The sequence below is a fragment of the Burkholderia sp. BCC1988 genome (assembly GCF_905339895.1).
Taxonomy (GTDB): domain Bacteria; phylum Pseudomonadota; class Gammaproteobacteria; order Burkholderiales; family Burkholderiaceae; genus Burkholderia.
The window spans coordinates 1-114,465 of record NZ_CAJPHA010000017.1 but is presented as its reverse complement, the minus strand read 5'-3'; the positions used below and the strand labels follow the sequence as shown (position 1 = coordinate 114,465).

At 67.0% G+C, this 114,465-nt stretch carries 107 protein-coding genes (1 of these 107 only partly in view); 39 read left to right on the top strand and 68 right to left on the bottom strand.

The window, feature by feature from the left end:
- Positions 1-275: the beginning of a sn-glycerol-3-phosphate ABC transporter ATP-binding protein UgpC gene (locus U4012_RS23850; protein WP_321801949.1), read on the bottom strand. It extends 880 nt beyond the left edge of the window; 275 of the gene's 1,155 nt are visible here — the first part of the coding sequence; it begins with the start codon at positions 273-275; its stop codon lies beyond the left edge, outside the window.
- Positions 276-509: 234 nt separating this feature from the next.
- Between U4012_RS23850 and U4012_RS23845 the strand changes: the two genes are divergently transcribed.
- Positions 510-1,523: a LacI family DNA-binding transcriptional regulator gene (locus U4012_RS23845; protein WP_124487296.1), complete on the top strand. Its 1,014-nt coding sequence runs from the start codon at positions 510-512 to the stop codon at positions 1,521-1,523.
- 269 nt (positions 1,524-1,792) lie between these two features.
- On the opposite strand, the gene U4012_RS23840 is transcribed toward U4012_RS23845, so the two are convergent.
- The 4 genes from U4012_RS23840 to U4012_RS23825 all read right to left on the bottom strand — a co-directional run bounded on the left by U4012_RS23840 (position 1,793) and on the right by U4012_RS23825 (position 5,759).
- Complete coding sequence (locus tag U4012_RS23840) at positions 1,793-3,232, bottom strand: MFS transporter (RefSeq protein WP_321801948.1); 1,440 nt, start codon at positions 3,230-3,232, stop codon at positions 1,793-1,795.
- 103 nt (positions 3,233-3,335) lie between these two features.
- Positions 3,336-3,500 carry a hypothetical protein gene (locus U4012_RS23835; RefSeq protein WP_321801995.1) on the bottom strand — a complete coding sequence of 55 codons (165 nt, stop codon included), beginning with the start codon at positions 3,498-3,500 and terminating at the stop codon, positions 3,336-3,338.
- A 158-nt stretch (positions 3,501-3,658) separates the two neighbouring features.
- Positions 3,659-4,810, bottom strand: a complete 1,152-nt coding sequence (locus U4012_RS23830) for a CaiB/BaiF CoA-transferase family protein (RefSeq protein WP_321801947.1) — start codon at positions 4,808-4,810, stop codon at positions 3,659-3,661.
- A gap of 7 nt (positions 4,811-4,817) precedes the next feature.
- Positions 4,818-5,759: a hydroxymethylglutaryl-CoA lyase gene (locus tag U4012_RS23825; protein ID WP_321801946.1), complete on the bottom strand. Its 942-nt coding sequence runs from the start codon at positions 5,757-5,759 to the stop codon at positions 4,818-4,820.
- Positions 5,760-6,071: 312 nt separating this feature from the next.
- Between U4012_RS23825 and U4012_RS23820 the strand changes: the two genes are divergently transcribed.
- Positions 6,072-6,992 carry a LysR family transcriptional regulator gene (locus U4012_RS23820; protein WP_321801945.1) on the top strand — a complete coding sequence of 307 codons (921 nt, stop codon included), beginning with the start codon at positions 6,072-6,074 and terminating at the stop codon, positions 6,990-6,992.
- A gap of 552 nt (positions 6,993-7,544) precedes the next feature.
- Here U4012_RS23820 and U4012_RS23815 read toward each other — a convergent pair.
- The 3 genes from U4012_RS23815 to U4012_RS23805 are packed head-to-tail and all read right to left on the bottom strand — an operon-like array spanning position 7,545 to position 10,802.
- Positions 7,545-8,729, bottom strand: coding sequence for a porin (locus U4012_RS23815; RefSeq protein ID WP_321801944.1), 1,185 nt, complete (start codon positions 8,727-8,729; stop codon positions 7,545-7,547).
- Positions 8,730-8,784: 55 nt separating this feature from the next.
- Positions 8,785-9,579: an ABC transporter substrate-binding protein gene (locus U4012_RS23810; RefSeq protein ID WP_044844287.1), complete on the bottom strand. Its 795-nt coding sequence runs from the start codon at positions 9,577-9,579 to the stop codon at positions 8,785-8,787.
- 53 nt (positions 9,580-9,632) lie between these two features.
- Positions 9,633-10,802, bottom strand: a complete 1,170-nt coding sequence (locus U4012_RS23805; RefSeq protein ID WP_321801943.1) for a M20 aminoacylase family protein — start codon at positions 10,800-10,802, stop codon at positions 9,633-9,635.
- A gap of 157 nt (positions 10,803-10,959) precedes the next feature.
- Between U4012_RS23805 and U4012_RS23800 the strand changes: the two genes are divergently transcribed.
- The 3 genes from U4012_RS23800 (at position 10,960) to U4012_RS23790 (ending at position 13,491) form a co-directional block, all read left to right on the top strand.
- A complete protein-coding gene (locus U4012_RS23800; protein ID WP_044844289.1) occupies positions 10,960-11,922 on the top strand; it encodes a LysR substrate-binding domain-containing protein in 963 nt (320 codons plus the stop codon).
- 126 nt (positions 11,923-12,048) lie between these two features.
- Positions 12,049-12,324, top strand: a complete 276-nt coding sequence (frmR, locus tag U4012_RS23795) for a formaldehyde-responsive transcriptional repressor FrmR (protein ID WP_044844290.1) — start codon at positions 12,049-12,051, stop codon at positions 12,322-12,324.
- 57 nt (positions 12,325-12,381) lie between these two features.
- Positions 12,382-13,491, top strand: coding sequence for an S-(hydroxymethyl)glutathione dehydrogenase/class III alcohol dehydrogenase (locus U4012_RS23790; RefSeq protein WP_124487304.1), 1,110 nt, complete (start codon positions 12,382-12,384; stop codon positions 13,489-13,491).
- 191 nt (positions 13,492-13,682) lie between these two features.
- Here U4012_RS23790 and U4012_RS23785 read toward each other — a convergent pair whose 3' ends face one another.
- A complete protein-coding gene (locus U4012_RS23785; protein WP_321801942.1) occupies positions 13,683-14,708 on the bottom strand; it encodes an AraC family transcriptional regulator in 1,026 nt (341 codons plus the stop codon).
- Between the two features lie 354 nt (positions 14,709-15,062).
- Here U4012_RS23785 and U4012_RS23780 point away from each other — a divergent pair, with 354 nt between their 5' ends.
- The 6 genes from U4012_RS23780 (at position 15,063) to U4012_RS23755 (ending at position 21,375) form a co-directional block, all read left to right on the top strand.
- The gene (locus tag U4012_RS23780; protein ID WP_321801941.1) at positions 15,063-16,292 is read left to right on the top strand and encodes a dienelactone hydrolase family protein; all 1,230 of its coding nucleotides are present in this window, start codon (positions 15,063-15,065) and stop codon (positions 16,290-16,292) included.
- A gap of 67 nt (positions 16,293-16,359) precedes the next feature.
- On the top strand, positions 16,360-17,148 hold the full coding sequence (locus tag U4012_RS23775; RefSeq protein ID WP_321801940.1) for an SDR family oxidoreductase: 789 nt from the start codon (positions 16,360-16,362) through the stop codon (positions 17,146-17,148).
- Positions 17,149-17,212: 64 nt separating this feature from the next.
- Complete coding sequence (locus U4012_RS23770; RefSeq protein WP_321801939.1) at positions 17,213-18,451, top strand: styrene monooxygenase/indole monooxygenase family protein; 1,239 nt, start codon at positions 17,213-17,215, stop codon at positions 18,449-18,451.
- Between the two features lie 5 nt (positions 18,452-18,456).
- Positions 18,457-18,984 carry a flavin reductase family protein gene (locus U4012_RS23765; RefSeq protein WP_321801938.1) on the top strand — a complete coding sequence of 176 codons (528 nt, stop codon included), beginning with the start codon at positions 18,457-18,459 and terminating at the stop codon, positions 18,982-18,984.
- Between the two features lie 33 nt (positions 18,985-19,017).
- The gene (locus U4012_RS23760) at positions 19,018-19,977 is read left to right on the top strand and encodes a transporter (RefSeq protein WP_321801937.1); all 960 of its coding nucleotides are present in this window, start codon (positions 19,018-19,020) and stop codon (positions 19,975-19,977) included.
- Between the two features lie 135 nt (positions 19,978-20,112).
- Positions 20,113-21,375 (top strand): serine hydrolase domain-containing protein, encoded by a 1,263-nt coding sequence (locus U4012_RS23755; RefSeq protein ID WP_321801936.1) that lies wholly within the window; start codon positions 20,113-20,115, stop codon positions 21,373-21,375.
- 214 nt (positions 21,376-21,589) lie between these two features.
- Here U4012_RS23755 and U4012_RS23750 read toward each other — a convergent pair whose 3' ends face one another.
- The 14 genes from U4012_RS23750 to U4012_RS23685 form a co-directional block, all read right to left on the bottom strand.
- Entirely contained in the window at positions 21,590-22,564 is a 975-nt protein-coding gene (locus U4012_RS23750; RefSeq protein ID WP_044844343.1) for a type II secretion system F family protein, read from the bottom strand.
- A gap of 38 nt (positions 22,565-22,602) precedes the next feature.
- On the bottom strand, positions 22,603-23,580 hold the full coding sequence (locus tag U4012_RS23745; protein WP_124893829.1) for a type II secretion system F family protein: 978 nt from the start codon (positions 23,578-23,580) through the stop codon (positions 22,603-22,605).
- Positions 23,581-23,613: 33 nt separating this feature from the next.
- Positions 23,614-24,981, bottom strand: a complete 1,368-nt coding sequence (locus tag U4012_RS23740; protein WP_257774246.1) for a CpaF family protein — start codon at positions 24,979-24,981, stop codon at positions 23,614-23,616.
- Between the two features lie 19 nt (positions 24,982-25,000).
- A complete protein-coding gene (locus U4012_RS23735) occupies positions 25,001-26,209 on the bottom strand; it encodes an AAA family ATPase (protein ID WP_321801935.1) in 1,209 nt (402 codons plus the stop codon).
- Positions 26,210-26,230: 21 nt separating this feature from the next.
- Positions 26,231-26,674, bottom strand: coding sequence for a TadE/TadG family type IV pilus assembly protein (locus U4012_RS23730; protein WP_124646146.1), 444 nt, complete (start codon positions 26,672-26,674; stop codon positions 26,231-26,233).
- A complete protein-coding gene (locus tag U4012_RS23725) occupies positions 26,671-27,204 on the bottom strand; it encodes a TadE/TadG family type IV pilus assembly protein (protein ID WP_124487327.1) in 534 nt (177 codons plus the stop codon). The genes U4012_RS23730 and U4012_RS23725 overlap by 4 nt, the downstream gene beginning before the upstream one ends.
- A 13-nt stretch (positions 27,205-27,217) precedes the next feature.
- Positions 27,218-28,489: a pilus assembly protein TadG-related protein gene (locus tag U4012_RS23720; protein WP_321801934.1), complete on the bottom strand. Its 1,272-nt coding sequence runs from the start codon at positions 28,487-28,489 to the stop codon at positions 27,218-27,220.
- Positions 28,490-28,516: 27 nt separating this feature from the next.
- A complete protein-coding gene (locus U4012_RS23715; RefSeq protein WP_044844304.1) occupies positions 28,517-28,813 on the bottom strand; it encodes a hypothetical protein in 297 nt (98 codons plus the stop codon).
- A 20-nt stretch (positions 28,814-28,833) separates the two neighbouring features.
- Entirely contained in the window at positions 28,834-30,837 is a 2,004-nt protein-coding gene (locus U4012_RS23710; RefSeq protein ID WP_321801933.1) for a type II and III secretion system protein family protein, read from the bottom strand.
- A gap of 113 nt (positions 30,838-30,950) precedes the next feature.
- Positions 30,951-31,787 carry a Flp pilus assembly protein CpaB gene (gene cpaB / locus U4012_RS23705; protein WP_044844306.1) on the bottom strand — a complete coding sequence of 279 codons (837 nt, stop codon included), beginning with the start codon at positions 31,785-31,787 and terminating at the stop codon, positions 30,951-30,953.
- Positions 31,788-31,822: 35 nt separating this feature from the next.
- A complete protein-coding gene (locus tag U4012_RS23700) occupies positions 31,823-33,223 on the bottom strand; it encodes an ATP-binding protein (protein ID WP_321801932.1) in 1,401 nt (466 codons plus the stop codon).
- A gap of 32 nt (positions 33,224-33,255) precedes the next feature.
- Complete coding sequence (locus U4012_RS23695; protein WP_044844308.1) at positions 33,256-33,795, bottom strand: prepilin peptidase; 540 nt, start codon at positions 33,793-33,795, stop codon at positions 33,256-33,258.
- Between the two features lie 31 nt (positions 33,796-33,826).
- Positions 33,827-34,033, bottom strand: a complete 207-nt coding sequence (locus U4012_RS23690; RefSeq protein ID WP_321801931.1) for a Flp family type IVb pilin — start codon at positions 34,031-34,033, stop codon at positions 33,827-33,829.
- Between the two features lie 168 nt (positions 34,034-34,201).
- Positions 34,202-34,384, bottom strand: a complete 183-nt coding sequence (locus tag U4012_RS23685; protein WP_011880534.1) for a Flp family type IVb pilin — start codon at positions 34,382-34,384, stop codon at positions 34,202-34,204.
- A 1,066-nt stretch (positions 34,385-35,450) separates the two neighbouring features.
- Between U4012_RS23685 and U4012_RS23680 the strand changes: the two genes are divergently transcribed.
- The 4 genes from U4012_RS23680 to U4012_RS23665 are packed head-to-tail and all read left to right on the top strand — an operon-like array spanning position 35,451 to position 39,531.
- Positions 35,451-36,686 carry a glycosyltransferase family 87 protein gene (locus U4012_RS23680; protein WP_321801991.1) on the top strand — a complete coding sequence of 412 codons (1,236 nt, stop codon included), beginning with the start codon at positions 35,451-35,453 and terminating at the stop codon, positions 36,684-36,686.
- Entirely contained in the window at positions 36,686-38,065 is a 1,380-nt protein-coding gene (locus U4012_RS23675; protein ID WP_321801930.1) for a glycosyltransferase family 87 protein, read from the top strand. The genes U4012_RS23680 and U4012_RS23675 overlap by 1 nt, the downstream gene beginning before the upstream one ends.
- Positions 38,066-38,088: 23 nt before the next feature.
- A complete protein-coding gene (locus U4012_RS23670; protein ID WP_044844312.1) occupies positions 38,089-39,132 on the top strand; it encodes a glycosyltransferase family 2 protein in 1,044 nt (347 codons plus the stop codon).
- A gap of 15 nt (positions 39,133-39,147) precedes the next feature.
- Positions 39,148-39,531: a GtrA family protein gene (locus U4012_RS23665; RefSeq protein WP_124519900.1), complete on the top strand. Its 384-nt coding sequence runs from the start codon at positions 39,148-39,150 to the stop codon at positions 39,529-39,531.
- A 5-nt stretch (positions 39,532-39,536) separates the two neighbouring features.
- Here U4012_RS23665 and U4012_RS23660 read toward each other — a convergent pair whose 3' ends face one another.
- On the bottom strand, positions 39,537-39,746 hold the full coding sequence (locus U4012_RS23660) for a hypothetical protein (RefSeq protein WP_321801929.1): 210 nt from the start codon (positions 39,744-39,746) through the stop codon (positions 39,537-39,539).
- A 297-nt stretch (positions 39,747-40,043) separates the two neighbouring features.
- Here U4012_RS23660 and U4012_RS23655 point away from each other — a divergent pair, with 297 nt between their 5' ends.
- Positions 40,044-41,111: an alpha/beta fold hydrolase gene (locus U4012_RS23655; protein ID WP_321801928.1), complete on the top strand. Its 1,068-nt coding sequence runs from the start codon at positions 40,044-40,046 to the stop codon at positions 41,109-41,111.
- Positions 41,112-41,134: 23 nt separating this feature from the next.
- Here the strand turns inward: U4012_RS23655 and U4012_RS23650 are convergent, their stop codons facing one another.
- Together U4012_RS23650 and U4012_RS23645 are read right to left on the bottom strand one after the other, a co-directional pair.
- Positions 41,135-42,907: a histidine kinase gene (locus U4012_RS23650; protein WP_321801927.1), complete on the bottom strand. Its 1,773-nt coding sequence runs from the start codon at positions 42,905-42,907 to the stop codon at positions 41,135-41,137.
- Between the two features lie 81 nt (positions 42,908-42,988).
- Positions 42,989-44,395, bottom strand: a complete 1,407-nt coding sequence (locus U4012_RS23645; RefSeq protein WP_321801926.1) for an HD domain-containing phosphohydrolase — start codon at positions 44,393-44,395, stop codon at positions 42,989-42,991.
- On the opposite strand from U4012_RS23645, the gene U4012_RS23640 reads away from it, so the two are divergent.
- The 3 genes from U4012_RS23640 to U4012_RS23630 all read left to right on the top strand — a co-directional run bounded on the left by U4012_RS23640 (position 44,394) and on the right by U4012_RS23630 (position 45,776).
- Positions 44,394-44,639 carry a hypothetical protein gene (locus U4012_RS23640; RefSeq protein ID WP_321801925.1) on the top strand — a complete coding sequence of 82 codons (246 nt, stop codon included), beginning with the start codon at positions 44,394-44,396 and terminating at the stop codon, positions 44,637-44,639. The genes U4012_RS23645 and U4012_RS23640 overlap by 2 nt on opposite strands.
- Positions 44,636-44,929: an antibiotic biosynthesis monooxygenase family protein gene (locus U4012_RS23635; protein WP_044844322.1), complete on the top strand. Its 294-nt coding sequence runs from the start codon at positions 44,636-44,638 to the stop codon at positions 44,927-44,929. Before U4012_RS23640 ends, U4012_RS23635 begins: the two co-directional genes overlap by 4 nt.
- 112 nt (positions 44,930-45,041) lie before the next feature.
- Positions 45,042-45,776, top strand: coding sequence for an ABC transporter substrate-binding protein (locus U4012_RS23630; RefSeq protein WP_321801924.1), 735 nt, complete (start codon positions 45,042-45,044; stop codon positions 45,774-45,776).
- A gap of 169 nt (positions 45,777-45,945) precedes the next feature.
- Here the strand turns inward: U4012_RS23630 and U4012_RS23625 are convergent, their stop codons facing one another.
- From U4012_RS23625 to U4012_RS23545, 17 genes are all read right to left on the bottom strand, one after another.
- On the bottom strand, positions 45,946-47,514 hold the full coding sequence (locus U4012_RS23625; RefSeq protein WP_321801923.1) for a hypothetical protein: 1,569 nt from the start codon (positions 47,512-47,514) through the stop codon (positions 45,946-45,948).
- A 141-nt stretch (positions 47,515-47,655) separates the two neighbouring features.
- The gene (locus U4012_RS23620; protein WP_321801922.1) at positions 47,656-48,651 is read right to left on the bottom strand and encodes a hypothetical protein; all 996 of its coding nucleotides are present in this window, start codon (positions 48,649-48,651) and stop codon (positions 47,656-47,658) included.
- Between the two features lie 3 nt (positions 48,652-48,654).
- A complete protein-coding gene (locus U4012_RS23615; protein WP_321801921.1) occupies positions 48,655-49,956 on the bottom strand; it encodes a hypothetical protein in 1,302 nt (433 codons plus the stop codon).
- Between the two features lie 3 nt (positions 49,957-49,959).
- A complete protein-coding gene (locus U4012_RS23610) occupies positions 49,960-51,351 on the bottom strand; it encodes a hypothetical protein (protein ID WP_321801920.1) in 1,392 nt (463 codons plus the stop codon).
- 39 nt (positions 51,352-51,390) lie between these two features.
- The gene (locus tag U4012_RS23605) at positions 51,391-52,443 is read right to left on the bottom strand and encodes a hypothetical protein (RefSeq protein ID WP_124487344.1); all 1,053 of its coding nucleotides are present in this window, start codon (positions 52,441-52,443) and stop codon (positions 51,391-51,393) included.
- A gap of 50 nt (positions 52,444-52,493) precedes the next feature.
- A complete protein-coding gene (locus U4012_RS23600) occupies positions 52,494-54,305 on the bottom strand; it encodes a hypothetical protein (RefSeq protein ID WP_321801919.1) in 1,812 nt (603 codons plus the stop codon).
- A 58-nt stretch (positions 54,306-54,363) separates the two neighbouring features.
- The gene (locus tag U4012_RS23595; protein WP_124646134.1) at positions 54,364-55,836 is read right to left on the bottom strand and encodes a S8 family peptidase; all 1,473 of its coding nucleotides are present in this window, start codon (positions 55,834-55,836) and stop codon (positions 54,364-54,366) included.
- Positions 55,833-56,654, bottom strand: coding sequence for a hypothetical protein (locus tag U4012_RS23590; RefSeq protein ID WP_044844334.1), 822 nt, complete (start codon positions 56,652-56,654; stop codon positions 55,833-55,835). Before U4012_RS23590 ends, U4012_RS23595 begins: the two co-directional genes overlap by 4 nt.
- Entirely contained in the window at positions 56,651-56,914 is a 264-nt protein-coding gene (locus tag U4012_RS23585) for a hypothetical protein (protein ID WP_044844335.1), read from the bottom strand. Before U4012_RS23585 ends, U4012_RS23590 begins: the two co-directional genes overlap by 4 nt.
- On the bottom strand, positions 56,911-58,026 hold the full coding sequence (locus tag U4012_RS23580) for a hypothetical protein (RefSeq protein ID WP_321801918.1): 1,116 nt from the start codon (positions 58,024-58,026) through the stop codon (positions 56,911-56,913). Before U4012_RS23580 ends, U4012_RS23585 begins: the two co-directional genes overlap by 4 nt.
- A 69-nt stretch (positions 58,027-58,095) precedes the next feature.
- On the bottom strand, positions 58,096-61,920 hold the full coding sequence (locus U4012_RS23575; RefSeq protein ID WP_321801917.1) for an N-acetylmuramoyl-L-alanine amidase: 3,825 nt from the start codon (positions 61,918-61,920) through the stop codon (positions 58,096-58,098).
- A 9-nt stretch (positions 61,921-61,929) separates the two neighbouring features.
- Entirely contained in the window at positions 61,930-62,328 is a 399-nt protein-coding gene (locus U4012_RS23570; RefSeq protein WP_321801916.1) for a DUF3467 domain-containing protein, read from the bottom strand.
- Positions 62,329-62,489: 161 nt separating this feature from the next.
- Complete coding sequence (locus U4012_RS23565) at positions 62,490-63,452, bottom strand: sigma-54 dependent transcriptional regulator (RefSeq protein WP_321801914.1); 963 nt, start codon at positions 63,450-63,452, stop codon at positions 62,490-62,492.
- A gap of 525 nt (positions 63,453-63,977) precedes the next feature.
- Entirely contained in the window at positions 63,978-65,282 is a 1,305-nt protein-coding gene (locus U4012_RS23560; protein WP_044846915.1) for an MFS family transporter, read from the bottom strand.
- Between the two features lie 74 nt (positions 65,283-65,356).
- Positions 65,357-66,835: an aldehyde dehydrogenase gene (locus U4012_RS23555; RefSeq protein WP_321801912.1), complete on the bottom strand. Its 1,479-nt coding sequence runs from the start codon at positions 66,833-66,835 to the stop codon at positions 65,357-65,359.
- A gap of 137 nt (positions 66,836-66,972) precedes the next feature.
- On the bottom strand, positions 66,973-67,566 hold the full coding sequence (locus U4012_RS23550) for a thiamine pyrophosphate-dependent enzyme (protein ID WP_044846917.1): 594 nt from the start codon (positions 67,564-67,566) through the stop codon (positions 66,973-66,975).
- Positions 67,566-68,102 (bottom strand): thiamine pyrophosphate-binding protein, encoded by a 537-nt coding sequence (locus tag U4012_RS23545; protein ID WP_044846918.1) that lies wholly within the window; start codon positions 68,100-68,102, stop codon positions 67,566-67,568. The genes U4012_RS23550 and U4012_RS23545 overlap by 1 nt, the downstream gene beginning before the upstream one ends.
- Before the next feature lie 96 nt (positions 68,103-68,198).
- On the opposite strand from U4012_RS23545, the gene U4012_RS23540 reads away from it, so the two are divergent.
- Positions 68,199-69,131 (top strand): LysR substrate-binding domain-containing protein, encoded by a 933-nt coding sequence (locus U4012_RS23540; protein ID WP_321801907.1) that lies wholly within the window; start codon positions 68,199-68,201, stop codon positions 69,129-69,131.
- A gap of 18 nt (positions 69,132-69,149) precedes the next feature.
- On the opposite strand, the gene U4012_RS23535 is transcribed toward U4012_RS23540, so the two are convergent.
- Complete coding sequence (locus U4012_RS23535; protein WP_124487351.1) at positions 69,150-70,100, bottom strand: LysR substrate-binding domain-containing protein; 951 nt, start codon at positions 70,098-70,100, stop codon at positions 69,150-69,152.
- Between the two features lie 128 nt (positions 70,101-70,228).
- On the opposite strand from U4012_RS23535, the gene U4012_RS23530 reads away from it, so the two are divergent.
- The 11 genes from U4012_RS23530 to U4012_RS23480 all read left to right on the top strand — a co-directional run bounded on the left by U4012_RS23530 (position 70,229) and on the right by U4012_RS23480 (position 81,614).
- Positions 70,229-71,086 carry a MaoC family dehydratase N-terminal domain-containing protein gene (locus U4012_RS23530; protein ID WP_415750398.1) on the top strand — a complete coding sequence of 286 codons (858 nt, stop codon included), beginning with the start codon at positions 70,229-70,231 and terminating at the stop codon, positions 71,084-71,086.
- Between the two features lie 31 nt (positions 71,087-71,117).
- On the top strand, positions 71,118-72,275 hold the full coding sequence (locus U4012_RS23525; RefSeq protein ID WP_321801903.1) for an acyl-CoA dehydrogenase family protein: 1,158 nt from the start codon (positions 71,118-71,120) through the stop codon (positions 72,273-72,275).
- A gap of 14 nt (positions 72,276-72,289) precedes the next feature.
- Positions 72,290-73,468, top strand: coding sequence for a CaiB/BaiF CoA-transferase family protein (locus U4012_RS23520; RefSeq protein WP_321801901.1), 1,179 nt, complete (start codon positions 72,290-72,292; stop codon positions 73,466-73,468).
- 101 nt (positions 73,469-73,569) lie between these two features.
- Positions 73,570-74,958, top strand: coding sequence for an MFS transporter (locus U4012_RS23515; protein ID WP_321801990.1), 1,389 nt, complete (start codon positions 73,570-73,572; stop codon positions 74,956-74,958).
- A gap of 340 nt (positions 74,959-75,298) precedes the next feature.
- A complete protein-coding gene (locus U4012_RS23510) occupies positions 75,299-75,808 on the top strand; it encodes a hypothetical protein (protein ID WP_044846925.1) in 510 nt (169 codons plus the stop codon).
- A 383-nt stretch (positions 75,809-76,191) separates the two neighbouring features.
- Positions 76,192-76,704, top strand: a complete 513-nt coding sequence (locus U4012_RS23505; protein ID WP_044846926.1) for a hypothetical protein — start codon at positions 76,192-76,194, stop codon at positions 76,702-76,704.
- 316 nt (positions 76,705-77,020) lie between these two features.
- Positions 77,021-78,175, top strand: a complete 1,155-nt coding sequence (locus tag U4012_RS23500) for a c-type cytochrome (protein ID WP_321801897.1) — start codon at positions 77,021-77,023, stop codon at positions 78,173-78,175.
- A gap of 13 nt (positions 78,176-78,188) precedes the next feature.
- Positions 78,189-79,949 carry a cytochrome c oxidase subunit I gene (gene ctaD, locus U4012_RS23495; RefSeq protein ID WP_321801895.1) on the top strand — a complete coding sequence of 587 codons (1,761 nt, stop codon included), beginning with the start codon at positions 78,189-78,191 and terminating at the stop codon, positions 79,947-79,949.
- Positions 79,946-80,560, top strand: a complete 615-nt coding sequence (locus tag U4012_RS23490; protein ID WP_321801893.1) for a cytochrome c oxidase subunit 3 — start codon at positions 79,946-79,948, stop codon at positions 80,558-80,560. Before ctaD ends, U4012_RS23490 begins: the two co-directional genes overlap by 4 nt.
- Positions 80,557-81,264: a heme-copper oxidase subunit III family protein gene (locus U4012_RS23485; protein WP_044846930.1), complete on the top strand. Its 708-nt coding sequence runs from the start codon at positions 80,557-80,559 to the stop codon at positions 81,262-81,264. The genes U4012_RS23490 and U4012_RS23485 overlap by 4 nt, the downstream gene beginning before the upstream one ends.
- A gap of 8 nt (positions 81,265-81,272) precedes the next feature.
- The gene (locus tag U4012_RS23480) at positions 81,273-81,614 is read left to right on the top strand and encodes a cytochrome C oxidase subunit IV family protein (RefSeq protein WP_044846931.1); all 342 of its coding nucleotides are present in this window, start codon (positions 81,273-81,275) and stop codon (positions 81,612-81,614) included.
- 210 nt (positions 81,615-81,824) lie between these two features.
- On the opposite strand, the gene U4012_RS23475 is transcribed toward U4012_RS23480, so the two are convergent.
- From U4012_RS23475 to U4012_RS23465, 3 genes are all read right to left on the bottom strand, one after another.
- The gene (locus U4012_RS23475; RefSeq protein ID WP_321801889.1) at positions 81,825-82,427 is read right to left on the bottom strand and encodes a hypothetical protein; all 603 of its coding nucleotides are present in this window, start codon (positions 82,425-82,427) and stop codon (positions 81,825-81,827) included.
- 77 nt (positions 82,428-82,504) lie between these two features.
- The gene (locus U4012_RS23470; protein ID WP_124529581.1) at positions 82,505-82,714 is read right to left on the bottom strand and encodes a hypothetical protein; all 210 of its coding nucleotides are present in this window, start codon (positions 82,712-82,714) and stop codon (positions 82,505-82,507) included.
- 333 nt (positions 82,715-83,047) lie between these two features.
- Positions 83,048-83,371: a hypothetical protein gene (locus tag U4012_RS23465; protein ID WP_321801886.1), complete on the bottom strand. Its 324-nt coding sequence runs from the start codon at positions 83,369-83,371 to the stop codon at positions 83,048-83,050.
- Positions 83,372-83,752: 381 nt separating this feature from the next.
- Here U4012_RS23465 and U4012_RS23460 point away from each other — a divergent pair, with 381 nt between their 5' ends.
- A complete protein-coding gene (locus tag U4012_RS23460; protein ID WP_044846989.1) occupies positions 83,753-84,490 on the top strand; it encodes a hypothetical protein in 738 nt (245 codons plus the stop codon).
- A 57-nt stretch (positions 84,491-84,547) separates the two neighbouring features.
- Here the strand turns inward: U4012_RS23460 and U4012_RS23455 are convergent, their stop codons facing one another.
- The 3 genes from U4012_RS23455 to U4012_RS23445 all read right to left on the bottom strand — a co-directional run bounded on the left by U4012_RS23455 (position 84,548) and on the right by U4012_RS23445 (position 87,809).
- Positions 84,548-85,993 (bottom strand): DEAD/DEAH box helicase, encoded by a 1,446-nt coding sequence (locus tag U4012_RS23455; RefSeq protein WP_321801885.1) that lies wholly within the window; start codon positions 85,991-85,993, stop codon positions 84,548-84,550.
- 91 nt (positions 85,994-86,084) lie between these two features.
- On the bottom strand, positions 86,085-87,149 hold the full coding sequence (locus U4012_RS23450; RefSeq protein WP_321801884.1) for an aldo/keto reductase: 1,065 nt from the start codon (positions 87,147-87,149) through the stop codon (positions 86,085-86,087).
- Between the two features lie 69 nt (positions 87,150-87,218).
- On the bottom strand, positions 87,219-87,809 hold the full coding sequence (locus tag U4012_RS23445; protein ID WP_321801989.1) for a flavodoxin family protein: 591 nt from the start codon (positions 87,807-87,809) through the stop codon (positions 87,219-87,221).
- Positions 87,810-87,927: 118 nt separating this feature from the next.
- Between U4012_RS23445 and U4012_RS23440 the strand changes: the two genes are divergently transcribed.
- Positions 87,928-88,833 carry a LysR family transcriptional regulator gene (locus U4012_RS23440; protein WP_321801882.1) on the top strand — a complete coding sequence of 302 codons (906 nt, stop codon included), beginning with the start codon at positions 87,928-87,930 and terminating at the stop codon, positions 88,831-88,833.
- A gap of 141 nt (positions 88,834-88,974) precedes the next feature.
- Here the strand turns inward: U4012_RS23440 and U4012_RS23435 are convergent, their stop codons facing one another.
- Positions 88,975-89,310 (bottom strand): hypothetical protein, encoded by a 336-nt coding sequence (locus U4012_RS23435; protein WP_124487367.1) that lies wholly within the window; start codon positions 89,308-89,310, stop codon positions 88,975-88,977.
- A gap of 551 nt (positions 89,311-89,861) precedes the next feature.
- Positions 89,862-90,173, bottom strand: a complete 312-nt coding sequence (locus U4012_RS23430; protein WP_321801879.1) for a hypothetical protein — start codon at positions 90,171-90,173, stop codon at positions 89,862-89,864.
- Positions 90,174-90,350: 177 nt separating this feature from the next.
- On the opposite strand from U4012_RS23430, the gene U4012_RS23425 reads away from it, so the two are divergent.
- Positions 90,351-90,566 carry a hypothetical protein gene (locus tag U4012_RS23425; RefSeq protein WP_321801877.1) on the top strand — a complete coding sequence of 72 codons (216 nt, stop codon included), beginning with the start codon at positions 90,351-90,353 and terminating at the stop codon, positions 90,564-90,566.
- Between the two features lie 54 nt (positions 90,567-90,620).
- Here the strand turns inward: U4012_RS23425 and U4012_RS23420 are convergent, their stop codons facing one another.
- The 10 genes from U4012_RS23420 to gltP all read right to left on the bottom strand — a co-directional run bounded on the left by U4012_RS23420 (position 90,621) and on the right by gltP (position 98,174).
- Positions 90,621-90,938 carry a hypothetical protein gene (locus U4012_RS23420; RefSeq protein ID WP_044846938.1) on the bottom strand — a complete coding sequence of 106 codons (318 nt, stop codon included), beginning with the start codon at positions 90,936-90,938 and terminating at the stop codon, positions 90,621-90,623.
- A 91-nt stretch (positions 90,939-91,029) separates the two neighbouring features.
- Entirely contained in the window at positions 91,030-91,398 is a 369-nt protein-coding gene (locus tag U4012_RS23415) for a hypothetical protein (RefSeq protein ID WP_321801875.1), read from the bottom strand.
- Between the two features lie 61 nt (positions 91,399-91,459).
- The gene (rpsU, locus tag U4012_RS23410) at positions 91,460-91,672 is read right to left on the bottom strand and encodes a 30S ribosomal protein S21 (protein ID WP_124487370.1); all 213 of its coding nucleotides are present in this window, start codon (positions 91,670-91,672) and stop codon (positions 91,460-91,462) included.
- Positions 91,673-91,703: 31 nt separating this feature from the next.
- Positions 91,704-91,913 carry a hypothetical protein gene (locus U4012_RS23405; protein ID WP_044846941.1) on the bottom strand — a complete coding sequence of 70 codons (210 nt, stop codon included), beginning with the start codon at positions 91,911-91,913 and terminating at the stop codon, positions 91,704-91,706.
- A gap of 46 nt (positions 91,914-91,959) precedes the next feature.
- Positions 91,960-92,244, bottom strand: coding sequence for a hypothetical protein (locus tag U4012_RS23400; RefSeq protein WP_124519976.1), 285 nt, complete (start codon positions 92,242-92,244; stop codon positions 91,960-91,962).
- A 530-nt stretch (positions 92,245-92,774) separates the two neighbouring features.
- A complete protein-coding gene (locus U4012_RS23395) occupies positions 92,775-93,650 on the bottom strand; it encodes a CoA ester lyase (RefSeq protein ID WP_321801872.1) in 876 nt (291 codons plus the stop codon).
- Positions 93,640-94,572 carry an electron transfer flavoprotein subunit alpha/FixB family protein gene (locus U4012_RS23390; RefSeq protein ID WP_044846943.1) on the bottom strand — a complete coding sequence of 311 codons (933 nt, stop codon included), beginning with the start codon at positions 94,570-94,572 and terminating at the stop codon, positions 93,640-93,642. The genes U4012_RS23395 and U4012_RS23390 overlap by 11 nt, the downstream gene beginning before the upstream one ends.
- Before the next feature lie 16 nt (positions 94,573-94,588).
- Positions 94,589-95,338, bottom strand: coding sequence for an electron transfer flavoprotein subunit beta/FixA family protein (locus tag U4012_RS23385; protein WP_321801869.1), 750 nt, complete (start codon positions 95,336-95,338; stop codon positions 94,589-94,591).
- 176 nt (positions 95,339-95,514) lie between these two features.
- The gene (locus U4012_RS23380) at positions 95,515-96,792 is read right to left on the bottom strand and encodes an aminotransferase class V-fold PLP-dependent enzyme (protein WP_321801867.1); all 1,278 of its coding nucleotides are present in this window, start codon (positions 96,790-96,792) and stop codon (positions 95,515-95,517) included.
- A gap of 53 nt (positions 96,793-96,845) precedes the next feature.
- The gene (gltP, locus tag U4012_RS23375) at positions 96,846-98,174 is read right to left on the bottom strand and encodes a glutamate/aspartate:proton symporter GltP (RefSeq protein ID WP_321801865.1); all 1,329 of its coding nucleotides are present in this window, start codon (positions 98,172-98,174) and stop codon (positions 96,846-96,848) included.
- A gap of 174 nt (positions 98,175-98,348) precedes the next feature.
- On the opposite strand from gltP, the gene U4012_RS23370 reads away from it, so the two are divergent.
- On the top strand, positions 98,349-99,266 hold the full coding sequence (locus U4012_RS23370; protein ID WP_321801863.1) for a LysR family transcriptional regulator: 918 nt from the start codon (positions 98,349-98,351) through the stop codon (positions 99,264-99,266).
- Between the two features lie 66 nt (positions 99,267-99,332).
- On the opposite strand, the gene U4012_RS23365 is transcribed toward U4012_RS23370, so the two are convergent.
- Positions 99,333-100,205 carry a LysR family transcriptional regulator gene (locus U4012_RS23365; RefSeq protein WP_321801861.1) on the bottom strand — a complete coding sequence of 291 codons (873 nt, stop codon included), beginning with the start codon at positions 100,203-100,205 and terminating at the stop codon, positions 99,333-99,335.
- A gap of 120 nt (positions 100,206-100,325) precedes the next feature.
- Here U4012_RS23365 and U4012_RS23360 point away from each other — a divergent pair, with 120 nt between their 5' ends.
- The 4 genes from U4012_RS23360 (at position 100,326) to U4012_RS23345 (ending at position 103,607) form a co-directional block, all read left to right on the top strand.
- On the top strand, positions 100,326-100,454 hold the full coding sequence (locus tag U4012_RS23360) for a hypothetical protein (RefSeq protein WP_260427390.1): 129 nt from the start codon (positions 100,326-100,328) through the stop codon (positions 100,452-100,454).
- Positions 100,451-101,140 (top strand): glutathione S-transferase family protein, encoded by a 690-nt coding sequence (locus U4012_RS23355; protein ID WP_321801858.1) that lies wholly within the window; start codon positions 100,451-100,453, stop codon positions 101,138-101,140. Before U4012_RS23360 ends, U4012_RS23355 begins: the two co-directional genes overlap by 4 nt.
- A gap of 204 nt (positions 101,141-101,344) precedes the next feature.
- Positions 101,345-102,652, top strand: a complete 1,308-nt coding sequence (locus U4012_RS23350; protein ID WP_044846949.1) for a dicarboxylate/amino acid:cation symporter — start codon at positions 101,345-101,347, stop codon at positions 102,650-102,652.
- 13 nt (positions 102,653-102,665) lie between these two features.
- Positions 102,666-103,607 (top strand): amino acid ABC transporter substrate-binding protein, encoded by a 942-nt coding sequence (locus U4012_RS23345; RefSeq protein WP_321801855.1) that lies wholly within the window; start codon positions 102,666-102,668, stop codon positions 103,605-103,607.
- Between the two features lie 256 nt (positions 103,608-103,863).
- Here the strand turns inward: U4012_RS23345 and uvrA are convergent, their stop codons facing one another.
- The 5 genes from uvrA to U4012_RS23320 all read right to left on the bottom strand — a co-directional run bounded on the left by uvrA (position 103,864) and on the right by U4012_RS23320 (position 114,301).
- Positions 103,864-109,758, bottom strand: a complete 5,895-nt coding sequence (gene uvrA, locus U4012_RS23340; RefSeq protein ID WP_321801854.1) for an excinuclease ABC subunit UvrA — start codon at positions 109,756-109,758, stop codon at positions 103,864-103,866.
- Between the two features lie 292 nt (positions 109,759-110,050).
- Positions 110,051-111,517, bottom strand: a complete 1,467-nt coding sequence (locus tag U4012_RS23335) for an amino acid racemase (RefSeq protein ID WP_321801853.1) — start codon at positions 111,515-111,517, stop codon at positions 110,051-110,053.
- Positions 111,514-112,788: a dicarboxylate/amino acid:cation symporter gene (locus tag U4012_RS23330; protein WP_321801852.1), complete on the bottom strand. Its 1,275-nt coding sequence runs from the start codon at positions 112,786-112,788 to the stop codon at positions 111,514-111,516. Before U4012_RS23330 ends, U4012_RS23335 begins: the two co-directional genes overlap by 4 nt.
- Positions 112,789-112,971: 183 nt before the next feature.
- Positions 112,972-113,886, bottom strand: a complete 915-nt coding sequence (locus U4012_RS23325; RefSeq protein ID WP_321801851.1) for a LysR substrate-binding domain-containing protein — start codon at positions 113,884-113,886, stop codon at positions 112,972-112,974.
- 106 nt (positions 113,887-113,992) lie between these two features.
- Positions 113,993-114,301, bottom strand: coding sequence for an H-NS family nucleoid-associated regulatory protein (locus U4012_RS23320; RefSeq protein ID WP_124489813.1), 309 nt, complete (start codon positions 114,299-114,301; stop codon positions 113,993-113,995).
- Positions 114,302-114,465: the final 164 nt, after the last annotated feature.

Sequence of the window (114,465 nt, the reverse complement as noted above, 5' to 3'; positions counted from 1 at the left end):
GTCATGTGCGGAAACAGCGCATAGCTCTGGAACACCATCGCTACACCGCGCTCGGCAGGCGGCGTGTCGTTCATGCGCGCACCGCCGATCCGCAGTTCGCCGTCGGTCACGTCCTCGAGCCCGGCGATCATCCGCAACAGCGTTGACTTGCCGCAGCCCGACGGACCGAGAAACACGCAGAACTCGTGCGACGCGATCTCGAGGTTCACATCGCGCAGCACCGGCGCATGGTCGCCGTAGCGCTTCGAGACGTCCTTCAATGAAATGGCGGTCATCGCGCTCTCCTCTTCCGGTCAGGCGCTACGGATCGAGAAATTTAATCGCTTAAATTTCAGTGGTGCAGTTCGCCCGGTTCGCCGTACCATGTCGTCTCCTTGATCTGATGTGCCCAGAACTTAGCGTATCGCCTGTCCTTGTGCAACTAGTGGGACGCACTCCCAGAATATGAGCAGACACTCCCCCGCTTCGCTTCCGTCGCGCCTCTTCTCCCGACCACCTGCAGGCCGCGCATGGTGACGCTCGCGCAAGTCGCGCAGCGCGCGAACGTCACTGCTGCGACCGTCTCGAACGTGCTGCGCAATCCGCAGAAGGTGAAGCCGGCAACCGTCGAACGCGTGATGGCCGCGATCCGCGAACTCGGCTATCGGCCGAACCTGACCGCGCGCGCGCTGGCCGAGGGCCGCACGTCGACGCTCGCGCTGATGCTGTCGAACATCACGAACCCGTTCTATCCGGAGTTCGTGCTGGCCGCGGAGCGCGAGGCGCGCAAGCGCGGCCATTACCTGCTGGTGTCGAATACCGACGACGATCCGGCCATCACGCGCAACTACCTCGAGCGGATCGCGGGGACGCTCGCCGCCGGCGCGATCGTGATGAACACCGACCTCGCCGAAGCCGAGCTGGCCGACATCGCACGCCACGGTGCGTCGATCGTGCTGTGCATGTGGGAGCACGTGCATGCGTCGCGCACGCTGCCATGCGTGACGGTCGATTTCGCGGCGGCGGGGGCGCTGGCGGCCACGCACCTGTCCGGGCTGCGGCATCGCGCGTTCGGCGCGCTCGTCGGCAGGGGATCGGGCGGCCCGCAGTCGGTGCGGCTGCGCGGCTTCGCCGACGAACTCGCGGCACGCGGCCATCCGGCGGACGCGTTGACGACCGTGTCGGCGCACGATTCGATCGAAGGCGGCTACGAAGCGGCTGCTGCGTTACTGAGGGCGCAGCCCGGCCTCACCGCGCTGTTCGCGACCAACGACCTGATGGCGATCGGCGCGATGCAGGCGGCAGCCGATCTCGGCCTGCGCGTGCCGGCCGATCTGTCGGTGATCGGCATGACCGATATCCAGCTCGCGCACCAGTTCCGCCCCGCGCTGACGACGGTGCGGTTTCCGACGTCGCAGATCGCCGCGCGGGCGATCGCGCTGACGCTCGACATGATCGACGGGATCGAACCGGCTGCCGCCGTGCATACGATCGGGGCGCCGGAGCTTGTCGTGCGGGAGTCGACGGGGGTGGCGCGGGGGTGAGGGTTCGATTCGGCCGGCGGAGCCATCTGTTCGCCGGCGCAGGTGGCGAACGTGCCGCCGCGATGTACAGCCTGATCGGCACGGCACGACGAGGCGATTCGGGAACGTGCGTCGTGCCGGCCAATCGTCGCCGAACGCCTTCTGCCACTTGACGGCCTCGGCATCGTCGGCCTGGCGACGGCAAGATCCACATGCCGGACCGATCTTCGAACCATCAAACCGCAACGTGCCCTCGTACGCGTCGCGGTTGTCGAGATAATCGTGACGGGTCAGTGGTTCAGTTCCTCGAGCCGCACACCATTGGTCTTCGGTCCAAAGAGGCCGATTGACACCGCGACCATCAGCATACATGCCGTGATGCCGGCAAATACCCCTGGCACGCCGAAATCACGGAGAAGGAATGCGATCAAAAAGCCCGACATCATCGCACCGACCCGGCTGGCCGAATACACGATGCCGTTGGCCCGGCCCCGTATCGCTGTCGGGAACAACTCTGCCTGGTACGCGTGATAGCAGACCGAGATGATCTGGCCGGCGAAGCTGATCAACACACCGAGGATGATCAGCGGTGCCATCGTCCTGGCATGTGCGAACGCCATCCCGCATAGGATCACGATCAACGCACCGCCAACGATCAGGTATTTGCGCTGGATCCTGTCGGCGACCGCCATCGCCAGCAGCGGTCCGATCGGCAACGCGAACGCGATGATGAACGAATAGAGCAGGCTTTTCGTGACGGTGATGCCCTGGCTGATCAACAGCGTCGGCACCCAGCTCGCAAAACCATAGTAGCCGATCGCCTGGCAGAAGTTGAAGACAATCAGAATCACCATGCGTGATCGATAAGGTTGCTGCCACAACTCCGCAAGCGATGCACGTCGATGCTTCGGCTGCACCACGACCTGCGACGGGGGCGGCAGCGACCGCCCCGACTGACGCTCGACGATCGCCTCGATGTTCCGCACGATCGCGTCGCTCTCGTCGAGTTTTCCGCGTATGGCGAGCCACCGCGGGCTCTCGGGCACACCGCGCCGGATGAACCACACCAGCAACGCGCCGGCCGCGCCTGCGAGCACCACGACCCGCCACCCTTCGATACCGAACACCGTGGTCGGTACGAGCCAGTACGACAGGATCGCGGCGACTGGAGCCGCCGCGAACATCACACTCTGGTTGAACGCCATCGCGCGGCCGCGCATGTGTTGCGGCACAACCTCCGTCACATAGCTGTCGATCGTGATGATTTCGACCCCGACGCCGATGCCGGTGATGAAGCGCCAGAAAATCATCCCCTCCGGGGTGGTCTGGAAGGCCATGATCACTGAACCGACCGAATACCAGAGCAGCGAGACCGTGAACACCGAGCGCCGGCCGTATCGATCGGGCAGCCAGCCCAGTCCGAACGTCCCGACGAACAGGCCGGCGAATGTCGCGGCGATGAAGCCGGCGATCCCGGTGAAGCCGAAAAACGCGTGCGTGGTCGTTTGCAGCACCCCGCTCTTCGTCATGCCCGGCGCGATGTAGCCGGTGAAGATCAGGTCGTAGACTTCGAAAAAGCCACCCAACGAGATCAGCAGCACCAGCATCCATAGATGGCGGGTGATCGGAAGGCGATCCATACGCGCGGCGATTGCGGCACCCGGCGAGTTGTCGACGTTGACGACGAGTTGATCGTGCGGACGGGAATCCGCGGTTGCTGTGGAATGCATGTATGTCTCCTGGATACGGCAAATGTCGACGGCCTTGTTGTTGGATCGTGGTCCGTCTGCCGGTGTATCGCGCTCCGCGCACGTCATGCGTGGAGCGCGTTGTTCAACTGTGTTTCCCTACGACACCTCGGCGGATCTGATCGCGCTCGATCGATAAAGCGGTGCGCCACCGATACCCTTGATGGCAGGCAATCGCAGCCACGGGCGATGCGAACTCGACGAATTCAAATCCCGTCAACCCCATTGGGTTATCAAACAAATCTGCCATCTCTGTATCTCCGAAGTGATCAGACGGCCAAACCGACCTGATCGGGACGGTGGCGATGAACGTTGGCGCGGCGCACGTCATCCGCCGCGTTCTCGAGCAGGTTCGCAACCTGTTCGTCCGTCGGTTCCCGCACCGCTTTCGCGAGTGCGCCTGGAAGGTCATGCGCTCGCTCGTCCGCGCAGTCGCGAAAGAATCTCGTGCGTGTGTTCGCCGACCCGGGCGAGCGCCTGCCGTACGCCCGGCCGCCGACCTCCCATCGTCAGCGGCAACAAGACAACATCGGTCATCGTGCCGTCGTCGGTCTCCATCGGCACGAGTCCGCCGCTGGCCTTCAGATGCGGGTCGTCGAACAGCTGCTCCGGTCGCACGATCGGCGCGTACGGAATGCCCGCGGCCTCGAGCTTCGGCATCAGTTCGTCGGCACGGTGGTCCTTGAGCACGGCGCCGAGCGCTTCGAGCAATTCGGGCCGAACCGCCACACGCAATGCGTTGCTCGCGAAGCGCGGCTCCGCGGACAGATCCGGGCGGCCGAGGACGTCGCACAGCGTGACGAACTGCTTGTCGCTAACGGCGCCGATGAACAGCTGTTCGCCGTCGGCAAGCGTGAACACGTCATACACGCTCCATGCGGACACGCGCGCGGGCATCGGCGGCGGCGCTTCATGCGTCATTGCATACTGCTGCATGTGCTGCGCGGAGAGGAACACGCAGTTTTCGAAGAGCGCGCTTTGTACTTCCTGGCCGCGTCCGGTGACATCCCGTTCGCGCAACGCGGCCAGCACGCCGATCGCGCCGAACATGCCACCCATGATGTCGTTGACCGATGTTCCCGCACGCAACGGCCGGCCCACCGGCCCCGTCATGTACGACAGTCCACCCATCATTTGCACGACTTCGTCGAGCGCGAGACGCTTCTCGTAGGGGCCGGGCAGGAACCCCTTGTGCGACACGTAGACGAGCCGTGGAAACGCACTCGAAAGCGCGTCGTAGTCGAGACCGAGCTTCGTCATCAAGCCCGGGCGGAAGTTCTCGAGCATCACGTCGCACGTGCCGATCAGCGCGAGCGCGGCGTCCCTGCCCTCCGGTGTGTTGATGTCGAGAACGACGCTCTTCTTGTTGCGGTTGAAGGTGCGGAAGAAGCCGATGCCGAGGCCCGGCAGCTTGCGCGTCTTGTCGCCGCCGGGCGGCTCGATCTTGATGACCTCCGCGCCGAGATCCGCGAGGATCATCCCGCACGTCGGCCCCATGACCATGTGTGTAAACTCGATCACTCGCACACCGTCGAGCGGAAGTCTTGCGTTGGTTTCCATGAGGTCCTCAGGCATTGAGCGCCGTCGATGCAAGATGCGTTTTCGGCAGACCGGCACGCCACAGCGCGCCATGCAGCGTTTCGCCGTCGAGCCAGCGCGCGACCTTGGCGCGCAGCGCCAGCAGCGCCGTCAAGTCGATGCCGGTGTCGATACCCATCTCGTCCAGCATGAACGCGAGGTCCTCGCTCGACGCGTTGCCGCTTGCGCCCGGTGCATGAGGACACCCGCCGATTCCTGCGAGCGTCGCGTCGAAACGCGCGACACCGGTTTCCAGCGCGGCATAGATGTTGGCGAGCGCGAGGCCGCGCGTGTCATGAAAGTGGCCGCAATAGAAGCGCTCGCCTGCCATGCGGCGCGCACGCTCGAACAGGTCACGAACGGCCGCTGGCCCCGCATAGCCGACCGTATCGGCGATGCTGACGCGATCCGCGCCCGCATCGAGCAGCGCCTGCATGCAACGCAAGACCTCGTCCGGTTCGACACGCCCCTGGATCGTGCAGCCGAATGCCGTGCCGATGCCGCCTTCGATCAGCGTCGTCGATCCGGCGGCGTCGCGCGCGGCGCGGATATGCGCAACCTCGGCGATCACTTCGTCGGGCGTCTTGCGCAGGTTCGCGAGGCTGTGTTCGCGGCTCGCGGACACCGGCACGAGCAGCAAGTCGGCGCAAGTCTCGATGGCGCGCTGCGCGCCTGTCAGGTTGGGCACCAGCACCGACACGGTGAGGCCCGGTAGCGTTTTCGCGTAGGCGATGAGTTCGGCCGTATCCGCAAGTTGCGGCAGAAGCCGTGCCGGCACGAAGGAACCGACTTCGATCTCGCGCTGGCCGGCTGCGTACGCATCGGCAATCCATTCGATCTTGCGCTCGGTCGGCAGAACGGCCTGGATGCTCTGCAGGCCGTCACGCAATCCGACCTCGCGAATCACGACATGGGAGGGAAAAGAAGGCATGGGGTCGCTGTCTCCGCAATCTGTGGCCGGTCATTGCACGCCGGCGATAGCCCTTACTCTATAGATTCCAAAAGCGACGTAAAGTATCGATCTGGAAGCTATAGCGTTCCGAAACGGAATCTCAGAAATGTCGCCGCGTCCGCGTCGCGACCGGGCCGGCCGTCGTCACGAAATCTTCTGAAGAAAACCCGCACGGCGCGCCTGCGGGACGTCGTCGTGGTAATTTCCGACGTTCCCGGAGAACACGGATACCGGCCGAAACGGGCAGAAAACTTCCGACCCGGAACGTATCGACTCATGGAGACAGCACCGTTGCGCGACCTCGACCTCAAGACACTCCGACTGTTCGTGGCCGTGTGTGATCACGGCAACATCGCGCGAGCCGCGAAGGAAGCGCATATCGAGCCATCGGCGATCAGCAAGCGCATCGCGCAGCTCGAGAGCGACCTCGGCGCGCCGGCGCTGACGCGGTCGCGACGCGGCGTTACGCCCACGCCGGCCGGCGTCGCGCTGCTCGAGCATGCGCGCAGCATGCTGTTCACGATGGACCGGATCGCGGCCGACGTCACCGCGATCGGCGACGGGCTGCAGGGGCGCGTGAGCATCTGCGCGTCGGCGTCCGCGATCGCGGAAGTGTTACTGGACGACATCGCATCGTTCATGCGCGACCCCGCCAACCGGAACATCAAGGTCGACGTGGAAGAGCGGCTGTCGCGCGACCTCGTCCGGCAGGTACGCGAAGGAGCATCTGCGGTCGGCGTGTGCTGGGACAACGTCGACTTGCAAGGACTGCAGGCGCGTTCATATCGGCACGATCGGCTGGCGCTCGCCGTGCACCCGGAGCATCCGCTTGCCGGGCTTCAATCGGTCGGTTTCGACGACACGCTCGACTTCGATCACGTCGGACTGCCGCCCGCCACGGCGGTTCACACGATGCTCAGGCGAGCAGCCGCGGATCGGGGCCGGACCGTGTCGTATCGCGTGATCGTGTCGAGTTTCGACGCAGCCTTTCGCGTCGTGGCCGCCGGTTTGGGGATCAGCGTCATCCCTGTCGAAGTTGCAGCCGCTTACCGGCAGTCGCTCGGCGTACGGGTCATCCCCCTCACCGATTCATGGGCCCGGCGCCGCTTCGTCGTCTGTTTCAAGACCTTTGACACTATCCAGCCCGCAGCACAAAGAATGGTCGAACATCTAGCGAAACGCGCCGAGTCGGAAACGAAGGTCGGTGAATAACGACCGCTCCGGCCATGCAGGGGCAAGTCCACCGCGTGGCCGAGGTGCAGATTGTCCCGACGCCGCGACCACATCCGGCAATGAACTCGCGACGATGCCTGTGACCGGGCGAACACCCGCAGCCCCGAATGACAGCATTTGCCGGCAGGCTCCGGCCGCGGGCCGTACGTTGCATTGGTGAGCGACGTGTTCGCCCGTCGCATCGCCGGCTGGCGCGTGGCGGCAGCTACGATAACGCGCTGGCTGAAACGATCAACGGTTTGTACAAGACGGAACTGACCTGATCGATTTCTCGTGTTCGTGTCGAACGTGCATGCCAATGGAATCGCCCGCTCACGAATACAGCGTCGCAAGCGGCCGAAACGACGCGCGAGGATTCCGTGTATCGACAAGCTGAAAAAACAGAACGTTGACGCGGGCTATGAGGCGGGGATGCTGCCCACCGGTTCACGCATGACGCGGCGAGTCCTTGCCGGAATGCGCCGCTTGTGCGGGCGGGCGACGCCAGGCCGGCCGCCCGTCCCGCCCTTCGATCCCTCGATCCCGATCCGGTCAGAACTTATGCCGGATCCCCGCATGCACCATCAACTGCTTCGACGTCGACGACAGATCGGCCGCCCCCGGGATAAGCGCCTGATCGAGCGACGAGCCGGTCGCGTCGCCGGCAACCCGCTGGTACGCGCCCATCAGGTAGACGTCGGTGCGCTTCGACAGGTTGTAGTCGGCCATCAGCCCGATCGAATGGATCTTCGGTTTCGCGCTGCCGGTGGTCGCTTCATAACGCACGGTCGTATACACATACTGCGCGCCCACGAAGAACGCCGGCGTGAACTGGTATTTACCGTTCACTTCGAAGTTCTGGTACTTGATCGCCGTGACCGTGCCGCCCGCGAGCGGCCCGGTCACGGGTTCGATCGTCTCGTCGCCGAACAGGTAGCCGACGTTCGCGGTCGGCCGCGTGACGTTGCTGTTGGTATACGCGAACCCGACCGTCGCGGGCCCTGCCGTGTAATTGACGCCCGCCCCGAAAATCCGCAGCCGCGCCGACGCGAAGTTCGCATCCGCGCCGACCGACCCCGAGCCCGCGATCACACCGCCGGCCGTTGCGCCCGGGTTGTCCGCGTTCAGGAACGCCGCGCCGACAAGCAGGCCGCCCTGCTCGTACTGCGCACCGACACTCCACTGCCGGTTGTTCGCGAACCCGGTGTCGTTGCTGAAGCTGTACGTGCCGCCGAACGAGAAGCCGGCAAAATCCGGGCTCGCATACTTGACCGTGTTGTTCACGCGGAACGTGTTGCCGGTGTTGTCGTTGTCGAGCGGATGCGAGAACGGATAGGTGCCCCAGCTGCCGTTCGCGGTCGTCGGCGCGAGATAGTCGACGACCGAGTCGTATTGCCGGCCGAGCGTCAGCGTGCCGAAGCGCGTGCTGCCGAGCCCGACGTAAGCCTGCCGCCCGAACATGCGGCCGCCCTGCGCGAGCGTGCCGCTGTTCACGTTGAAGCCGCTCTCGATCTGGAACAGCGCGCTGTAGCCGCCGCCGAGATCCTCGGTGCCCTTCAGCCCCCAGCGGCTGCCCTGCGCGAAACCGCTCGCCATCTGCCAATCACTGTGGCCGCCGACGTTGTTCGTATAGTCGATGCCCGCATCGATCAACCCGTACAACGTGACGCTGCTTTGCGCAAACGCCGGTGCCGCGCACAGTGCCGGCATCGCGACGAAAAACAATCTCCAGTTCATTCGTTTTCCTTATTGATTTGACGATTCCCACTCGCTCGCTACGCTGCGGTTCGGCTTACTTCGTGCCGTAGATGTCGAAGTCGAAGTACTTGCGGTTGATCCGCTGATACGTGCCGTTCGCGAGGATCGTCGCCAGCGCGCGGTTGAATGCATCGCGCAGCTCGGTGTCCTGCTTGCGCAGCCCGAGGCCGTCGCCCTGTCCGAAGTACTTCGCGTCGTCGATCGCCGCGCCGACGAACATGAAATCCTTGCCCTGCGGCTTCTTCAGGAAGCCGTCGCTGGCCGCGATCGACGCCTGGAACGCCGCGTCGAGCCGCCCGCTCACGAGATCGGCATAGACCTGGTCCTGGTTCTGGTACGACTCGATCTGCACGCCGGCCGGCTGCCAGTTCGCGATCGCATAGTCGGCCTGCGCGGAACCCTGCTCGACGCCGACCCGCTTGCCCTTCAGCGACGCGGCCGTCGGCAGCAGCGGCGAACCCTTGCGCGCGACCAGCCGCGCCGGCGCGTTCGAGATCCGGTTCGTGAACGCGATCTGCTGCATGCGCTTCGGCGTGATTGTCATCGACGACGCGATCACGTCGAACTTGCGCGCGAGCAGCCCCGGAATCATCCCGTCGAAACTCGACTCGACCCACACGCAGCGCGCATGCAACTCCGCACACAACGCGTTCGTAATGTCGATCCCGAAGCCGGTCAGCGTGCCGTCGGGCTGTTTGTATTCGAGCGGCGGATAGGTGGGATCGACCGCGAGGCGGATCTCCTTGCCCGTCCAGTCGCCCGCATGCGCGGCGCCTGCCACCGTCGTTGCCGTCAGCGCCACCGCGAGCGCCGCCATCCATTGTTTCATTGCCAGTCTCCTTGTTGCCGTCGTTGAAGGTAAATCGAATCGGTCCGGCCGCGTCACGCGAGGTAGCGCTCGGCGAGCGCGATCCAGTAGCTCGCGCCCGTCGCGAGGCACGCATCGTTGAAATCGTAGCCGGGGTTGTGCAGCCCGCAGCCGGCCGCGTCGTCGCCGTTGCCGATCGACAGGTAGCTGCCCGGGCACGCGTCGAGCATGAACGCGAAATCCTCGCTCGCCGCGATCGGCCGCAGATGCGGAATCAGCGCATCGTCGCCACCCCATTCGCGCGCGACATCGCGCGCGAACGCCGTTTCCGCCGCGTGATTCACGAGCACCGGATAACCGTGGCGATAGTCGATCTCGGCCGTCGCGCCATAGCTGTCGGCCTGGCCGTGCACGATCGCGCGAATGCGCCGTTCGAGCAGCGCGCGCACGTCCGGCGACAGCGCCCGCACGCTCAGTTCGAGATCCGCATGCGGCGGAATCACGTTCGATGCGGTGCCCGCGTGGATCGAGCCGGTCGTGACGATCGCCAGTTCCTGCGGATTGACGTTGCGCGACACGACCGTCTGCAGCGCCATCACGATCGACGCGCAGACGACCACCGGATCGATCGTCGTGTGCGGCGCCGCGCCGTGGCCGCCGCGGCCGGTCACGCGAACGCGCACCTCGTCGGCCGACGCCATCGCCGGGCCGTCGCAGAAGCCGAGCACGCCAGCCGGCAGGCCCGGCACGTTGTGCATCGCGAACACGGCATCGCACGGGAACTGCGTAAACAGCCCGTCGTCGAGCATCCGTTTCGCGCCGCCGAGCCCTTCCTCCGCCGGCTGGAAAATCAGGTTCAGCGTGCCGCTGAAGCGCCCGCGCTGCGCGATGCAACGGGCCGCCGCGAGCAGCATCGCCGTATGGCCGTCGTGGCCGCACGCGTGCATCACGCCGTCGTGCCGGCTCGCATGCGGCAGCCCGGTCGTCTCGCGGATCGGCAGCGCATCCATGTCCGCGCGCAGCCCGAGCCGCTTCCCGGCGCCGCGCGTGAGCGTGCCGACCACGCCGGTGCCACCGAGGCCGCGCGTGACCCGATAACCCCATGTTGTCAGGCAATCGGCGACGAGCCCGCTCGTCGCGTGTTCGTCGAAACCGAGTTCCGGATGGGCATGCAGCCGGCGGCGCAGCGCGATCATCTCCGTCTCGATGGCCGCCATCTCAGGCGGAATGCGTACTCGATCCAACCCCGTTACTCCTTTCCAGGTGCCGCGTGGCGACTGCCGGAATGGCAGGTCGTGGGCGAGATCGTAGGCAGCGAAAAAGCCGGCGAACAGCCGCAGTTTCGTTATGATGACAACCTTTCGTTGTCGGCTATCACACCCTTTCGCACCCTTTCACACCATGAGCACGATCAAGCTGCATCAGTTGCAGGCGCTCGTCGCGAGCGCGGAGGCCGGGAGCATCCGCGGCGCGGCACGCACGCTCGGGCTGTCGCAGGCGGCCGTCACGCGTGCATTGCGCGAGCTGGAGGCCAGCGAGCGCCTGCCGCTGCTGGTGCGCGCGCCGGAAGGCATCGGCTTCACCGAATACGGGAAGACCCTGCTCACGCACGCGAAACTCGTGCTCAAGCAGCTCGAGCATGCGCAAAGCGATCTCGAACGGATGCGCGGGCGCGTCGAGGGGCGGCTGAGCGTCGGCGTCACGCCGTGGCTGACGATGACCTTCCTCGCGGAAACCGTGCTGCAGTTTCGCGAGCGGATGCCCGACGTGCGCCTCGAACTGTACGAAGCGCTGATGGCCGTCGCGCAACCGCTGCTGCGCGACGGCAGCATGGATTTCGCGCTCGGCCACGTGCAGGCCGGCAGCGGCGCGCAGGAGTTCGCGTTCGAGCCGCTGCTGCGCTACGAGACGTCGGTGATGGTGCGCGCCGGGCATCCGCACGAACGCGCGACGTCGGTGCACGACCTGCTCGATTGCGACTGGGTGCTGAATTCGTCGGCCGACGGCCAGGCCGCGCTCGTCGACTACCTGTTCACGCGGCACGGCGCGCAGATCGACGAGCGGCGCATCGTGCGCGCGCAGTCGGTCGCGATGCTGCAGACGATGCTCGAGCAGGCCGGCATGTGCACGTGGTGCCCGACGATCCTCGCGGCAGTGCCGCCGTTCGGCGAGCGGATGCGCGTGCTGTCGCTGAAGGAGACCTTCGAGCCGAGCGAACTCGGCGTCGTCACGCGCCGCAGCAGCACGCTGAGCGACGCCGCGCGCTGCTTCATCGACTGCCTGCTGCAGGTGATCAGGCGGCATGCGCGCTCGGCGCGCAAGGACGATCTCGCGCTGTTCCGCACGCTTTCGCTGCTGATCTGACGCCGATCGCGCGCCGGCATCGGGAACCCTGCCGGCGGAGGCACTGCGGCATCCGGGCACGACCGGGTATACCTCCGGCACCGCATTGTTCTATACTGCCCCCCAGTATCCGGAAACCACGATCCCATGCCGCATTCCCCCGCAGAGAAAAAACGCGTCCTGACCCGCGTGCGCCGTGTCCGCGGGCAGCTGAATGCGCTCGAGCAGGCGCTCGAGGAAGGCGCCGACTGTGGTCCGGTACTGCAGCAGCTGGCGGCGATCCGCGGCGCGATCAACGGCGTGATGGCCGGCGTGCTCGAAAGCCATCTGCGCGAGGAATTCACCCAGCTCGCGGAGGCCCCGCGGCCTGCTTCCGAATCGATCGACGATATCGTGACCCTCGTCCGGTCCTACCTGCGTTGACCGGCGCAGGATCGTCGACGCTCCGCTCCATTCGATGATTTTTTCAACAGGATTGTCATGAAATCACGTGCCGCAGTTGCGTTTGAAGCGGGTAAGCCGCTCCAGATCGTCGAAATCGACGTCGAACCGCCCCGCAAGGGCGAAGTGCTCGTCAAGATCACCCATACCGGTGTCTGTCACACCGACGCGTTCACGCTGTCGGGCGACGATCCCGAAGGCCTCTTCCCCGCCGTGCTGGGTCATGAAGGCGCCGGCATCGTGGTGGAAGTCGGCGAAGGCGTGACCAGCGTCAAACCCGGCGACCACGTCATTCCGCTCTACACCGCCGAATGCGGCGAGTGCCTGTTCTGCAAGAGCGGCAAGACCAACCTGTGCGTGTCGGTGCGCGCCACCCAGGGCAAGGGCGTGATGCCCGACGGCACCACGCGGTTCAGCTACAACGGCCAGCCGGTCTATCACTACATGGGCTGCTCGACGTTCAGCGAATACACCGTCGTCGCCGAAGTGTCGCTCGCGAAGATCAACCCGGACGCGAACCCCGAGCAGGTCTGCCTGCTGGGCTGCGGCGTCACGACGGGCCTCGGCGCGGTGAAGAACACGGCGAAGGTGCAGGAAGGCGACACCGTGGCCGTGTTCGGCCTCGGCGGCATCGGCCTCGCGGTGATCCAGGGCGCGAAGCTCGCGAAGGCCGGCCGCATCATCGCGATCGACACCAACCCCGGCAAGTTCGACCTCGCGCGCGTGTTCGGCGCGACCGACTGCGTGAACCCGAAGGATCACGAAAAGCCCATCCAGCAGGTGATCGTCGAAATGACCGGCTGGGGCGTCGACCACAGCTTCGAGTGCATCGGCAACGTCAACGTGATGCGCGCCGCGCTCGAATGCGCGCACCGCGGCTGGGGCCAGTCGGTGGTCATCGGCGTCGCCGGCGCCGGCCAGGAAATCTCGACGCGCCCGTTCCAGCTCGTCACCGGTCGCCGCTGGCTGGGCACGGCATTCGGCGGCGTCAAGGGCCGCTCCGAACTGCCGGGCATGGTCGAGGAAGCGATGGCCGGCACGATCCAGCTGGCACCGTTCGTCACGCACACGAAGCCGCTCACCGGCATCAACGAAGCGTTCGACCTGATGCACGAAGGCAAGTCCATCCGGACCGTCGTGCATTTCTGAACCACACGCGAGGGAGCCGGTTGCCGCAACCGGCCCGTTGCGCGCGTGCGCCGGCAAGCCGCATCGCTTGGCCGGCGCGATGCATGCTCCAACCCCATCCTCTGTCCAGCCGGTAACGATCGCCGTTGCGTGATCCGTCGCCCGGCGCGCGACTCGGCTTTCGACCGCGAGCCCGTGTCGCGGCTGCCCCGTCAGCACCGCACGCGCCGCATCCGGAGCGTGGCCGACGGCGATTCCCCGAACGCGCGCTTGTAGTCGATCGCGAACCGTCCGAGGTGCGCGAAGCCCCATTTCAGCGCGATGTCCGTCACCGACGCGAGCCCCGGTGTCGCATCGTCGAGCAGTTCGTCGCGCACACGTTGCATCCGCAACTGGCGCACGAATGCCATCGGCGTGATGCCGTGGCGATTGCGGAAGCCGGCGAACAGCGTGCTCGGGCTGACGCCCGCGAGTTCGGCGAGCCGTTCGATCGTCAGCGGCTCGTCGAGATGCGCGCGGATGTATTCCTCGACGCGCCGCACGTAGAACGGCGCGAGCGGCGCCGGCGCGTGGCGCGTGCCGTTGCGCGCGGTGTTCGGGTGGCCGTACAGCAACAGGTTGAGCAGCGTCGATTCGAGTTGCTCGAACGCGAGCGGATGGCGCAGCGGATGCCCGTCCGTCGCGATCGCGTCGGCCAGCATCGGCAGCATCTGCGCGAGGCACGCGCCCTGCTGCGACGACAGGCTGAATTCCGGCTCGAACTCCACCGGCGCGCGCCGCTCGTCGCCGAAATGCCGCTGCGCATGCCGCTCCATCACCTCGCGCTCGATCCGCAGGATCACTTGCGGGCACGCCTCGCCCCACCGCATCCTGAGCGACAGCGTCGGCGACAGCAGCGACGCGGTGTCGGGCGACGACACGAAGCGCGTCGCACCGCACTCGATCTCGGCGTCGCCGCGCAGCGGAATCTGCAACAGATAGAAGTGCTCGAGCGGCCCCGGTTCGATCGACACCTCGCCACCGTAGTCGAGCAGATTCAGCGACAGGTTGCCCCAGCGAGCATGGTGCATGCGGCTGTGCAGCGCGCGCGAATCGCCGGTCGGTGTGAGCCGGTGCGGCTTGAACACGTCCGCTACCCGCGCGCGCACCTCGTCGACGTCATCCGACTGCAGCAGCAGCGTGTCGTGATTGAAACAGGCGGCGTCACCCAGCCAGCCCGCTCCGGAAAATTGCCCCATCGAAGTTCTCCCGTCGTGCTCGATCGCACTTGCGCTGTGCACGCGTTCCCGATTCCGGGGAATCCCGCCGCACGATCCGGATAGTGGCCGGAGTATCCGGACAGTCCGCCTCGTTACACTACGCAAGCCCTGCGCAACCGATGCAAGAAGCGGACCGTTCGCGCATCGTAGAAAACTGTGCGGCGCTTCCGCATCCGCACAAACCCGCAGAGCGCCGTGCCCCGGCCCCGCTGCGGCGGGCCGGTCCGCAGGTTTCCGGAATTCGCGGATACCGGCCGAAGAAAGCGGATAGAAGCGCGCGTTTCGTCCGCCAATACTGGGCCCATGCCAGTCACGAACAGAATGGAGAGACACATGCAAGGACGACACATCGAGATCCCATCGCCGGACGGCGGCGCGTTTCGCGCGTACCTGAGCACGCCGGCCGGCGGCACGGGGCCCGGCATCGTGCTGTGCCACGAGATCTTCGGCGCGAACGCGACGATGCGCGACGTGGCCGATTACTACGCCGAAGAAGGCTACACGGTGCTCGTGCCCGACCTGTTCTGGCGCCAGGCGCCCGGCATCGAACTCGGTTACACCGCCGCCGACTTCGAGCGTGCGATGGCGCTGTACCGCGAATACGACGAAAACAAGGGCGTCGAGGACATCGCCGCCGCGCTGGCCGTGCTCACGCAACGGCCGGAATGCACGGGCCAGGCCGGCGTGCTCGGCTACTGCCTCGGCGGCAAGCTCGCGTATCTCGCCGCGTGCCGCCTGCCGGACGTGGCCGCCGCGGTCAGCTATTACGGCGTGGGCATCGAGCACGCGCTCGACGAGGCCGCTCATCTGCGCGGCCGGCTCGTGCTGCAGATCCCCGCGCAGGACCGCTTCTGTCCGCCCGACGCGCAGCAACGCATCGCCGCGGCGCTCGCGGGGCGCGACGGCGTGGAAGTGTATGTCTACCCGGGCGTCGATCATGCGTTCGCACGCGTCGGCGGCGATCATTTCGACAAGGCCGCCGCTGTGATGGCGCACCAGCGCGCGATCGCCGCGTTCCGCGCGGCGCTCGGCCCGCGCTACGACCTGTCCGCGCTGTGGGAAGAACATCTCCGGCACGAATTCGACACGCGCAACGTCGACGCGACGATGGACACGATGGTCGCGCAGCCCTACGTGAACCATATTCCGACACTGACGGGCGGCGTCGGCTACGACGAACTCAAGCGCTTCTACACGCATCACTTCGTGCATGCGAACCCGCCGGACACCACGATCACGCCGATCTCGCGCACGATCGGCGCGAGCCAGATCGTCGACGAACTGCTGTTCTGCTTCACGCATACGACCGAGATCGACTGGATGCTGCCCGGCGTCGCGCCGACCGGCAAGCGCGTCGAGATCCCGCTCGTCGCGATCGTCAAGTTCCGCGGCGACAAGCTGTATCACGAGCACATCTATTGGGACCAGGCGAGCGTGCTCGTGCAGATCGGCCTGCTCGACGCGGCCGGGCTGCCCGTCGCCGGTGTCGAAACGGCGCGCAAGCTGCTCGACGAAACCGTGCCGTCCAACGGCCTGATGCAGCGCTGGCGCGACAGCGCGTAATCGACGGATACCCGGGCGGCACGTCGAACGCGCGCCGCCTGCGCTCAATCATTCCAGGAGACTCCCCATGACTGCCCTTGCTGGCAAAGTCGCGATCGTCACCGGCGGCGCCACGCTGATCGGCGCCGCCGTCGCGCAGGACCTGAGCCACGCCGGCGCGTGCGTCGCGATCCTCGATCTCGACGCGGAGAACGGCGCACGCGTCGCCGCTACGCTCGGCGAACGCGGCACGTTCATCGCGACCGACATCACCGACGACCGCGCGATCGAGCGCGCGGTATCGGCCGTCGCCGAACGCTTCGGCTCGATCGACCTGCTGATCAACCTCGCGTGCAGCTACGTCGACAACGGCATCCAGGCCACGCGCAACGACTGGCTCGCGGCGATGGACGTCAACGTCGTCTCGGCCGCGATGCTCGTGAAGGCCGTTCATCCCTACCTGACCCGGCGCGGCGGCGGCGCGATCGTGAACTTCAGCTCGATCTCCGCGCAATGCGCGCAGACCGGCCGCTGGCTCTATCCCACATCCAAGGCCGCGATGCGCCAGCTCACGCGCAGCATGGCGATGGATCTCGCCGCCGACCGGATTCGCGTCAACTCGGTGTCGCCGGGCTGGACGTGGTCGCGCGTGATGGACGAGCTCACGCACGGCGACCGCGCGAAGACCGATCGCGTGGCCGCGCCATTTCATCTGCTCGGGCGCGTGGGCGATCCGTCGGAAGTCGCGCAGGTCGTCACGTTCCTGTGCAGCGATGCGGCAAGCTTCGTGACGGGCGCCGACTACGCGGTGGACGGCGGCTACTCCGCGATGGGCCCCGAGCAGGCGGTGCCGGCGATTCCGCGTCTGGCCGAATAACCGCCGGCCGTTCCTTCCCGCCCACATTTCATTCCATTTAATTCGTCATGCAAAGGATTGCATCATGAAACGCATCGCTATCGTCGGCGCCGGCCAGTCCGGCCTGCAACTCGCCTTCACGCTGCTCGACCAGGGTTATCACGTCACGCTCGCGACCAATCGCGACGCCCAACAGATCCGCGCCGGCAAGGTCATGTCGAGCCAGTGCATGTTCCATACCGCACTGCAGATCGAACGCGATCTCGGCCTGAACGCCTGGGAAGAAGCGTGCCCGTCCGTCGACGGCATCGGCATCGCGGTGCCGCATCCGCAAGGCAACGGTCGCAAAGCGATCGACTGGTCGTCGCGGCTGACACGCTACGCGCAATCGGTCGACCAGCGCGTGAAGATGGCCGACTGGCTCGACGCGATCCGGCGCCGCGGTGCCGACGTGCGCATCTGCGACGTCGGCGTGCCGGAGCTCGAGGCGCTCGCACGCAGCCACGATCTCGTGCTGCTCGCGGCCGGCAAGGGCGAAATCGTGAACCTGCTCGGCCGCGACGACGCACGCAGCGCGTTCGAGCGCCCGCAACGCGCACTGGCCCTCACCTACGTGACGGGCATGACGCCTAGCGAGCCGTATTCGCGCGTGCGCTTCAACCTGCTGCCCGGGATCGGCGAATACTTCGTGTTTCCGGCGCTGACCACGACGGGCCCGTGCGAAATCATGGTGTTCGAAGGGATCCCCGGCGGCCCGCTCGACTGCTGGGCCGACGTGAAGACGCCCGAGCAGCATCTCGACCGCAGCCTGTCGTTCCTGCAGCAGTACGTGCCGTGGGAATTCGAGCGCTGCCGCGACGTTGCGCTGACCGATCCGAACGGCACGCTGTCCGGGCGCTTCACGCCGACCGTGCGCAAGCCGTTCTTCCGCCTGCCGTCGGGCCGCACCGTGTTCGGCATGGCCGATGCGGTGGTCGTCAACGATCCGATCACCGGACAGGGTTCGAACAATGCGGCGAAATGCGCGAAGGTGTACGGCGACGCAATCCTCGCACGCGAAGCCGAGCCGTTCGACGAAGCCTGGATGCACGACACGTTCGAACGCTACTGGGCCTACGCACAGCACGTCGTGCGCTGGACCAACTCGCTGCTCACGCCGCCGCCGCCGCACATCCTCGAGCTGCTCGGCGCCGCCGGCCAGCTGCCGTCGCTCGCCGCGACGATCGTCGACGGCTTCGACGATCCGCGCCGGTTCGCGCCGTGGTGGTTCGAGCCGGCGGCCTGCGCCGCGCTGATCCGCGAACACGCCGCACGTTCGGAGTAAGCGACATGAACACCACCGCTTCCAGCAATCCGGGCCTCGACCCGCAGCAATTGCGCGCCGCATTCGGGCAGTTTCCGACCGGCGTCACCGTGATCACCACGCGCGCGCCGGACGGGCGCAAGGTCGGCCTCACCGCCAATTCGTTCTCGTCGCTGTCGCTCGATCCGCCGCTCGTGCTGTGGAGCCTGCGCAAGGTCGCGCCGAGCCGTCCGGATTTCGTCGCGGCCACGCACTTCGCGATCAATATCCTCGCGCACGACCAGATCGAACTGTCGCGCCGTTTCGCGACGCCGAGCGCCGACAAGTTCGACGGCGTGCCGCACGTGGATGCCGATGCGGGCGGCGTGCCCTGTCTCGACGGCGCAAGCGCGCGTTTCGTGTGCCGCCATGTCGGCCATTACGAAGGCGGCGACCACCTGCTGTTCATCGGCCAGATCGAGGCATTCGATGCGTTCGGCCATGCACCGCTCGTGTTCCATGCGGGCCAGTATCGCGCGATCTCGGCACACCCCGATCTTTCTCGTGTCGTTTGATTAGTTATACAAACAAATATTCAGGAGGTGGTGATGATGAAATGCGGCTCTCGCCTGCTTGCGATCGCAGGCCTCGTGTGCTTCGGCCTGACCGGGCACGTGCCGGCGCATGCGACCGACCTGCCATCGGTCAACCTGGGGATGACCAGCTTCCTCGACGGGATGCCGCCGGCCGGTGCCGGCTGGTACGGCACGCAGTATCTCGAGTACTACACGGCCGGACGCGTCAACGACAATGCCGGCAACAAGGTCGGGCTGCCGAAGCAGGACATCGACCTGTTCGCGGGGCTGAGCCAGCTCGTCTACCAGTCGCCGCTGGCGTTCGGCGGCATGCATCCGGGGCTCGACGTGATCCTGCCGTGGGTGGCGTCCGTGCACACGAACGACGGAATCGGCAACGTCGCGCTGAATTCGCGGGCCGGGTTCGGCGACCTGCTGATCGGCCCGTTCATCCAGTTCGATCCGGTGATGGGCCCGCAGGGGCCGCGCTTCGCGCAGCGGGTGGAATTCCAGTTCATCGCGCCGACCGGCGCATACGACCCGGCGCGAGCGATCAATCCGGGCAGCCATTTCTGGTCGTTCGATCCGTACTGGGCCGCGACGTTCTGGGTCACGCCGAAGTGGACCGTGTCGTGGCGCCTGCACTATTTGTGGAATGCGACCAATCACGAGCCGGCGACCGCGCTCGGGCCCGACGTGACGTCGACGCAGGCCGGCCAGGCCGTTCATGCGAACTTCGCGACCGAGTACGAAGTGCGGCCCGGGCTGCGGTTGGGGCTCAACGGCTACTGGCTGCGCCAGACCACCGACATGAAGGCGAACGGGCAGGATGTGTCCGGCACACGGGAAGCCGTGCTCGCGATCGGGCCCGGTGCGATGGTCAGTTTCTCGCCGCAGGATCACCTGCTGTTCAACGCGTACTTCGAGGTCCTTGCGCGCAACCGGCCGCAAGGTTCGCGGATGGTGTTGCGGTACGTGCATCATTTTCAGTGACGCGCAAACCCGGCCGGCCTGGCTGGCCGATATCGTATGATGAATGCATCGCACACCTTCGGCGCCCGGTTGCGTGTCCTATAGTTTCGGGGATGCAAGGAGACCACTTAAACACAACAAGGAAGGGAACACGCGATGGCGACCTCTGCTCCTCCCCGGCTTTTCCCGCGCGCAGCGCAGCGGCTGGTGCATCACCTGGCGACGGTTGCACCGGCGCTGGCCGTCGGCATCGCCGTTTCCGCCTGCGGCGGCGACAGCTCGCTGAACAGCGACGAGCCTGCCTACGCCACCCAGGCACGCCCGCAGATCAATGCGCTGCTCGCGAGCACGACGACGCCCGGCGCGGTCGTCTACGTGCAGTCGCCGCAAGGCAACTGGCTCGCGTCGTTCGGCACGGCCGTGCGCGGCACGAACTCGCCGATCCCGACGAATGCGCACTTTCGCATCGGCAGCGTGACGAAGACGTGGACGGGCACCGTGATCCTGCAACTCGTGCAGGAAGGCAGGCTGCGCCTGACCGATCATGTCAGCCAGTACGTCGCGAACGTGCCGAACGGCGACACGATCACGATCGAGCAGTTGCTGACGATGCGCAGCGGTCTCTACAACTACTCGACCAGCCTTGCGTTCAACCAGTCGCTCGACACGCAGCCGGACAAGGTGTGGACCGTCGACGAACTGCTGGGTATCGCGGAGAACCAGCCCGTCTATTTCGCGCCGGGCGCGGATTTTCGCTACTCGAACACGAATACGGTGCTGCTCGGCCTGATCATCGAGCAACGCACCGGCATGAGCGCCGCCGATGCGATCCGGACGCGGCTGTTCGCGCCGCTCGGGCTGACCGAGACATCGCTGCCGCCGCAGGACAACACGGCGCTGCCCGCGCCGGCGCCGCGCGGTTATCAATGGGGCACCAACGTGGAGACGATCGACGGCGACGCGCTGTCTCCCGCGCGCCAGGCCGCCGCGAAGAACGGCACGCTGCAGCCGACCGACGTGACGACGGTCAATACGTCGTGGGCATGGACGGCCGGCTCCGGCATCTCGACCGCGGCCGAACTGGGTGCGTACGTGCAGCGGATGGTCGGCGGCGGCTACCTGAATGCGGACCTGCAGGCGCAACGCCTCGCGAGCTGCACGCCGATCGATCCGTCGAATCCGGCGTCGGCGAGCTACTGCATGGGGCTCGCGAAGTTCGGCACGTTCTACGGGCACACCGGGGAAATACCGGGTTTCAATACGTTCGCGGGCTACGATCCGGCAACGAAGACGACGATCGTCACGTGGGCGAACACGGCGTCCGGCCCGGACGGACGCGCACCGGCCAACGAGATCGCACGGATCATCATGGGCGAACTCAGCAAGGCGGCGGATGTGCCGAGCGAGGGGCGGCCTTGAGGGGAAGCCGTAGGGGGCCACCCGCGCGGGCAGTGGACTACGGCTGCGTCCAGGGTCGACCATGGGTCCGGGTTGCGTTGACGCCGCTATGATCGACCTGTCTCGCGGCGCCGCCCGGGGGGGAGAAGGAGCCTCCCATGAAGACGGTGACCGTGCCGCCAGGCGACGCCGGGCCGGCACGCACATCCGGTTCGCGCGGCACCCCCGCCGCCGCTTACTGCCCGATGCTGGTGAAGGTCGGCAGCAGCACGCGATACACGTGAATCATCGCCGGCCCGAGCAACACGCACATCAGCGCCGGGAAGATGCAGAAGATCAGCGGGAACAGCAGCTTCAGCGCGATCTTCGCGGCACGCTCCTCCGCGCGCATCCGCCGCCGCGTGCGCAGCATGTCCGAGAGCACGCGCAGCGATTCCGCGATGCTCGTGCCGAAGCGATCGGCCTGGATCAGCATCGCGCAGAACGATTCGATATCCTCGACGCCGGTCCGCAGCGCCAGGTTGCGCAGCGCGGTATCCTTCGTGAACCCGGAACGCATCTCGAGCAGCAGCAAGTCGAGTTCGCCTGCGACCACTTCGCTGCGAAAGCGCAGTTCCTCGCTCACCCTCATCAGCGCCGCATCGAGCCCGAGCCCTGCTTCGACGCATACGGTCAGCAAGTCGAGCGCATCCGGGAAGTCCTCGAAGATCACCTGCTGACGCTTCGCGATCCGGCGCCGGAGGATCACGTTCGGCACGTAGTAGCCGATCCCGGCGAGCGCCACGAGGACGAACGACAGCAGCATGCGTTGACCCGCGAGGCGGGTCGTGGCGAGCGCCAGCAGCGCAGCGCCCGGCAGCGCCAGCGCGAGTACCGTCTTCGCCGCGAAGTAAAGCGCGCCCGCGTTCGCATCGCGCCAGCCGGCATTCATCAGCCGGATCCGCAGCGGCGAGTTCTCCCAGCCCTCCTGCGGCAGCGACAGCCGGGAAATCGGTTTCGACAGCTCGACGAGTTTCGCGACCCAGTGCGATGTTTGCCCGCCGCCGTCGTTCGCACCGGTGCCGATGCCCACGCTCGCTCCGCTCGCCTGCTGGATCCGGCGCTCCATGTTGCGCGGTGCAAACAGCAGCATCGCGACCAGCACGCCGCCGGCGACGAAAAGGAACAAGCCGGCCAGCATCACGGTATGTACTACGCTCAGGTTTTGCATGACAGCCTCGATTCGGTTCGTGAAGCCCGGGACACGCGTCAGACGCGAATGCGGATGATGCGGCGAATCCACAGCAGGCCGAATGCCATCGACCCCAGCATCACGCCAACCATCTTGATGCCGGCCGGATCCTCCCAGAGCACCGACAGGAACTCGCGGTTCAACACCGCCATCATGCCCGCGGTACCGAACGGCAGCAGGCCGAGGATCCAGGCCGACAACCGCCCTTCCGCGGACAGCACGCGGACCTTGTCGAACAGCTTGAAGCGTTCGCGCACCAGCGACGCGATGCTGTCGAGCAGTTCGGCCAGGTTGCCGCCGGTCTCGCGCTGGATCAGCACCGCGATCACGAAGTAGCGCAGGTCATGGGCCGGCACGCGCGTGGCGAGGTTCACCAGCGCATCGTGCAGCGATACGCCGTAATTGATCTCGTCAAACGTGATCCTGAATTCACTGCCCATCGGATCGGGAAACTCCTCGCCGACCATCCCGAGCGCGCTCGTAAACGAGTGGCCGGAGCGTAGCGCGCGCGCGATCATGTCGCAGACATCCGGCAGCTGGCGCTCGAGCTTGAGCATCCGCCGGTTGCGATGCCGCATCACGTACATTGCCGGTATGCATGCGGTCAGCAGCGCAATCGGCACCACGACGATCAGCGGCAACACGGTCAGGGTCAGGGCCAGCATCGTCGCCACCGGGAATGCGGCGCAGAGCGTGACCAGTTTCGCGACCGTCCAGTCGAGCCCGGACTGCTGCAGCAGGAGGTCCAGCGACTGCACGCGCGGCATGCGCAACAACAGCCGGTCGAACGGCTTCGACTCGTCGAGCATCCGCTTCTTGAGAATCGACAGCCGCTCCTGCTGCACGCTGCCGCCGGCCGACATCGCGCGCAGGCGCGACTCGATCCGGCGCGCCGCGGCACCGTGGCGCGTGTTCCACCATTGATAGACGCCTTCGATCGCGAGCACGACCGCGACGAAGGTGAGAATCACAAAACCGTAAAAGATCGAGTCCATGAGGCCTCCCCGGAATCAGACGACCGCGCGTCGTCACTTCGTCTCGTAACGCTGCGCCGGGTCGTACAGCGAATCCGGCAGGTTGATGCCGAACGCCTGCAGCCGCTCGGCGAACTTCGGCCGCACGCCGGTCGCGCAGAAGTGTCCGCGCACCGTGCCGTCGCGATCCATGCCGGTGCGCTTGAACGTGAAGATCTCCTGCATGTTGATGATGTCGCCCTCCATCCCGGTCAGCTCCTGGATGCTGACGATCTTGCGCTTGCCGTCGGTGAGCCGGGTGGCCTGAACCACCACCGAGATCGCCGACGCGATCTGCTGGCGCATCGTCTTCGGCGGCAGCGTCAGGCCGCCGACGCTGATCATGTTCTCGAGCCGGGTGAGCGCATCGCGCGGCGTGTTGGCGTGGATCGTCGCGAGCGAGCCTTCGTGGCCGGTGTTCATCGCATTGAGCATGTCGAGCGCTTCCGCGCCGCGCACTTCGCCGAGAATGATCCGGTCCGGCCGCATCCGCAGCGCATTGCGCACGAGCGTGCGTTGCGTGATCTCGCCCTTGCCCTCGATGTTCGGCGGCCGCGTTTCGAGCCGCAACACGTGCGGCTGCTGGAGTTGCAGCTCCGCCGCATCCTCGATCGTCACGATCCGTTCGGATCGCGGAATGAAGCCCGACAGGATGTTGAGCAGCGTCGTCTTGCCGCTGCCGGTGCCGCCCGACACGAGCACGTTCACTTTCGCCTGGGCCAGCGCATCGAGCAGTTCCGCCATCGGCGGCGTGAGGCTCTGGTAACTCACGAGGTCGTCCATCTTCAGCGGGTTGACCGCGAAGCGCCGGATCGACATCAGCGGCCCGTCGATCGCCGACGGCGGAATGATCGCGTTCACGCGCGAGCCGTCCGGCAGACGCGCATCGACCATCGGAGTCGATTCGTCGATGCGGCGCCCGACCCGCGACACGATCTTCTCGATCACCTTCATCAGGTGCGCGTCGTCGTAGAACGTCACGTCGGTCAGCTCGAGCTGGCCGGCGCGCTCGACGTAGACCTGTTTGTACGTATTCACGAGGATGTCGGAGATGCCGGGGTCGCGCAGCAGCGCCTCGAGCGGGCCGAAACCGAACATCTCGTCGTACACGTCGATCGCGAGCTGGCGCCGCTCGATGTCGTTCGCGAGCAGGCGCTCCTCGTCGAGGATGCGCGAGATCAGCGCCGAGATTTCCTGCCGGACCTGTTCCTGCGGCAGGCGCGACAGACGCTCCAGCTCGACGCGTTCGAGCACCGCCAGGTGAATTTCGCGGCGCAGCTTCTGGTAGGCGTTGCGTACCGACGAATGCGTCGCACCTGCCGGTTCGGTGCCCGCCGCCTGCGGCTGCGTCCGGTACAAGGACATCTGTTCGCGCAATGACATGATGGTTTCCCCGCAAGATTCACATGGACTTGAGCTTCGGCGTGGCCTTGCGGCCGAACAGCCGGGACATCAACGGTTCGCTGCTGGACGTGCCGTGCCTGGTGCGCACGTCCCCTTCGACGATCTGCTTCGCACACGCCTGCAACGCACGCGTGACCGCCGCGCCGCGCGCGACGCGCGAGGCCGGATGCCCCAGGTCGAGCGCTTCGCGCACGGTGTCGGCGTCGTCGGGTATCGTGCTGCTGGCGTGCAGGCCGAGCACTTCCTCGAGCGCGGCGCGGGACCGCTCGCCGGCGCGCGTCATCCGGTTCACCACCAGCCGCAACTGGTCGGTCGGGTAGCCGAGCGACACGAGAATCTCCAGCAGCCGGCGGCCCGCGCGCACGTGCGGCATCGTGGGCTGCAGCACGAGCTGGATCTGGTCACTTCGATCCAGTGCGATCATCGACAGCGGATTGATGCTGACGCCGACGTCGAAGATCACGAAGTCGTAGCGTGGCGCCGCGACGCCAAGGATCCATTCGAGCGCGTCCTCCCGCATCTCCGCGGCCTTGACCGGGTCGCCCGCGCCCGCGAGCACGTGGAACGTCGAGGTCACGTGCGCGACGCTCGCGTCGAGAAACGCGCCGTCGAGCCGTTCGATCTGCGCGCACAGCTGCGGCAGCGTCGACGGCGGCGTCTCGTCGCTGACGAGGAACGCGGCATCCGCGAACTGCTGGTTCAGATCGACCAGCAGCACGCGGCGCTTGTGGCCTTCGGCGATCTCGTACGCGACGTTGCTCGCGGCGAAGCTCGTACCCGCGCCGCCCTTGCACGACATGAACGACACGAAGCGCGTATCGTCGCTGTCGCGCCGCGTGCTCTGCGCGGCTGCGCGTTCGAGCGCGCGGGCGAGCGCCGCGGGGTCGATCGGCCACTGCAGCACGTCGCGCGCGCCGGCGCGCATCGCGTCCAGCAGCACGTGCGGCGCCGCATCCGCGGTCACCAGGATGCCGGTCAGGCCCGGGTGCAGCCGGCAGATCCGCTCGAGCGCCGACAGCTCGGCCGCGTCGGTCGTCGCACCGTCGATCAGCAGGATATCGAACGAATCGAGCCCGTCGGTTCGATGCTCGATCTGGGACGGCCGTCCGTGCGCGCGCGTCACGCGATAGTGTCCGCTGTCGGTGACCAGGCGCGCGATCTGCGTGAGCCGGGCGGTATCGTCGGCAGCTACGAGGATATTGATCATGACTGTGCCTCGTCGGTTCGATTATTGACAGGCGCTTCCGCCCGTCGACGAATTCAGGCTTTCCCGCGACAGCGTGGTGGTGAACGACGGCATCGTGATCGCGACGTTCGCGATCGGAATCATCGTCCTGACCGTCACGTTGGTGATGCTGACCGTCACGAACGAACAGGAACTCACGTCGCAGCCCGACGGCGTGTAGCTCACCGACACGTTCGCGTTCGACAGCATCGGCATCAGCGACTTCACGCGCTTCACGACGCCGGCGGCGTTCACGTCGCAGACGATCGCCGTGCGTGCGCCGAGCCGGATCGCCTCGGTCGCGGTGTTCCAGTAGAACAGCACGCGCCCGAATTCGAACACGCCGATCAGCAGCATGATCAGGATCGATGCGATCAGCGCGAACTCGACGATCGTCGCGCCGCGTTGAGTGCGCCGGCGCAACAGCGGAAAGGGGCGCGCGTTCATGACACTTGCCTCATCACGGTGACGATGTTGCCGAAGGTGATCGAGGACAGCCCCGGGTAGGCCGGAATCGGCTGGTACTGGTAGCCCTTCACCTTCACCTCGACGACGTTGATGCTGCCGGTCGCCGTGCCGCTTGCCGCGTTGTTGGTCGAGTCGTACGTCGGCAGGTTCGCGAACTGCGGCGGGTCGGACGCATCGGCGCAATCGGTCGAATGCGCGGCGTCGCAGACGATCACCATCGATGTCGTGAGCCCCGGCACCAGCTCGGTGCCGGCGGAGCCGCACGTGGTGCTGCCGTACACGACCAGGCACTGCGCCTCCGCGAGCGGATACGCGCTGTCGGTCGGCAGAAAGACCGACAGGTAGCGCGCCGCGTTGCGCGTCGCCTTGGTGAGGGTCTCGTACTGGTAGATCGCGCGGCCGAACTCGGCCACGCCTGTCGCGAGCACGATCATCGGCATCAGCACGAGCGCGAATTCGACCGCGGCGACACCGCGCATGCGTGACCGGCGAATCGGGAGCCTTTTCATGATCGCGTCTCCACTACTGAACGAGCATCGGCACCTTGATGCCGGCCGAACTTCCGGTACCCGGCAAGCCGTGCGTCGCGCAGGGCGTCGTGCCGGATGCCGTCGAGCCGAGGTATTCGAGGTGTGCCGTCACGCCGCCGCTGCCCGGGCTGAACGGCAGCGGATCGAGCATCAGCACGCAGTCCCACTGCGTGACGTGAAGCTTGCTGCTGCTGCCCGACAACGTCGAGCAGTCGCCTTCCGGTGCGAGCGCGAGCCGGCGGTCGCCGCCGAACGTCTGGTAATTGCTCGCCGTCGCCGTCCCGTTGGTCGAGATGCCGCTGCCGGTGGGCGGTGCGCCGTCGCCCTGGTAGGACTTGAAGCTTGCGCGGTCGAGCACGAACTGCGTGTATGCGTCGCCGACGATGCCCGCGGTTCCCGGCGGCCCGTACTTGGGGCCGACGTACGCGTAGCCGGTGAAGTCCGGCTGGCCGCTCGAGCCGTTGGCGCCGTTCGTGTAGATCCCGAAGCGGGTGTTCCAGGCACGCAGCGACGCGGACTTCAGGCCCGTCGACCCGAGGTCGGGCGGCGACGTGATGTTGCAGCTATTGCCCGACAGTTCGCTGGCGATGGTCGTCTCGTTCGTCGAACCGTCGAGCGCCGCCCAGCCGAAGTTGCCGGGCCCGTAAGTCGACGACGAGCCGGACGGCGACGAGATCCAGTCGCCGACCTTGTAGGGCGCGGCGGCAGCCGCACGGCACACGAACACCGGAATCGCGCAGGCCGTCTGCCCGGCGCCGACCGTCGCGATCGCGCTCGCCGCGACCTGGGCCGCGTTCGCGACCTGCACGCCGGGAATCGTGTTGAGCACCTCGATGAACCAGTGCGCGATGTTGCTCAACTGCGCGGTGCACTTCACGTACTTGATGTTCGCCGGCGTGGTAACCGCCGTCTTGGTCAGGAACGGATTGGTCAGCGAATCGCTGAACGTGACGTTCGAATCCGTCTGCATCTGCACCGCGTTCTGCTGAAAGAACGCGAAATTCGAGTGGCCGGCGGCGATGCCGTCCGCTTCCGAGACCTGCAGGCTGATGGCCGACGTAAGGTCGCGCGCAGCGGACAGCGCGCATGCGTCGGCGCTGTTCTGCAGTTCGCTGCGCGTGACGTACAGCTTGCCGAGGTCCAGCGCGAGACCGACGAACCCGATCATCACCGCCAGTGCGAGACCGACGATGATCGCGACGGCGCCTCGCTGACGATGCATACCGCGACGCGTGAGCTTCGGATGACGAGCTGCGCTGGACATGGCGTTCTCCCTGAGCTTGCCTGTGTGTTACTGCGCCGACTTGCCGATCCCGATTACGAAGGCATTGGCTTTCGGCTCGGGCTGCTTGAACGACTTTTCGTAGTTGTCGAGTGCGGACGCGGCGGCGCTGCCGTTGACCCCCGGGTTCGATGCCGCGTGTTCGGCGGCATGCGGATCGATGATCTGGGCTTGCGTGACGGCGCGGACCGAATCGCCGAAGCGGGTGTCCCACACCGGCGTCGACGACATGCAGCCGGCGAGCGCGAACGCGAGCGGGACGGCGAGCGCCGCGCGGCGCACGAATACGAGGTAGGCGGATTTCATGAGCTTCCCCTTGAATGGCTTCAACGATCGGTGGACTGGGGTTCCGTGCCCGCCCGCGCGATCTGCGCGTGCGCGGCGGCCGGCAAGCCGTGCTTCGAACGCGGCGCGGGTTTTGCCGGCGCGGCGGACCCGGCTGCCGCGAGACGCGCGGCAGCCGCTTCGATGCGCGCGATCCGCGCCGCGGTGGCCGCAGTGGCTGCGGTGGCCGCTTCGGCCTGCGGCTGTGACTGCTGTTGTGGCTGCGACTGCGGTTGCTCTTGCGGCTGCGCGGCCGGCACCGGTTCGGCGCTCACCGCCCCTGCCGCGTCAGCCGCCGCGGCCTTCTGCGGCTCCGCCGGCACCGGCGCCGGTGCATCGGCGGGCTGCGGCGCACGCGGTGCGGGCAATGCGGCGGCCGGTGCGGCCGGCTCAGCCGATTGCGGCGCCGGAGCAGGTGCGGGAGCCGGCGTCTGCGGTGCATCCATCGCGCCGCTCGCCGGTTGTGCGCCCGCCCGGCGGACACCCTTGCGGCCTTCCATGTTGCCGGTCGCATACACGTCGGCCTCGTTCGGCTTCGAGAAGCTGTCGGTCGGCAGCGGCACGTCGGCGGTCTGCAGCGGCCTCACCAGGTGCGGCGTGATCACGAAGATCAGCTCGGTGCGGTCCTGCTGGAACGACGTGCTGCGGAACAGCGCGCCGAGCACCGGTACTTCACCGACACCCGGGATCGCCTTCAGCGCACCGGTCCCGTTGTCCTTGATCAGCCCGCCGATCGCGAACGACTCGCCGTCGCCCATCTGGACCGTCGTCGACGCGCGCCGCGTCGTGATCAGCGGCAGGATCGACGTGCCGCCGATGTTGGACGCGCTCAGCGTCACGCCCGTCTGCGACAGTTCCGACACTTCCGGCGCGACCTTCAGGCTGATCCGGCCGTTCCCGAGCACCGTCGGCGTGAACTTCAGCGCGACGCCGAACTCCTCTTCCTGCAGCGTGATCGACGACGTGCCGTTGCCGCTGCTTTGCGGCACCGGGATGAAGATCCTGCCGCCGGCGAGGAACGTCGCCTCCTGGCCGCTGATCGTCACGAGATTCGGCTCCGCGAGGATCTTGACGAGGTTGTCGGTGTTCTGCACATCGGCCGCGATGCTGAACGGCCTGTTGTTCGCCTTGTTGAACACCGCGCCGCTTGCGACGCCCGCGAGCAGGTTGCTGACGAGCGCGCCGCTCCACGAGCCGAAGCCGCCCTGGATGTTGAACGCGCTGCCCATCTGGTTGATCAGCGTCTTCGACACTTCGGCGACCTTCACCTCGAGCATCACCTGCTGCGGCGACGTGACGGCCAGCATGTTCAGCACGCCGGCGCCCTTGCCGCCGCCGTCGCCGGCGCTGTCGCTGTACGCACGGGCGATCTGCACTGCCTGCTGCGCGGCCTGCGAGTTCGATACGTTGCCCGCCAGCACGATCGTGCCGGCGGCGGTCGATACGTGAATGTCGTGTTCGTTCGGCATCAGCTGCATCAGCGACGCCTGCAGGCCGCCGGCGTCCGCGCCGACCGCCACGTCGATCACGCGGCACGCACCGCTGCGCCCCTGCACGATCATGTTGGTCGTGCCGACCGACAGCCCGAGGATGTACAGCGTCTGCGGCGACACCATCGTCGCCTGCGCGACGGCCGGGTTGCCGATGGTCCGGTTGCGGACCGGCTCCGGCATCGGCACCAGCAGCGACTTGCCGAGCGGCACGCTGACGCTGGTCGACTCGCGTACCGCGCCCACGCAGTTCGGCCCGCGCAGCGGCCCCGGCGCCGCGGCGGGCGCGGCGGCCGGAGTCGGCGTCATGCTGATCGTCATCTGCATCGGCCCCTTGGCGGCCGCCGCCGGCGCGGCTGCACCGCCCTTCATCAGCGCGGCCGATTCGGCGGCTTCCTGGGCCAGTGCGCTGTATACGGTCAGCGTTCCGGCACAGAGGATCGCGGCCATCATCGCGCCCCGTGCGATACGCGTGCGCACCGGGCCGGTACCTGAATGTTGCGGATTGATCTTCATTTCGTCTGATCCCCCGAGTGACCGGCGAGGCGCCGGTTGTCGACTTTCAAGGCCGCCGTGCCCTGACGGCGGCCGATCTGGTTAATGTGGTTATTTGCACGTGTTCTACGAATTCAGAAACATTCGACGCTGCCGTGTACGCCGGTCAGCACGCCGACGCAATCGCGGCGTGCTCCCGGTGCCGCATGGGATGCGACACGCACGCGCACGGTCTTCACCGGCGCGGGTGCGGGCGCTTCGGGTACCGGTGCCTTGCCGAGCAGCGTGAGCTTGGTCGCGCCGTCGGTGGTCAGCGTCTTCTGGTCGACCTGGTTGCGCAGCACGAGCGACAGCGTGCCGACGCTGCGCGCGAGGTCGAGGCGCTCGGCCTGGTCGGGCGTGACTTCGAGCGTCACCGCGTTGACGACCTTCGGTGCGGTGTCGTCGCGGCTGACCTGCTGCGCGACGGCCAGCACGAGGATGTGCTCGAGCACGATCTTGGAGATGCTCTGCCCGTCGGTCTTGCCTTGCTGTTCCTGCGTGTTGACGATCACGTCGACGTAGTTGCCCGGCAGCGCGAAGCCCGCGACGCCGACCACGTCGTTCACCCGCACGGTGATCGCGCGGCTGCCGTCGGCGATCACCGCGGACAGCCCGCCCTTCGTGCCGACCGGCGCGAGCTTCGACTCGATCACCGGCTCGCCGCGGGCGAGGCTCGTGCGCACGACGCGCCCTTCGAGTTCCTTCGTGTCGGTGAACGCGCCGGTCGGCACGCTGCCCGACGGCCAGCTCACCATATGGATCTGGTTCGGCCCGAGCGGCTCGCCCAGGTTCAGGTCGGTGGTCGCCACCGCGACCGACGTGATCGAGCTGCTGGAGGTATTCATCAACCAGCGGGACGCGAACACGACCGCGGCAAGCCCCGCGACCATCGCGACGATCAGCATCATGAGCGCTCGACTGTTTTTCATGGCAATGCTCCTCAACGAATCGTGAAAGAAACGGCTCAACCGGTTACGTGCGTGCGACCGCCGTGGTCGGCAGGCGGCAGATACACGCCGTCGCGCTCGGGCGCCGTGCCGAAATAGCTGGCCCATGCGTCGTGCAGCGCGTCGTGCGTCACTTCGAGCGGATCGCCGCGATACCGCGCGCCGGCGGCGACGAGGCGCAGCAGATCCATCGGGAAGCATGCGAGATAGGCCTTGCCGGTCGGCAGGTGCAGCCGGTGCAGCAGATAGTCGAATGCGTCCTGCGTCGATACCAGGCCGAGCGACGCACATGCGGCGTCGAACACCGCGCGGTAGTGGTCGATCGACAACGCGCCGACGTGAAGCTTGGAGCCGAGCCGACGCAGGAACGCGTCGTCGGCGAACTGCTCCGGCGCCAGGTTGCTCGAGAACACCGGCCAGACGTCGAACGGCAGCACGAAGCGGTTGCCGGACTCGAGCGTCAGGAAATCGACGCCGCGATCGAGCGGGCGCAGCCAGCGGTTGAGCAGGTCGCGCGGCTCGACACGCTGGCGGCCGAGATCGTCGACGATGTACATGCCCATGTTCGCCTTCATGTGCGGCGGCGCCTGGTAGAAGCCCGCCGCGTCATCGCGGCGCAGGTCGAGCTCGTCGAGCGTCAGCTCGCCGCCGGACATCACGACCGGCCGCTCGCACAGGCGCCAGCGGCGATCGACCGATTGGCCGTCCGTTTGCGCTGCCGCATCGACATGCACGAGCGGGTCGTAGATCTGGATCACTTCGCCGGCGGCGCAAATGGCGTACGGCACCGGCACGTGGCCGCCCATCAGCGCGCCGAGCCGCTCCGCGAGGAACGTCTTGCCGCTGCCGGCCGGGCCGTAGATCAGAAGCGGACGGCCGGAGTTCAGCGCGGCGGCCGCCGAATCGAGGATCGCCGTATCCATGACGACGCCGTCGAAGATGGCCCACACGTCGTTCTGTGCCACGCGCAGCTTGCGCACCGAATGGGTGGACACGCAGTCGAGATACGCGTCGAGCGTCACCGGCGCAGGGCCGCTGTAGCTGCTGCGCGCGCGCTCTTCGAGCGCGGCCAGGCGGCCTGCCTCGGTCAGGCGGAACGTCACGTCGAGGTCCGTCTTGCCGCGATGGGTCAGTTCGACCAGATGCTCGCGCACCAGGAACGCGAAGATGTCGTCGAGCACGGCGAGCGGCAGGCAGTGACGCTCGATCAGGTCGCCGTAGGACGGGCGGCCGAGCACCAGCGTCGACTTCAGCACGAGCCCTGCGATGAACGCCTGGCTCAGTCCGGTTTCCTCGAGCGAGCGCGGCGCCGCCGGCAGTTGCGCGCCCGGCTTCGCGTGCGCCTCCCGCATGGGCGACGGAAGCGGCAGGTGTGCAACCTGCGCGTCGCGTCTCGGTTCGGTGGGATTCGTGTTCATGTTCGGTCCATCCTCGTTGCAGGTTCGGCGCGCTACGCGCACGATACGAACAGCATGCCCAGCGTGCCGGCGGCAATCGCCACGCCATACGGCAACGCACCGACCGACGCGAACTCCACGGGGCCGTCGGTTGCCCCTGCACGCGCCCCGGACGCGCGACGCGCGATCAGCGCCACGACGTTCGCCCACATCTGGCGCACGCGTCCGCGCAGCAGCGCGAAACCGATCGCGCCGATACCGCCGGCCAGAAAGGCGGCCAGCACGATGTAGAACGTCATCTGGGCGCCGACCCACGCGCCGATCGCGAGCATCAGCTTCACGTCGCCTGCAGCCATCCCGCGCAACAGATAGAACGGCAGCAGCAGGCCGAAGCCGGTCGCGGCGCCGGCAAGCCATGCGAGCGCACCCGCCTGGATGCCGTGCAGCGCGCACTGGGCAACCAGCGCACCGGCCAGCCCGAGCGCGACGAGCCGGTTCGGGATGCGTCGGCTCGTGATGTCCGTGCTGGCCGCGACGACGACGAGCAGCGTCACGCACAACGGGACCGGGTAAGGCAGCGCGGCAGGCAACATGGCGAACCTCGACGGGATGTAATGATCAGGATCACTGACCCAGTGCGGTATTCACCGCCGCGGTCACGATCGACGCGATCGCGTTGTACATGTCTTCAAGCGAACCCTTCAGTACGACCACGCTTCCCAGCACGATGGTGGCGAATACTGCCGCGATCAGCGCATATTCGATCGACGTCACCCCCTGCTCGTCGGCGAGCCATCGCGATACCGCTACCGCCCATCCCCTGGTCCGCATGACGACCTCCGATTCGGTTGATCAAGAGAGCGGGGGAGACTCGAGCAGTGCACCGGCCGAGTCATCCGCCGTTCGGTTCATTCGACATCCGTTGGTTGGGTGTCCGGCCCTGATCGAGCGACGGGATGACGACGAACGGGCCGGACTCACCGTTCGCCGCCCCGCCATTCAGATGGCCGCGTTGAGGTCGTCTGCGATCGTGTTGAACACGGTCTTGAGATCGTTTCCGACCAGCGTCAATGCTGCAACGAGGCCGACTGCGATCAGCGCGGCGATCAGGCCGTATTCGATGGCCGTCACACCTTGCTCGTCTTGGACGAAACCGCGGACTTTCTGGATGAACGTGGACATGGCTAATCTCCTTTCGCACTACTATTGAAATCCCGTTGTCGGGTATCGACGCGGGGAGCTGGCACTACCGGCACAACGGCACAACGGCACAACGGCACAACAAATGGATTCGGATGCGGTGCTCAGCGACGGACACGGCAGGGTACGAGCCTGGCCGGGCGAACGATTGTCGGTGGGCTGATGCGTGCGATATCCATGCGCGCTGCGATCTGGCGAATGGCGCGATCGAGCAGAGCGAGAACGGCGCAACGACCGCCCCGTGCATGGATACGGATTGAACGGATGACGCAAGCGCGTCGATGCTGCTGCGGATATGCTTCGCGGCATGCGAGCCGCGACGTGCTCTGGTCTTTCATTTTTATTCCCCAAATGCTGTCATGTGATTCTTGTTGCGCGGACGATGCCGTCGCCTATTCGCTCGGTCGACGTTTCCGGCGGTTTTCACGGCCTGGGCGGCGTATTCCCCGACGCGCCCTTGATCCGTTGCTTTCCGCAGGTGATTGAGTCCAGTCTTGTCAGCCTGTTGCTTCAACCGGTCGTTCATCAAGTCGTCGACTTTCGTGCGGACCTTGACGCAAAGAGCAGGCCAGCCAGAAGGAAATCCAGACGCAGCAAGGGTTCCGGCGATCCCCCCGTCAGTCGTGTTTCGGCGCGCTGCACAAAATGTTTCAGATTTGATATACGCACGCAGGCCGGCCCGGGATGCCGGCGGGGCGCCGCCGTGCTGTGCAAGGGCACCCAAAAATTTTCTCGGGATTTTCCCGAATCCATGCAGCCCGTCGCCCGACACGAATTCCGCACACCGCCGGACCGGCGAAAAACCCGGAATGTTTCAAGCGAGAAACATCATTTGCGCCGCTACGGTTTTCTCAGACGTGAAAACCCGGTTTTCCGCGCTGTCGCTGCCGAATCGATATCTCACGATTCAGCCCGCGGTTTGCGTCACGCGATTTTTTCTCCAACAATGCATTCACCGGACAGCGCCATCGAACGCGATTCGATCCGGATACACAGCAACACAAAAAGGCTGCGGCAGAGAAGCAGCCTTCACCGCAAACGGGGCATCATGTACACAGCCAATCGTGGAGTGCGCTATCGCGCCAAACGCTGTGCTCAATGGCTGACAGCCGACCGGATCATTCCGTACAGCTGCATCATGCTGATGCTGTGTGTTGGATTCCTGATCACCTGGGGCTTCGTGACGGATGCCTTCACGTCACAGACCACCGCACGGCCGGGTGTCGACTTCTCCGTCTTCTGGACCGCGTCGCAGCTCGTGCTGCAAGGCCATGCCGCCGCGATCTACGATCCGGTCCTCTTCTCCCATGCCGAGGTAGCGCAATTCGGTGCCTACATAGGCCACCAGTCGCTGCCCTGGCTTTATCCGCCGACGATGCTGCTGTTCATCGCGCCGGTCGCCCTCGTGCCTTTCCTGCCCGCGTATTTCCTCTTTTTTGCGGGCAGTCTTTTATGCTATGCGTACGCAGTCCTGCGACTGTCGGGTCTGCGTGCGCACCTGCCCGCTCCGCGCGCCGCCGCGCTCGTCGTGCTCGCCTACTCGGGCGTGTTCGCGTCCGTCCTGTACGGGCAGAACAGCATCCTGACCGCCGGCATCGCCGCATTCGCGCTGCATTTCCTCGGCCGACGCCCGATCGTCGCCGGCGTGCTGATCGGGCTGCTCGCCATCAAGCCGCAACTGGCGGTGGTGTTTCCGTTCGTGCTGGTCGCGACCCGCTCGTGGCGCACCTTCGCGTCGGCAGCGATCACCACGGTGCTGTTCACCGTGGCCGGCATTGCGCTGACCGGCACCAGCTCCCTGCACGGCCTGGCTCAGGCGATGTCGATCGTGCGCGGCATGCATTTCACCCTTCCTGCCTACTGGTTCGTTTCGCCCACGACGTTCGCGGCGCTGCGGCTTGCGGGCGCATCGATTCCGGTCTCGCTCGCCGCCCAGGCCGCCGTCGGGCTGCTCGCAATCGCCGCCGCCGTCCAGGTGTGGCGTCGCACGGCCGACATTCGGCTGCGCGGCGCGGCGCTGGTGATCGCCACGCTGTTGACGACCCCCTATCTGTGGCATTACGAACTCGCGTGGCTCGGCATCGCGTTCTTCTGCGTGATCGCCCACGGGCTCGACGAAGGCTGGCTGCCGGGAGACCAGATCGTGATCGTGCTCGCGTGGCTGCTGCCCATATTCGAGATATTCAACCGGATCACGAAGCTGCCGCAGATCGGCCCGGTCGTGCTGCTCGCCGTCCTGTTCGTCGTCGTGCGGCGCTCGACGCTTGCATCGGGGAATGCGTGATGAGATCGCCGCGCTCCCTTCTGCACGGCGATTCGGTGCTCGACGCACACCCGGAACTGCCGATCGCCGGCCCGCGCCGGTTCCCGCATTGGCTCAATCGCGATCGGGTACGCGTCTATGCGGCAGCGGTACTGCTGACCGAGTTGCTGTTCCTCTGCGTCTACCTCGCACGCGTGCATGCGTCGCATACGTCCGTGCCCGGGCCGCTCGCGCAGGATCTCGCGCCGATCTGGAGCGCTGCACGGCTCGCCGCGCACGGCCACGCGATCGACGCGTGGCATTTCCCGTCGCTCTTCGCGATCGAGAAACTCGCGATTCCGACGATGAATGCCGCGGACGGCTCGCTGCCGTGGCTCTACCCGCCCACCATGCTGCTGTTCGTGCTACCGCTCGGCTGGCTGCCGTACATGTTCGCGCTCGTGCTGTGGATCGGCGTCACCTACGCGCTGTTCGCGGTGACGATCCGCGCGACCGTGCAGCGCGATGCGGCGCTGCTCTGCGCGCTCGCCTTCCCCGGCGCGTTTCTCACGGTGATCGTCGGGCAGACGAGCCTCCTGACCGCGACACTCGCCGGCTGCGGGCTGCTGATGCTGAATCGTCGTCCCGTCATCGCCGGTATCTGCTTCGGATTGCTGACGATGAAGCCGCAAATGGCGATCCTGTTCCCGCTCGCGCTGCTGTGCGCCGCTCAATGGCGCGCGCTGGCAGCGTGGGCGGCAACGATCGCCGGCGGCTTCGCGCTGTCTACGCTCGCGTTCGGCCTCGGCGCGTGGTTCGCATTCGCACACGGAATTCACGACGCAGCGCAGCTCGTCGGCGCCGGCCACGCACGGCTCGCGCGCATGCCGACCGTCTTCGCGCTCGCCACCCTCGCCGGCTGGCCCGCCTACGTCGCGCGCGGCCTGCAGCTGCTGTCGGCCGCGGCCGCCGCGATCGCCGTCGTGTACGCATGGCGCGGCGCGTGTTCGTACGCGCTGCGTGCCGCGACGCTCGCCTGCGCGTGCCTGATCGTCAGCCCCTATCTTTACGACTACGACCTGACCTGGTACGGGCTCGTGATCGCATGGTACGCACGCTATGCGTGGACGCACGGCTGGCGGCGCTTCGATCGCGAATGGCTGCTGCTGATGTGGGTGATGCCGCTCGCCGGCCTCGTGCTGGTGCCGCATCTGTCGTTCCAGTTCATGCCGCTGGTCACACTGGCCTCGCTGGCACTGCTCGTCAGCCGGATTGCACAAGAAAGGCACGACGTGCCGTCGATGCCCGACGCACGCGACAACTCGACCGAGACCGGCTTCCCGCATCCGGTCCGCTCACACCACCGCCCGGCGCACGGACTGCGCCGCAGCGGCCGCCCGACCTTCGGCGTCGGCCGCTGACACGTCATCACAGGGGACCCATCATGCGCGAACCGCTCTACACACCGCTCGTCTCGCTGGTCGTACCGTTCTACAACGAAGGCGAAGCCGTCGAACGCTTCTTCGACGTCGTGATCCCGCTGATGGCCAGCCTCGACGCGATCCGCTTCGAGATCGTCTGCGTGAACGACGGCAGCCGCGACGACACGCTCGACCGCCTGATCCGCGCGAGCCTGAACGACCGCCGTGTGCGCGTGATCGATCTCACGCGCAACTTCGGCAAGGAAGCGGCGCTGACCGCCGGTCTCGACGAAGCGGCCGGCGACGCGGTGATCCCGCTCGACGCCGACCTGCAGGATCCGCCGAGCCTGATTCCGGTGATGCTCGAGCACTGGCGCGACGGCGCGGAAGTCGTCGCCGCGAAGCGCAGCAACCGCGCGTGCGATTCGTTCGCGAAGCGCACCGCCGCCGCGATCTACTATCGCGTGCACAACGTGCTGTCGGACGTGAAGCTGCCGGAGAACGTCGGCGACTTCCGGCTGATGGACCGCAAGGTCGTGAACGCGCTGCGCAGCCTGCCCGAGCGCCATCGCTTCATGAAGGGGCTGTTCGCATGGGTCGGCTACCGGACCGTGATCGTCGAGTACCAGCGCGACGCGCGCAGCGCCGGGCATTCGAAGTTCTCCGGATGGAAGCTGTGGAATTTCGCGATCGAAGGAATCACGAGCTTCAGCACCGTGCCGCTGCGCAGCTGGACCTACATCGGCCTCGGCATCGCCGCGCTCGCGTTCCTCTACGGCGCGTTCATCGTGGGACGCACGCTGCTGTTCGGCAATCCGGTGCACGGCTACGCGTCGCTGCTGTCGGTCGTGCTGTTCATCGGCGGCATCGAGCTCATCGGCATCGGCGTGGTCGGCGAATATATCGGACGCATCTACGACGAATCGAAGCAGCGTCCCGTCTATCTGATCCGCCGCCGCTACCAGACGCAAGGCAAGGTGGTCGAGCTGCCGGTCGCGCGCGATACGCGCCGCGCGGCCGCACGCCGCCGCGTCCAGCCGGCCCGCATGCGGGTCGGCGCCCGCTGAGCGGCGGAGCCGGCGATGTTCGCCCTGCTCTACGCCGAGCGCGTGCGGCTGGCGCGCTTCGGCCTGTCCGGGCTCTGCTCGACCGCGCTGCACGTGCTGATCGCGTCCGCGCTGTACGCGCTGTTCGATGCGACGCAAGTGATCGCGAACGCCGTCGCGTTCGTCGGCGCGACGGCGTTCTCGTATCTCGCGAATACGCTGTGGAGCTTCTCGTCGACGGTGCACTCGCGCAACCTGGTGCGCTATCTGACCGTGGCGCTGGCCGGCTTCGCCGAAACGATGGCGCTCGCGCGCGCCGCCGAACTGCTCGACGTACCGCGCGGCTGGGCCATCGTCGCGATCGCGCTGCTGATCCCGCCGACGATGTTCGTGCTGCACCGGGTGTGGACGTATCGGTGAATCCTTCACGCCGGCATCGCGACATGTGATTCCGGCGATTGCAAACGCGCAATCGATACAAGGTCCGCCGGCGCGGCCGGCTGCGTGCCGTCGTGACATCGCCGAGCCATTCCACGCATCGCGACGAACGCATCCGCATCGGATTGCGTCGTCGGGGAGCAGGCCGGTTTCATCGCGAAGCCGGTCGCCGGATGCGCATGGACGATGTCGAGCATCGCGTTCGGGACGACCCGCGGTAGGGTCGAAGCATTCATCGATCCGTCACGGAACCATCGCACCCGAGACGAGCGATGCCTGCTAGCATGGCGCGTGGCCTGTCCGAATCGCGAGGCTGCCGGCAACATGTCGCGCGGCGGTGCGGGTCGCGCCGTCGCATCCGTGTCGGTCATGCCGCGGCACGTCGACGCGGACGCTTCCCGCGGCACGCATCGTGCGCGGCCATCATTCGCCCTCCACCCGACGGCCGGCTTCGCCGCATGCTGTCGCGCGCGCCGCCGGCACGAGATCCGTCCATGCCCAGGAAAAAATCCAGCCTCTGGCTACGGCCTTTCGACCTGTTGACCGCCGCGACGCGCGCGCGGCCCAAAAGGAAGACCGCCAAGCCGGCGCCATCGGCGAAGCGCCCCGCCACCGCACGAACCACCCGCGCACCGGCGCCCGCCGCCCGCACATCGCCGCGCCAGGCACCCGGCACGTGGCTGCGCTCGTTTCATTCCGCGCGCCCCGCCGCCGGCCAGCTCGTCAACCATCTTGCGTACGCGCTGTACCTGCCCGCCGCACCGGCGACGACCGACGGCCTGCCCGTCGTCGTCATGCTGCACGGCTGCAAGCAGACCGCCGAGTCGTTCGCCGCTGGCACCCGTATTTGCCGTGTCGCCGAGCGCGCCGGATTTGCCGTGCTGTTTCCCGAACAGGCGAAGACCGCGCACGCCCATCGCTGCTGGAACTGGCATGGCGATACGTCGCAGTCGGAGGCCCCGGCGATCGCATCGCTCGTCGACGCGATCGTGCGGGAGCGCGGGTTCGATCGCGACCGTGTCTATCTGGCCGGCATCTCGGCCGGCGCCGGGCTGGCCGCGCGTCTGGCGCTCGACTTTCCCGATCGCTTCGCGGCCGTCGGCCTGCACTCCGGGCCGGCCATCGCGCCGCCGTTGTCGACGATGGCCGCGATGAGCCTGATGCGCCGCGGTCTGCGCGACGATCCGATACGCGTCGTCGATGCCTGCGTCGACGGGCGCGCTTATCCGGGCATGCCGGCACTCGTCGTGCACGGCGGGCTCGATACGGTCGTCGCCGAGCAGAATGCGCTGCAGCTGGGTGTCGCGTTCGCGCGGATCAATCGACTCGTCGACGCACAGGGTGAGCTGCGCGTCGGCGAGCAACATACGTACGCGCACGACGATGCGGATTACACCGACTATCTGCGCGGCGGCACGCTGATCGTGCGGGTTTGCATCGTGCGCCGCCTGGCGCACGCGTGGAGCGGCGGCGATCCGCGCGAAGCATTCCACTCCGCGACCGGGCCGGACGCGACCGCGATGTTCTGGAATTTCTTTCGAAGGCGGCGGCGCAAGCGGTAGCGGAGCGACGCGTCGCCTGTCATTCACACGCGTTGCCCGACTGCCGCCGCCGCGCCCGCGTGGCCCTGCGCGCGCCGGATCGGCAGTCGAACGCGGAACGTCGTGCCGCGCCCCGGCTCGCTCGTCACGTCGATTGTGCCGCGATGACGCTCGACGATCCCGTGCGACACCGACAACCCGAGCCCCGTTCCCTGCCCGACCGGCTTCGTCGTGAAGAACGGATCGAAGATCCGCCGGACGATATCGGGCGTCATGCCGGTTCCGGTATCGCTGATCGCGATCGACACCTGCTCGCCGTCGCTCGACGTGCGGATCGTGATCACGCCGCGCGTCGGCATCGCATGCGCCGCGTTGACGAGCAGGTTCATGAACACCTGGTTCAGCTGCGATGGAAGACATTCGACCAGCGGCAGGTCGCCGTACTCGCGCACGATGTCGGCCTTGTACTTGAGTTCGTTGTGGACGACGTTGAGCGTGCTTTCGAGGCCCGCGTGGATATCGGCCACGCTCCACTCGCCGCTGCCCGGCCGCGAGAAATCGCGCAAGTCCTGCACGATCCGGCGCACGCGCACCGCGCCGTCGATCGATTCGTCGATCAGCGTCACGATCTCGTCGCGCACGTAGTCGAGATCGGCCGCGCCGCGCAGCGCCGTCAGCGCGTCGCGCGCCGCGGGTTCCAGCTGCGGCAGCACGGCTTCGTGCGCGGCGATCACGTCGAGCAGGCTGCGCACCCATGTCCTCAGCGTATTGAGGTTCGCGCTGATGAAGCCGATCGGATTGTTGATCTCGTGCGCGACGCCGGCCGCGAGCTGGCCGATCGACGCGAGTTTTTCCGATTGCAGCAGCTGCACGTGGGTTTCTTCGAGCGCCCGCAGCAGGCGCCGCTGTTCGTCCTTCTCCTGTTCGAGCCGACTCTGCGCCGCGCGGCGCTCGTCGATCTCGCTCGCCATGTTCTCGCGCGTGCGTTGCAGCATCGCCGTCGTCTGCTCGTAGCGCCGCAACGCCGTTTCGAGTTCGGCGGTGCGCAATCGCACCAGCCGTTCGAGCGTGTCCGTCATGCCGCGCAAAAAGGTCGTGCGCGCATCGAAGCGGCAGACGAGCAGCGTGACGATCAGCGTCGCCGTCGTGAACAGCGCGATGGTCGTCGCGAGCCACGGCCCGTCGATGCCGTTCGCGGCGCCGCAGCGCGCGTCCGGCGCGAAATGCGCGGCCGCCATCGCCGTGTAGTGCATGCCCGTGATCGCGATGCCCATGATCAGCGCGGCGCCGATGCGTTGCGCGGTCGCATGGCGCGCCTGTTGCGCGCGCAACGTCTGCGCCATCCAGAGCGCGGCGGTCGACGCGATCACGGCCACGCCGATCGATGCCGCGAACAGCGCGGGCTCGTAGCGGATGCCCGGCGCCATGCGCATCGCGGCCATGCCCGTGTAATGCATCCCGACGATCCCGGCGCCCATCAGCGCGCCGCCCGCGAGCAGGTGCCGGCGGCTCAACCGCGCACGCGTGACGACGTTCAGCGCGAAATACGACACGAGCACCGCGATCGCAAGCGACGCGCCGGTATCCGGCAGCGCATAACCGAGCGGAATCGGCAGCGACAGCGCCAGCATCCCGACGAAGTGCATCGACCAGATTCCGGTGCCCATCGCGGCCGCGCCGCCGGCCAGCCACGCGCGCTTGAGCCGCGGGTCGTCGAGCAGCGAAATGAACGCGGCCAGGTCGAGCGCCGTATAGGAGGCCAGTGTCGCGATGACGAGCGACAGCAGGACCAGCAGCAGGTTATAGGTGCCATGCATGATCGGCGTCCCGGTCGAAATGAACGCGGTGCCGCGGCGCGCGGCCGCGCGCCCGCCGCGGCGGAGCGGCTCCGTGCAGCGTCACGCGGGCGGCGCGGCGGCGCTCGCCTGCGTCGACGCGGCCGCGCCGGTCTGCACGAGAATGTCGAACGACGTGCCCTCGCGTGCTTCGAAGCGCCGCACGAGCTCGATCTGGTGCGCCGACATCACGCTGCCCTTCGTCATCAGCAGCACGCCGCGATGCGTGCGCAGATCGTCGGCGAGCTGCATCCCTTCGCGCAGCTGTTCGGACCGGATCTCCGCGACGGACGCCGCGATGCGCAGGCTCGCCGGATCCCGCACCAGCTCGATGAAGCGCGCGACGAGCAGCGGGTCGTAACGCACGCCGGCCTGCGAATGCAGCACGTCGATCGCCTGTTCGACCGAATGCGGCGAGCCGATCTCGCCGTTTCGCAACCCCTCGAAATCGCGCGCGATCGCGACGATCCGCGAGCCGAGCGGGATCGCGTCGCCCGCCAGCCCGTCGGGCGTGCCGCGGCCGTTGAAGCGCTCGTACTGGTGCAGCACGATCGACGCGACCTTGTGCAGCTGCGCGACCGGCGTGAGCACCATCTGCGCGCGCAGCGGATGCTGCTGGAACAGGCTGTGTTCGTCGGTCGTCATCTTGACGAGCGGCTTGTGCAGCAGTTCGTCGGGCAGCGACAGCTTGCCGATGCCGTGCAGCAGTCCCGCGTAATACACGTCCTGCGCGTGCAGGCTGCTCATCCCGGCCGACAGCGCGAGACGGCGCGCGATCTCGCCCACGCGCATCGCATGGCCGCTCGCCGATCCGCAGCGCATTTCGATCATGCTCGCGCACACCTGGACCATCGCGGTGAAACTGCTTTTCAGGTCGTGCTGCGCCGCTTCGAGAAACATCACGGTTTGGCCGAGTTCCTCGGTGCGCGCGCGCACCTGCGTTTCGAGTTCCGTATTGAAGCGGCGCAGCGCTTCGTTCTGCGCTTCGGTCAGTGCTGCCAGTCGCGCTGCTTCGCCGCGCAGGCGCCGCTGCTCGAGCGCCTGCTCGAGGGTCATCAGCAGATCGTGATCGTCCCACGGCTTGTTCAGGTAGCGATACACGCCGCCTTCGTTGACGGCCGCCACGATCGATGCGATGTCGGAATAGCCGGTCAGCAGGATGCGCATCGTGTCCGGATACAGCGCGCGGGCGCGGGCGAGAAACGCCGCGCCGCTCATGGTCGGCATGCGCATGTCGGACACGATCAGGTCGACTTCGGTCGACGCGAGGATCTCGAGCGCGGCTTCGCCGCTTTCGGCGGTCAGGATCTGGTAGCGCGCAGGCCGCAGCACGCGCCGCAGCGCGGACAGCACGCTCGGCTCGTCGTCGACCAGCAGGATCGACGGCGCGGCGGCGGGGGTGTCGGATGCGGCGTCGGCGATCGATTCGGGTGGTGTAACGTTCGTTCCGTTTGTCGCGGATGTCGTCATGGCAGGCCTCGGATTGTTTATCTTCACCACCTCTGTGACATCGGCGCGTGCCGCGTATTCCGTATTGGGGAAAACGCTGATTCGTATGAACCGAAGCGGCACGCGACGCACGACAGGCAGCGCGCGAGCCGGTCATCCGGAACGCGTGATGCCGACTTCCGGTATCGTTGCGGGACGCGTCGATCGCGGCGCCCCGTCGCATCGCGATCGGTTCGCCTCATTCACCCCACAGGAGCATTCATGATTCTGGAAATGGCATCGCTCGAAATCGATCCGTCGCAGGCCGAGCCATTCGAGGCGGCGGTTCGCCAGGCCCTCCCGCTGTTCGCCCGCGCGCGCGGCTGCGGCGGCGCCGAGCTGCATCGCGTGATCGAGCGCAGCGGCGGCTACCTGCTCGTCGTCAAGTGGGACAGCGTCGACGATCACATGGTGCATTTCCGGCAATCGGACGACTTCCAGGCGTGGCGCCAGCTCGCCGGGCCGTTCTTCAAGAGCCCGCCGCAGGTCGTGCATACGGAAGTTGCGGTGAAGTAAGCGCGGTGAAGCAACCGCCGCAACGAGCCAACCGATCCATCGCGGATGACGCTGCGTCGGCGCCCTGACCGTCCGCCGCGCCAGCGCACCCGCATTCCCAACGAGCCCTTTCATGACCGTCGACCCTTCCGTCCTCTCCGCGTTCACGCCGACCGGCAAGCTGCGCGCGTCGATCAATCTCGGCAATCCGATCCTCGCGAACCGCGACCCGGTGACGGGCGAGCCGTTCGGCGTGTCGATCGACCTCGCGCGCGCGTTCGCCGAGCGGCTGTCGGCCGAACTCGAACTCGTCGTGTTCGATACGGCCGCCAAGTCGGTGCAGGCGCTGACCGAGGAGCGCGCCGATTTCGGCTTCTTCGCGGTCGATCCGCTGCGCGGCGAAACGGTCGCGTTCACCGAGCCCTATGTGCTGATCGAAGGCTTCTATCTCGTGCGCGACGCTTCGCCGATCCGCGGCAACGCGGACGTCGACCAGCCGCACAACCGCGTGGCGGTCGGCAAGGGCAGCGCGTACGACCTGTTCCTCACGCGTGAGCTGAAGGCCGCGCAGATCGTGCGTGCGCCGACGTCGCAGGCCGTCGTGCCGACTTTCGTCGAGCAGCAGCTCGAAGTCGCGGCCGGCGTGAAGCAGCAGCTTGAAGCCGATGCGGCGAAGACGCCGGGCCTGCGCCTGCTCGGCGAGCGTTTCATGGTGATCCGCCAGGCGATGGGCGTGCCGAAGAGCCGCGGCGAAGCGGCCGCGGCGGTGCTCGGCGAATTCGTCGAGGCAATGAAGGCGTCGGGCTTCGTCGCGGAGTCGCTGCGGCGGCATGGCATCGTCGGGGCGTCGGTCGCACCGCTGGCCTGATTCGCACACCCGTCAAGTGTTGACGACGACGCCGTCATGCCAGGTCGGCGCGGGCCGTCGACAACCCGGCGTCACCTGGCACTCGACACTTCGCTCGCGCGGCTGAACGTCGTCATCGGCGGGATTCGGCGCGGCACGGCGTTTTGCGAACGGCTGCCCGTGCGCGCGTTCATGATGCGGCGCGATGTCCCGCTGCTGTTGCGCCGGCGGGCGATCGAGGTGCTGCCGTCGCCGGGTGCGCGGACGATGGGGACGCCGCGGCGCCCGGCCCGGCAGGCGGCTGCGGCGCGGAAGCGGAAGCGGAAGCGGAAGCAGGCGCCGGATTCGGCGGCGACGAGGCGGGTTGGCTCGTGCGTGCACTCCCTGCCGAGCCTGACGCCGCTGATCCAGAAGCTGCTGGTCCTGAGCCCGCTGATCCCGACGCCGCTGCCCCCGAACCCGCCGACCCCGAACCCGCCGCTCCCGAACCCACCGCCCCCGAACCCGCCGCTCCCGAACCCGCCGACCCAACAGCCGGCGCCGCGCGCAGCCCACCGTCCAGCGCGGTCCTACGAGCGGCCATGTCGGCCTGTTCGGCACTACGCTGGGCGGCGCGATCGGTGGACAGGCGCGCCGCTTCGGCATCCGGATTGATCGTGTTGACGCGGATGCGTTCGACGTCGCCCACGCCCGCCAGCCGGTTCAACGGCACGTAATCCGTCCGAAACACCAGTTCGACGCCGCTGCTCAGGTTGAGGTCAGCGTGCGAACTCTCGGTTGTCTGGGTCCGGTCGGTCGACACGTAGCCGATCGTGCTCTGCACATTGGCCTCCGCACCCCAGGGCCCGAAGCGCGCGCCCCCGCTCACGCCCACCGTGTTGCGCGTGTCGAACTGCGAGCCGCGGTCGTTGGCGGCGACGCTGCTCGCGTCGATATGGAAATTCATCGCGGCGTTGAGCCGCCCGCTCTCGATGACGATGCGCTGCAAACCCATCTGCACCATCGTCGCGAGCAACTGCTGGCGGTTGCGGGCCAGCACCTGCTGGGCGAGCGGCACCAGGCGCTCGGGATCGGCGGCCGTCACCGCGTCGCCCGGCCCCAATCCCAGCGCGGTGCGCAGCGCCGCTTCCGCCGGCGGGGTCGCGCCCGCGCGCAACGCCAGCCGGGTCGACGCATCGCGCTCGGCCTGCAGTTCCTGCTGGCGCTGGCGGCGCTCGTCCGGCGGCAGGCCCGCCAGTTCGTCGGCGTCGTCGGCGGCCTCGTCGTCGCCGGTGACCTCGTAGGCGGTGGGGAAATGCTCGGCCAGCCACTGCCGCGCGCCGGCGATACCGACGTTGCTGTCCGCGAAGCCTTCGGTGGTCTGCGCGACATTGCGGATCAGGTCGACGAACGCGGTCAGCTGCTGCTGGTTCGAATCGTTCATCGCCTTGAAGACGCCCGTGATCAGCTCGGTCACGAAGCGCGGGAACGACACCGCGTTGAGCACGGCCCGGGTGGTGCCGGCCATCCGGTCGATGGCGGTGCCCGAATACGCCGAGCCCGCGTCCTGCGCGACGGCCAGTGCGGTGCCGGGACGCGCCGCGAGCTCGTCATGATCGACCGCGAGCGAGCCGATCCGTGCCAGTCCGGACGCGAGATCGCGGCGCATGGCCGGATCGAGTGCGCCGAAGCCCTGCTGCGCCGACAGCAGTTCACGGAGACGGTGGCGAACGTCGGGCCGCGGCACCGCCGAACGCGCAAGATGGGCGGTTGCCGTCATCTCGGCGGCTCCGCCGCGCATCGCGCGCCCCGCGTCCGGCGACACGTGACACGCGGCCGGACGGGCGACGGCACGTCCGCCGCCGTCGGCACCCGGGTTCTGCCGCCCGTCTCGCGACGGCCTGAGCGACGCGGTTCCATGTCAGCTTCCGAGCGCCGCCCACGGGTTCGACGGCGCGGCCGGGCGCGCGGCCGGCGGCACGGCGCGGCCGTCGTCCGGGACGGAAGACACCGGGCCGTCGGGTTTCTCGCCGAGGCTGAGCGTCGCCTCGATCCAGTCGGCGGCGGAGGCGATCACCGGATTGTCGGTGCGCAGCAGCGGCGACGCGCCGTCCAGCGCATCCGCGACGTCCGCCAGCCATGCGATCACGGTCATCCCGGCTTTGCCGCGCCGGACATAGGCGGCAGGCTGGGCCGGCGGCTGCCGCGAAAGCCGGCCGATGCCGGCCACCACGCCCCAGATGTCGCGCGCGGCGAAGCCGTGACGCAGGTCGGCATGGCCGAGGATCGCGAACGCGTCCCTGAGCATGCCGACGATCTCGGCGGCCATGAACGCGGTCACGCCGGTACAGGCGGCGCCGAGATTCTGCGCGAGCGCGCGCGCGGCGTTGCGGACTCGCGCCTGGCGCCCGGGATCCCCGCCCGGGTCGGCACCGGGCGTCTCGTCGAGCTTGTAGAGCGCCTCGCAAAGCACCAGCATGCATTCCTCGAACTGGACGTTGCGCTCGGCATCCGCGGCGGCCGGGCCGTACGCGGTGCCGAACAGCCGCGCATAGAACGCCGCGCGCTCGCCGGCCGCGAGCTTCTCGGCGCGGTGACGCCACCAGTTGGCGACCAGCGGCTCCGCGCCGCCGAGATCGACGCCGACGGCGCCGCTCGCCGACAGGCCGGCGAGCGCCTCGACCGCAGGGATCACGCCCGCGGGCTCGAGGTCGGCCGCCAGATAGAGCGACGCGAGCGCCCGCAGCTGCGCCTTGTCGACGCGCGCGGCAACGGGATCGGGAATCGCGATGTCGCCGAGCTCGTCGAGCGCGAACGCGAGGCCGTGCGCGGTCGCGCGCTCGACGAGCCGCTCCCCCGACCGGATGGCCGCCGCGAGCCCGGCATCCGCCGGCGGGACGATCAGCATGCGCGCCATGATTCAGTGCTGCCCGGCCGGCACGCCGGCGGCAGGGGCCGGCTTGTTGGGGTTGTACGGCGTCGAGTTGCCCTGGATCACCGACATCATCTCGGGCGTCGCCATCTTGTCGAGCGGCAGGTAGTCGCTCTTGAAGTTGACGCGGACCTCGCCCGACAGCTTCGCCTTCACCTCGGCCTTCGATTCGCTCGTGTCGTCGAGCGCCGACCCGACCGTGGCCACGTGTTCCTGCTGCCCCTCGAACGCGGCGTCGGCCGAATACGGCGTGTACCAGCTGCCGTAATGGGCGTTGAGCGATTCCTTGTATTTCTGGCTCTCGCGGTCGTGCATCGACGCGGTGTAGGTGCGTTTCGCCGTGTCGCTGGCGCGCATGTCGAATACCACCTTGGCGTTGATCGACCCGTCGGTGACGACGATGCGGTTGATGCCGAGCATGACCATCGACGACAGCAGCTGCTGGCGCTGCTTCGCCATCTGCAGGCGCGCGGCGGTGACGAGGCGCAGTTCCGACTTGTCGTCGGACAGGTCGGTCACGGGCGGCTCGAGGTTGTAGTTCCGGCTGATCTCGGCCAGCCGCTGCTGCGCGTTGTCGCCCTGCGCCACCAGCCGCGTCGGGGCCGCCGCCGCGGCCGCGCCGGCGCTGTCCGCGTCGAACGCGTCGGCGCCGTCCTGCGCCTGCACCGACAGCACGTCGGGGAACGAATCGGCGAGATAGTCGCGGCCGGCGCCCTCGCTGATGTTGTCGCTCATGAACTGGGCGGTGGTCTTGGCGACATTGGCGATCAGCTCGCCATACGCGCGCATCTGCTCGATCGAGCTTTCGACGATCGCCTGGAACACGTTCTTGATCAGGCCTCCTACGAATTTCGGGAAATCGACCTTCTGCACCATCTGGCCGAACTGCTCGACGCCCTGCTTCACCGCGCCGGCCTGGAAGTCCTTGCCGGCGAAGCCGGGATCCTGCGCGAGCTGGCGCTTGGTCGCGGTGACGGGATCGTCGGCCAGCGCCGCGGCGGCCGGCGCCGGACGCGGCTGCGCGAGCGGGTGCGCGAGGCCGGTGGGCGGCAGTTCGCCGTTCGCCTCGCGCTCGGCGATCTCGGCATGCACGCCGTTCGGGTCGGCCAGGTAGGCAAGCACCCGCACCGTATCGGCGGCGATGCGGCGGCGCTCGTCGTCGGGCAGGTCGAGGAATGACGGAATCGCGGTCAGCAGGCGGCGCACCTCGGGCCGCGTCGCGTCGAACGCGGCGGCGCTCGTGGGCGGCCGCACCGGGTGGAGCGCGTCGGGGGGAGCGGGCAGGCGCATGGCTCAGTTTCCCCTGGCCGCAGCCGGTGCCGGCGCGGCGGCCGGCGCCGCCGCCGGGGCTGAAGCCGCAGCGGGGGCGGACGCGGCCGGCGGCGTTTTCGGGCTCGGCAGCACGTTCGGATCGGCAGGCGTCGCGTTGCCGGTGATGGTGGCGATCATCTGCGGCGTCGCCATCTTGTCGAGCGGCAGGTAGTCGCTCTTGAAATTGACATCGACCGCGCCGGACAGCTGGATCTTGGTCTGCATCGCGGCGTTGCTGGTTTCCGACGCGGCCGTCGACGCGGTGATGATCGGCTTGTTCTCGTATTCGTAGTCGCCCTTCGCGTAGTAGTCGGCGCTGTACTGGCGGCCGTTGTCCTTGTCGTTGCTGGAGTCGTACTTGCCGCCGCGATCGTAGGTGCTCTTGCCGGCGTAGGTCGACTGAACGTTGCCGTCCTTGTCGCGGGCGAGGTCGACCGCGGTGGCGCTGCGTTGCTTTGAAAGCGTGTCCTGCGCGCGCACGTCGTAGATGATCTTCGCGGAGATCTTGCCGTCGGTGACGACGATGCGGTTGATGCCCATCAGCACGATCGACGCCAGCATCTGCTGGCGCTGCTTGGCGAGCTGCATCTTGAAGCGGTTGACGATCGCCAGTTCGGAGGCCTCGTCCGACAGGTCGAAGGTATCGCCGTCGCCCATCTGCAGGCGCGCGCGCACGGTCTTCGACGCTTCGTCCGGGTCGACCCCGTCGCGCACCTGCACGCGCGGGCTCGGCGTGTCGCCGCTGTCGTCCATGCCGATCTCGAACAGGTCGGGAAACTGGCCGACCATATGATCGCGCGCCTGGTTCTCCGTCACATGTTCGTCGGCGAACTGGCCGAGCGATTTCGCCACCTGCGCGATCATTTCCTGATACGCCTTCATCTGCTCGATCGAGCTGTGCGTGATCGACTGGAACACGCCGCTGATCAGGCTCGCGACGAAGGTCGGGAACTTGACCTGGTTCAGCAGCTCGCCCGCGACCGCCGCGCCCTCGTGCGCGGCCGCCGCGGTGAACCTGGACTTGCCGATGCTGTCGACGGCCTGGTTGTGCGTCGAGAAATCCGCCTCGTGCGCGGCATGATCCGTGTTGTCGTCGAGCGCGCGCGCCGGCGCGGTGCCCACCCCGCCCGGAATCTCGTGGCCGGCGAACCCTTCGGGCCGCGCGAGGTAATCGGCGATCAACGCGGTGTTGCGCGCGATGTCGCGGCGATCGGCGTCGGGCATCGCGTTGAACGCCTGCGACCGGGTCAACATCTGCGCGACGCCGTGGCGCACTTCGTCGGCGGGCACCGGCGGCGTGTGCCGCGGAGCGGCCGCCGCGGCGCGCGGCGGCGGCGGCGCGATCGGCGTGGAACGGGCAGCTTGCGGGAACATGGCGACCTCGCGGGAAACGCGTGACGAAGCGGTTCGGATTCAGTTGGCCTGGGCGGGCGCGTCCACCGGCAGTTCGAACTCGATGGGGCGCAGGTAGAGACTCACGCGTGCCGGGCAGGCCGCGTCCGTGCGCAGGCTGATGATCGAGAAGCGGCCCGGCCAATGCGCGTCCTCCGGCGTAAACGCCCCCATCCAGCGCTCGAGCGCCTGCAATCCGCGCGGACGCTCGGCGAGCCCCATCGTCAGCAGGCTCAGGAACGCGGGCGGCACGTCGGGGATCGCCGACAGCAGCACGTAGAGCTCGAAATCCGGCCCGTCCGGGCCGAGCCCGAACGCGAGCAGCGCGCCGTGCGGCGGCAGGTCGAAGCGCCCGCCGAGCACCAGCCCCAGGAGCTGCATGATGCCGGGCAGCCGATGGCCGATGCCGAGCGCATCCATGACCGGCTGCAGATCGGCGAGCCGCAGCGCGCGGGTACACGCGAACGTGAGCCGCTGGCCGCCGAGATCGCGCTGGGCCGCCATCGTGGTGAAAAGCGGCTTGAGCCCCGGCACCATCTGCAGCGCGGCCTGGACGATGCCGGCCAGGTCGCGGGGCAGGTTCTCGATCGTGCCGGCGTCGCCGGGCAGCTCGTAGTACACCTTGGACGCATAGAGCCCGTCGCGGTCGTAGCTGGAGCCGAAGAACGCGCCGTAGTCGAGGTTGCCGCCCGGCCGCGCGAAGCCCCGGAACGGCTCGCTCGCCTGATCGAACCAGTGCAGCGCCTCGCGGCCGATGAAGTCGCGGATCAGCTTGCGCATTTCGCGGGTCGACTCGTCGCGCCGGTCGATCGCCGACGCCTCCGGCGGCAACGGCTCGATCGTGAAGCGCAGCTTGCCCGGCTGGCTTTCCGAGAAGCTGGGCTCGAACGGCACCGCCATCGGCATCAGCGCGTTGTCGCGGAACCGCAGATCGTCGGCGCCGTCGCCGAAGGTGCGCAGGAACAGGTCGCGCGACGGCGCGAATGGATCGGCGGTGCCGAGGCTTCGCGCGGCGCTTTTCAGGCGGCGTTCGACCCGGGCGACGACCGGTTCGCGGATTGAGGTCAGGGGCATGGCTCGGCTCCGGCAGGGTTCGAAAATGGCGCAGCGGACGCGACGCCGCTTCAGTGCGGACGGTTCGAGTAGTAGCTCGCGCCGTTGTGCGTGCCGACACCGTAGCCCGCCTTCACCGGCACGCCCGCGCCGAGGCCGATGCCGGCGCCGATGTCGCCGACGCCATCCAGCATCTCGCGCGCCATCGCCGGGATCGGCACCGGCTTCGAGGTCATCTGCGGCGCCTCGCGCGGCTGCGAGAACTGCTCGATCTGCGTATCGGTGGTCGCGGTATCGGCCAGCCACAGCTCGCATGCGTTGACCAGGTCGTAGTCGGTCGGGTCGACGGTCGACTTGTGGTTCGACGAGACGTCCGGGTTGGCGATCTGGTCGATGCTGAGCAGCGGGCCGGTCGCCTTGTTGACGCGATCGACGTTGTTGGCCAGCCACGCGGTGATGATCGTGCCGCAGGTCGCGAGCGTGCGATAGCGCGAGCTGGTGCGCGCGCCGCCCAGGTCGTAGGTCGCGACCTGGTCGATCACCTGCCACATGTCCTTCGCGCCGTAGCAGCCGCGGATCTCGGGGTCCTGCAGCAGGTCGATCATGAACTTGACCTGCGACTGGATCTCGCGCGCCGCGTAATGCGCCATGCCGTAGCCGTGCAGCGACAGGTTGCCGGCGAGATCGCGGGCGGCCTTGCGCACCTGCTGGTGGTTGATCGGGTTCGGCACGCTCGCGCGCAGCAGCGAGTCGACTTCGGTCTGGCGCACGAACGACGACACCGACGACACGAAGCGGATCCACAGGTCGTTGAACTCGCGATTGCCGGCCGTGTTCGGATCGCCGCCCGGCACGCCGAGCGTGATGGCCGCGAAGTTCTTGCGCTCCTGCTCGGAGATGCGGTTCGGCGTTTCGCGCCAGTAGCGATAGAGCAGCTTGCCGGCATTGCCCGGGCCGATCGGCAGCGTGCCGTGCTGGAACTGCTCGACGATGCGGTCGACCACCTGGAACACCTTGAGTTCGTCGAACATCGCGGCGACGATCATCGGGCCCATCACGCGCACGTTGTCGGCGACGATGTTCGCGTCTTCCAGATCCTCGAGGTTCGGCAGGTCGATGCCGAGATCGGCGATCGCGTCCTCGCCGCCGATGTTCTGGACGGTGTTCAGCTCCTCGTTGATGCGACGGCGCAGTTGCGGCTCGTCGGCCTGGATCTTGCGGGCCTGCAGGCCGCGCATCACGCGCGCGAATTCGGTGGTGACCACGCCCGGCTGCTCGCCGCCGCGGCCGTCGGGATCGCCCTCGATGCACAGCAGCGCCAGCACCCGCTGCGCGAGCCCACCGTACGAATTGGCCTCGCCCACCGCCGCGAAGAACTGGCGGGTAAAGGCGTTCATCAGCACGTTGTCGCCGTCCGGCACGGTCCGGCCATCCTCGACCTTCACGGGCGGCGGCGTGGCCCCGTCCACCGTGAGGATGCCCAGCACCAGCGCGACGAGCGTGATCGACACGGCCTCCGGGTCCGAGCCGTTCGCGCCATTGGCGCCATTGGCACCGTTGGCGCCGCTCACGTCGCCCGCGTCGAACACCAGCTGGCCGTTGACTTCGGAGAGCAACGGCGGATTCACCAGCGACTTGCTGGCGAGCAGTTCGCGGGTGGCGACGAACAGCGGATCGCACACCTGCGGCACGCCGTCGGACGGCTTCGTGTCGTAGACGACCGCGAGGATGGCCTTGCACAGCGCGAGCTGCTCCCGCTCGGCGGCGACCGGCGGCCGCTTCAGCGACTCGAGCCGGTTGACGATATCGACCAGCCCGTCGCGTGCCCGGGTCTCGAGGTCGACGAGGTCGAGGAAGCGGACTTGATTGTTGACATGAAACATTTAACTTCTCCTTGAAATCCGGTCGGTTCGGGGGAGTGAGCGGGATCCCGTGCGCCAGTCAGCCGTCGTCGGCACGGCCGTCCTTGCCCGTGCAACCGTCGTCGCCCGCCGCTTCGTACGCGTCGATGCGGCCGGACAGCGCCTGCAGCGCCGCCGCCGCATCGAGAATGCCGGCGCCGCAACCGTCGGCCGCGCCGGGCGCGAACGGGCGCGCGGTGGCGACGACCAGCTCGCGTACCGTCGCGCCGTCGAGCGGATAGGCGCGGCGCTGCGCGTACGCGACGAGCAGCGCCGCGGCGCCCGCGACGAACGGCGCGGCGAAACTGGTGCCGGTCGCGAGCTGATAGGCCTCGATCGCGCTCGTCAGCACCCGTTCGCCCGGCGCGCACAGCGCGACGTGCGGGCCGCGCGTCGAGAACGGGGTCGGCCGGCCGTCGTCGCCGACGGCGCCGACCGCGATCACCTGCGGATAGGCGGCGGGCCAGTAGCGGGTCACGGCGCCGTTGTTGCCGCTCGCGGCCACGAGAATGCAGCCGCGCGCGGCGGCATACGCGACCGTGTCGGCGTGCGGTTTCGGGCGGTTGGCGGCGATCGTCGCGTCGTCGGTGCCGAAGCTCATGTTGATCACCTTCGCGCCGAGGTCGACCGCGAGCTTGAGCGCGCGATCGAGGTCGGCGATCGCGCCGAGCCCGATCGCATGCGCCTTGCCCGGCAGGCGGGCGGCCGCCAGCGCGCGCATCGGCAGGATGCGGCAGTCGCCGCCGAGCCCGCGCGGCATCGCCACGCCTTCGGCGGCGATGATGCCCGCGCAGCCCATGCCGTGACCGACGAAGCGGTCCTCGGGAAAATCGCCGCGATGGCCGTGACCGCTCAGCAGCTGCACGCCGGGCGACAAGTCGCCGGGCTCGAGACGCACCGTATCGGCGCCCGCGCGGAAGGCATGCGCGAATTCGGGATGCTGGCGCGCGATGCCGCTATCGATCAGACCGACCGTGACGCCGCTGTCGCCCGGCTCGATCGCGTGCGCGTCGGCCATGCGCACCAGCGCGCGCGCATCCTGCGCAACCCGCGCGGCCGGCGGCACGGGCGCCAAGCGGCCGGGCGCGTCCATCGGGACCGTCGCCACGTAGTTGGGCGTCACGCTTTCCACGGTCGCGAGCTGGGCGAGCGAGTCGCACAGCGCACCGATCGGCGTGCCCGCCGGCACGCGCAGCAGCAGCGTGCGGGCCATGCCGGTCGTCTGTTCGATCGCGTCGTAGCCGAGGTGCGCATGCCCGGGCACCCAGCGCCCGGCCGCCGCGCTGAACGGGCGCACCGCGAGAAAGCGGCCGGCGAACGCAACCACGATGCGGTCGACCGGGCCGCCGTCGATGCATTGCGCGGCGGCCAGCGCGCCGCGCGTCACGTCGCGGATCGACGGCACGTGCTCGGGCGCTTCGCCGAGCGCCAGCTTGACGAGCAGGCTGGTCGGCAGGCTGAACTGACGCTCGCCGGGCGATGCCCACGGCGTGCCGAGTGCATGGATCGTCATGGCCGCGCCTCCTCCTGGCCGGGCACGGCGGCCAGGGTCATGGGCCTGGCCGCGGGCGCCGGCGGCGGCGCGAATGCGCTCAGGTCGAACGCCAGCGCGGCGGCGTGGCGGCTCGTCGGCGAGACGGCGAGTTCGCCGGCCCACTGGTCGCGGCCCGGTGCGAGCAGCAGCTCGTCGTCCGCCGATTGCAGCACGGCGACCGGGCGATTGCCGATCCGCACCAGCGGCGCGTGCGTGCCGTTGACGAGATTGCGCCCGATCACGCGCAGCAGCGGCGCCGCATCGGGCTGCGCGTCGGTGGCGGGCGCCACCGGTTCGATCCGCTCGACGCTCGGCGCGGACGCCCGGTCGAGCGCCCGGCGCAGCCGGTCCACGGACAGGTTGGTGACGCGGCCGATCGCATGCACCATGTCGCGCTGCTCGGCCTGCCGAAATTGCCGGACCGTGCGCACGCCGGCCCATTCCAGACGCTTGCGGTCCTCGGCCGAGAGCTCGTCGCCCAGCGCGTCGAGCGGCTGGTCCTTGCTGTCCTCGGACAGCGCGATCGCGTTCTCCTCGATCGCCGGCCGCGTGATGGTCGTGAAGACGAGATGGAACGTGCTGCTGTCGGTGTCGCCCGGGCCGGCGGGACGAATCCACACCTCGCTTTCGACGAATTCGACATGGGCGCGCAGATCGAGGTTGACGTCCTTGATCGCGAAGGTCAGCGGCAGGTTGAGGTTGCGCGCCTTGATCGCCATCGCCGCCTGCGCGTTGTCGAGCTGGCTCTGCACGGCCTGGATGAAATCCTCGAGGCGCAGGCTGGCGTTGCTGTTCATCGCACCGCTCCGTCGACCGGCACGGCTTCGAGAACGATCGCGAGCCGCGCCGGCTCCGCATCGAAGGCCGTGCGGGTCAGGAACTGCGGCAGGTCGCCGACCAGCTCGATGCCGTCGGCGCCCCATGCAATGCGCAGGTCGAGCGGCAGTTCCATCGCCATCGAGCGCACCCGCAGCCCTTGCGCCGCGCCCGCGGCCAGCTGTCCGGCAACGTCGGCGAACGCGCCCAGCGTCTCGCCCAGCGGCCGCGGCGCGATCATGTGGGTTCTCCTCGTGCGGGTGCGGATGCGGGTGCCGCCGGCGCCGATGAAGCCGATGAGGCCGACGGAGCGACCGGCGCGGCCGGCACCGCCGGCACGGCGGCGGGCGCCTGCGTCGCGGCGGGAAGGGGCGCCGCCACTGGCGCCGCGGGCTGGGCGGCCGGCGCCGCCGGCGGCGCGATCCGCGCCGCCGGCCGGCTGTGCCGCTCCAGCAGATTGCGCGACGCCTCGTCGACGAAACGGTCGAGCGGCAGCGTCTCCGATGCGAAATTGATGCTCACCTTCCCGGTCAGCGTCGCCTTGAGATCGGTGTCGGTTTGCGCATTGACCGCAACGGTCGAGACCGTGGTGACGACATCGCCCGACGTTCCCCGTCCGCCCCAGGTCGTCTGCCCCGACGACGGGTCGTTCGACGTCGCATACTGCACGGCGGCGCGGTCGCGCGCCTTGGCCTGGAAATTGAGGCTCGCCGCGATCGTCCCGTCCTTGACCACGACCCGCTGCATGCCCAGCAGCACCATCGTCGACAGCGTCGACAACCGGTGCTGCGCGACGCGCTCGCGGGCGCGGGGCAGCACCACCGATTCGAGCGTCTGGGTATCGAACGCGCTGTCGGCCGCACCGAAATCGGCGAGCCACGCGGGCGCGGGAGCCGCATCGTCGTCGCCGGGCCGGACGACCGGCGCGAGGCGGTAATCGCCGCCGTCCTGCGTCAGCGTCACGTCGTGCGGATACTGCTCGACCAGCCACGCGCGCGCCTGCCCGTCGGTCACGTTCTCCTGCGTGAACTGGTCCAGCGGCTTGGCCACCGCGCCGACCAGGTCGGCGAAACTCTCGACCTGCTTGATCGAGCTGTCGACGATCGCGTCGTAGGTGCCATGCACGAGGCTCGCGACGAAGGTCGGAAAGTCGATCGCATCGGCCAGCGCCGCCGCACGCCGGCCGATGGCGTCCGTCGCCTTCTCCTTCGGAGGCGCCGCCCCGCCCGGGGCCGCGGGCACCGCGCCGCCGGCCGGCATCGCTTGCGGCAACGCGCCGTCCTGCCTGCCCGGGTCGCCCGATCCGGACCCGTCGACGATCTCGCGGCCGAACGCGTCGCGAGCAAGAGCCACCGCGGGCGTGATCGCGCCGCGTGGTGGCGGAGGGGGAATGTGGCGGGCCATCGCGCGTGTCCCTCGGGGTCAGGCGGGTTGCAGTTCGCGCGGCGCCGGCTGCGTGCCGCTTGCCGGAAGCGGCGGCGCGCCGTCGGCGCCGTGCACGATCTGGAAGCGGCCGTCGCCGTTCAGCGCCACCTCGGTCACGCCGACCTGGTCCTCCTCGCCGGCATGCCGGAACGTGGTGGTGATGCGCAGCTTGACGCTCGCCCGTTCGGGGGTGCCGGAACCGCGGCCGATATCCGCGCGCACGAACGCGCTCCAGCCGTCGAGCATCTGGCCGTGGTCTGCGGCAATCGTCACGTCGCCGACCGCGCCGCCCTGCCACGCCCAGTCGATCGACACCGGCGCCGACGTGCGGCCGCTCGGCCCGTCGATATACGGCCAGTCGTCGAGGGTGATGCGTTGGCCGGCCATGCGCGGCTGCCCGGCGCCGCCCGCCAGCGCGTTGGCGGGCTGGACCAGCCCGGCGAGCTGCGCGAGATCGTAGCTGCGCCCGTCGCGGCTCTCGGTGCGCCGGGTCAGGCTCACGCCGAAGCCGAACTCGCCGCCCGCTGCCGGCGGCTCGACGCCGAGCGCGTAGCCCGCGCCCGCCGCGCTGCCGCGATTGATCGTGTGGCCGAACGTGCCGCCCGAATGCATCAGCTGGATCACGCCGATGCCGGCCGCCGCCTCGTATTCCGACACGAAATCCTCGTAGGTCATGATGTAGCGGCTGCCGGTCGAGTGGGTCGGCGGCACGGTCCGCGCGCCGGGATGACCCGGCGTGCCGACCACGCGGTCCAGCGGATCGGTGATCCGCACGAAATACGCGTCGCCGCTGCGATACATGCCCGTCACCACCACCGCATGGAAGAAGTTGACCGGCGCGCGCACGACTTCGGCGACCCAGATCGGCCCGTTCGCCTCCAGCAGCCGCCGAAAGCCTTCGGGCGCGAAGCACGCATTGGGTTCGACCGTGAGCGTCGACACCCCGGCGAACCCCGCCACCTCGGCCGGCGCCAGGCCATCGCGCATCTGGCGCTCGAGGCTGATGCAGCGCGCGAGCAGCGTCGGGTCGACGCTCTGGTTGTCGCGCCAGCCGATCACCATCGACGCGGCCGTCGCCCAGCAGCCCATGTCGGTGGGCTGCGGGGTCAGTTGCACCTCGTCCCAGTTCACCGACCAGTCGTCGGCGCCCAGCGCGCGCGCGGCGCCCGCGGCGACCGACAGCGCCTGGCTCGTGCCGAAGAAGCCGCGGCTCGGGATCGGCGCCTTCAGATGGCCGACATACGCGAGCGTTCCGGGGGCCATCGTGCCGGTCGACAGGCTGGCGAGATCGCCCGGCGGCACCCAGTGCGGCGGCACGCTGACGATCGGCCTGCCCGCGTCCTGGAACGACTGGGCGACCAGCTGCGAGCAGAAGAAGTTGTCGGTGTCGGCGCCTTCGCCGAGCTCGATGCGGCCGACGAAGCGGCGGCAGCGCTCCGCCGCGTCGCCCGACAGCAGGTCGCACGCGTGGCGGTCGATCAGGTAGCTGCCGCAGCGGACCAGCCCGACGTAGTTGAAACCGCGATCGAGGTAGCGCGCGGCGGCATCGGCAACCTGCTGCCGCTGCGTATCGGTCAGGCCCGGCACCCGGAACGCGACCGCGAGGCGCGCGTCGGCCAGCGCGTCCGCGAGCGGGCGCAGCTGGACCCCGCCGGGAATCGCCTCGATCACCTGCCCGCCCTGGCCGACATAGAGCATCGCGTGGCTGACCTCCGCACCCGAGCCGGCACGAATGACGCCGGAGCCCGGATTGCCGGTGGTGCTGAGAATGATGTCGCCGATCTCCAGCGCGTCGGTGCCGATCGACAGGCCGCCGACGCCGGGATCGAGCGGAATGTCGTCGCCGAGGCCGCGCGCGGCGAGCCCCAGCGCCTGGCCGGCCGCCTGCGGCTGGCAGGTGCGGCTGGTGACCAGCCGCATGAAGTAGTCCCAGTCCCAGTTGCCGTCGGGGCACGCGGTATGGCCGGTCGAGGTGTCGGCCTCGCGATGGCCCATGATCGTCGTGCGATTGATCGGCAGCTGATACTTGTCGCACAGCGACGCGACCAGCGCCGCCGAGGTTTCGTACTGGAGCTGGGTCGGCGCCAGCGCATCGAAATGCTGGACCGTGCCGTTGCGACGCGGGTAGTCGGCGCCGCCGCGCTTCACCGCGATGTGTTCGATGCCGATGCTGCGCTGGTTCGAGCCCTTGCAGTGCCACGCCGTGTCGGCCTCGGAGACGAACTGGACGACTTCGCCCTCCTGCCCGACCAGGTAATGCGAACTCACCTTCGACGACGCATTGGTGAAGGTATTCACCACCTGCTGGACGGTGGGGACGTCGGCGATGTGGATGATGATGCGGTCGATCGTCTTGCTGCCGCGCCCCTCGTCGAAATTCGGGCTGGCCGCGGTACGCGTGACGAGACTGTTCTCGCGCGCGCCCAGCGCCAGCGCACTGGCCGTCGCGGACGGCTCGGCGGCCGCCGCATCGTCGTCGCTGTATGGCGGCGTATCGATGCCGTAGGCCTCCGGATCGGCGCTCAGGCCGCGCGCCCACGCGAGCGACGACGACGAGGTGGCGATCGTGCCCGCCGCGGCGCGCGAGACGCCGACGAAGACGCTCACCGGGCTGCCGACGCTGACGCCGGCCGACAGCGTGACGCCGACGAATTCGCCGCGGGCGTTGAACAGCGCCGAGATGCCGCCGGCCGGGGCTTCGCCGACCATCACGCCGACCGTCGTGCCGGTGCCCGCGAAATCGTCGATATGGCCGCGCAGCAGGCTGATCTGGCCGGTGAGGCTCGCCGACACGATGTAGCCGAAGTCGAGCTCGCCCGACACGAAGACGCCGATGTCGTCGCCATTGGCGTCGAAGATGAGGCCGACCGCGCCCGCGCCCCCGGATTCCAGCCCGGCGCCCGCACCCGCGCCGATCGAGACCGACAGGCCGTTGCGCATCGCGACCGGCAGCAGCAGCATCAGCGACGCGGTGGCCGGATTCGCGCTCAGAATCGCGCGCAGCGCGGCCCGCTCGACGGTCGAGAGCTTGCGCGGCCGCGGCCAGGTGAAGCCGCGGCGTTCGCCCGCGAGGCGGAACCCGGCATCGTCGCTCATCCCCTGCGACACGGGTGCCGGTGCGATGGCGGGTGCCGGTGCGACGGCGGGTGCCGATGCGACGGCGGGTGTCGGTCGCGCGGCCGACGCCGACGCTGGCGCGGCGGGCGTCGCGGCGCCCGGCGTTGCGGCATTGAGCGGCGGAAGCGGGCCGAAGCCGTCGTCGTAGTGAACGTCGTGGTGCGGCGCAACGGGCTCGACGGCCGGCTGCGCCGCGGTGGGAGCGGCGCCCGGTGCGCTCGGCGCCGGCACGGCGGTCGCGCCCGGCCGCGTGGCGTCGCCCGCCCAGTTCAACAGCGGACTCCGGACGGCGGCGGTGCCGCGCGTCGGGAACACGCGGACCCGGCGCAATCCCCGGTCGCTGAGCCCCGACAGCGACACATACGGACTGTCGGCATTCGGCAGGACGTCGACCGTCCACGCATCGGCAGCGGGCGACGCCGCGGTGGCGAGGCCGAACCACAGCCGGCTCGCGCCCGCGAAGCGCGCCAGCACGGCAGGCGGCACCATGAACACCGCTTCGCCGCGCGGGATCGCCAGCAGGCCGTCCTCGCGGCTGGTATAGAACGTCGACGACGTGCGCCCGTCCTTGCGCGTGAACAGCGCGGGATCGGTGGCGATCACCAGTTCCGCGACGCACGGCGCGTGGCCGATGCGAATCGTGAAGCCCAGCATCGGGAAACGGTCGGTCAGGACCATGCGGTTGGGATGGAGTTGCGCTGCCATGTCGTGTCCTCAGCTCTGGTTTTGATCGGGCTCGTCGTGACGGCCGCCGAGCATCGGCTTGCTGCGCGCATCGATCGCGCGCCGTTCGAATTCCTGCGGGGGAAGCATCTCCAGATCCGGTTCCGGGTCGCCGATGTCGGGGATTTCGTGGTGTGTCGCTTCGAACTGGGCGATCGCGCGCGCCAGCAGTTGCGCGAGCAGCTTCGCGTGCACCGGGCTGATCGCGACGCGGCTCATCAACTGGACGTTGCCGGACTGCGGCTCGACCTGCCCGGCATCGATCAGGAACTCGAACGCGTTGTGCCCGACCTCGAAATAGTTCGCATAACTGGCGAGCAGCGGCCGTGGCTGGCCGGCCGGCTGGGCCGGCTCCGGCGGGGCGTCCTGGCTTGGCTCGATGACGTGCACGACGGCCTCCTTGCATGGCGACGGGCGGTCTGTCCGTTCTGCTTCGCAAGGAGCGGGCCAACGCGGGTGCGCCGGCGCAAGCGCATGATTTGCCGTGGAATTTCCCGGCCGGAGCGGGATTCGGGAACGCTGCCGGGCTGTACCATGTGACAGCCCGGCTGTCACACCGATGCAGTGTTGCCGGCGTCCAGGTTGTACTTGGCCAGCTTGCGGTACAGCGTCATGCGCGACCAGTTCATCTGGCGCGCGGCTTCCATCTTGTTCCAGTTGGTCTGGCGCAGTACCGAGACCAGCCTCTCGCGCTCATGCTCGCCGGCCGAAAAATCCTGCAGGAACAGGCGCCGGAATGCCGGCGGCAGGTCGCCCAGCCCGAACGGGCGCCCTTCGGGCGCATCGATGAACAACGCCTCGACCAGATTGCGCAACTCACGCACGTTGCCCGGCCACCGGTAATGCCGCATGCACTCGAGCAGGGCGGGATCGGGTCGCCCCACCCGCATCGCCCGCTGCAGGTTGTGTTCGGCGACGAAGTGATCGACGATCGGCGCGATGTCCTCCGGCCGTTCGCGCAGCGGCGGTATCTCGATGCGCGCGACGTTCAGGCGATAGAACAGGTCGGCACGGAAACGGCGTTCCTCGACCAGGTCCTCCAGGCGTTCGTTGCTCGCCGCCACGATCCGGACGTCGACCGGGCGCCGGCGCAGCGAGCCGACCGGCATCACCGTACGATCCTCGAGCAGGCGCAGCAGCTTCGCCTGGACGGCGAGCGGCATCTCGCTGACTTCGTCGAGGAACAGCGTGCCGCCGTCGGCCTCGACGAAGCGGCCGGGAAACGCGTGCTGGGCGCTGGTGAACGCGCCGCGCTCGTGGCCGAACATCTCGGATTCGAACAGGCTGTCGGGCACCGCGGCGCAGTTGACGGCGATGAACGGCTTGTCGGTCCGGGTGCTGAGGCGATGGACGGCGCTGGCGACGCGCTCCTTGCCGGTGCCGGTTTCGCCGGTCACGAGCACCGTCGTATCGGTGCGCGCGACCTTCGCCAGATAGCGGCGCAGGTCGGTCATCGCCGGGCTCGAGCCGTGCAGCCCGAGTGACGTCGCGTGAATGCCTCCGGTCGTGCTCATGCGCGCGCCGCCCGGCTAGCGAACCGTTGACGGATGATGCGCAGCCCCGATGTTCATCGCCACTTCCCCCCCGGTGGATGTTGAGGAACAAGACAACCATCCTCGATGGCGATTGTTGGCACGCGTTTAATTAGTACTGTGATGCGTATTGAATGGAGAGCCGCGTGTCACGGCGCCGGCCGATAACCAGTGTAGTTTCAATATGGAGATTCGTACAACCTGCCGACTACGCAATAACAAATATGTCATTTCACGCATTTTCATCAATTCATCCGCAATCGGGATGACGAACGGAAAGCCCGTCGCGGAATTCGGAGAATGCGTGTCGTTCACGAAGCGGGATCGGTGACTTCGCCAGTCGCGTACGTCGGTTGCGGTGAGGATGTGGCGCACGTGTCTGATGCGCGCGGAGACGGCGAGCCGCGTCGGGTTTCCGTGCCGCTCGATCGGCATGAACTGCCCGAGCGTCGAAACTCGAACCCGCAGCCTGCCGCCTCGCTGACGCATTCGCGCACGCTGCCATCGTCAATCGCGCAGATAGCCGTCGGTCGCCGAGTCCCGCATCCGGAACGACGCGAGCGCGGCAATCGCCCCCAGTGCACTCACGTACCAAAAGAATGCGGATTCGATACCGGCTGCCTTCAACGAAAGCGCCGCATACTCCGCCGACCCGCCGAATGCCGCATTGGCAATCGCGTAAGGCAACCCGACACCGAGCGTCCGCACTTCCGCCGGAAACATCTCGGCTTTCACGAGACCGCTGATCGAGGTGTACAGGCTCACGACCGCCAGCGCGGCGAGAATCAGGACGAAAGCCCACAGTGGATCGTGGACGGACTTCAGCGCCACCATCACCGGAACCGTGCCGACCGTTGCACCGACGCCGAACATCAGCATCGACGCCCGGCGCCCGATCCGGTCGGACAGCGCGCCGAACGCCGGCTGCATCACCATGAACACGACGAGCGCGGCGGTCATGATTGCACTCGCGGTCTTCGCCTGCATTCCGACGGTGTTGACGAGGTACTTCTGCATGTAAGTCGTAAACGTGTAGAACACCAGCGAGCCACCGGCAGTGAAACCCAGTACCGTTACCACGGCCCGGCCGTGCCCGCGCAGTCCTTTCAGCGTGCCCGCATCGGCCCGGTTGCGCGCATGCGCGGTCGTGGTCTCGTCGAGCGAACGACGCAACCTCATCGCGACAACCGCGCCGAGTGCACCCAGCGCAAACGGAATGCGCCAACCCCATGCGATCAGCTGATCGTGCGAAAGCCACTGCTGAAGCGCGACTACCACGACCAGGGCGAGCACCTGCCCGCCGATCACGGTCACGTACTGGAACGACGCGAAAAAGCCGCGCCGTCCCGGCTCGGCGATCTCGCTCATGTAGGTCGCGCTGGTGCCATATTCCCCGCCGACCGATAGCCCCTGCATGCAACGCGCGGCGAGCAGCAGCGCCGGAGCGAGCGCGCCGACTTGCGCGTACGTCGGCAGCACGGCGATCGCCAGCGACCCGCCGCACATCATCAGCACCGACAGGACCATCGCCCGCTTGCGGCCATGGCGATCGCCGATGCGCCCGAACAGCCAGCCGCCGACTGGGCGCATCAGAAAGCCGGTCGCGAACACGCCGGCCACATTGAGCAGCTGCGTCGTCCTGTCACCGGCAGGAAAGAACGCATGCGCAAAGTACAACGAGCAGAACGAATAGACGAAGAAATCGAACCACTCGACCAGGTTGCCCGACGAAGCGCCGACGATCGCCCGAATGCGTCGCCGGGAATCCGCCGGCGCGCCGACCGCGTTCGGCCGCAGGGTATTGGTTTCCATTGCTTGGTGTCTCCAGATCCATGTTGTCCCGCGGTCCGGTCTGATGCCGCGTCGGGAGGATTTGCGTACCGCTGCTAGCGCATCACGAACGGATTCCCCGTCGGCGCGCCCGTGTTGATCCACACGCTTTTTGTCTGCAGGTATTCGTCGATCGCGCCAATGCCGTTCTCGCGCCCGAGCCCCGAATCCTTGACCCCGCCGAACGGCGACATGAAGCTCACCGCGCGATACGTGTTCACCCACACGGTGCCCGACTCGATGCGCTCGGCCATCCGGAACGCGCGGCCGATGTCGCGCGTCCACACGCCCGCGCCGAGCCCGAAGCGCACGTCGTTCGCGAGCGCGACGGCCTCCTCTTCCGTATCGAAGCGGATCACCGACAGCACCGGCCCGAATACCTCTTCCTGCGCGATGCGCATGTCGTTGCGCACGCCGGTGAAGATCGTCGGCTCGACGAACCAGCCGTTGCCGCATTCGACACGCGCCGCCGCGTGGCCGCCGAGCGCAAGCTGCGCACCTTCGTTGCGTGCAATGTCGATGTAGCTCAGCACCTTGTCGTATTGCGCCCGCGTCGTGACGGGGCCGACCTGCGTGCCCGCATCCATCGGGTCGCCCATCCGCGCGGTGCGTGCGAGCGCGACCACGCGTTCGACGACCTCGTCGTGGACTCGCGCTTGCACGAGCAGCCGCGAGCCCGCGATGCAGGTCTGGCCGGTCGCGGCGAAGATGCCCGATACCGCGCCGTTCACCGCATCGTCGAGATTCGCGTCGTCGAACACGATGTTTGGCGACTTGCCGCCAAGTTCGAGGCTCACGTGCTTGAAGTCGCGCGCGGCCTGCTCGTTGATGCGGCGCCCGGTCGAATCGGCGCCGGTGAACGTCACCTTGCGCACCAGCGGATGCGCGACCAGCGCACTGCCGACTTCGTTGCCGAAGCCGGTCACGACGTTGACCACGCCGCGCGGAAAGCCGACCTCGTGCAGCAACTCGACGAACTCGAGCGTCGACGCCGACGTGAACTCGGACGGCTTGATCACCGCCGTACAGCCGGCCGCGAGCGCGGGCGCGAGCTTCCACGCGAGCAGCATCAGCGGCGAATTCCACGGCGTGATGATCGCGACCACGCCGAGCGGCTCGCGTCGCGTGAAATTGAAGTAGCCAGGCTTGTCGAGCGGGATCACGTCGCCCTGGATCTTGTCCGCGAGGCCGCCGTAATAGCGATACCACTGCGGCAGATACGTGAGCTGACCGCGCATCTCCGCGTACAGCTTGCCGTTGTCGCGCACCTCGATCGCGGCGAGGCGCTCGGCGTGCTCGGCGATGCGGTCGGCGAGCCGGCACAGCAGCTGGCCGCGCGCGGTCGCGGACATCTCGCGCCATGCGCCGGCGACGAACGCACGATGCGCGGCGCGCACTGCGACATCCGCATCAGCCTCGTTGCCGCGCGCCAGCTCGGCCCACGGCTGGCCGGTAAACGGATTGTCGGTGTTGAACCATTGACGGCTGTCGGGCTCGCGCCGTTCGCCGTCGATCAAGTGAAGGTAGCGTTGCATGTCCGGCTCGCTGAAATCGGTGTGAATCGCCCGGACCGCTACCGGATGCACGCATTCGGCAGCGGTCCCGGCACGGCGGTCGCCGCCGTTCGACGGGAACGACGAGATTGCGTCGAACGACGGCGTGTCAAGCGCACTCAGAACGGCGCGTAACCGAGTGCTTCGCGGAAGCGGTTCTTCACGTACACGCCGTCGCGCGGCGGCAGCGCGCGCGGCGGCTCGTCCGCGCGGATGTGAACCTGGGCAAACACCGGCCCGCTGCGCGCATTCACGCGCTCGACGATCTGCGTGTAGTCGCGCGCGTCGCGTACCGCGAACGAATCGGCGAGCCCGAAGCCCTTCGCGACCGCAACGAGATCGGTGCCGAGGCTCGAATGGCTCTGCTGCATGCCGGTTTCGCCGTAATGACCGTTATCGAGCACGACGATCGTCAGGTTGTTCGGCTGCTTCGCGCCGATCGTCCCGAGCGCGCCGATCCCCATCAGCTGTTCGCCGTCGCCGGTCACGACGATGACCGGCTTCTCCGGCTGCGCGAGCGCGAGGCCGAGACCGAGCGCCGCCGCGCCGCCCATCGCGCCCCACAGATAGAAATTGCCGACGCGATCGCCCGCCGCGAACACGTCATACGAGGCCGAACCGAGGCCGCTGACGACGAGCGCGTCCGGCGCGCCGGCCAGCAGGTTCCGGACGAACGCACGGCGCTCGATGGTCTGGTTTTGTTGCTCGCTCATTATTTCCGCTCCCACTTCTTGCGACCGATCAGGCTCTGCGACAGCAGCACGGCAACCTGCTCGCCGGCTTCGAAGGCGGCGTCGAACCCCGCACTGACGATTTCCTCGACGTCCTCCGGGCGGTCCGCGCGCAGCACCGTGATGCCCATCAGTTCGAGCGCGGCCTGCGTCGTCTTGCCCATCGGACCCTGCCACGGATTGAATTCCGCGTATTCGCCGCGCATCGTCACCAGCGTGAAGAACGGAAAATTGCAACTGCGTAACAGCGAGAACATGTTCACGCAATTGCCAACGCCGCTGCTCTGCATCAGCAGCACCGCGCGCTGGCCGCCGAGCCATGCACCGCTCGTCAGCGCCACGCCTTCCTCCTCGGTGGTCAGCGCGATGGCTGCGATTTCATCGTCCGCGATCGCGCTGCGGATCACCTGCGTATGTCCGGCGTCCGGCACGTAGGCGATCTGCTTCACGCCGCCGGCCTTCAGAACGGAAAAGATGGACGTCTGCCATGCCGGCTCATGTCCCGTGGCGGTACTCATCGGTTGCGCTCCTTCACGAAGTTGTTTCAGGAATCATAAAATGCGATTACTCTCACGCAGAAATAGAGTTTCCTGATACACGGATCACGATTCGGCATGGACATCAAGCAATTGCGCGCGCTGCTGGCCGTCGCGGAAACCGGCAGCGTCACGCGGGCAGCCGACGTGCTGCACATCGTGCAGCCCGCCGTGTCACGCCAGTTGAAGCTGCTGGAGGAGGACGTCGGGATCGCGCTGTTCGAGCGCGGTCGATACGGGATGGAACTGACGGAATCCGGCGAGATCCTGGTCGAGCATGCGCGGCGCGCGCTGCTCGAGCTCGACCGCGCGCGGGCGGAAATCCAGCCGTCGGACGCGCGGATCTCCGGCATCGTGACGATCGGCCTGCTGCCGAGCACGGCCGACCTGCTGGCCAGCCCGCTGCTGACCGCCGTGAAGGCGCGGCATCCGTCGGTCAGCCTGCGGGTGTCGGTCGGCTACGCCGGCCATTTGCGCGACTGGCTCGAAGCCGGGGAAATCGACGCGACGCTGCTGTACAACCCGAAAGCCACGCCGACCATCCAGGTGCAGCCGCTGCTCGGCGAGAGCCTGTGCGTCGTCGGGCCGCGCTCGTCGGACCTTGCGCCCGACCGGCCGCTCGCGCTCGCGGACATCGCCGCATGGCCGATGATCCTGCCAAGCGCGCCGCACGGCATCCGCAACATGCTGGAGCAGGCGCGCCCGGGCGCCGGCGCGACGCTCGACGTCGTTGCGGAAACGAATGCGATGAGCGTGCAGAAGAGTCTCGTCGCGCGCGGGCACGGCTTCACGATTCTGCCCAGCATCGCGGTCACGGAAGATATCGCGCGGGATGCGCTGCGCGCGGCGCCGCTGTCCGATCCGGGGCTGCAGCGCACGATCGTGCTGGCGTTGCCGAATACACGCCGGATCGCGGCGGCCGTGCGGGCGGTTACCGCGCTGCTCGTCGACGAGATGCGCGCCGCGGTCGAACGCCGCGACTGGCCGTCCGCACACTGGCTCGCTGACTGAACCCGCGAAGGTCGCCCGTCACGACGGCGCGGATTCGCCCTCGCGCAGCGTGATGCCCGTCCACGCGCCGCTTGCGGCCAGTTCGCCGATCAGCTCGACGATCGTCTGCCGCACGGCAAGCGCGGCGGAATTGACGGGAGACGTGTTCGACCAGCACAGGCTCGCGGGCCGGCGGATCTCCGGCTCGACGATCCGGCGCATCTTCGGCCGGCTGGACGGCTCGCGCGACGCCAGCGCGGACGCCGGCAGGATCGTGCACGCGAGGCCCGACTGCGCGAGCGAGATCATGGTCGGCAGCGAGTCGATATCCGCGATGATGTTGAGCGGCACCTCCTCGCGCGCGAACGTGCGTTCGAGCAGCAGGCGCAGCCCGTTCTGCACGCCCGGCGCGACGAGCGGCACGCCGGCGAGCGACGCGAGCGGGCAGGTTCGCGCGCGCGACGGCACCGCGCCGCCCGGCTCGCCGAGCAGATACAGCACCTCGTCGAACAGCGGCATCGCGGTGATGCCGGTCGTGTTGGATTCGCGGAACAGGATCGCGAGGTCGAGCCGCCCGTTCGCCAGCAGCTCGTTGATGAAGCCGCTCATGCTCTCGAGGTACTGCAGCCGGATGCCCGGATAACGCGCCCTCACGCGCTCGAACAGCGGCACCGCGAGGATCGACGTCATCGTGGTCGGGAAACCCACCGCGACCGTGCCCGACTCGCTGCCCGCGCCTTCCCGCACTTCCTGGCGCAGTTGCTCCATCTGCCGGAGCACGAGCCGCGCATGGCGGTACAGCGCCTGCCCGGCCGCGGTCGGCTTCACGCCCTGCGGGCTGCGCACCAGCAGCGTGACGCCGATGTCGCCCTCGAGCTTCGCGATCTGCTGGCTCAGCGACGGCTGCGCGACGAACAGCTTTTCGGCCGCCTTCCCGAGGCTCCCGTATTCCACGATGCTGACGAAGTAGCGGAGCTGGCGGATGTCCATGGCGGTTCGTTCGATGCGAAAGCCATAGGATACCCCTATGACCGGCACATCCAAACGGTATTTCCGCCGCGCCTGCGCTTCACCTAAAGTCACTTCATGCCAAGTCAGAACAGCCGGCCCGCCCGGCGATGGAGGTGACAGTGAACGCTCCCCGGTCGCATGCCAGCGACGATGTCCAACAGGTCGCGACCGACCTGATCAGCGCCGAACGGGCGATCGCCTTCGCGGCCACGCTCGACCATCCGGTCGTTCCCGCCGTGGGCGACGCGCTGCTGCCCGCCTGGCACTGGCTGTATTTCTGGTCGATCGCGCAGCAGGCCGGGCTCGGCCCGGACGGCCATCCGCGCAAGGGCGGCTTCCTGCCGGATCTCGGGCTGCCGCGCCGCATGTGGGCCGGCGGCCGGCTGACGTTCGAACGCCCGCTGACGATCGGCGCGATCGCGACGCGCACGTCGCGCATCCTGTCCGTCGAACGCAAGGAAGGCCGCACCGGCACGCTCGGCTTCGTGACCGTCGAGCACGTGATCGAATCCGCGGGTGAAGTCGCGATCCGCGAGGAACACGACATCGTCTATCGCGGCGCGGCCGCGCCCGGCGCCGCCATGCCCCCGCCGAAGGCCGCGCCCGACCATGCGCAATGGCAGCGCGACATCACGCCCGACGAAGTCATGCTGTTCCGCTATTCCGCACTGACCTTCAACGGCCATCGCATTCACTACGACCGCACCTACGTGCGCGACGTCGAAGGCTATCCGGACCTCGTCGTGCACGGCCCGCTGATCTCGACGCTGCTGCTCGACCTCGTGACGCGCTCGCTGCCCGGCGCGACGATCGTCGAATACGCGTATCGCGCGGTACGGCCGACCTTCCTCGGCAACACCTTCAGCGTGTGCGGCCGCCTCGCGGACGACGGCAAGACCGTCGAGCTCTGGGCAAAAGATCACGACGGCTGGTTGACCATGTCCGCGACCGCGACCCTCGCATAGGGCCCATTCCACGCATTCCCCGATACGAAACATGAATCCTACCGACGCGTACCAAGACATTCGCGAAGCCGTTCGCGACCTGTGCGGCGAATTTTCCGCCGAGTATTTCCGCAAGATCGACGAGGAACGCGGTTATCCCGAAGCGTTCGTCGACGCGCTGACGAAAGCCGGCTGGCTCGCCGCGCTGATTCCGCAGGAATACGGCGGCTCGGGCCTCGGCCTGACCGAGGCATCGGTGATCATGGAGGAAATCAATCGCGCGGGCGGCAACTCCGGCGCGTGTCACGGCCAGATGTACAACATGGGCACGCTGCTGCGCCACGGCTCGGCCGAGCAGAAACAACGCTACCTGCCGAAGATCGCGAGTGGCGAGCTGCGCCTGCAGTCGATGGGCGTGACCGAACCGACCACCGGCACCGACACGACCAAAATCAAGACGACGGCGGTACGCAAGGGCGATCGCTACGTGATCAACGGCCAGAAGGTGTGGATCTCGCGCGTGCAGCACTCCGACCTGATGATCCTGCTCGCGCGCACCACGCCGCTGTCGGACGTGCAGAAGAAGTCGGAAGGGATGTCGATCTTCATCGTCGACCTGCATCACGCGATCGGCAACGGGATGACGGTGCGCCCGATCCCGAACATGGTGAACCACGAGACCAACGAGCTGTTCTTCGACAACCTCGAGATTCCCGCGGAGAACCTGATCGGCGAGGAAGGTCGCGGCTTCAAGTACATCCTCGACGGACTGAATGCCGAGCGCACGCTGATCGCGGCCGAATGCATCGGCGACGGCTACTGGTTCGTCGACAAGGTGTCGCAGTACGTGAAGGATCGTGTCGTGTTCGGCCGCCCGATCGGCCAGAACCAGGGCGTGCAGTTTCCGATCGCCCGCTCGTGCATCAATGTCGAGGCGGCGAGCCTGATGCGCTTCGAGGCCGCGCGCCGGTTCGACGCACACGAGCCGTGCGGCGCGCAGGCGAACATGGCGAAGCTGCTCGCGGCCGATGCGTCGTGGGAAGCCGCGAACGCGTGCCTGCAGTTCCACGGCGGCTTCGGCTTCGCATGCGAATACGACGTCGAACGCAAGTTCCGCGAAACGCGCCTGTACCAGGTCGCGCCGATCTCGACGAACCTGATCCTGTCGTACGTCGCCGAGCACATCCTCGGCCTGCCGCGTTCGTTCTGACGGGAGTGACGAGCATGCGCCCACTGGAAGGCATCAAGGTCGTCACGTTCGAGCATGCGATCGCCGCACCGTTCTGCACGCGCCAGCTCGCCGATCTCGGCGCGCGCGTGATCAAGGTCGAACGGCCGGGCGTCGGCGATTTCGCGCGCGGCTACGACGAACGCGTGTCGGGACTCGCGTCGCACTTCGTGTGGACCAACCGCTCGAAGGAAAGCCTCACGCTCGACGTCAAGCAGCCCGCGGCGCTCGACGTCGTGCACAAGCTGCTCGCGGATGCCGACGTGTTCGTGCAGAACCTCGCGCCCGGCGCGACGCAGCGGCTGGGGCTCGATTACGACACGCTGCGCGAGCGCTATCCGCGGCTGATCGTCTGCGACATTTCCGGCTACGGGCTCGACGGTCCGTTCCGCGACAAGAAGGCGTACGACCTGCTGATTCAAAGCGAATCCGGATTCCTGAGCATTACCGGATCGAACGGCGAGCCGGCCAAGGCCGGCTGCTCGATCGCCGATATCGCCGCCGGCATGTATGCGTATACGAACATCCTCGCCGCACTGATCGAGCGCGGGCGCACCGGGCGCGGCCGGCACATCGACGTGTCGATGCTCGAAAGCATGGTCGAGTGGATGAGCTATCCGCTCTACTACGCGATCGACGGCCAGTCGCCGCCGCGGCAGGCCGGCGCGTCGCACGCGACGATCTTTCCGTACGGCCCGTTCAGGGCCGGCGACGGCAACACCGTGATGCTGGGCCTGCAGAACGAGCGCGAATGGAAGCGTTTTTGCGAGACCGTGATCGGCATGCCCGAGCTGGCGGCCGACGAGCGCTTCGGGTCGAACAGCCGCCGCGTCGCGAATCGCGACGCACTCGCGGCCATCATCGTCGATGCATTCTCGACGCTGACGTCCGCCGACGTGATCGACCGGCTCGAGCAGGCCGGCATCGCGAACGCGCGGATGAACGACATGCACGGCGTCTGGACGCATGCGCAACTCGCCGCGCGGCATCGCTGGACGCGGGTCGACACGCCCGCCGGCGAGATTCCTGCCCTGCTGCCGCCCGGCGTCGCGCCGGACGACGATCCGCGCATGGACCCGGTGCCGGCGCTCGGCCAGCATACCGATGCCGTGCTGCGCGAGCTCGGCTATGCCGACGAACAGATTCACACGTTGCACGCATCCGGTGCCGTCTGACCGGGCCTTGCCGCGCTGATCGAAGCGCGCCCCCCACCTACGTTTCGAAGCGTCTCCGCGTCCGGTCACGGACGCGAGAGCGCCACATGACTGGAGACATCATGGCGAACACCGTCAATGCCGCCGGCCGGCTCGACCGGCTGCCGATTTCAAGATTTCACTGGAAGATACTCGGCCTGATCGCCGGTGGCGCGTTCCTCGACGCGTTCGACATCTATCTCGCCAACGGCTCGGTCGCGGCGATGGTCAAGGAGGGATTCACCGACCTGCGGCATGGCGCGATGTTCGTGTCGTCGACGTTCGTCGGGATGATGATCGGGGCGTTCGTCGCGGGTTACGTCGGCGATCGGCTCGGGCGGCGCTATTCGTATCAGCTCAATCTGGCCGTGTTCGGGCTGGCTTCGATCGCCGCGTGTTTCGCGCCCGATATCGCGTGGCTGATCGTGCTGCGTTTCATCATGGGGATCGGGCTGGGCGCGGAACTGGTCGTCGCGGCCGGGACGCTCGCCGAGTTCGTGCCGCCCGAGACGCGCGGCAAGTGGGTGTCGCTGCTCGCGATCATCACCAACAGCGGGCTCTTCGCGGCGCTCGCCGCGGGGTACTGGATCATTCCTTATCTCGGCTGGCGGTACATGTTCGCGCTGGCGGGCGTCGGCGCGCTGGTCGTCTGGTTCATGCGCAAACGGATGCCGGAGTCGCCGCGCTGGCTCGAATCGGTCGGGCGGCTCGACGAGGCCGAGGCGACGCTTGCCGCGATCGAGCAGGAGGTCGGCCGGCAGGTCGGCACGCTGCCGCCCGTGCGGCGCACCGTCGACCTGCATGTCGGCAAGGTGCCGCTCGGCGTGCTGTTCTCGAAGGGGATGCGGGGCCGGACGATCGTCGCGGCGTTGACCGCGATCGGTGTGAACGTCGGGCTCTACGGCTTCATTGCGTGGCTGCCGACGTTCTTCGTCACGGAAGGGTTGTCCGTCGTCAAGTCGCTCGGGTTCGTGTTCCTGATGTCGATCGGCTCGCCGGTCGGCGGGTTGATCGGCTATCTGATCGCGGATCGGATCGGGCGGGCCAAGGGCATCGTGATCGCGTCGATTCTCAGCATCGCGCTCGGCTGGCTGTATGTGTCGCTGCGCGATACCACCGCGATCATCGTGGTCGGCTTCTGTCTCGTCAGCGCGATCTACACGATCACGACGCTCGGGCTGTTCGGCTACATTCCCGAACTGTTCCCGACCGAAGTGCGGCTGCGCGGCACCGGTGTCGCGGGGATGTGCGGACGGATGTCGTCGATCGGCACGCCTGCGCTGGCCCTGGCGCTTTACCAGGCGTTCGGCGTGTCGGGCGTGATCGCGATGGTCAGCGCGACGCTCGGCGTGCTGTGTGTCGCGATCGGGCTGCTGCGCGTCGAAACCGGACGGCAGGCGCTGGAGGAAGCCGCGCCGGGGACGCACGACGCGGAAGACGCCGCGGTCCACTCCGGCGTCAGGCAAGCCTGATTGCCGGCGGGCCTGCGGCGGCGAATATTCGGCGCTCGCTGCCGGGCGCCGGCGGCGAGCGGCGAGCGACGGCCCGGACAAACAAGGGTTCCGCGCGGATTTCCTCTGATGTCCGCGTTCGCCCCCTTCTTCAAGCGCACCCGCAAGTTGAACGACTGCACTGCCGCGCCAATCGCGCGTCAGACAGGAAGGTTCAAGCTCGACGTGGCGCGTGAAGGTCCGCCCCGTCCATGTGCCTGTGACGCATATACGCGCACATACCCGCACATACGCGCACGTAGCGCGCCGCCGATGCTGACATAAAATAGAAGCTATTCCTGACTGAAAAAAGGGGGCCGACATGAGGCGCCTCTATTTCCTCGTACCCGACACGCAGATGGCGAAGGCGATCGTGGATGACTTGCTGCGCGCTCGCATCATCTGGCGCCATATCCATGTCCTCGCCGATCACAGTGTCACGCTCGAAGAGTTACCCGAAGCGTCCTTGCTGCAAAGCAGCGATGTCGTGCACGCGCTCGAGCGCGGCGTCGCGCTCGGCGGCGCAACGGGCGCGCTCATCGGCCTCGTCGCGCTCGTCTACCCGCCTGCCGAGCTCGTGATCGCGGGCGGCGCCGTCGTCGCATTGACGGTGGCGGGTGCGGGCTTCGGGGCGTGGACGGCCGGGATGATCGGCATCGCCGAGCCGAACGCGCGACTCGAGCGATTTCGGGAGGCGATCAAGGAAGGCCAGATTCTGATCATGGCCGACGTGCCGGCATTGCGAGAGCAGGAAATCGAGCAGATGATCGCCCAGCATTTTCCGAAGGCGGATCTGGAGGGTGGCGAGCCTACGTCACCGGTTTTTCCCTGACACGAGGAAACCGGCATGCACGGCGCGTGGGGCCGCACCCGCATCGAGCGGGTCGGCAGCAGCAAGGGTGAAATCGGCATTCTTCCATTCATAAGATTTGTCGGTGTACTTAATTTACCCCGACACGCCGGCACGAGGACGATTCCGTGACGGCCCCTGCCCTTTTGGCGTTGCATCCGGTGAGATGCCCGTGACCGCGCAACGTCACGGCCTCCGTTCCCGTGTCGCGCCGCCGACGCCCGCCGCACGCCGATCCTGAACAGAACACCGTACTGCCATGCGACGCGCAGGGTTTTTGCACCTTGCGTTGCCCCCCATATCTGCCATTCTGAATCGAATAGCCGACGTATTTTCGACGCGCGAACCGTCAGCAAGGAGGTCGTATGGAACTGCACATTCAATCGCACCATTGGCAACGGCGCATGCCGGACTGGCTCGCCGCGGCCGTGGCCGGGCTTGCCGGGGGCGCCCTGGTGATCGTGCTCGAATTCTTCTGGTCAACCATGGTGCTCGATGAAAGTCCGTGGCAGCCGACCCACAAGATCGCGGCGATGGTGATGGGCCGTGGCGCGCTCGAACAGATGTCGGTGTTCAGCTTCAGCATCGTGGGAATGGCACTGCTGTTGCACTACGTGCTCGGCGCCATCATGGGGATGATCCTCGCCGCGATCATGGCGCCGTTCCGCTTCGATTCGAGCGTCGGCATGGAGGCCGTCATCGGGCTGGCTTTCGGGATCGTCGCGTACGTATGGAACTTCTACGTGATGACCGCCGTGTTCCCGTGGTTCATCTCGGAGCGGGGATCCGGACCGTTGCTGGCCAACCTGCTGTTCGGCGTGGTCACCGCCGTCGTCTACGGCATGCTCGAACGGCGCAAGCAGAACGCGATGCACTGACATGCCGTTGCTTCGCGCCGCGCGGGACGGCTGCCTCGACAACTCACGCCGGAGGCGGCCGTTTTGCATGTTGTCGCGGCAGGTGACGCCGTCCGTGGTGCGACGCGGGTATGGGGTGCTTCCCTCCTTCCTCTTGCGCTGCCTTGCGCGATGCAAGGCAGCAGACTACCTTTTTCTTTAGAGCCGCCGACGCCGCCTGGCGAATCGGTCCTGGTGGATTGCCGGCAAACAATCGTACGAAATTCGGCAAGGCGGCACGACGATGCCCGGAGCGCCGGTTGGCGGCTCCGGCGAGTGACGCGCGGCGAGGCGGCCCATGGTGCTTGCGATTGCCCTGATCGTGATCATCGCGTTGGCGGTGGGGTTTCACTTTGCCAGTCCCTGGTGGATCACGCCGATCGCGTCCAACTGGGTGCGCATGGACGACATGCTGACGATCACGCTCGTCATCACCGGCGCGTTCTTCATCGCCATCAACCTGTTCATCGCGATCGCGCTGATGCGCTACCGCCACCGCGGCGGGCATCGCGCGGCCTACGAGCCGCACAACAGGCGGCTGGAATGGTGGCTGATCGGCCTGACCGCCGTCGGCGTGGCGGCGTTGCTGGCACCCGGTCTGTTCGTCTATGCGGACTACATCCGGCCGCCGCGCAACGTGCTGCAGATGGAGGTGCTCGGCCGGCAATGGCAATGGCGCTTCCGCTTCGCCGGCCCCGGCGGCAAGCTGGGCACGACGGACGTGCGCTATATCGGCAGCGACAATCCCTTCGGCCTGAACCCCGCCGACCCCAACGGCCGCGACAACTACCTGATCGAGACGCCCGAGGTCCATCTGCCGCTGAACCGGCCGATCCAGGTCCTGACACGGTCGCTAGACGTGCTGCACGACTTCTATGTCCCGCCGTTTCGTGCGCGCATGAACATGGTGCCCGGCATGGTGACGACCTTCTGGTTCACGCCGACCAAGGCAGGCCGTTACGACATCCTGTGCGCGCAGCTTTGCGGTATCGGGCACGCGGGCATGCGCGGCGTGGTGGTGGTGGAAGACGATGCAGCGTTCTCGCGCTGGCTCGCGCAGCAGACCACCTTCGCGCAGCGGCAGCAGGCCAAGGTTCAGGCCGCGGCGGCAACGCCAGGCGGCAGTGCCCAGGCGCTTGCCGACCAGGGCAAGGCGCTCGCCGCGGCCAAAGGCTGTCTCGCCTGCCATACCGTGGACGGCAGCCCGCGCGTGGGCCCCACCTGGAAGGGCCTGTACGGCAAGACCGAAACGATGGCCGACGGCAGCACCGCGAAGGTGGACGACGCCTATCTGCGCGCTTTCATCCGCGATCCGGCGGCCCGCGTCGTGAAGGGCTATTCACCCATCATGCCGCATTTCGACCTGAGCGATCAGGAGCTGACCGCGCTGGTGACCTACATCGAATCGCAAGGCGGCCCGGCTGCCGGCAGCACGGCCAACCGCCAGCCCTAGCGGAGCAGACGCAATGCCCTACGCGCACCTCGACCACGCCCCGAAAAGCTTCTGGACCCGCTACGTCTGGAGCCAGGACCACAAGGTCATCGCCGTGCAGTATGCGCTGACGGCCATCGCCATCGGCCTGGTCGGCCTCGTCCTGTCGGACCTGATGCGGTTGCAGCTCGGCTTTCCCGGCAAGTTCAGCTTCATCGACGCCAACCACTACTACCAGTTCGTCACCATGCACGGGATGATCATGGTGATCTACCTGCTGACCGCGCTGTTCCTCGGCGGCTTCGGCAACTACCTGATCCCGCTGATGCTGGGCGCGCGCGACATGGTATTCCCGTTTCTCAACATGCTGAGCTTCTGGGTCTACCTGCTGGCCGTGCTGGTGCTGGTGGCGAGCTTCTTCGTGCCGGGCGGGCCGACCGGCGCGGGCTGGACGCTGTATCCGCCCCAGGCCATCCTGCCCGGCACGCCGGGCGTCGAATGGGGCATCGTGCTGATGCTCGTGTCGCTGGCGATCTTCATCGTCGCCGCAACCATGGGCGGCCTGAACTACGTCACCACGACGCTGCAGGCGCGCACGCGCGGCATGACGCTGATGCGCATGCCGCTCACGGTGTGGGGCATCTTCATCGCGACCATCATGGCGCTGCTGGCGTTTCCGGCGCTGTTCGTGTCGGCCGTGATGATGCTGCTCGACCGGACGCTCGGCACCAGTTTCTTCATACCGGCCGTGGTGTCGATGGGGCAGTCGCTCAAGCATGCCGGCGGCAGCCCGCTGCTGTTCCAGCACCTGTTCTGGTTCTTCGGGCATCCGGAGGTCTACATCGTCGCACTGCCGGCCTTCGGCATCGCGTCGGACCTCATCAGCACCCACGCGCGCAAGAGCATCTTCGGCTACCGGATGATGGTGTGGGCCATCGTCGTCATCGGCGCACTGAGCTTCGTGGTGTGGGCGCACCACATGTTCGTCGCCGGCATGGATCCGTACTTCGGTTTCTTCTTTGCCACCACCACGCTCATCATCGCCATCCCGACCGCCCTCAAGGTCTACAACTGGGTGCTGACGCTGTGGCGCGGCGATATCCACCTGACCGTGCCGATGCTGTTTGCCATCGGCTTCATCAGCACCTTCGTGCTGGGCGGGCTGACCGGGCTCTACCTCGGCAACGTGAGCGTGGACATTCCGCTGTCGAACACGTACTTCGTGGTCGCGCACTTCCATATGGTGATGGCCGTGTCGCCGATCCTGGTGGTGTTCGGCGGCCTCTACCACTGGTATCCGAAGGTGACGGGCCGCATGCTCGACGACAGGCTCGGGCGCGCGCACTTCTGGATCACCTTCCTCGGCACGTACGCGATCTACTTCCCGATGCACTATCTCGGCATCCTCGGTATGCCGCGGCGGTATTACGCGTACGAGGGCTACAGCTTCATTCCGCATTCGGCGCAGACGCTCAACACGTTCATCACCGTCGCCGCGCTGATCGTGGGGGTCGGACAGTTGCTGTTCCTGTACAACCTGGCGTGGAGCCTCGTACGCGGCAAGCGTGCCGACGGCAATCCGTGGCGGGCCACCACGCTGGAATGGCAGACGCCGCAAACGCCGCCGGTGCACGGCAACTGGGGCGCCGCGCTGCCGGTCGTCTACCGTTGGGCGTACGAATACAGCCCGCCGGGACAAGCGGAAGACTTCGTCCCGCAAAACCAGCCGCCTGCAACCGCGCCGGAGCCGGAACCGGCCCGCCCGACGGTTCAACCCGGCGAGGCACGCAAATGACCACGTTGCCGCGCCCCTTCGTTCCCGACACGCCGCCGCCCGTCCTGCCGAATGCGAGCCGCGTCGGCCTGATCGTGTTCATGGCCGTGGCAACGACCTTGTTTTCATTGCTGCTGCTCGCCTACGGCATGCGCATGCGCGAGCCCGACTGGCAGCCGATCCCGCATCCGGCGTTGCTGTGGTGGAACACCGGCGCGCTCGCGCTGGCCAGCGTCGCCATGCAGCGTGCCCGGCAGCTGACCGGGCATCGCGTGGCGTGGCTGGTGGCCGGCGGCGTGCTGGCCGCCGTGTTCGTGATCGGGCAACTGATCGCCTGGCGCATGCTGTCGGCGGCCGGGCAAACCGTCGTCGCCAATCCTTCCAACAGCTTCCTCTACCTGCTCACCGGCCTGCACGGACTGCACGTGCTGGGCGGGCTGGCGGCCTGGGCCGTGACGATCGCGCAGCGCCGGCGTGCGGATCCGTTCCGCGCTCAGCGCGCCATTTCGCTGTGCGCGCTCTACTGGCATTTCCTGCTGGCGGTCTGGCTCGTGCTGCTGGCGGCAATGTGGTGGCTCACCCCCGCGGTTGTCGCCGCCATCTGCGGACCGCTGTATGGAGCCGCGCCATGACCTCGCCCCCGCTCCCGCCCGAATCCGCCACCACCCCGCCCGCCGACGCCGGGCCCGACGGCTGGCGCGGCATCGTCACGGACTGGTCGGCCGACCGCGAAGCCTTCAAGGTGCCGTGGGGCAAGGCGATGATGTGGATCTTCCTGCTGTCGGACACCTTCGTGTTCAGCAGCTTCCTGATCGGCTACATGTCGGTGCGCATGTCGACCACGGCGCCGTGGCCCGACCCGTCCAAGGTGTTCGGGCTCACCGTGGCCGGCGTCGAGGTGCCCTTGCTGCTGATCGCGATCATGACGTTCACGCTGATCACCAGCAGCGGCACCATGGCGATGGCCGTGAATTTCGGCTATCGGCGCAATGCCCGGCGCGCCGCCGCGTTGTTGCTGGCGACCGCGCTGCTCGGCGTGACCTTCGTGTCGATGCAGGCCTTCGAATGGACCAAGCTGATCGTCCATGAAGGCATCCGCCCGTGGGGCAACCCGCTGGGCGCCACGCAGTTCGGCGCATGCTTCTTCATGATCACCGGGTTCCACGGTTTTCACGTGACCTGCGGCGTGATCTACCTGCTGCTGATCGCACGCAAGATCCTGCAGCCGGGGTTCACCGAGCACGGCAACTTCCAGATCGTCGAGATCGCCGGCCTGTACTGGCACTTCGTCGACCTGGTGTGGGTGTTCATCTTCGCGCTGTTCTATTTGTGGTGAGGCAGGCCATGGACCACACCGATCCCGCCGATCGACCCGACGCCGCGCACGGCCAGCAGCACCCGATCGGCATCTACCTGAAAATCTGGGGCCTGCTGTTCGTCCTGAGCACGTTGTCGTACCTGGTCGACTACTTCAAGGTGCAAGGCGTGGTGCGCTGGGTGCTGATCGTCGTGCTCATGATCGCCAAGGCCGGACTGATCGTGTCGATCTTCATGCACATGATGTGGGAGCGTCTGGCGCTGGTGTACGCGATCCTGATACCGCCGCTGTGCCTGCTGGTGCTCATGGTGCTGATGGCGGCCGAAGCGCATCACACGTTCGGCATGCGGGCGCTCTTCTTTCATTGATCGCGTCGCCGGTTCGTTCTTCCGGCGAAGAACGCTTCGGATCACGTACGATCCGGCTCTGCTCGAGGAGGGGGATGGGGACAACGCGCGCCTGGCGCGTGCCCGCATGCAGCCGAACGTTTGGAATTGGACGCTGGCCAGCACGCAGACATGTGTGACGAGAGGATGCGCACTGCCGCGAGCAGCGCGCATCCTCCCGGAGGGCGGCGATCAGTAGGCCGCCACCTTTTCGGTATTGCGTCGTTCCACGGACGTCCTGGATTTCGCCACTGCCGTGATGAACAACATGGTCGCGATGCCACCGGCGATCAGTGCCGGGTAAGCGGCCAGGATCTGGACCAGGGAATACTTCCAGCTCAACGGGCGCCCGACGCCAAGCATTGCCGCATAGAACCACGAGACGGCGGAAATCACGCCCGCGAAAATGGCAACCATGCGCCGTTCGAAGGAAAGCTTCAGCAAGGATCCCGCTTTCCGCAATGCCGGCAGGACCGCGGAGTGCAGCGCGATACCGTTGAAGGTCAGCAACGCGACGATGCCGATCTTGGCCTGCAGCTTGGGATTGCCGAGATACCGGAGACCCTGGGTCCGCATGTCGAACGCAATGATCGCGATGCCGGTGATCCAGAGAATCGTCAGCGCCCACGTGACGGTGCGCTGCAGGCTGGCCAGATGAACCTGGGCAGGATCGGTAGGCGCGTCGGTATCCAGCAGTTGCCTGACCATCGCAATGTCGCTGGTCAGCACGAGACCAATCGCGACACAGCAGGCAATGAGATGAACATAGACGATTCCCATTCGTACGAATTCCATTTTCTGTCCTTTATCGGCGCGGTGCGCAAAGTTAAGTTGTACCGTCGTGAATCTGGGCGAATTCCGTCGATACACATTTAGGATTGCGACGCAAACATCAAAATTCGATCATGGATTCCGCTATCAAGCTGGCTCCAGTTCGGCATGACATGAACAACGTGGTGAGCCCATTCCGGTGCGTCGGGTCGCAACGGGCTGAATGCAGTCGAACCGACACCCATCGCGAGTTCGACCACTTGATCAAGCCCGCACGGCGTGCAGACTTGTAGTGTCGGATGGCTGGCCATCCGGGTATCCGGCATGCGTGACTTGCAGATTGAAAGGTCGCCCGACTGCCGGATGCTGCTGGGCGACGGGCAAAATTTAAAACAGCGAGCCCTGACGAATCAACCCGAGTTGTTACGAAATGCAAAGGACGTAACGAGCGCTGAATGCGCCGAGAGAAGGGTCGGACCGGGCGCAATTTCTGCTGATACGGAGTATGCGGAATTGTTCTGACCTGGATTCAGGCACTGATTGACGGGTCACGTCTTTTTACATTTGAGCGGTAAATAGTAAAGGGGTCGCAGTTCGCAGTGCATATTGCGAAACTTTCATATGTTGAATAGGTAAATTCTCGGTCATTCGGGATATTGTCGAGCATTGATTTTCTCAGACGAAACGCCAACGGCATCCGGCGTTGATGCACCGGTCAGTGCCTGAAAATCTGCGCAATTTTCCGAGATATCTCCCGTCTCTTCCTTCGCATTACGCCGTCTGGCGGGGCTGAGCGTCAAACCGGCAGTGACGGCGGAGACACCGACCGGGTCGACATGACCAAAATCGGATGGCCCCGAATTTTTTAGGGTATGGTTCCGCAACAAATCGAAGCAGATCGCGCGATCGGCCGAAAGAATATTTTTGACGACTGGCAGGAGGTAAAAATCGCGGACGTCAAAAATCAAAAATACCCTGATTACCCGAAATCAAAACCATGCCTTGCAAATAACTTTCGATCAAGGCCGAGAAATCCCGCCGGGACGACGTTTGGCGTCGATGGCGGCCGAAGAAGTCGAGCCTCATTCGCAAAGCGCCGCTCATGCGTCCGTTTGAACGTTCGCCAAACGCCGCTGCAACATGCTGGCGCGCGTCGAGCGCGGTCGCCCCTCGGATTGCCTGCTCCCGGCAGTCCCCGTCGAATCCGGGAATAACCGTCGTGTGCTCACGGTATTGCAGGAAACACGAACCGGGTGACCCCTATGGACATCATCGACACGGCCCATGCAACGGATACCAAACAGGAATCGCCCGCGGTGCGCGCACCGCACCGTGAATCGAAAGTCCGGATGCAATCCGTGCTGCGCGGTTTCCAGCTCGGATCGGGCGTGGTGCTGCTGACCTATCTCTTTCTGCACCTGATCAATCACGCACTCGGAATCTGGTCACTCGAACTCGCCGGACGCGGTCTCGTGCTGGCGTTGCGGCTCTGGCGCAGCGCACCGGGGACGTTCGTGCTGTACGGTGCGGCGTCGCTTCATTTTGCGCTGGCGTTGCACACGATATACGGGCGCCGCCACTGGACCCTGCCGCCCGCCGAATGGCTCCGCCTCTGGGCAGGCCTCAGCCTGCCGCTGCTGCTGATCCGCCACGCGGTGACAACCCGGCTCGCGTCCTCGCTCTACGGCTTCGAGCCGGACTACGAGCGTGTCGTCACCGTGCTGCTCACCAGCGGCACGCAGGGCCTGCAACTAGCCCTGCTCGCGCCCGGCTGGATACACGGATGTCTCGGACTGTGGTTCCGGTTGCGCCATCAGCCGTGGGCGTGCCGCGTCAAACCCGCGCTGCTGGCATTCGTCGCCCTGCTGCCGTTGCTCTCCGCAGGCGGCTTTGTTCATATGATGCGCGTCGTCGAGGCGAAGGGCTCGCTGTATTTGCCCCCCGATCCGAAACTGGTTTCACACCAGCTCGCCCTTGACGCGTGGCGTCACTATCTCGTCACCCTCTACGTGTGCCTGATCATCGGCGCGTTGATCGCGGGCCTGTTGCGCAACCGCCTTGAACGTCGACGATTGCAGAACGCGTGACGAAGACCGGGAAGATCCGGCGGAGCGGCGGCTGCCGGCACGCCTCATCCCCGTCGATCAGGGTTGACGTTTGCCGCGCCCACCGGCGGGTTTCCCGGCCGGCTTGCGTGAACCCGCAGCCGCCTTGCCGGCGGGTTTGCCGCGAGGCTTTTGCACGCTGAACGGACTGCCGCTCAACACGCTTGCCGCCTTACCCGCGGCGCCGGCACGCTGCCCCTCGGCCTTGCGCTTGCCGTCCCCACCTTGCGGCTTCGGCTTCCTGCCGGCCGCCGGCATGGCACCCGCCCCACCTTGCGGCACCTTGGGCTTCTTCGGCTTTTTGGGCTTCTTGATGATCTGCCCCGTCGCGCTGGTTTCCGGCACGCGGTGTTCGGCTTCGAAACCCGGCTCCTCTTCACGGCGCAGCGTCTGCCGGATCAGCGCTTCGATCGCGGCCAGCTGCGGCGCTTCATCGGCGCACACCAGCGACACCGCCACGCCGCTGGCGCCCGCGCGGCCGGTACGGCCAATACGGTGCACATAGTCTTGCGCCACGATCGGCAGATCCACGTTGATCACCAGCGGCAGGTCGTCGATATCCAGCCCGCGCGCCGCCACATCGGTCGCGACAAGCATCTGCACTTCGCGCGTCTTGAAGCGCTCCAGCGCACGCAGGCGCGCGGGCTGCGGCTTGTCGCCGTGGATGGTGTCGACCGCATAGCCCGCTTCATCGAGCATCGCCGCCAGGTAGTCCACGCCGTTGCGGGTCTTGACGAACACCAGCGCGTGGTCCCAGTTGTTCTCGGCCACCAGGTGCATGAAGAGGTCGGGCTTGTTGCGCTTGTCCACCGGCACCACCCACTGCTTGATCTTGCTGGCCGTGACGTTGGGCGGGCTGACGCTGATATCGACCGGGCTGTGCAGAATGGTCGCCGCCATCGCGCGAATATCGTCGGTAAACGTGGCGGAGAACAGCAGCGTCTGGCGCCGGGCGGGCAACGCAGCAAAGACGGCGTTGAGTTCGCGCGCAAAACCCAGGTCGAGCATCCGGTCGGCTTCGTCCAGCACCAGCGCCTGCACCTGGTCGAACTGCACCGCGTTCTGCCGGTTGAGGTCCAGCAGACGGCCCGGCGTGGCAACGAGCACATCCACGCCCTTGCGCAGCTTCATCATCTGCGGGTTGATGCTCACACCGCCGTAGGCGGCCAGGAACCGCAGGTCGAGGCCCTTGCCATACGCGACGAAGCTCTGCAGCACCTGTTCGGCCAGCTCACGCGTGGGCACCAGCACCAGGACACGCGCACGGTTGCTGGACACCGCCGGCCCGTGTTGCACCAGCCGCTGCAGCAGCGGCAGCGCGAAACCCGCCGTCTTGCCGGTGCCGGTCTGCGCCGCGGCCATGACGTCCTTGCCGCCGAGCACCGCGGGAATCGCCTTGGCCTGCACCGGCGTCGGTGTCTGGTAATTGAGGTCCTGCAGATTACGCAGCAAGGGATCGATCAGGCCAAGCGAGGCAAAAGACATGGACGTGTTCCGGGCTAAAACCGCAATTCTAGCCGTTACCGCCGCCGCGATCGCATCGCGCGGGCCGAACGCCGCGCCGCGCGATGCGGCGTCACCGGTCCTGTTTCGACGCGCCGCGCGTGAACGGCTGCGGCCGCCTGCCCGCCGCCTGGCGATCGATCATCCAGCCGGGATAGCCGGCAGGCACCGCACTGACGGCATCAAGATGCGCGAGTTCGTCCACGGTCAGCGCAACATCGGCCGCGCCGAGATTGTCTTCGAGCTGTTCGACCCGTTTGGCGCCGATGATGACGCTCGTGACATGCGGCTTGGCGAGCAACCACGCGAGCGCGATCCGCGCGACCGACACACCTCGCGCGTCGGCAATGGCGCGCATCGCGGCAACGCACGGCCACGCCCGCTCGAGATCGACCGGCGGAAAATCGAAATGGCTGCGCCGCGACCCTGCTTCGGCCGGCGCCCCGGGGCCGAACTTCCCCGAAAGCAGTCCCCCGGCGAGCGGCGACCAGACGAGCAGGCTCATCTGCTCGTCGATCGCGAGCGGCACCAGTTCGTGCTCCACGTCGCGTCCGGCGATCGAATAGTAGGCCTGCAGCGTCTCGAAGCGCGTCGCATGGAGCGCCTGGCTGAGCCCGAGCGCCTTGCCGATCTTTCCGGCGCGCCAGTTCGAGACGCCGACATGGCGAACCAGCCCCTGCCGCGTCAGATCGTCGAGCGCCCGCAGCGTCTCTTCGATCGGCGTGACGGGGTCGTTCGCGTGTATCTGGTAGAGGTCGATGTGGTCGACCTGGAGCCGTTCCAGGCTTCGCTGCACGGAATCCATGATGTGGCCGCGCGACGCCCCCTGATCGTTGGGCTTCGGGCCCATCACGCCCGCCGTCTTCGTCGCCAGCACGATCTCGCCGCGCGGCACGCCGAGGTCCCGGAGCGCCTGTCCGACGAGGCGTTCCGACTGACCGAACGAGTAGATGTCGGCGGTATCGATGAAGTTGATGCCCTCGGCCAGGGCGCGGGAAATCAGCCGGGTCGCGTCGTCCTGGCCGACCGCGCCGATCGACGCCCACATGCCGGCGTCGGCATTGCCGCCCAGCGTCATCGTGCCGAGACACAGCTCGGAGACATACAGGCCCGTGCGGCCCAGTTGCTTGTATTTCATGGCCGTTTCCTCATGGTCGGCTGGAAAGCGTGCGGTGGCGTCCGGTCAGGCGCCCCGCACGCCGGGATGTCAGCTGATTCGCGCGTGCCCTGCCCGAAACTGTCCGGCGATCGTTGCGACGCGTGCGCCATAGCGGCGTGCCGTCTCGAGATCCCCCGGAGACATCTGGTCGGGCGACGCGTCGGCCGGCGTCTGCGCCATCGGCGCGAGATAGGAGCCCATGCGATTCAGGTCGTCGCGCATCGACGCCTTCAGGTTCGCCGGCTTGATGTCCATGCTCACCCAGACACCGCCGTGCTGCCCGGCGAGCAGCACGAAGTATTCGAGCGTATTGAGCTTGTCGCCGTTGACGCTCGCGCTATTGGTGAAGCCGCCGAAGATCTTGTTGCGCCACCGGCCGTCGAACCAGGCCTTCGACGATGCGTCGGCGAACTTCTTGAACTGCCAGCTGGGGCCGCCCATGTAGGTCGGCGAGCCGAACAGGATGGCGTCGGCGCCCGCGAGCGTGTCCCACGCGTCCGGTCCGATGTTTCCGTCGGCGTCGATTGCGACGAGGACGGCGCCCGCGCCCTCGGCGACAGCCGTTGCCATACGCTGGGTATGCCCATAGCCGGAGTGGTAGACGACGGCCGTCTTAACCGGTGCGATGTGTTGTGTCATGGTTGCGCCCTTTCGTTCAGGTGGTCGTCGGGAGACGACATCGGAAAGCACTCTACTGAGTCGCAATTGAGTTATAAATGACGGCCGATTGAACGTTCTGTTACTCGCCGAGTGAACAATGCAAAACCTCGATGCGCTGTTGATCTTTGCCCGTGTCGCCGAAATGACGAGCTTCACGCGGGCAGCCGAAAGCCTGGGCATCCAGAAGGGACGTGTCTCGATGGTGATCCGTCGACTCGAGCGCGACGTGGGCGTTGCACTGTTGCATCGGACGACGCGGAGCGTGCAGCTGACCGAGGACGGACGCGCGTTCTATTCGCGCGCACGGGACCTGCTGGCTGAAGTCCAGGAATTGCAATCGATGTTCTCCGGCAACGGCTCGCGACTGCGGGGAAGATTGCGCGTCGACATGCCGACCGAACTGGCCCGCAGTGTCGTGGTTCCCGCACTCCCGCAATTGATGGCCGCGCATCCGGAGCTGGAACTGGAGCTGTCGAGCACCGATCGGCGTGTCGATCTCGTCCAGGAAGGCTTCGATTGCGTGATCCGTCTGGGCCCGATCGTGGACGAGACGCTGATCGCGCGACCGCTGGGCCGGCTGCGCATGATCAATGCGGCGAGCCCCGGCTACCTGGCGCGATACGGCGTACCGCATACGCTCGACGATCTGCTCGGCCAGGGACACCGGATGGTCCACTACACGCTGACACTCGGCGCGCGTCATCCGGGATGGGAGTACCCGGACGGCACCGGCTATGCATCGCTGCCGTTGCCGAGCGCGATGCAGGTCAACAGCGTGCAGACCTATCACGCTGCCGGGCTGGCCGGCATCGGCTTGATCCAGGCCGGATATTCAGGGGTCGCGGCTCACATCGAAAGCGGCGCGCTGGTGGAGGTGCTGCCCGACCTGCGCCCGGAGCCGCTGGCCGCGTGGCTCGTCGTGGCCCATCGGCGCAATCTGTCGCCGCGCGTTCGGGCGTTCATGGACTGGATCGAGCGGGTGCTGGAACCGTATTTCGACTGAGGGCGGCGCGGCGGATCGGCTCGGGGGGCATGGCCCGTGGCCGGGAAACCGATGAGGCTGCTCATGCGATTGGCCGGGCCGCCGACATGGGGCGCCTGCAAGCTGCGCCGTAACCGGCGACCTCGCGTCGTGACGCCGCAGCTAATCCTTCGGCGCGGGCGGCAGAGGAATCCAGTGCGTGTACGCCGACTGCAGCAGCGCGACGTCGTCGAATCGAGCGACGACCGCAAATCCACGTGAATCCCACGCCAACACATTAGACGCCGAGTCCGCATCCTGACGCGTCGGGCAGTGCTGATCCGCCGGAATCCAGTTCTGGCCCTGACGTGCCCCCTGCCATCCATCCCAGGCGGCCGCCGCACGTGTTCCCCTGACGTAGCCGCCCTGGTCCCGAACGCGATAGGCCAGGTCGGCGCGATATTCCACCGGCGTGTCGCGGAACCACCATTGTTCAAAAAGCTCTCTCTCGGTGCTCACCGACTTCTCCAGTGACGCAGCTTCAGCTTGAATCCGCGGCCGCGAATTCGGCTACGCCCAGCACCGTGCAATTCGCGTTCCTGCGGCCTCGCAGGCTGACTTCGTCGCCCATCAGGCCGAATCGGACTGCCCTCGGCGCGGCGCGAGCCCAGCTTGCCACCCCGTCAGCATATCGCGATGTGCTGCAACGATGCTGTGCGGCACGCGGGATCGTCGTCATGGATTGCGCCATGAGTCGAAGACCGCTTGCTGGCCTACCATGCGCCGAACTTCGCTTGAATGTCAAAGCATCGACACGTTCCCGATTTGGCACGAAGCGCGGCGAAGTCACGCTCCGGTCAAGTCGATGCCGCGGGGATGGCAGTCGCAAAAGTCAAAGGTACTCACGGAGTACGAATTGCCCATGAATCGACTGGAAACGTGGTGTTTATAGGCGAATTTGCCCGACTGTCGACGAGCATACTTGAGACCGCGACGACCATCCCGCACACGCCACCGAACTTCAGCTTTCCCGTGCGTCGGACCGCACGAGACTCGCCCGCACCTTGACGTCAGAGGGTCATCAACAATCGCAACTGGTGTTCGGTTTCCGTTCCCTTGACCAGCGCATAACATCGCGTCTCCCGTCGCTCGATCGCAGAAAGGCCTTCAGCATCGGAGAAGGTGTTCCATGCGACGCCGTCGATACTTGCCCATTCTCCGCGGGTTCGCGCAAAGGCGCGCAACAGCGAACTGGCTTCACGGCGCAGAACGACACGGTCCGCATTCAGCACACAGGTCGACCAGCCACCGCGGAGGATCAGGTAACAGGGTACCGAACGGTGATCAATTCTCGTGAGCACAGTTGTTTCTTCCATTTTCATCGCGACGAGGTCCAACGGTTCGCATTGCAGACGAAGTTATCGACCCGATCGAAGCGTGCGCGGCCACGGCCGGATGGTGAAGCCGGCCGGATCGCGACACATCCCGACGGCGGACGCTTCTGCTCGTGCGGCCCCGCACGGCAGCCCCGCTCGCGACAACCAGACAGGGAGGAGCCCATGCTCTTCAATACGACACGCTTCCGGATCGATCCGACGCCCCGCAGGGCCGATGGCGAGTACATCGCACATGCGAGAATCACCACGACGCTGCTGGACGGAGGTGAGAGAGAGGTGCATTCCAGCCGCGATCTGGCCGGCTTCGATGCGCGCGACGATGCGATTGCGTACGCGACGCAATGGGCGGAGGGATGGCTGGCCGCTCAATTTGGCTGAAGGCAAGAAGGCGGTGGCGCAGCTGTGGCTCGAGCGTCGGGCATCGTGGCTGCGTTACCGCCTGGGATGCTTCATTTCCTCGGCTTCCATCGCGGCGAGTCGCTCTTCACTTGCGGATACGGGTTCCATGGCTTCGTCGATCGAAGTCAATGCATATTCGCAGGCCAGCTTCACTTCTTCAACGGTAGTCTCTGGCTGCTCGTCGTCGCCAGGCGGCGGGGAAAGCATGTCTGCGAGCATCATGGCCAACTCGGGGGTGTCCCATGGTTCGCCCTTTTGCGCCTTCTTCTTTATATAGTGCCGGATTTCCGCGTCTTGCTCGGGCGAGAGTGGAAGGTGTCGAAACGTGTTGCCTGGGTTAGCGTCAATCATGTGTTGCTCCGAAATTCGAATGCGACTCCCGTGGGCTGCTCCCTGCCATGCGCGTGCACCCGGAACAAGACGAGAACGAAGGAGCAGCTTCCTATTTTCGGCAGCGCGAATCCTGAATGCGTTCGAGGCGGACCAAAAGCTCGTCCACCTGCAGTGCGAGGACCTTGCTTCGCTCGGATTGTGTGCGGAGCTTGTCGAGCTTGACTCTCCAGTACGCGGGATCGTTCACGGACGATCGGTTGATGAAGGCGTGTTGCGCTTGCTCGAGCAGCCCGACCGATCGTCTGATATGGGCCAACTCGCGTTCCGCGTCGCAGTACCAGCTCATGTTTGCCGCCTTCCGATCATGATTTTCATCCTGGTTGCTGCACGGCGCGACGCGCGTACCGATCATCTCTTCCTGCCGCTGCGCGGCGGCCGGCCGGCATGCTGCCTGCGTCGTCCGGCCGCGGTACCGCATGCCGGGGATCGGTACGGCGACATGAGCCCCCCTCGGCCGGCACGCTGTTCCCGCCGTTCTTCTAGTACATCTTGCGGGGCGGCAACATGCGCTTCGCCCGCAAGCGCTGCCGGGCAACGGCACTGGCTTTTTTCCGCTTGCGCTCCGTCGTGGGCTTTTCGTAGCTGGTGCGACTGCGCAACTCGCGAATCAGCCCGGTCTTCTCGATACCGCGCCGGAAGCGCCGCAGCGCGACATCGATGGGTTCGTTGATCTTCAGTGTGATGGTTGTCATGTAATGCCTGTTGGAAAACGTTCGACTAAAACTAGCCGAGTCGTGTCATGACGGTGCTCGCTATCGCGTCGGATTCGAACTCCGAATACCCGGCTCCGATCGAAAATGCGCGCACCGCCGCGAACATCTGCAGCTCTTGTTGATGGCACCGCGCAGAATGGGTCATTCCAGCGGGCAGGACAGCATCGCTCCGAGTGAGCTTGCACCGCTGGACCAGATCGAGAAGCTCGTCGACAATCATTTCGCCCTCCAAATTGATGGCAAGTCACGTTGCCATGCGAGTCGTGTCAGAGGGCGTCCGAAAAGAAGGCCAGCTTTTCGCGATCGTCGTCAATGACGCGCTCGGCATAGCGCAGCGACGCACGCCGTGCGTCACCGGCAGTGTCGAACGGGCCGTCGCCGACGAGCCTGAAAGTCTGGCTCTGCGTCAGCGTGTCGGTGGTGCCGCGAAGACAAATCTTGACCGCTGCGTCGAAGCCGGCCTCGTAGTTGTGCGGCAAGCCATCCAGCGCAGGCACGTGCGGGTAAATCAGTGGATAGATCTCGAATCCACGGTAGATATGCATGCTCATCATGAACTCCTGACGATCGCTTCTCGGCGACTCGCAAGGACGAGCGTAGGCAGCCAGCATCGCCTGATGCATGGCGCGACGGGTCGTGGTGAAAGGGACAAACGTTGCGCGCGAGGCAATGCGCGACGCAACACGGTGGCAGGTGGAGGGCGAGCGGTCGAACAGCAAACGGAGGCTCGAACGAAACCATCATACGCGCATCGTCGATCGGGTGTCCATTTTATTTCGACCGCGACGAGGCAGATGACGAAGTGCGTTGTCGCGCCGTGATCGCAGCACACCCCATGCCGTCGCGCCCTCGTTCATCGAAACGTTTTCGACGTGGCGAGTCGACCAGATGAAGATGACGCCGATCACTGTCGTCGACGAGCATCTTCCCGGCGACCGGACTTTTGCATCTCCACCATCTTCCGTCAGTCGACCGAATACAGAAGCAACTTCGCCTAATGCAAGCCGCCGAGGCATGCACGCACCCGTTCATTGATCCGACGATAGCGGACAGCCGTGGCCACCCCGACTCACGCCGCCGATCATTCGCCGGCGGCGGCGTTCGATCCGGCGTTGACGGCTGCAGCCAGCGCGGCGATCCGCTCGGCGCGCAACAGCACCGGCCGATCGACCATCTTCCCGTCGACCGTCACCACGCCGCCATTCGAATCGCGCATCGCATCGAGCACGCGCCGCGCCCAGCGCGCTTCGTCGTCGCTCGGTCGAAAGCATCGGTGCACGAAGCCGATCTGCTTCGGATGGATGCACAGCTTCGCGCCGAATCCCAGCTGCTTGCCGTTGAATGCATCGCGCGCGATACGCACGCCGTCATCGATATCCGGCGTCACGCCGTCGACCGGCGATTCGATCCCGGCCACCCGCGAGATCAGCGCGAGTTGCGAGCGGAAGTGATTGAGCGAAACGCCATCGTCCGACATGCCCATGTCCGCGATGAAATCGAGCGTGCCGAACATCAACCGCTCGACGTACGGCGCTTTCGCGACATCGAGCGCGTTCCACATGCCGTGTGCGCTTTCGATCAACGGATAGACCGGCACACGCCGGCGCGCGAGCGCAACGGCAGCGCACACGTCGTCGGCACGCTCGGCCTTCGGCAGCACGATACCGGCCACGCCCTTCAACGCGCCGAGCGCGGCATCGGCCTCGAACCATCGCGTGTTCCGCGCGTTGATCCGCACGAGCACCGGATGCTCGGGCGAAACCCACGCCGCTATCGCATCGCGCGCCGCCACTTTCGCCTCCGGCTCGACGGCATCCTCGAGGTCGATGATGATCGCATCGGCGCCGCTTGCGAGCGCCTTGTCGAAGCGCTCCGGCTTGCTCCCCGGCACGAACAGATACGACTGGGCCTGCGCCACGCGGCCACCGCCGGCGCGCATCGCGGCATCAGACGGCATCGACCACCTCCGGAACCCGTTCGAACAGATCGCCGACGAGGCCGTAGTCGGCCACGCTGAAGATCGGTGCTTCCGGATCCTTGTTGATCGCGACGATCACCTTCGAATCCTTCATGCCGGCCAGATGCTGGATCGCACCCGAGATGCCGACCGCGATGTACAGCTGCGGTGCGACGATCTTGCCGGTCTGGCCGACTTGATAGTCGTTCGGCACGTAGCCGGCGTCGACTGCCGCGCGCGATGCGCCGAGTGCGGCGCTCAGCTTGTCGGCCAGCGGCTCGAGAACCTTCGTGTAGTTCTCGCCGCTGCCCAGGCCGCGGCCACCCGACACGATGATGCTCGCCGACGTCAGTTCCGGACGGTCCAGCTTCGTCACTTCACGGCTCACGAACTGCGACTTGCCTGCGTCTGCCGCGGCTTCGATCTTCTCGATCGCTGCGCTGCCGCCTTCGGCTGCCACCGGATCGAAACCCGTCGCACGCACGGTGATGACCTTGATCGGGTCGCTCGACTGCACCGTCGCGATCGCGTTGCCCGCGTAGATCGGGCGCTCGAACGTGTCGGCACTGTCGACCGCCGTGATGTCCGAAATCTGCGCGACGTCCAGCTTCGCGGCGATCCGCGGCGCGATGTTCTTGCCGTAGGCGGTAGCCGGAGCCAGGATGTGCGAATAGTCCTTCGCGATGTTCAGCGCGGTCGCCTCGACGTTTTCCGCGAGGCCCGCTTCGAGCTGCGGCGCATCGGCCAGCAACACCTTCGACACACCTGCGATCTTCGCTGCTGCATCGGCCGCGCCTTGCGCGTTGTGGCCCGCGACCAGCACGTGGATGTCGCCACCGATCTTCGCTGCCGCCGCCACCGTATTCAGCGTCGCGGCCTTGATCGACGCGTTGTCGTGTTCTGCAATCACCAGAATCGTCATTTCTTTCCGCTCCCTCTTACAGCACCTTGGCTTCGGTCTTCAGCTTCTCGACCAGCGTCTTCACGTCCGGCACCTTCACGCCGGCCGCGCGCTTCGGCGGCTCGACCACCTTCAGCGTCTTCAGGCGCGGCGTGACATCCACGCCGAGGTCTTCCGGCTTCACCGTTTCCAGCGGCTTCTTCTTCGCCTTCATGATGTTCGGCAGCGTCACGTAGCGCGGCTCGTTCAGGCGCAGGTCGGTCGTCACGACCGCCGGCAGCGACAGCGACAGCGTTTCCGCGCCGCCGTCGACTTCACGTGCCACGGTTGCCTTGCCGTCGGCGATCGTCACTTTCGACGCGAACGTCGCTTGCGGCAGGCCGGCCAGCGCGGCCAGCATCTGGCCCGTCTGGTTCGAATCGTCGTCGATCGCCTGCTTGCCCAGGATCACGAGTTGCGGCTGTTCCTTGTCGACCAGCGCCTTCAGGAACTTCGCGACGGCCAGCGGCTCGACGCTGTCGTTCGACTCGACGAGGATCGCGCGATCCGCGCCGATCGCCAGCGCCGTGCGCAGCGTTTCCTGCGCTTGCGTCACGCCGACCGATACCGCGATCACTTCGGTCGCCACACCCGCTTCCTTCAGCCGCACCGCTTCTTCCACCGCGATTTCGTCGAACGGGTTCATCGACATCTTCACGTTCGCGATGTCGACGCCCGTGTTGTCCGACTTCACGCGGACCTTCACGTTGTAATCGACCACTCTTTTCACTGCTACGACGATCTTCACGCGCTGCTCCTCCATCGAGTCGTTGGCATCATCCGGTTTCGCAGGCCATTACACGCGCAAACCCGGCCGGCGACAACTATCCATTGACTCTGCCGGTCATAGCCCGAACCTATTGCGCCGCGCGTTTCCCGGCGCCGAATGCGACACGGCCCGGATGATCCGGGCCGTGTCGTCGATCAGCGGTTCGCTGCCAGCGTGGCGGTAATCGCCAGGAATCGCGCGATATCGTCGGGCGCATGGCAATGGAGCGGCGATATCCGCACAGCGCCGCCGAGCCCGAACGATTTCAGCATCCGCCCCGAATACAGGCTCGACGCAACGCGTTCATAGACGATCACGCCATGCTTTTCGTATTCCCGCACCGCCTGCGTCGGCTCGAGGTTCGCGAAACCGATCCCAACAATCAGGTCGCGCTCCGTCAGGTCGTCGTGATCCCAGTAGACCTCGACACCGTCGATCGACCGCAGCCCGCGACGCCCCTCACACCCGTCGAGCAACGCGGCCAGCAGCGCGCGCTCATGCAGTTCGATCCGGTGCATGCCCTCGACGAACAGCGTGCGCCGATCGTCCGAATCGCGGAAATACCGGCCGATCCAGCTCACGTAATCGACGATCGACGTCACGACCGCGAATTGCGCGGGCGCCGGGCTGCCCAGTTCCCACACGCCCTGCTCCTTCGCGGCAAGCCGGTGATGCGGCAACGCGGCCGCGCGCGGCGACAGCCACGAGATGCCCGACCCGCGGCAACCGAAGAACTTGTACGGCGCGAAGTTGATACCGTCGACGGGCGTGCGCTGCACGTCGATGATGCCGTGCGGCGCATGCTGGACCGCATCGACAACGATGAACAGGTCCGGCTTCTTCTCCCGCGCACGCGCGACGATCGTCTCGATGTCGAATTTCGCGCCGGAGATGTTCGACGCGAACATCACGCTCAGCAGCGCGGTATCGGCGTCGACCAGCGACACGATCGCATCGACGTCCACGCCGCCGGTCTGCGGATTGCTCGGCGCGATGCGCAGCGTCTTGCCGGTGCGTTCCGCGTAATGCGTCATCGCATCGTACGACGACGGGTGCTCGAGCACGGTCGTCACCGCATTGGTGCCCGGCACGTTCTCCATGATCGCGCGCACCATGTCGAACATCGCGCCCGACGCCGTCAGCGACGCATACACGGTGCCGTCGCGCGCGTTCAGGATCGTGCGAACGTCGTCCTCGCCGCGCGACTGGATCGCCTGGAGATCGAGCGCACGCTCATGGATGCGCTCCGGGCAGTCGGGCAGCGCATCGATCCGCGCGTAGGCGTCGACCGCGGCCTTCAGCCGGAACGATCCGCCCGCGTTGTCGAAGAACAGCCGCGCGCGGCCGTCGATATCGTGATCGACATGATGAAAGCGCGCCTTGACCTGCTGCATCAACGCGTCGGGAAAAAGTGCTCCGCGGGGACTGCTCATCTTCAATGCTCCTGTTTGCTTCCGAATGTTGTGCGATGCCTGCATGGCGGCGTTCAGCCGCGCAGCGATTCGAGGTATGCGCGGCCCTTGTCCGCGTCGTACTGGCCTTCCCATTTCGCGATGACGAGCGGCGCGAGCGCGTTGCCGACGAGGTTCAGCGCGGTGCGCCCCATGTCCATGATCCGGTCCACGCCGGCGATGAACGCCAGCCCTTCGAGCGGCAGTCCCGCGCTCGCGAGCGTGGCGAGCATGATCACGAACATGAAGCCGGGCACGCCCGCGGCGCCCTTCGACGTGACGACCATGGTCAGCGTCAGCAGGATCTGCTGTTGCCAGCCGAGATGCACGCCATACAGCTGCGCGACGAACAGCGTGCCGATGCCGAGATAGATCGACGCGCCGTCGAGGTTGAACGTGTAGCCGGTCGGCACCACGAAGGTCGTGATGCTCTTCGGCACGCCGTAGTCCTCCATCTTCTCCATCAGCTGCGGCAGCACGGTCGCCGAACTGCAGGTCGAGAACGCGATGATCAGCTCGTCCTTGATCACGCGCAGCAGCGTGAGGATGCGGAACCCGAACAGCCGCGCGGTCAAGCCGAGCACGACGATCGCGAACAGCAGGATCGCGAAGTAAGTCACGGCGACCAGCTTCAGCAGCGGCAGCAGCGACCCGAAACCGAAGCTCGCGACCGTCACCGCGATCAACGCGCACACGCCGACGGGCGCATAGCGCATCACCATGTTCGTCACCTTGAACATCGCATCGGCCACGCCCTTGAGCATCGCGAGCACCGGCTTGCGGTGTTCTTCCGGCACGGTCTGCAGGCCGAGCCCGAACAGCAGCGAGAAGAAGATCACCGGCAGCAGGTCGCCCTTCGCCATCGACGCGACGATGTTGTCTGGGATGATGCCGAGCACCAGCGCCATCAGCCCGTGATGCGCCTGCTGCACCTGTTGGGTGGCTTGCTGGTAGCGGGAAATGTCCGTGTGCGCGAGTTGCGACATGTCGGTGCCGACGCCCGGCTGCAGCACGTTGCCGATCACGAGCCCGAGCACGATCGCGATCGTCGTGACCACCTCGAAATAGAGCAGCGTCTTCAGGCCGATTCGGCCGAGCGACTTGCCGTCGCCGACGCCCGCGATGCCGATCACCATGCTCGTGAACACGATCGGCACGACGATCATCCGCACGAGCTTGATGAAGATGTCGCCGGCCGGCTGCAGCAACCCGGACACGGCCGTGTCGCGCAATTGCGGAAACCGGTTCAACACGAGCCCGGTCGCGATGCCGACGACGAGCCCGATGACGATCTGCCACGCGAGGCCGAAGCGCGGCTTGCGCGCCGCGTCCGGGACGGGCGGGGATTCAATGACGGTGTCCATGCTGTCTCCAAATAAGGGGGGCGGTCGAACGCTGGATACGATGCGGCGCGGCGTCTGACGAACGCGCTCGTCGAACAACGCGACGGGAGAACCTTAAGCAGCCGAAATAGGTAAAAAAAGCGATTTTTTTATATGCGAAAATATCGCTTTTCCTCATCTATCGAGTACCCGGCGATGCTCACGTTCAAGCAGATGGAAGCGCTGTACTGGATCGTGCGACTCGGCTCCTTCGACGCGGCCGCGACACGCCTCAACACGACGCAATCGGCCGTGTCGAAGCGGATACAGGAACTCGAACGCACGTTCGACCTGACGGTGTTCGACCGCGCGCATCGCAGCGCCCGGCTCACCGACAAGGGCGCCGAACTGTTCGATCACGCGAAGGCGTTGCTCGAACAGCGCGACCGCGTCGTCGAGCGGATGAGTTCGAAGGAAGCGCTGGTGCGCCATGTCCGGATCGGCGTGACCGAACTGACCGCGCTGACCTGGCTGCCGCGCCTGGTCGCGGCGATCCAGGCCGCCTATCCGCGCGTGCACGTGGAGGCGGAGGTGGACCTGACCGCGGTGCTGCGCGATCGTCTCGCCGCCGACACGATCGACCTGATCGTCGTCCCGCAGATTCATGCGACGGAATCGTTCGCGGCGACGGTGGTCGGCGAAGTCGACAATGCGTGGATGTGCGCGGCCGGGTTCATGCCGAAGCGCAAGACGGCGATTTCATTGACGGACGTCGCGCAGTTTCCGCTGATCCTGCAAGGGACCCTGTCGGGCACGGGGCATCTGTACACGCGCTTTCTGCAGGAACATGGCGTTGCGATGCAGCGCGTGCTGTCGAGCAACAGCCTGATCGCGCAGATCGGCCTCACGCTGTCGGGGCTCGGCGTCAGCTATCTGCCGAAGGCATGCGTCGCGCACCTGGTCGCGTGCGAGGCGCTGGAGATCGTGCGCACGCGGCCGGCGCTGCCGCCGGTGCGCTACGTTGCGCTGCATCGTGCGGAGCGCGCCCATTCGCTGACCGCCGAGATCGTCCAGCTGGCGGCGCAGGCGTGCGATTTCAGCACGAGCCTGCTGGACCCCGGCGCGCATGATTAGGGTTTCGAACGACATGGCAAACCCATGGCGCGATGCGCCCGCATCGCCGCGCACCGAAGCACACGGTCAGATCTTCAGCGTCGTCGACAGATATTTGAATACGGTCGAGACCCGCAGCAGATGTCGCGATTCCCGGTGGGTCAGCACCCACAGCTCGGTCCGGCAGTCGGGCAGGACATCGGTCAATTGCACGAGATCGGAGCGGCCGCGTGTCAGAAACATCGGCAGTATGCCGACGCCCATGCCCAGGGCGACCAGCTCCATCACGGTCAGGATGCTGTCGACCTTGTAGTGCGGCACCACTTTCCTGAAATGACGTTTGCGCCAGATGACCGACGGGTGGCCCGGCAGCGCGTCGTCCGGCGCGATCCAGCGTGCCTTGCCCGCCGTGACGTCTTCATAACGGCGTACTGCGGCGTCGTGCGTCGACGCGAAAAGCGCCACGTCGATCGACCCGACGTGCTTGCCCACCAGATATTCCGGTGGCTGCCGGGTCGCACGCACCGCGATATCGGCATCGCGGCGCCCCAGGTCGGCGATCTCGTTGCCGGTGTCCAACTCGTACGCAAGCCGCGGGTGGATGGCTTCCAGCTGCTTCAGCGCCGGCCCGACCAGCCCGTGCAGAATCGTGTCGGTGGTGGTGATGCGCACGGTGCCCGCCACTTGCTCGGGCGCTTGTTGCGCGATCGAGCGGGCCGATTCGACCTGCACTTCCACTTGCTCCGCGTGTTCGGCCAGCGCCAGCGCGATTTCCTTCGCGCGATAGCCTGAGCGGGTCCGTTCGAACAACTGATGCTGCAGGCCGCGCTCGATCCGCCTGAGGTTGCGAAACACGGTCGACGCATCCACGTCCAGTCGCTCGCCCGCCTGAACCAGCGTGCCCGAGCGGGACAGCGCCAGTATCGTTTCGAGGTCTGCTGCGCTGAGCTTGTATGGCATCCGGTTATCCCCCGTGCATTGCATTTTTGCAATCCGTCATTGTAATCATGCGTATTGCTCAAGCACTTCCGCAATGTCAAATTCGGTGCCGCCTTGCCAACTCTCCCAACGGGTGCCGATATGAACCAATCGATTTCGACGAGTGACAATGCCGCCGCCTATGGCGCGTTGCGGCTCCGCGTGGCGTTGGGCCGGCGCAGCCAGCGCTTCGCGCCTGACGTGGCCTGCCACGGCGAGGCGACGACATGAGCACGCCCCAATACCACCTCGTCAGCCACGTGCTGTGCCCCTACGTCCAGCGCGCAGTCATCGTGCTGACCGAAAAAGGCGTGCCGTTCGAACGGACGGACGTCGACCTGGGCAACAAGCCGGACTGGTTTCGCAGGATTTCCCCGCTCGGCAAGACCCCAGTGCTGGTCGTCGATGGCGCGCCCATCTTCGAATCGGCCGTAATCTGCGACTACCTCGACGAGACGCTCGCGCCGAGGCTGCATCCCGATACGCCGCTCGAGCGGGCGCGGCACCGCGCGTGGGTCGAGTTCGCATCGGCACTGCTGAACGCCGTGTGGGGGTTCTACACGGCTGCGGACGAAACGGCGCTGGCCGCAGCAACCCGTGACATCCGCGCACGATTCGAGCAGCTCGAAGACACGCTCGGCGCCGGCCCGTATTTTGGCGGCACGCACTTCAGCATCGTGGACGCGGCATTCGGGCCGGTGTTCCGCTACTTCGACGTGTTCGAGCGGATCGACGACTTCGGGTTCTTCGCGGGCTTGCCCAAGGTCACTGCATGGCGGCAACGGCTCGCCGAACGGCCGTCCGTGCGCGCAGCGGTCCGGGCCGACTATCCGCAGCGGCTGATGGAGTTCCTGCTCAAGCGCGGCACGATGCTGTCGACGCGTATCCGCGATCACGTATTGCGCATTCAGGATTGAACCGCACCGCTTTTGCGTGCCGGCGCCCCGTATCGGGTTGCGCCGGCACCGGGCTCAGGGTGCCACCGGCACGATCTTTGCCGGGCGATCGGTCGCGACACGGCGCTAGCGCAAACCCGCCCCCGGTTGCACTGTTCATCGCCGTTCGGGTCCTGTATTGTCCTTCCATCCCCGGTTGCGGAACCGGTGCATGGGAGGCGCACGATGCAGAAAAAAAATGCTGCAGCCGTCTGGATCCTGATCGCGATGGTGGCAGGCATCCTGATCGGCTACATGATCTTCACGAGCTTTCCCGACAAAAAGGCCACCACCGAAATCGCCGGATACATCTCGCTCGTGTCCGACGTGTTCCTGCGGCTGATCAAGATGGTGATCGGCCCGCTGGTGTTCTCGACGCTCGTCGTCGGCATCGCGCACATGGGCGACGCGGCATCGGTCGGGCGCGTGTTCGCGAAATCGATCGGCTGGTTCGTCACCGCGTCGCTGATCTCGCTGCTGCTCGGGCTGTTCATGGCGAACCTGCTGCGGCCCGGCGAGAACCTCGGCCTGCCGCTGCCGGACATCGGCGCATCGGCGAACCTCGCGACCTCCAAGTTCACGCTGAAGGATTTCGTCGGCCACATGGTGCCGAGGTCGTTCGCCGAGGCGATGAGCAACAACGAAATCCTGCAGATCGTCGTGTTCTCGATGTTCTTCGGCGTCGCGCTCGCGGCGCTCGGCGAGCGCGGCAAGATCCTCGTCGCCGCGATCGACCAGCTGTCGCACGTGATGCTCAAGATCACCGGCTACGTGATGAAGCTCGCGCCGCTCGCGGTGATGGCCGCGATGGCCGCGACCGTCGCGGTCAACGGGCTGTCGGTGCTGCTGAAGTTCGCGGTGTTCATGGGCGACTTCTACGTGAGCCTGTTCCTGCTCTGGGCCTTGCTCGTCTGTGCCGGGCTGTTGTTCCTCGGGCCGCGCGTATTCAAGTTGCTGGTGCTGATCAAGGAAGCATTCATGCTGTCGTTCGCGACGGCCAGCTCCGAAGCCGCGTATCCGAAGATCCTCGATGCGCTCGACCGGTTCGGCGTGCGACGCAGGATTTCGAGCTTCGTGATGCCGATGGGCTATTCGTTCAACCTCGACGGTTCGATGATGTACTGCACGTTCGCGTCGCTGTTCATCGCGCAGGCGTACAACATCCACCTGTCGATCGGCACGCAGATCACGATGCTGCTGGTCCTGATGCTCACGTCGAAGGGAATGGCCGGCGTGCCGCGCGCATCGCTCGTCGTGATCGCCGCCACGCTGCACCAGTTCGGGCTTCCGGAGGCCGGCCTGCTGCTGATTCTCGGCGTCGATACGTTCCTCGACATGGGCCGCTCGGCCACCAACGCGGTCGGCAACTCGATCGCGAGCGCGGTGGTCGCGAAGTGGGAAAACCAGCTCATGTCGGAAGCGGAAGCCGAAGCCAATCTGGCACGCATCGAAGCGGAACAGGAAGCGACGATTGCGCATCCGACGGACGTCTGACGGAGGCCCGGCGATGAAGATGCAGCGATTCTGGCGTGCGCTCGCGCTCGCGGGCCTGCTTGCCGCGGGCGCAAGCGCGCGCGCGGAAGATGCGCCGTCCACGCCGCCGCGCGTCGAGCCGTTCGCGCCGGCCCGACTGACCGGCACGCTCGCGAAGGTGCGCAGCAGCGGCACGATCGCGCTCGGCTATCGCGACGCGTCGATCCCGTTCTCGTATCTGAACGCGCGCAACCAGCCGATCGGCTATTCGATCGAGCTCTGCAAGGCGCTCGTGTCGTCGATCGAGGATGCGGTCAATCGGAACCTGACGATCCGCTGGGTGCCGGTCACGTCCGAGAACCGCATCGACGCGGTGGTCAACGGCACGGTCGACCTGGAATGCGGCTCCACGACGAGCAACCTGGAGCGCCAGAAGCGCGTGGCGTTCTCGCCGATCATCTTCGTGGCCGGCACGAAGGTGATGGTGAAACGCGGCTCGCCGATCCGCTCGTTCCGCGATCTCGCGGGCAAGAAGGTCGCGGTGACGGCCGGCACGACCAACGAGAAGGCGCTGCGCGACCTGGACGCGCGGTTCAGGCTCGGCATCCAGCTGCAGGTGGTGCCGGATCATGCGCAGGGCTTCGCGCTCGTCGCGAGCGGCGGCGCCGATGCGTTCGCGACCGACGACGTGCTGCTGTACGGCCTGATTGCCGTGAATGCGGGCAAGGGCGGCCAGTACGACGTGGTCGGCGACTTCCTGTCCTACGACCCGTACGGCATCATGTTCCGCAAGGACGATCCGCAGCTCGCGCAGGTCGTGAAGAGCACGTTCGAGGAGCTGGCCGTCGACGGCGAGATCGCGCGCCAGTACAAGCGCTGGTTCCTGCGCCCGCTTCCGTCGGGCATGAGCCTCAACCTGCCGATGAGCCCGCAACTGGAGACCATCATCGAGACGATCGGCGTCAAGGGCGAATGAGATAGCGCCGCCGTCTTCCGCTCGACCGGGACGAGCCGTTCCTGTCGCGCGTGATGCGGCGGCGTCACCGGCGTCGCCGGCGTCACCTACGTTGCGCGGCAGCCGCGACGCATCCGGCCACGCTATCCCGGGCAGCCATGTATTCATGCCGGGTGCCCGATCGACGGGATGTCGCAGCGGCCGATCGCACGGACGAATGCAAAAGCGGCCCCGGTGCCTGCCCAGACACCGGGGCCACTCACCGGCAGCACCGCGTTCAACCGACCCGCGCTTCTCCCTGCCGCTCCGCTTCGCCGTCTTGTGCCGCCGTTCGCGCCAGCACCGGCTTCAGCGCATGCCCGGTATGGCTCGCCTTCACCTGCGCGAGCCCTTCCGGCGGCGCCGCCGCGACGATCGTGCCGCCGCCCACGCCGCCTTCCGGACCGAGATCGATGATCCAGTCGGCTTCCGCGATCACGTCGAGGTCGTGTTCGATCACGACGACGCTATGCCCGCCGTCGACCAGCCGGTGCAGCACGCGGATCAGCTTCGCGACGTCGGCCATGTGCAGGCCGACCGTCGGCTCGTCGAGCACGTACAGCGTGTGCGGCGCCTTCTGGCCGCGCCGCGTGATGTCGTCGCGCACCTTCGTGAGCTCGGTCACGAGCTTGATCCGCTGCGCCTCGCCGCCGGACAGCGTCGGCGACGGCTGGCCGAGCGTCAGGTAGCCGAGGCCGACGTCCTTCATCAGCTGCAGCGGATGCGCGATGTTCGAAATCGGTGCGAAAAATTCCACCGCTTCGTCGATCTCCATCGTCAGCACGTCGCCGATGTTCCGGCCGCGCCACGTGACCGCGAGCGTCTCCGGATTGAAGCGCTGCCCGTGGCACACGTCGCACGGCACCTTCACGTCGGGCAGGAAGCTCATCCCGATCGTGCGCACGCCTTGCCCTTCACAGGCCGGACACCGCCCGTCGCCGGTGTTGAACGAGAAGCGCGATGCCGTGTAGCCGCGCGCCCGCGCCTCCAGCGTATCGGCGAACAGCTTGCGGATGGTGTCCCACACGCCGATGTAGGTGGCCGGGCACGAGCGCGGCGTCTTGCCGATCGGCGTCTGGTCGACTTCGAGCACGCGATCGATCTGCTCCCAGCCGCTCAGCGACTCGCAGCCCTGCCACGCATGCGTGACGTTCAGCGACGGCCGCGGCGCGCTGCGTGCGAGCACGCTCGAGCGGCGGTTCGTGGCCGGCGCATCCTGCTGCGCGGCCTTGCGCGCGCGCCGCGTGGCCGGCGACGACAGCACCGAGCGGCCAACCGCGTCGAGCAGGTTCGTCATCAGCACGTCGCGCGCGAGCGTCGACTTGCCCGAGCCGCTGACGCCCGTCACCGCGACGAGCCGCGCGAGCGGAATGCCGACGGTGACGTCACGCAGGTTGTGCAGCGTCGCGCCGTGCACGGTCAGCCAGCCCTCCGGCACCGCCGGTGCGCCCTTCTTGCCCGCGACGCTCACCGCACGGCGCGGCTGCAGCGGATGCGTCATCGGCTGCGCGAGCAGGCGGCCCGTGACCGAATCGGGCTGCGCGGCCAGATCCGCGACCGCCCCTTCGGCGACCAGCGTACCGCCGCGCTTGCCGGCGCCCGGGCCGACGTCGATGATGTGGTCGGCGCGGCGAATCGTGTCCTCGTCGTGCTCGACGACGACGAGCGTGTTGCCCTTGTCGCCGAGCTTGCGCAGCGCGTCCAGCAGGATCTGGTTGTCGCGCGGATGCAGGCCGATGGTCGGCTCGTCGAGCACGTAGCACACGCCCTGCAGGTTGCTGCCGAGCTGCGCGGCGAGCCGGATGCGCTGCGCTTCGCCGCCCGACAGGCTCGGCGCCGCGCGATCGAGGCTCAGGTAGCCGAGCCCGACTTCCTCGAGGAACGCGAGGCGGCTGCCGATCTCGCTGACGATGTCGCGCGCGATCTGCGCGTCGCGGCCGGTCAGTTCCAGCGCGTCGATCCAGCGGCGCGTATCGGACACCGTCCACTGCGCGACCTCGACGATCGGATGCGCGTCGAACGTGACCGCGCGCGCGGACGGGTTCAGGCGCGTGCCGCCGCAATCCGGGCACGGCTCGTTGCCGACGCCTTCCGGTTCCTGCTCGTCCGACGGCAACGTCTGTTCGCGGCCGCGATCGTCTCCGGCGAGCACCGTGTCGTCGTACGCCGCGCGCTGTTCGCGCGTGAGCGTGACGCCGGTGCCGACGCAGGTCGTGCACCAGCCGTGCTTGCTGTTGTACGAGAACATCCGCGGATCGAGCTCCGGGTAGCTCGTGCCGCACACCGGGCACGCGCGCTTGACCGACAGCACCTTGACCTCGCCGACGCGCGCGGTCGAATGGTCGTTCTGCATCGCGTGATGCAGCCCGTCGAGCGGCGCGAGCAGGTGCATCACGCCCTTGCCGAGCTCGAGCGTCTCGTCGAGCAGGCGCCGCAACTCGGCCTCGTGGTCCGGCGACACGACGATGTCGGCCACCGGCAGCTCGATCGTATGCTCGCGGAAGCGGTCGAGCTTCGGCCACGGATCGACCGTGACGAACTCGCCGTCCACGCGCAGATGCGTGCTGCCGCGCGCCTTCGCCCACTTCGCGAGATCGGTATACACGCCCTTGCGGTTGACGACGAGCGGCGCGAGCAAACCGACGTGCTCGCCGCGATGGTCGCGCAGCAGCTGCGCGGCGATCGACTCGACGGTTTGCGACGTGACGGGCGTGCCGTCGTGGATGCAGTGCTGCAGGCCGAGCTTCACGTACAGCAGCCGCAGGAAGTGCCAGACTTCGGACGTGGTCGCGACCGTGCTCTTGCGGCCGCCGCGCGACAGCCGCTGCTCGATCGCCACCGTCGGCGGAATGCCATATACGGCGTCCACTTCCGGCCGCCCGGCCGGCTGCACGATCGAGCGCGCATACGCGTTCAGCGATTCGAGGTAGCGGCGCTGGCCTTCGTGGAACAGGATGTCGAACGCGAGCGTCGACTTGCCGGAACCCGACACGCCGGTGATCACGTTGAACTTGCCGTGCGGGATGTCGACGTCGAGCGCCTTCAGGTTGTGCTCGCGCGCGTTGACGATCCGCACGACGTCCTCGCCCTCGATCGCGCGCCGCTCGCGGGCGGCGTTCAGCACGGCCTGCAGCGGCACGCCTTCGTCGGCGAGCGCGGTTTCGCCGTCCATCGCGCGGTCGTACTGCAGCAGCGCGACGCCGGTGTGCGATTGCGCGCACGCCTTCACGTCGTCGGGCGTGCCCGCGCACAGCACGAGGCCGCCGCCGTCGCCACCTTCCGGGCCGAGATCGATCAGCCAGTCGGCCGCGCGGATCACGTCGAGGTTGTGCTCGATCACGATCAGCGAATGGCCGGCCGCGAGCAGCTTGCCGAACGCCTGCATCAGTTTCGCGATGTCGTCCAAGTGCAGCCCGGTGGTGGGCTCGTCGAACATGAACAGCTTCGCGCGCGCGATGCGCGCCTCTTCGCTGGCGATCCGGCGCCCGCCGGCCGCCGCCGCCGATTCGGCGAGGAAGCCGGCCAGCTTCAGCCGCTGCGCTTCGCCGCCCGACAGCGTCGGCACCGGCTGGCCGAGCTTCACGTATTCGAGGCCGACGTCGACGATCGGCTGCAGCACGCGCAGCACCTCCGCGTCGGTCGCGAAGAACGCGGCCGCCTCGCTGACGGTCAGGTCGAGCACGTCGGCGATGTTCAGCGCGCGGCCGTCGCGCTCGATGCGCACTTCGAGGATCTCGGCGCGGTAGCGGCTGCCGTCGCAATCCGGGCAACGCAGGTAGACGTCGCTCAGGAACTGCATCTCGATGTGCTCGAAACCCGAGCCGCCGCAGGTCGGGCAACGGCCGTCGCCCGAGTTGAAGCTGAACGTGCCGGCGCCGTAGCCGCGCTGCAGCGCGAGCGGCGCCTTCGCGAACAGCTTGCGGATCTCGTCGAACGCGCCGACGTAGCTGGCCGGGTTCGAGCGCGTGGTCTTGCCGATCGGCGACTGGTCGACGAACACGACGTCGCCGACCTGGTCGGCCCCCGTGAGCGTACGAAACGCGCCCGGCGACTCGGTCGCCTTGCCGTGGTGGCGCGCCATCGCCGGATAGAGCACGTCCTGCAGCAGCGTCGACTTGCCGGAGCCCGACACGCCCGTCACGCACACGAGCCGCTGCAGCGGAATCTCGACCGTCACGTCACGCAGGTTGTGCTCGGTCGCGCCTTCGAGCACGATGCGCGGCGTGTTCGCGTCGACCGGGCGGCGCGCCCAGTTCGACGCATGCGCGACGTGCTTGCGGCCGCCGAGATATTCGCCCGTCAGCGTGCGCGCGGCACGGATGTCGGCCGGCGTGCCGTCGTAGACGATCGTGCCGCCGCGCTCGCCGGGGCCCGGGCCCATGTCGATCAGCCGGTCGGCCGCGAGCATCACCGACGGATCGTGCTCGACCACCACCAGCGTATTGCCCGCGTCGCGCAGCCGCTGCATCGCCTCGACGATTCGCGTGAGGTCGCGCGGATGCAGCCCGATGCTCGGCTCGTCGAGCACGAACAGCGTTTTCGTGAGCGAGGTGCCAAGCGCGGTGGTCAGGTTGATCCGCTGCACCTCGCCGCCCGACAGCGTGCGGCTCTGCCGGTCGAGCGTCAGGTAGCCGAGCCCCACGTCGCACAGGTATTTCAGGCGCGTGCGCACTTCGGCGAGCAGCAGTTTGAGCGCATCGTCGAGCAGCGCGCTCGGCAGCGTGATCCCGTCGAAGAAGCGGCGGATGCGCTCGATCGGCAGCAGCATCAGGTCGTGCACCGTCAGGCCCGGCAGCGCTTCGAGCTGCGCGCGCGTCCAGTCGACGCCGCGCGGCATGAAGCGATCGGCGGGCGCGAGCACCGCATCGGCGTTCGCCTTCGAGCCGAGCCGCCACTGCAGCGATTCCGTCTTCAGGCGCGCGCCGCCGCAGACCTCGCACGGCGTGTAGCTGCGGTACTTCGACAGCAGCACGCGGATATGCATCTTGTACGCTTTCGATTCGAGATAGCCGAAGAAGCGTTTCACGCCGTACCACTGGCTCTGCCACTTGCCGTTCCAGTCCGGCGAGCCGTTGATCACCCAGTCGCGCTCGGCGTCGGTCAGGTCGGACCACGGCGTGTCGCGGCGGATGTCGGCCTTCGCCGCGTAGCGCATCAGGTCGTCCTGGCACTCCTTCCAGGCGGGCGTCTGCATCGGCTTGATCGCGCCGCCGCGCAGCGTCTTGCGCGCGTCGGGGATCACCAGGCCGAGATCGACGCCGATCACGCGGCCGAAGCCGCGGCAGGTCTCGCACGCGCCGTAGGCCGAGTTGAACGAGAACAGCGCCGCCTGCGGCTCCGCGTAGCGCAGGTCGCTGTCGGGATCGTGCAGCCCGGTGGAGAAACGCCATACCTGCGGCTCGGCCAGCGCGTTTTCCGCTTCCGGCGCGAGCACGTAGACGTTCACGCGGCCGCCGCCGCGCTTCAGCGACGCCTCGATCGCCTCGACCACGCGCACCTTGTCGGCCTGCTGCACGCGGAAGCGGTCGGCCACCACATCGAGCAGCTTGCGCGGGCCGGTGGGCGACGCGACTTCGCGCTGCGCCTGCACGCGCGTGTAGCCGCTCGCGGACAGCCACTGCGCGATTTCTTCGTCGGACACGCTTTCCGGCAGCTCGACCGGGAACGTGACGACGACGCGCGGATCGTCGGCGCGCGTGCGCTCGACGAGTTCCGCGTAGATCGTCTCCGGCGTGTCATGCCGCACCTGCCGCGCGGTCTGGCGGTCGAACAGCTCGGCCGCGCGCGCGTACAGCAGCTTCAGGTGATCGTTGAGCTCGGTCATCGTGCCGACGGTCGAACGCGAGCTGCGGACCGGATTGGTCTGGTCGATCGCGATCGCGGGCGGCACGCCGTCGACGCGCTCGACCTGCGGACGGTCCATCCGGTCGAGGAACTGCCGCGCATACGCGCTGAAGGTTTCGACGTAGCGCCGCTGGCCTTCCGCGTACAGCGTGTCGAACACGAGGCTCGACTTGCCGGAGCCCGACGGGCCGGTGACGACCGTCATTTCGCCGGTGCGCAGGTCGAGATCGAGGTTCTTGAGGTTGTGCTGACGTGCTCCGCGAATGCGGATCAGATTGCTGGATGACAATTTGCCTGCCCGTCTGAATGAGTTAGCCGGAATTCACGGTGCCGGAACGCTGCGGCGGATGCCCGCAGGCGCGGCGCACGTGCCGCACGGGTCATGCCCGCGCCGCTCGAGTTCGACGGATACTATACTGTATATTCATACAGTTTTCCAAGAACGGCGCAAAGCCGGGAACAAGCGCCGGATCACGCCGGCTTTCCCGGACGGCGGCTCGGTCGTCGAAGCGCGCGCCGAACGACGCGCGCTTCAGCGTCTGCCGCTCACTCTCATGCTCACGCGCCGAACCGGCACCGGCTCACCCGCCACCCGCCATCGCATACGCAATGCACGTGCGGGCGAGCACGTCGGTCGGATCGACGAGCGTCGCCCGACGCCCGTCCCGCGCGACATATTCGCCGCCCGGCAGCAGGATCGGCAGCTCGGTGCAGCCGAGCACGATCACCCGCACGCCCTCGGCGATCAGCGCGTCGACAGCGGCGCCGATATCGTCCTTGCACTGTCCGGTCGTGAAGCCGGCCTTCACGCCCTGCTTCCCGTAGATCGCTTCCATCACGCGCGCCTGCAATGCGGGCGTCGGCGCGACTTGCCGCAGCCCTTGCGATTCGAGTGCCCTCTTGTACACACCGCTTTCGATCGTGCCGGAGGTCGCGAGCACGCCGACGTCGCGCAGCTCCGGATACGTATCGCGCAGATGCGCGACCGTGACGGTCAGCATGTTGACGACCGGAATGCCGAGGTACGGCTGGATCCGCTCGACGAACGCATGCGCGGTGTTGCACGGAATCGCGATGACGTCGGCATCGCCGTCCTCGAGCTTCTTGCAGGTCGCGTACAACGCGATCGTCGGGTCCGTGCCGGTGCCCGTCAGGTTCTCGGTCCGGTCGGGAATCTGCGGATTCTGCTCGACCAGCAGCTTGATGTGTTCCTGATCGCGCGACGCCGGCGTGTTGCGCACGATCTTGTCCAGGAAATCGACCGTCGCGGCCGGCCCGACGCCGCCGACCACGCCGACCTTGAACGGCACCGCGCGCGAACCGGCGTGCCCGGTCACCGCGTACTGCGCATACACGAGGTTCGAATCCACGAGCGGCACGCGCAGCGGGCCGATGGCGTCCGCGACCAGTGCGATCTCGGTCAGGCCGGAGACGATCACCTGCACGCGCTGATCGATCAGGTCCGCGCATGCGCGGCGCAGCAGGTCGACCGGCCGGCCGCGCAGATTGCCGCGCTTGATGCCGTCGGCGCCGTAGACGGCTTCCGTCACGAGATCGATCCCGTCGTGCGTCCGCGGATGAACGACGTCGAACTGCGGCGACGGGAAATACGTGTCGAAGAGTCGCTTGTCCCGCACGTAGTCGGAAGCCAGCACGCCGATGCGCGTCGCGTCCGGGTATTTGCGCCGCACGTGGTAGCGAACGGCTTCGACGATATCGACGATCGGCAGGCGCGTATTCGCCTTCAATTCGTCGATGAACGTGTGACTCAGGAAACACGGCAGCACGACCGTCGTCACGCCGCGCTTCTCGAACTGCCGGATCATGTCGAACACGTACAGCTTGCGCTCGATGGTCGCCGCACTGCCGGACCCCGAGCCCTTGAACGGGTATTGCTCGAAGATCATTTCGGCGTGTTCCTCGTCGGACGACGCCGGCGTCGCCTTCACCATCTTGAAGAACACGTCGGCACTGCCCAGCGGCCCCAGGCCGCCGACCACGCCGAATTTCCTCCGCGCATTCACGCCATCCGTATCCGTGCGCATCATGCGTTCAGCTCCGGCTGCTCGAATACGGCGTCCTGCGACTGCGCGGCGCGCCGGCTCTCCCACTTCGCGATCACCGCCGTCGCCACGCTGTTGCCGATCACGTTGGTCATCGTGCGGCCCATGTCGAGGATCTGGTCGATCGCGAGCACCATCGCGACGCCGGCCACCGGCAGATGGAACATCGGCGCGACCGCCGCGACCACGACCACCGAGCCGCGCGGCACGCTCGCCATGCCCTTGCTGCTCAACATCAGCACCAGCAGCATGAACACCTGCTCCGACAGCGGCATGTGCACGCCGAACGCCTGCGCGATGAAGATGGCCGCGAACGCCTGATACATCATCGATCCGTCGAGGTTGAACGCGTAGCCGAGCGGCAGCGTGAAGCCCACCACCTTCTTGTCGACGCCGAAGCGCTCGAGCTGCTCGGTCAGGCGCGGATAGGCGGCCTCGCTGCTGGCGGTCGAGAACGCGATCAGCGCGGGCTCGCGCACGGCCTTCAGCAGGCTCCCGACGCGCCGCCCGAGAAACACGTAGCCGACGCCGATCAGGATCGCCCAAAGGACCAGCAAGCCGAGATAGAACGCGCCGATCAGTTTCCCGTACGTATAGATCACGTCGAGCCCGCGCAGCGTGACCGACGACGCGATCGCACCGAACACGCCGAGCGGCGCCGCGCGCATCACGTAGTTCGTCAGGCGCAGCATCACCGGCACCATCCCGTCGATCGCCTGGATCACGACGCTAACGCGCGGGTCGCGCTTCAACGCACTCAGCGCGACGCCGAGAAAGATCGAGAACACCAGGATCTGCAGGATGTCGTTGCGCGCCATCGCGTCGAGCAGGCTGGTCGGGAACGCATGCGTGATCACGTCCCGGGCGTTCAGCGCGGCGGTATTCAGTCCGGTGTTGACCTCACCCGCGCTCGCCACGAGGTTCAGGCCGGCGCCTGGCTGCAGCGCATTGGCCATCACGAGGCCGAGACTCAACGAAATCAGCGACGCGCAGACGAACCAGCCGAGCGAGCGCAGGCCGATGCGGCCGACGTCCTCGCCGCTGTCCATGCCGGCCAGGCCGGACACGAGCGTCACGAACACCAGCGGCGCGATGATCATCTTGATCAGGCGCAGGAAGATGTCGGTGACGATCGAGAAGTAGCCGGCGATCGTCTTGAGGGTGGCCGGGTCCGCGATGTTGGCGTGGCACGCATAACCGGCGACGACACCGAGGATCATGCCGACTGCGATGCTTAAGGTGAGGCGATTTTTCATGTCCATTCGTCCTTGGGTGGCACCCGGCCGCCGGAAGGCGGCGAGCGCTGCGAAGAAGGCCGCGCGACGCCGGTCGCGCGTCGCATGTGCCGTTGGAACGAATGGTAGGGACGGTCGAAAAAGCCGTGATGCCGGTGCGACATGGCGGTATGCGAGCGCCGCATAACGCGGGAAAACCCTGATTCAGCCGAGCCGGGCAGGCGCCGCGCGCAGATGCTGCCAGAGGGTGTCGAGGAATTCGCTGCGATTGGACACGTCGCGATACACGCGCAGCTCGACGTCCAGGTTCCACGCCGCCGGGCCGGCCGGCACGAGCTCGCCGGCCGCCAGTTCGGTGGCGATCGCGCTGCGGGGCAGCCACGCGACGCCCTCGCCTTCCATCACGAGCTTCTTGAGCACTTCGGCCATGTCGGACTCGTAGTGCAGCTGCAAGGCCGGCGCATCCGGTGCGCGGCCGAGCAGCAGCGCGAGACAGCGGCCGAAATAGCTGGTTTCCGTGTAGGTAATCAGCGGCAGCGGATTCTGCTTCGTTCCGGGCAGGCGAAACGCGGGCGCCGATCGACGGTTCGGCCGGCACGCCGGCATCAGCGTGTCGAGGCCCACCGTCAGGTGCGCGTACTTCGCGGGGTCGAGATGGAGCGGCAGCTCCGGATGGTGATACGCGAACATCAGCTCGCAGTTGCCGTTGACGAGCATCAGGATCGAGTCGTGGACGTTCGTCGGAATGACGCGCGCGCGCACTTCACCGAAATGCGTCGCGAGCGCCTTGAGCCAGGCCGGCAGGAAACTCAGCGCGATCGTGTGACCCGCGGCGATCTGCAGGCTCTTGCCGGCGATCCGCTGCTCGGTGCGGATGATCGCGCGGGTATCGTACAGGCGGCTGATGACGTCCTCGGCCGTTTCATGGAACAGGCGCCCGGCCGGCGTCAGCACCGGCGGAAAGCTGCTGCGGTCGATCAGCTCGGCGCCGATCCACTGCTCGAGCGACTGGATGCGGCGGCTGAAGCCCGATTGCGTGACGTTGCGAAATTCAGCCGCGCGGGAAAAGCTCTGATATTGCGCGAGCGCGAGGAAATCCTCGATCCATTTGATTTCCATGATGGCCTTGGAGGTCGCGGGTGAGCCGGCCCGCGCGTCGCCAGGGTCGTGGCGAAGCGCGGGCCGACGGACGCCTCCATTTTATGGGCAGCGCGCAATGTCGCGTTCAACCCTCCTGGCGCTCGATCAGGAAGCGCTCGCGGCGCTTCCCCTTGATCCATGCCGGCTCGCGTCCCCGGCCGGACCACGTCGCCCCGGTGTTCGGATCGCGGTACTTCGGCGCGACGGCAGGCGTTTTTCGCGCCGTCCTTGCGGCACTGCCCTGACGGCCGAATATCTGTCTCGGGGTCAACCCATATTCGGCGACACGGGTACGGACCTCCTGCAGCACGGTCTCGAGTTCGGCCTGTCGCGCTTCCTCGGCACGTTTCATCAGTTCATTGGCTTGCGCCTTCAATTCGCGATAGCCTGACATCCCTTTCCTCCCAATTGCTCCGGCGCCATGAAAAGCCGAACGGGGCGCAAGCCCCGAACGGTTCGTTGTGTTGTCAACGGGTGGTGTCACGCGCGTGCGCCCGACGCGGCACGAGGCTTGTCTCCCTATGCATCGGATGCGTCGGCAGCACGCGTGCGCACGTC

Coding starts and splice junctions, on each gene's coding strand:
- U4012_RS23845 (WP_124487296.1), top strand. CDS start 510: ATGGTGACGCTCGCGCAAGTCGCGCAGCGCGCGAACGTCACTGCTGCG.
- U4012_RS23840 (WP_321801948.1), bottom strand. CDS start 3,232: ATGCATTCCACAGCAACCGCGGATTCCCGTCCGCACGATCAACTCGTC.
- U4012_RS23835 (WP_321801995.1), bottom strand. CDS start 3,500: ATGGCAGATTTGTTTGATAACCCAATGGGGTTGACGGGATTTGAATTC.
- U4012_RS23830 (WP_321801947.1), bottom strand. CDS start 4,810: ATGGAAACCAACGCAAGACTTCCGCTCGACGGTGTGCGAGTGATCGAG.
- U4012_RS23825 (WP_321801946.1), bottom strand. CDS start 5,759: ATGCCTTCTTTTCCCTCCCATGTCGTGATTCGCGAGGTCGGATTGCGT.
- U4012_RS23815 (WP_321801944.1), bottom strand. CDS start 8,729: ATGAACTGGAGATTGTTTTTCGTCGCGATGCCGGCACTGTGCGCGGCA.
- U4012_RS23810 (WP_044844287.1), bottom strand. CDS start 9,579: ATGAAACAATGGATGGCGGCGCTCGCGGTGGCGCTGACGGCAACGACG.
- U4012_RS23800 (WP_044844289.1), top strand. CDS start 10,960: ATGAGCACGATCAAGCTGCATCAGTTGCAGGCGCTCGTCGCGAGCGCG.
- frmR (WP_044844290.1), top strand. CDS start 12,049: ATGCCGCATTCCCCCGCAGAGAAAAAACGCGTCCTGACCCGCGTGCGC.
- U4012_RS23790 (WP_124487304.1), top strand. CDS start 12,382: ATGAAATCACGTGCCGCAGTTGCGTTTGAAGCGGGTAAGCCGCTCCAG.
- U4012_RS23785 (WP_321801942.1), bottom strand. CDS start 14,708: ATGGGGCAATTTTCCGGAGCGGGCTGGCTGGGTGACGCCGCCTGTTTC.
- U4012_RS23780 (WP_321801941.1), top strand. CDS start 15,063: ATGCAAGGACGACACATCGAGATCCCATCGCCGGACGGCGGCGCGTTT.
- U4012_RS23775 (WP_321801940.1), top strand. CDS start 16,360: ATGACTGCCCTTGCTGGCAAAGTCGCGATCGTCACCGGCGGCGCCACG.
- U4012_RS23770 (WP_321801939.1), top strand. CDS start 17,213: ATGAAACGCATCGCTATCGTCGGCGCCGGCCAGTCCGGCCTGCAACTC.
- U4012_RS23765 (WP_321801938.1), top strand. CDS start 18,457: ATGAACACCACCGCTTCCAGCAATCCGGGCCTCGACCCGCAGCAATTG.
- U4012_RS23760 (WP_321801937.1), top strand. CDS start 19,018: ATGATGAAATGCGGCTCTCGCCTGCTTGCGATCGCAGGCCTCGTGTGC.
- U4012_RS23755 (WP_321801936.1), top strand. CDS start 20,113: ATGGCGACCTCTGCTCCTCCCCGGCTTTTCCCGCGCGCAGCGCAGCGG.
- U4012_RS23750 (WP_044844343.1), bottom strand. CDS start 22,564: ATGCAAAACCTGAGCGTAGTACATACCGTGATGCTGGCCGGCTTGTTC.
- U4012_RS23745 (WP_124893829.1), bottom strand. CDS start 23,580: ATGGACTCGATCTTTTACGGTTTTGTGATTCTCACCTTCGTCGCGGTC.
- U4012_RS23740 (WP_257774246.1), bottom strand. CDS start 24,981: ATGTCATTGCGCGAACAGATGTCCTTGTACCGGACGCAGCCGCAGGCG.
- U4012_RS23735 (WP_321801935.1), bottom strand. CDS start 26,209: ATGATCAATATCCTCGTAGCTGCCGACGATACCGCCCGGCTCACGCAG.
- U4012_RS23730 (WP_124646146.1), bottom strand. CDS start 26,674: ATGAACGCGCGCCCCTTTCCGCTGTTGCGCCGGCGCACTCAACGCGGC.
- U4012_RS23725 (WP_124487327.1), bottom strand. CDS start 27,204: ATGAAAAGGCTCCCGATTCGCCGGTCACGCATGCGCGGTGTCGCCGCG.
- U4012_RS23720 (WP_321801934.1), bottom strand. CDS start 28,489: ATGTCCAGCGCAGCTCGTCATCCGAAGCTCACGCGTCGCGGTATGCAT.
- U4012_RS23715 (WP_044844304.1), bottom strand. CDS start 28,813: ATGAAATCCGCCTACCTCGTATTCGTGCGCCGCGCGGCGCTCGCCGTC.
- U4012_RS23710 (WP_321801933.1), bottom strand. CDS start 30,837: ATGAAGATCAATCCGCAACATTCAGGTACCGGCCCGGTGCGCACGCGT.
- cpaB (WP_044844306.1), bottom strand. CDS start 31,787: ATGAAAAACAGTCGAGCGCTCATGATGCTGATCGTCGCGATGGTCGCG.
- U4012_RS23700 (WP_321801932.1), bottom strand. CDS start 33,223: ATGAACACGAATCCCACCGAACCGAGACGCGACGCGCAGGTTGCACAC.
- U4012_RS23695 (WP_044844308.1), bottom strand. CDS start 33,795: ATGTTGCCTGCCGCGCTGCCTTACCCGGTCCCGTTGTGCGTGACGCTG.
- U4012_RS23690 (WP_321801931.1), bottom strand. CDS start 34,033: ATGCGGACCAGGGGATGGGCGGTAGCGGTATCGCGATGGCTCGCCGAC.
- U4012_RS23685 (WP_011880534.1), bottom strand. CDS start 34,384: ATGTCCACGTTCATCCAGAAAGTCCGCGGTTTCGTCCAAGACGAGCAA.
- U4012_RS23680 (WP_321801991.1), top strand. CDS start 35,451: ATGTACACAGCCAATCGTGGAGTGCGCTATCGCGCCAAACGCTGTGCT.
- U4012_RS23675 (WP_321801930.1), top strand. CDS start 36,686: ATGAGATCGCCGCGCTCCCTTCTGCACGGCGATTCGGTGCTCGACGCA.
- U4012_RS23670 (WP_044844312.1), top strand. CDS start 38,089: ATGCGCGAACCGCTCTACACACCGCTCGTCTCGCTGGTCGTACCGTTC.
- U4012_RS23665 (WP_124519900.1), top strand. CDS start 39,148: ATGTTCGCCCTGCTCTACGCCGAGCGCGTGCGGCTGGCGCGCTTCGGC.
- U4012_RS23660 (WP_321801929.1), bottom strand. CDS start 39,746: ATGCTCGACATCGTCCATGCGCATCCGGCGACCGGCTTCGCGATGAAA.
- U4012_RS23655 (WP_321801928.1), top strand. CDS start 40,044: ATGCCCAGGAAAAAATCCAGCCTCTGGCTACGGCCTTTCGACCTGTTG.
- U4012_RS23650 (WP_321801927.1), bottom strand. CDS start 42,907: ATGCATGGCACCTATAACCTGCTGCTGGTCCTGCTGTCGCTCGTCATC.
- U4012_RS23640 (WP_321801925.1), top strand. CDS start 44,394: ATGGCAGGCCTCGGATTGTTTATCTTCACCACCTCTGTGACATCGGCG.
- U4012_RS23645 (WP_321801926.1), bottom strand. CDS start 44,395: ATGACGACATCCGCGACAAACGGAACGAACGTTACACCACCCGAATCG.
- U4012_RS23635 (WP_044844322.1), top strand. CDS start 44,636: ATGATTCTGGAAATGGCATCGCTCGAAATCGATCCGTCGCAGGCCGAG.
- U4012_RS23630 (WP_321801924.1), top strand. CDS start 45,042: ATGACCGTCGACCCTTCCGTCCTCTCCGCGTTCACGCCGACCGGCAAG.
- U4012_RS23625 (WP_321801923.1), bottom strand. CDS start 47,514: ATGACGGCAACCGCCCATCTTGCGCGTTCGGCGGTGCCGCGGCCCGAC.
- U4012_RS23620 (WP_321801922.1), bottom strand. CDS start 48,651: ATGGCGCGCATGCTGATCGTCCCGCCGGCGGATGCCGGGCTCGCGGCG.
- U4012_RS23615 (WP_321801921.1), bottom strand. CDS start 49,956: ATGCGCCTGCCCGCTCCCCCCGACGCGCTCCACCCGGTGCGGCCGCCC.
- U4012_RS23610 (WP_321801920.1), bottom strand. CDS start 51,351: ATGTTCCCGCAAGCTGCCCGTTCCACGCCGATCGCGCCGCCGCCGCCG.
- U4012_RS23605 (WP_124487344.1), bottom strand. CDS start 52,443: ATGCCCCTGACCTCAATCCGCGAACCGGTCGTCGCCCGGGTCGAACGC.
- U4012_RS23600 (WP_321801919.1), bottom strand. CDS start 54,305: ATGTTTCATGTCAACAATCAAGTCCGCTTCCTCGACCTCGTCGACCTC.
- U4012_RS23595 (WP_124646134.1), bottom strand. CDS start 55,836: ATGACGATCCATGCACTCGGCACGCCGTGGGCATCGCCCGGCGAGCGT.
- U4012_RS23590 (WP_044844334.1), bottom strand. CDS start 56,654: ATGAACAGCAACGCCAGCCTGCGCCTCGAGGATTTCATCCAGGCCGTG.
- U4012_RS23585 (WP_044844335.1), bottom strand. CDS start 56,914: ATGATCGCGCCGCGGCCGCTGGGCGAGACGCTGGGCGCGTTCGCCGAC.
- U4012_RS23575 (WP_321801917.1), bottom strand. CDS start 61,920: ATGGCAGCGCAACTCCATCCCAACCGCATGGTCCTGACCGACCGTTTC.
- U4012_RS23565 (WP_321801914.1), bottom strand. CDS start 63,452: ATGAGCACGACCGGAGGCATTCACGCGACGTCACTCGGGCTGCACGGC.
- U4012_RS23560 (WP_044846915.1), bottom strand. CDS start 65,282: ATGGAAACCAATACCCTGCGGCCGAACGCGGTCGGCGCGCCGGCGGAT.
- U4012_RS23555 (WP_321801912.1), bottom strand. CDS start 66,835: ATGCAACGCTACCTTCACTTGATCGACGGCGAACGGCGCGAGCCCGAC.
- U4012_RS23550 (WP_044846917.1), bottom strand. CDS start 67,566: ATGAGCGAGCAACAAAACCAGACCATCGAGCGCCGTGCGTTCGTCCGG.
- U4012_RS23545 (WP_044846918.1), bottom strand. CDS start 68,102: ATGAGTACCGCCACGGGACATGAGCCGGCATGGCAGACGTCCATCTTT.
- U4012_RS23540 (WP_321801907.1), top strand. CDS start 68,199: ATGGACATCAAGCAATTGCGCGCGCTGCTGGCCGTCGCGGAAACCGGC.
- U4012_RS23535 (WP_124487351.1), bottom strand. CDS start 70,100: ATGGACATCCGCCAGCTCCGCTACTTCGTCAGCATCGTGGAATACGGG.
- U4012_RS23530 (WP_415750398.1), top strand. CDS start 70,229: ATGGAGGTGACAGTGAACGCTCCCCGGTCGCATGCCAGCGACGATGTC.
- U4012_RS23525 (WP_321801903.1), top strand. CDS start 71,118: ATGAATCCTACCGACGCGTACCAAGACATTCGCGAAGCCGTTCGCGAC.
- U4012_RS23520 (WP_321801901.1), top strand. CDS start 72,290: ATGCGCCCACTGGAAGGCATCAAGGTCGTCACGTTCGAGCATGCGATC.
- U4012_RS23515 (WP_321801990.1), top strand. CDS start 73,570: ATGGCGAACACCGTCAATGCCGCCGGCCGGCTCGACCGGCTGCCGATT.
- U4012_RS23510 (WP_044846925.1), top strand. CDS start 75,299: ATGAGGCGCCTCTATTTCCTCGTACCCGACACGCAGATGGCGAAGGCG.
- U4012_RS23505 (WP_044846926.1), top strand. CDS start 76,192: ATGGAACTGCACATTCAATCGCACCATTGGCAACGGCGCATGCCGGAC.
- U4012_RS23500 (WP_321801897.1), top strand. CDS start 77,021: ATGGTGCTTGCGATTGCCCTGATCGTGATCATCGCGTTGGCGGTGGGG.
- ctaD (WP_321801895.1), top strand. CDS start 78,189: ATGCCCTACGCGCACCTCGACCACGCCCCGAAAAGCTTCTGGACCCGC.
- U4012_RS23490 (WP_321801893.1), top strand. CDS start 79,946: ATGACCACGTTGCCGCGCCCCTTCGTTCCCGACACGCCGCCGCCCGTC.
- U4012_RS23485 (WP_044846930.1), top strand. CDS start 80,557: ATGACCTCGCCCCCGCTCCCGCCCGAATCCGCCACCACCCCGCCCGCC.
- U4012_RS23480 (WP_044846931.1), top strand. CDS start 81,273: ATGGACCACACCGATCCCGCCGATCGACCCGACGCCGCGCACGGCCAG.
- U4012_RS23475 (WP_321801889.1), bottom strand. CDS start 82,427: ATGGAATTCGTACGAATGGGAATCGTCTATGTTCATCTCATTGCCTGC.
- U4012_RS23470 (WP_124529581.1), bottom strand. CDS start 82,714: ATGGCCAGCCATCCGACACTACAAGTCTGCACGCCGTGCGGGCTTGAT.
- U4012_RS23460 (WP_044846989.1), top strand. CDS start 83,753: ATGCAATCCGTGCTGCGCGGTTTCCAGCTCGGATCGGGCGTGGTGCTG.
- U4012_RS23455 (WP_321801885.1), bottom strand. CDS start 85,993: ATGTCTTTTGCCTCGCTTGGCCTGATCGATCCCTTGCTGCGTAATCTG.
- U4012_RS23450 (WP_321801884.1), bottom strand. CDS start 87,149: ATGAAATACAAGCAACTGGGCCGCACGGGCCTGTATGTCTCCGAGCTG.
- U4012_RS23445 (WP_321801989.1), bottom strand. CDS start 87,809: ATGACACAACACATCGCACCGGTTAAGACGGCCGTCGTCTACCACTCC.
- U4012_RS23440 (WP_321801882.1), top strand. CDS start 87,928: ATGCAAAACCTCGATGCGCTGTTGATCTTTGCCCGTGTCGCCGAAATG.
- U4012_RS23430 (WP_321801879.1), bottom strand. CDS start 90,173: ATGAAAATGGAAGAAACAACTGTGCTCACGAGAATTGATCACCGTTCG.
- U4012_RS23425 (WP_321801877.1), top strand. CDS start 90,351: ATGCTCTTCAATACGACACGCTTCCGGATCGATCCGACGCCCCGCAGG.
- U4012_RS23420 (WP_044846938.1), bottom strand. CDS start 90,938: ATGATTGACGCTAACCCAGGCAACACGTTTCGACACCTTCCACTCTCG.
- U4012_RS23415 (WP_321801875.1), bottom strand. CDS start 91,398: ATGCGGTACCGCGGCCGGACGACGCAGGCAGCATGCCGGCCGGCCGCC.
- rpsU (WP_124487370.1), bottom strand. CDS start 91,672: ATGACAACCATCACACTGAAGATCAACGAACCCATCGATGTCGCGCTG.
- U4012_RS23405 (WP_044846941.1), bottom strand. CDS start 91,913: ATGATTGTCGACGAGCTTCTCGATCTGGTCCAGCGGTGCAAGCTCACT.
- U4012_RS23400 (WP_124519976.1), bottom strand. CDS start 92,244: ATGAGCATGCATATCTACCGTGGATTCGAGATCTATCCACTGATTTAC.
- U4012_RS23395 (WP_321801872.1), bottom strand. CDS start 93,650: ATGCCGTCTGATGCCGCGATGCGCGCCGGCGGTGGCCGCGTGGCGCAG.
- U4012_RS23390 (WP_044846943.1), bottom strand. CDS start 94,572: ATGACGATTCTGGTGATTGCAGAACACGACAACGCGTCGATCAAGGCC.
- U4012_RS23380 (WP_321801867.1), bottom strand. CDS start 96,792: ATGAGCAGTCCCCGCGGAGCACTTTTTCCCGACGCGTTGATGCAGCAG.
- gltP (WP_321801865.1), bottom strand. CDS start 98,174: ATGGACACCGTCATTGAATCCCCGCCCGTCCCGGACGCGGCGCGCAAG.
- U4012_RS23370 (WP_321801863.1), top strand. CDS start 98,349: ATGCTCACGTTCAAGCAGATGGAAGCGCTGTACTGGATCGTGCGACTC.
- U4012_RS23365 (WP_321801861.1), bottom strand. CDS start 100,205: ATGCCATACAAGCTCAGCGCAGCAGACCTCGAAACGATACTGGCGCTG.
- U4012_RS23360 (WP_260427390.1), top strand. CDS start 100,326: ATGAACCAATCGATTTCGACGAGTGACAATGCCGCCGCCTATGGCGCG.
- U4012_RS23355 (WP_321801858.1), top strand. CDS start 100,451: ATGAGCACGCCCCAATACCACCTCGTCAGCCACGTGCTGTGCCCCTAC.
- U4012_RS23350 (WP_044846949.1), top strand. CDS start 101,345: ATGCAGAAAAAAAATGCTGCAGCCGTCTGGATCCTGATCGCGATGGTG.
- U4012_RS23345 (WP_321801855.1), top strand. CDS start 102,666: ATGAAGATGCAGCGATTCTGGCGTGCGCTCGCGCTCGCGGGCCTGCTT.
- U4012_RS23335 (WP_321801853.1), bottom strand. CDS start 111,517: ATGATGCGCACGGATACGGATGGCGTGAATGCGCGGAGGAAATTCGGC.
- U4012_RS23330 (WP_321801852.1), bottom strand. CDS start 112,788: ATGAAAAATCGCCTCACCTTAAGCATCGCAGTCGGCATGATCCTCGGT.
- U4012_RS23325 (WP_321801851.1), bottom strand. CDS start 113,886: ATGGAAATCAAATGGATCGAGGATTTCCTCGCGCTCGCGCAATATCAG.
- U4012_RS23320 (WP_124489813.1), bottom strand. CDS start 114,301: ATGTCAGGCTATCGCGAATTGAAGGCGCAAGCCAATGAACTGATGAAA.